Annotated in this window: 107 protein-coding genes (1 of these 107 only partly in view); 76 read left to right on the top strand and 31 right to left on the bottom strand. The window is 59.1% G+C overall.

The features are described from left to right. Both MHY08_RS00535 and ffh read left to right on the top strand, forming a co-directional pair. Positions 1–1,922, top strand: the 3' portion of a protein-coding gene (locus MHY08_RS00535; RefSeq protein ID WP_239234704.1) for a [protein-PII] uridylyltransferase. It extends 202 nt beyond the left edge of the window; the window shows 1,922 of its 2,124 coding nt (coding positions 203–2,124); its start codon lies beyond the left edge, outside the window; its stop codon occupies positions 1,920–1,922. A 51-nt stretch (positions 1,923–1,973) separates the two neighbouring features. Then, positions 1,974–3,626, top strand: coding sequence for a signal recognition particle protein (gene ffh / locus MHY08_RS00530; protein ID WP_198491641.1), 1,653 nt, complete (start codon positions 1,974–1,976; stop codon positions 3,624–3,626). 150 nt (positions 3,627–3,776) lie between these two features. On the opposite strand, the gene MHY08_RS00525 is transcribed toward ffh, so the two are convergent. Next, on the bottom strand, positions 3,777–6,044 hold the full coding sequence (locus MHY08_RS00525; RefSeq protein WP_239234702.1) for an acyltransferase family protein: 2,268 nt from the start codon (positions 6,042–6,044) through the stop codon (positions 3,777–3,779). Between the two features lie 353 nt (positions 6,045–6,397). On the opposite strand from MHY08_RS00525, the gene rpsP reads away from it, so the two are divergent. Then, positions 6,398–6,913, top strand: coding sequence for a 30S ribosomal protein S16 (rpsP, locus tag MHY08_RS00520; RefSeq protein WP_005325261.1), 516 nt, complete (start codon positions 6,398–6,400; stop codon positions 6,911–6,913). 217 nt (positions 6,914–7,130) lie between these two features. On the opposite strand, the gene MHY08_RS00515 is transcribed toward rpsP, so the two are convergent. Then, positions 7,131–7,817: a TetR/AcrR family transcriptional regulator gene (locus MHY08_RS00515; RefSeq protein ID WP_239193114.1), complete on the bottom strand. Its 687-nt coding sequence runs from the start codon at positions 7,815–7,817 to the stop codon at positions 7,131–7,133. A gap of 38 nt (positions 7,818–7,855) precedes the next feature. Then, positions 7,856–8,260, bottom strand: coding sequence for a cupin domain-containing protein (locus tag MHY08_RS00510; RefSeq protein WP_239193113.1), 405 nt, complete (start codon positions 8,258–8,260; stop codon positions 7,856–7,858). Between the two features lie 106 nt (positions 8,261–8,366). Between MHY08_RS00510 and rimM the strand changes: the two genes are divergently transcribed. The 15 genes from rimM to MHY08_RS00435 all read left to right on the top strand — a co-directional run bounded on the left by rimM (position 8,367) and on the right by MHY08_RS00435 (position 23,097). Next, positions 8,367–8,864 (top strand): ribosome maturation factor RimM, encoded by a 498-nt coding sequence (gene rimM / locus MHY08_RS00505; protein WP_239228116.1) that lies wholly within the window; start codon positions 8,367–8,369, stop codon positions 8,862–8,864. Further along, positions 8,861–9,733 (top strand): tRNA (guanosine(37)-N1)-methyltransferase TrmD, encoded by an 873-nt coding sequence (gene trmD, locus MHY08_RS00500; RefSeq protein WP_239193111.1) that lies wholly within the window; start codon positions 8,861–8,863, stop codon positions 9,731–9,733. The genes rimM and trmD overlap by 4 nt, the downstream gene beginning before the upstream one ends. Continuing rightward, the gene (locus MHY08_RS00495; RefSeq protein WP_239193110.1) at positions 9,733–10,107 is read left to right on the top strand and encodes a hypothetical protein; all 375 of its coding nucleotides are present in this window, start codon (positions 9,733–9,735) and stop codon (positions 10,105–10,107) included. Before trmD ends, MHY08_RS00495 begins: the two co-directional genes overlap by 1 nt. 121 nt (positions 10,108–10,228) lie before the next feature. Next, entirely contained in the window at positions 10,229–10,861 is a 633-nt protein-coding gene (locus MHY08_RS00490; RefSeq protein WP_239234700.1) for a hypothetical protein, read from the top strand. A 146-nt stretch (positions 10,862–11,007) separates the two neighbouring features. After that, positions 11,008–13,344: a Tex family protein gene (locus MHY08_RS00485; RefSeq protein WP_239234698.1), complete on the top strand. Its 2,337-nt coding sequence runs from the start codon at positions 11,008–11,010 to the stop codon at positions 13,342–13,344. 193 nt (positions 13,345–13,537) lie between these two features. Beyond that, a complete protein-coding gene (locus MHY08_RS00480) occupies positions 13,538–15,652 on the top strand; it encodes a YhgE/Pip domain-containing protein (protein WP_204608516.1) in 2,115 nt (704 codons plus the stop codon). Between the two features lie 151 nt (positions 15,653–15,803). Next, positions 15,804–16,148, top strand: a complete 345-nt coding sequence (gene rplS / locus MHY08_RS00475) for a 50S ribosomal protein L19 (protein ID WP_005325245.1) — start codon at positions 15,804–15,806, stop codon at positions 16,146–16,148. A gap of 185 nt (positions 16,149–16,333) precedes the next feature. Then, positions 16,334–17,137, top strand: a complete 804-nt coding sequence (lepB, locus tag MHY08_RS00470; protein ID WP_239193104.1) for a signal peptidase I — start codon at positions 16,334–16,336, stop codon at positions 17,135–17,137. Beyond that, positions 17,115–17,852 carry a signal peptidase I gene (lepB, locus tag MHY08_RS00465; RefSeq protein ID WP_239234696.1) on the top strand — a complete coding sequence of 246 codons (738 nt, stop codon included), beginning with the start codon at positions 17,115–17,117 and terminating at the stop codon, positions 17,850–17,852. The genes lepB (MHY08_RS00470) and lepB (MHY08_RS00465) overlap by 23 nt, the downstream gene beginning before the upstream one ends. After that, entirely contained in the window at positions 17,839–18,480 is a 642-nt protein-coding gene (locus MHY08_RS00460; protein ID WP_239234694.1) for a ribonuclease HII, read from the top strand. The genes lepB (MHY08_RS00465) and MHY08_RS00460 overlap by 14 nt, the downstream gene beginning before the upstream one ends. A gap of 62 nt (positions 18,481–18,542) precedes the next feature. Continuing rightward, on the top strand, positions 18,543–18,848 hold the full coding sequence (locus MHY08_RS00455) for a DUF2469 domain-containing protein (protein ID WP_005325239.1): 306 nt from the start codon (positions 18,543–18,545) through the stop codon (positions 18,846–18,848). A 170-nt stretch (positions 18,849–19,018) separates the two neighbouring features. Continuing rightward, positions 19,019–19,417, top strand: coding sequence for a YraN family protein (locus MHY08_RS00450; protein WP_239234692.1), 399 nt, complete (start codon positions 19,019–19,021; stop codon positions 19,415–19,417). Then, entirely contained in the window at positions 19,404–20,966 is a 1,563-nt protein-coding gene (locus MHY08_RS00445; protein ID WP_239193098.1) for a YifB family Mg chelatase-like AAA ATPase, read from the top strand. The genes MHY08_RS00450 and MHY08_RS00445 overlap by 14 nt, the downstream gene beginning before the upstream one ends. After that, positions 20,963–22,144 carry a DNA-processing protein DprA gene (dprA, locus tag MHY08_RS00440; RefSeq protein WP_239234690.1) on the top strand — a complete coding sequence of 394 codons (1,182 nt, stop codon included), beginning with the start codon at positions 20,963–20,965 and terminating at the stop codon, positions 22,142–22,144. The genes MHY08_RS00445 and dprA overlap by 4 nt, the downstream gene beginning before the upstream one ends. 35 nt (positions 22,145–22,179) lie before the next feature. Then, on the top strand, positions 22,180–23,097 hold the full coding sequence (locus MHY08_RS00435; protein ID WP_239234688.1) for a tyrosine recombinase XerC: 918 nt from the start codon (positions 22,180–22,182) through the stop codon (positions 23,095–23,097). On the opposite strand, the gene MHY08_RS00430 is transcribed toward MHY08_RS00435, so the two are convergent. Further along, entirely contained in the window at positions 23,094–23,612 is a 519-nt protein-coding gene (locus MHY08_RS00430; RefSeq protein WP_239234686.1) for a M23 family metallopeptidase, read from the bottom strand. The genes MHY08_RS00435 and MHY08_RS00430 overlap by 4 nt on opposite strands. Positions 23,613–23,991: 379 nt before the next feature. Here MHY08_RS00430 and rpsB point away from each other — a divergent pair, with 379 nt between their 5' ends. The 5 genes from rpsB (at position 23,992) to MHY08_RS00405 (ending at position 28,546) form a co-directional block, all read left to right on the top strand. Beyond that, a complete protein-coding gene (gene rpsB / locus MHY08_RS00425) occupies positions 23,992–24,825 on the top strand; it encodes a 30S ribosomal protein S2 (RefSeq protein ID WP_005325233.1) in 834 nt (277 codons plus the stop codon). Positions 24,826–25,124: 299 nt separating this feature from the next. Further along, complete coding sequence (gene tsf, locus MHY08_RS00420) at positions 25,125–25,937, top strand: translation elongation factor Ts (RefSeq protein WP_005325225.1); 813 nt, start codon at positions 25,125–25,127, stop codon at positions 25,935–25,937. 265 nt (positions 25,938–26,202) lie between these two features. Next, positions 26,203–26,889, top strand: a complete 687-nt coding sequence (gene pyrH / locus MHY08_RS00415; RefSeq protein ID WP_023027755.1) for a UMP kinase — start codon at positions 26,203–26,205, stop codon at positions 26,887–26,889. 71 nt (positions 26,890–26,960) lie between these two features. Next, positions 26,961–27,518, top strand: a complete 558-nt coding sequence (gene frr / locus MHY08_RS00410; protein ID WP_005325221.1) for a ribosome recycling factor — start codon at positions 26,961–26,963, stop codon at positions 27,516–27,518. A gap of 149 nt (positions 27,519–27,667) precedes the next feature. After that, the gene (locus MHY08_RS00405; protein WP_239234684.1) at positions 27,668–28,546 is read left to right on the top strand and encodes a phosphatidate cytidylyltransferase; all 879 of its coding nucleotides are present in this window, start codon (positions 27,668–27,670) and stop codon (positions 28,544–28,546) included. Positions 28,547–28,629: 83 nt separating this feature from the next. On the opposite strand, the gene MHY08_RS00400 is transcribed toward MHY08_RS00405, so the two are convergent. After that, complete coding sequence (locus tag MHY08_RS00400) at positions 28,630–29,037, bottom strand: lipopolysaccharide assembly LapA domain-containing protein (protein ID WP_239234682.1); 408 nt, start codon at positions 29,035–29,037, stop codon at positions 28,630–28,632. Between the two features lie 82 nt (positions 29,038–29,119). Between MHY08_RS00400 and rlmN the strand changes: the two genes are divergently transcribed. From rlmN to MHY08_RS00385, 3 genes are read left to right on the top strand one after another with little or no spacing between them, the layout of a single operon-like run. After that, positions 29,120–30,244, top strand: a complete 1,125-nt coding sequence (rlmN, locus tag MHY08_RS00395; RefSeq protein ID WP_239234680.1) for a 23S rRNA (adenine(2503)-C(2))-methyltransferase RlmN — start codon at positions 29,120–29,122, stop codon at positions 30,242–30,244. Positions 30,245–30,262: 18 nt separating this feature from the next. Next, entirely contained in the window at positions 30,263–31,093 is an 831-nt protein-coding gene (locus tag MHY08_RS00390; protein WP_005325217.1) for an ABC transporter ATP-binding protein, read from the top strand. A gap of 5 nt (positions 31,094–31,098) precedes the next feature. Further along, positions 31,099–32,691: a hypothetical protein gene (locus MHY08_RS00385; RefSeq protein ID WP_239234678.1), complete on the top strand. Its 1,593-nt coding sequence runs from the start codon at positions 31,099–31,101 to the stop codon at positions 32,689–32,691. A gap of 186 nt (positions 32,692–32,877) precedes the next feature. Here the strand turns inward: MHY08_RS00385 and MHY08_RS00380 are convergent, their stop codons facing one another. After that, positions 32,878–33,384: a DUF2631 domain-containing protein gene (locus MHY08_RS00380; protein ID WP_239194850.1), complete on the bottom strand. Its 507-nt coding sequence runs from the start codon at positions 33,382–33,384 to the stop codon at positions 32,878–32,880. Between the two features lie 132 nt (positions 33,385–33,516). Between MHY08_RS00380 and dxr the strand changes: the two genes are divergently transcribed. The 5 genes from dxr to map all read left to right on the top strand — a co-directional run bounded on the left by dxr (position 33,517) and on the right by map (position 40,043). Continuing rightward, the gene (dxr, locus tag MHY08_RS00375) at positions 33,517–34,677 is read left to right on the top strand and encodes a 1-deoxy-D-xylulose-5-phosphate reductoisomerase (RefSeq protein WP_239194853.1); all 1,161 of its coding nucleotides are present in this window, start codon (positions 33,517–33,519) and stop codon (positions 34,675–34,677) included. A gap of 14 nt (positions 34,678–34,691) precedes the next feature. After that, on the top strand, positions 34,692–35,900 hold the full coding sequence (locus tag MHY08_RS00370; protein WP_239234675.1) for an RIP metalloprotease: 1,209 nt from the start codon (positions 34,692–34,694) through the stop codon (positions 35,898–35,900). A gap of 108 nt (positions 35,901–36,008) precedes the next feature. Beyond that, entirely contained in the window at positions 36,009–37,172 is a 1,164-nt protein-coding gene (ispG, locus tag MHY08_RS00365; protein WP_179386645.1) for a flavodoxin-dependent (E)-4-hydroxy-3-methylbut-2-enyl-diphosphate synthase, read from the top strand. A gap of 81 nt (positions 37,173–37,253) precedes the next feature. Continuing rightward, complete coding sequence (locus MHY08_RS00360; RefSeq protein ID WP_239234672.1) at positions 37,254–39,107, top strand: penicillin-binding transpeptidase domain-containing protein; 1,854 nt, start codon at positions 37,254–37,256, stop codon at positions 39,105–39,107. A 66-nt stretch (positions 39,108–39,173) separates the two neighbouring features. Continuing rightward, positions 39,174–40,043, top strand: coding sequence for a type I methionyl aminopeptidase (gene map, locus MHY08_RS00355; RefSeq protein ID WP_005325202.1), 870 nt, complete (start codon positions 39,174–39,176; stop codon positions 40,041–40,043). A gap of 194 nt (positions 40,044–40,237) precedes the next feature. Here map and MHY08_RS00350 read toward each other — a convergent pair whose 3' ends face one another. The 4 genes from MHY08_RS00350 to MHY08_RS00335 all read right to left on the bottom strand — a co-directional run bounded on the left by MHY08_RS00350 (position 40,238) and on the right by MHY08_RS00335 (position 43,847). Beyond that, positions 40,238–40,636 carry a hypothetical protein gene (locus MHY08_RS00350; RefSeq protein ID WP_239228366.1) on the bottom strand — a complete coding sequence of 133 codons (399 nt, stop codon included), beginning with the start codon at positions 40,634–40,636 and terminating at the stop codon, positions 40,238–40,240. A gap of 48 nt (positions 40,637–40,684) precedes the next feature. After that, entirely contained in the window at positions 40,685–41,071 is a 387-nt protein-coding gene (locus MHY08_RS00345; protein ID WP_204608559.1) for a hypothetical protein, read from the bottom strand. Between the two features lie 322 nt (positions 41,072–41,393). Beyond that, positions 41,394–42,791, bottom strand: coding sequence for a mycothione reductase (gene mtr, locus MHY08_RS00340; protein WP_239228365.1), 1,398 nt, complete (start codon positions 42,789–42,791; stop codon positions 41,394–41,396). Positions 42,792–42,818: 27 nt separating this feature from the next. Beyond that, positions 42,819–43,847 (bottom strand): alpha/beta hydrolase, encoded by a 1,029-nt coding sequence (locus tag MHY08_RS00335; protein ID WP_239228364.1) that lies wholly within the window; start codon positions 43,845–43,847, stop codon positions 42,819–42,821. A 264-nt stretch (positions 43,848–44,111) separates the two neighbouring features. Between MHY08_RS00335 and mqo the strand changes: the two genes are divergently transcribed. Further along, positions 44,112–45,608: a malate dehydrogenase (quinone) gene (gene mqo, locus MHY08_RS00330; protein WP_005325195.1), complete on the top strand. Its 1,497-nt coding sequence runs from the start codon at positions 44,112–44,114 to the stop codon at positions 45,606–45,608. 85 nt (positions 45,609–45,693) lie between these two features. Here the strand turns inward: mqo and MHY08_RS00325 are convergent, their stop codons facing one another. Further along, positions 45,694–47,049, bottom strand: a complete 1,356-nt coding sequence (locus tag MHY08_RS00325) for a YdiU family protein (protein ID WP_239234670.1) — start codon at positions 47,047–47,049, stop codon at positions 45,694–45,696. Beyond that, the gene (locus MHY08_RS00320; RefSeq protein ID WP_239234668.1) at positions 47,050–47,871 is read right to left on the bottom strand and encodes a PhzF family phenazine biosynthesis protein; all 822 of its coding nucleotides are present in this window, start codon (positions 47,869–47,871) and stop codon (positions 47,050–47,052) included. Between the two features lie 397 nt (positions 47,872–48,268). Here MHY08_RS00320 and MHY08_RS00315 point away from each other — a divergent pair, with 397 nt between their 5' ends. From MHY08_RS00315 to MHY08_RS00295, 5 genes are all read left to right on the top strand, one after another. Continuing rightward, complete coding sequence (locus tag MHY08_RS00315) at positions 48,269–49,123, top strand: sensor histidine kinase (protein ID WP_239234666.1); 855 nt, start codon at positions 48,269–48,271, stop codon at positions 49,121–49,123. Further along, positions 49,116–49,859, top strand: a complete 744-nt coding sequence (locus tag MHY08_RS00310) for a response regulator transcription factor (RefSeq protein WP_239234665.1) — start codon at positions 49,116–49,118, stop codon at positions 49,857–49,859. Before MHY08_RS00315 ends, MHY08_RS00310 begins: the two co-directional genes overlap by 8 nt. A 66-nt stretch (positions 49,860–49,925) precedes the next feature. Next, positions 49,926–50,825: an ATP-binding cassette domain-containing protein gene (locus MHY08_RS00305; protein WP_239234661.1), complete on the top strand. Its 900-nt coding sequence runs from the start codon at positions 49,926–49,928 to the stop codon at positions 50,823–50,825. Positions 50,826–50,857: 32 nt separating this feature from the next. After that, positions 50,858–51,610: an ABC transporter permease gene (locus MHY08_RS00300; protein WP_239228360.1), complete on the top strand. Its 753-nt coding sequence runs from the start codon at positions 50,858–50,860 to the stop codon at positions 51,608–51,610. Between the two features lie 27 nt (positions 51,611–51,637). Further along, positions 51,638–52,951 carry a DUF4921 family protein gene (locus tag MHY08_RS00295; RefSeq protein WP_239234658.1) on the top strand — a complete coding sequence of 438 codons (1,314 nt, stop codon included), beginning with the start codon at positions 51,638–51,640 and terminating at the stop codon, positions 52,949–52,951. 30 nt (positions 52,952–52,981) lie between these two features. On the opposite strand, the gene yaaA is transcribed toward MHY08_RS00295, so the two are convergent. Next, a complete protein-coding gene (gene yaaA / locus MHY08_RS00290; RefSeq protein ID WP_239234654.1) occupies positions 52,982–53,704 on the bottom strand; it encodes a peroxide stress protein YaaA in 723 nt (240 codons plus the stop codon). Positions 53,705–53,735: 31 nt separating this feature from the next. Between yaaA and MHY08_RS00285 the strand changes: the two genes are divergently transcribed. Both MHY08_RS00285 and MHY08_RS00280 read left to right on the top strand, forming a co-directional pair. Continuing rightward, on the top strand, positions 53,736–55,505 hold the full coding sequence (locus MHY08_RS00285; protein ID WP_239234651.1) for a proline--tRNA ligase: 1,770 nt from the start codon (positions 53,736–53,738) through the stop codon (positions 55,503–55,505). A gap of 39 nt (positions 55,506–55,544) precedes the next feature. Continuing rightward, a complete protein-coding gene (locus MHY08_RS00280) occupies positions 55,545–55,907 on the top strand; it encodes a hypothetical protein (protein ID WP_239234649.1) in 363 nt (120 codons plus the stop codon). 121 nt (positions 55,908–56,028) lie between these two features. On the opposite strand, the gene MHY08_RS00275 is transcribed toward MHY08_RS00280, so the two are convergent. Both MHY08_RS00275 and MHY08_RS00270 read right to left on the bottom strand, forming a co-directional pair. Further along, positions 56,029–56,358, bottom strand: a complete 330-nt coding sequence (locus MHY08_RS00275) for a transglycosylase family protein (RefSeq protein ID WP_049377454.1) — start codon at positions 56,356–56,358, stop codon at positions 56,029–56,031. 182 nt (positions 56,359–56,540) lie between these two features. Next, complete coding sequence (locus MHY08_RS00270; RefSeq protein WP_239234647.1) at positions 56,541–57,392, bottom strand: DUF4439 domain-containing protein; 852 nt, start codon at positions 57,390–57,392, stop codon at positions 56,541–56,543. A gap of 38 nt (positions 57,393–57,430) precedes the next feature. Here MHY08_RS00270 and rimP point away from each other — a divergent pair, with 38 nt between their 5' ends. From rimP to infB, 4 genes are all read left to right on the top strand, one after another. Then, positions 57,431–57,970: a ribosome maturation factor RimP gene (gene rimP / locus MHY08_RS00265; RefSeq protein ID WP_005325182.1), complete on the top strand. Its 540-nt coding sequence runs from the start codon at positions 57,431–57,433 to the stop codon at positions 57,968–57,970. 23 nt (positions 57,971–57,993) lie between these two features. After that, positions 57,994–59,010, top strand: a complete 1,017-nt coding sequence (gene nusA / locus MHY08_RS00260; RefSeq protein ID WP_239234645.1) for a transcription termination factor NusA — start codon at positions 57,994–57,996, stop codon at positions 59,008–59,010. Positions 59,011–59,094: 84 nt separating this feature from the next. Next, positions 59,095–59,442 carry a YlxR family protein gene (locus tag MHY08_RS00255; RefSeq protein ID WP_239228354.1) on the top strand — a complete coding sequence of 116 codons (348 nt, stop codon included), beginning with the start codon at positions 59,095–59,097 and terminating at the stop codon, positions 59,440–59,442. A 106-nt stretch (positions 59,443–59,548) separates the two neighbouring features. Next, on the top strand, positions 59,549–62,362 hold the full coding sequence (gene infB / locus MHY08_RS00250) for a translation initiation factor IF-2 (RefSeq protein WP_239234643.1): 2,814 nt from the start codon (positions 59,549–59,551) through the stop codon (positions 62,360–62,362). Positions 62,363–62,491: 129 nt separating this feature from the next. On the opposite strand, the gene MHY08_RS00245 is transcribed toward infB, so the two are convergent. Further along, positions 62,492–62,932 (bottom strand): hypothetical protein, encoded by a 441-nt coding sequence (locus MHY08_RS00245; protein WP_005325175.1) that lies wholly within the window; start codon positions 62,930–62,932, stop codon positions 62,492–62,494. Between the two features lie 881 nt (positions 62,933–63,813). Here MHY08_RS00245 and rbfA point away from each other — a divergent pair. The 5 genes from rbfA to MHY08_RS00220 all read left to right on the top strand — a co-directional run bounded on the left by rbfA (position 63,814) and on the right by MHY08_RS00220 (position 68,127). Further along, positions 63,814–64,257: a 30S ribosome-binding factor RbfA gene (gene rbfA, locus MHY08_RS00240; RefSeq protein WP_150851478.1), complete on the top strand. Its 444-nt coding sequence runs from the start codon at positions 63,814–63,816 to the stop codon at positions 64,255–64,257. Continuing rightward, entirely contained in the window at positions 64,258–65,220 is a 963-nt protein-coding gene (locus tag MHY08_RS00235) for a bifunctional oligoribonuclease/PAP phosphatase NrnA (RefSeq protein ID WP_239228352.1), read from the top strand. It abuts the gene before it with no gap. 20 nt (positions 65,221–65,240) lie between these two features. Further along, on the top strand, positions 65,241–66,557 hold the full coding sequence (locus tag MHY08_RS00230; RefSeq protein ID WP_239234641.1) for an MATE family efflux transporter: 1,317 nt from the start codon (positions 65,241–65,243) through the stop codon (positions 66,555–66,557). Positions 66,558–66,643: 86 nt separating this feature from the next. Further along, positions 66,644–67,456 (top strand): metallophosphoesterase, encoded by an 813-nt coding sequence (locus MHY08_RS00225; RefSeq protein WP_239234638.1) that lies wholly within the window; start codon positions 66,644–66,646, stop codon positions 67,454–67,456. Then, positions 67,453–68,127, top strand: coding sequence for a 4'-phosphopantetheinyl transferase (locus tag MHY08_RS00220; protein WP_239234635.1), 675 nt, complete (start codon positions 67,453–67,455; stop codon positions 68,125–68,127). The genes MHY08_RS00225 and MHY08_RS00220 overlap by 4 nt, the downstream gene beginning before the upstream one ends. Here the strand turns inward: MHY08_RS00220 and truB are convergent. Continuing rightward, the gene (gene truB / locus MHY08_RS00215) at positions 68,124–69,017 is read right to left on the bottom strand and encodes a tRNA pseudouridine(55) synthase TruB (RefSeq protein WP_239234632.1); all 894 of its coding nucleotides are present in this window, start codon (positions 69,015–69,017) and stop codon (positions 68,124–68,126) included. The genes MHY08_RS00220 and truB overlap by 4 nt on opposite strands. Positions 69,018–69,040: 23 nt before the next feature. On the opposite strand from truB, the gene MHY08_RS00210 reads away from it, so the two are divergent. The 4 genes from MHY08_RS00210 to MHY08_RS00195 all read left to right on the top strand — a co-directional run bounded on the left by MHY08_RS00210 (position 69,041) and on the right by MHY08_RS00195 (position 73,825). After that, on the top strand, positions 69,041–70,063 hold the full coding sequence (locus tag MHY08_RS00210) for a bifunctional riboflavin kinase/FAD synthetase (RefSeq protein WP_239234629.1): 1,023 nt from the start codon (positions 69,041–69,043) through the stop codon (positions 70,061–70,063). Then, on the top strand, positions 70,064–70,996 hold the full coding sequence (locus tag MHY08_RS00205; protein ID WP_239234627.1) for a nucleoside hydrolase: 933 nt from the start codon (positions 70,064–70,066) through the stop codon (positions 70,994–70,996). It abuts the gene before it with no gap. A 169-nt stretch (positions 70,997–71,165) separates the two neighbouring features. Beyond that, a complete protein-coding gene (rpsO, locus tag MHY08_RS00200) occupies positions 71,166–71,435 on the top strand; it encodes a 30S ribosomal protein S15 (protein WP_005278802.1) in 270 nt (89 codons plus the stop codon). 143 nt (positions 71,436–71,578) lie between these two features. Next, positions 71,579–73,825: a polyribonucleotide nucleotidyltransferase gene (locus tag MHY08_RS00195; protein WP_239234625.1), complete on the top strand. Its 2,247-nt coding sequence runs from the start codon at positions 71,579–71,581 to the stop codon at positions 73,823–73,825. Positions 73,826–73,924: 99 nt separating this feature from the next. On the opposite strand, the gene MHY08_RS00190 is transcribed toward MHY08_RS00195, so the two are convergent. Both MHY08_RS00190 and MHY08_RS00185 read right to left on the bottom strand, forming a co-directional pair. After that, on the bottom strand, positions 73,925–74,623 hold the full coding sequence (locus MHY08_RS00190) for an AMIN domain-containing protein (protein ID WP_239234622.1): 699 nt from the start codon (positions 74,621–74,623) through the stop codon (positions 73,925–73,927). Positions 74,624–74,736: 113 nt separating this feature from the next. Further along, positions 74,737–75,126, bottom strand: coding sequence for a VOC family protein (locus MHY08_RS00185; protein WP_239234620.1), 390 nt, complete (start codon positions 75,124–75,126; stop codon positions 74,737–74,739). Between the two features lie 140 nt (positions 75,127–75,266). Between MHY08_RS00185 and dapB the strand changes: the two genes are divergently transcribed. The 7 genes from dapB (at position 75,267) to MHY08_RS00150 (ending at position 85,410) form a co-directional block, all read left to right on the top strand. Further along, a complete protein-coding gene (gene dapB / locus MHY08_RS00180) occupies positions 75,267–76,013 on the top strand; it encodes a 4-hydroxy-tetrahydrodipicolinate reductase (RefSeq protein ID WP_200435522.1) in 747 nt (248 codons plus the stop codon). A 3-nt stretch (positions 76,014–76,016) separates the two neighbouring features. Next, the gene (gene thyX, locus MHY08_RS00175; RefSeq protein WP_150851383.1) at positions 76,017–76,763 is read left to right on the top strand and encodes an FAD-dependent thymidylate synthase; all 747 of its coding nucleotides are present in this window, start codon (positions 76,017–76,019) and stop codon (positions 76,761–76,763) included. 56 nt (positions 76,764–76,819) lie between these two features. Beyond that, positions 76,820–77,728, top strand: a complete 909-nt coding sequence (gene dapA, locus MHY08_RS00170) for a 4-hydroxy-tetrahydrodipicolinate synthase (protein WP_239234618.1) — start codon at positions 76,820–76,822, stop codon at positions 77,726–77,728. Between the two features lie 2 nt (positions 77,729–77,730). Beyond that, positions 77,731–79,881, top strand: coding sequence for a ribonuclease J (locus MHY08_RS00165; RefSeq protein WP_239234616.1), 2,151 nt, complete (start codon positions 77,731–77,733; stop codon positions 79,879–79,881). 58 nt (positions 79,882–79,939) lie between these two features. After that, positions 79,940–80,575, top strand: coding sequence for a TIGR03085 family metal-binding protein (locus MHY08_RS00160; protein ID WP_239234614.1), 636 nt, complete (start codon positions 79,940–79,942; stop codon positions 80,573–80,575). 217 nt (positions 80,576–80,792) lie between these two features. Further along, positions 80,793–84,119 carry a DNA translocase FtsK 4TM domain-containing protein gene (locus MHY08_RS00155; protein ID WP_370658776.1) on the top strand — a complete coding sequence of 1,109 codons (3,327 nt, stop codon included), beginning with the start codon at positions 80,793–80,795 and terminating at the stop codon, positions 84,117–84,119. A 169-nt stretch (positions 84,120–84,288) separates the two neighbouring features. Beyond that, entirely contained in the window at positions 84,289–85,410 is a 1,122-nt protein-coding gene (locus MHY08_RS00150; RefSeq protein WP_204608649.1) for a TerC family protein, read from the top strand. Here MHY08_RS00150 and MHY08_RS00145 read toward each other — a convergent pair. Then, positions 85,407–85,694 carry a YciI family protein gene (locus MHY08_RS00145; protein WP_204608652.1) on the bottom strand — a complete coding sequence of 96 codons (288 nt, stop codon included), beginning with the start codon at positions 85,692–85,694 and terminating at the stop codon, positions 85,407–85,409. The genes MHY08_RS00150 and MHY08_RS00145 overlap by 4 nt on opposite strands. A gap of 59 nt (positions 85,695–85,753) precedes the next feature. Here MHY08_RS00145 and pgsA point away from each other — a divergent pair, with 59 nt between their 5' ends. The 4 genes from pgsA to MHY08_RS00125 all read left to right on the top strand — a co-directional run bounded on the left by pgsA (position 85,754) and on the right by MHY08_RS00125 (position 88,277). Continuing rightward, a complete protein-coding gene (pgsA, locus tag MHY08_RS00140) occupies positions 85,754–86,338 on the top strand; it encodes a CDP-diacylglycerol--glycerol-3-phosphate 3-phosphatidyltransferase (RefSeq protein WP_204608654.1) in 585 nt (194 codons plus the stop codon). Positions 86,339–86,345: 7 nt separating this feature from the next. Beyond that, positions 86,346–86,843 carry a CinA family protein gene (locus MHY08_RS00135; protein WP_239228337.1) on the top strand — a complete coding sequence of 166 codons (498 nt, stop codon included), beginning with the start codon at positions 86,346–86,348 and terminating at the stop codon, positions 86,841–86,843. Between the two features lie 26 nt (positions 86,844–86,869). Next, positions 86,870–87,232, top strand: a complete 363-nt coding sequence (locus MHY08_RS00130) for a helix-turn-helix domain-containing protein (protein WP_204611423.1) — start codon at positions 86,870–86,872, stop codon at positions 87,230–87,232. 184 nt (positions 87,233–87,416) lie between these two features. Then, positions 87,417–88,277, top strand: a complete 861-nt coding sequence (locus tag MHY08_RS00125; protein ID WP_005325125.1) for a PspA/IM30 family protein — start codon at positions 87,417–87,419, stop codon at positions 88,275–88,277. Between the two features lie 78 nt (positions 88,278–88,355). Here the strand turns inward: MHY08_RS00125 and MHY08_RS00120 are convergent, their stop codons facing one another. Genes MHY08_RS00120 through MHY08_RS00110 form a run of 3 tightly spaced genes read right to left on the bottom strand, consistent with a single transcriptional unit; the run spans position 88,356 to position 90,243 of the window. Further along, positions 88,356–88,976 carry an energy-coupling factor transporter transmembrane protein EcfT gene (locus MHY08_RS00120; protein WP_239234610.1) on the bottom strand — a complete coding sequence of 207 codons (621 nt, stop codon included), beginning with the start codon at positions 88,974–88,976 and terminating at the stop codon, positions 88,356–88,358. Between the two features lie 11 nt (positions 88,977–88,987). Further along, positions 88,988–89,680, bottom strand: a complete 693-nt coding sequence (locus MHY08_RS00115; protein WP_239228335.1) for an energy-coupling factor ABC transporter ATP-binding protein — start codon at positions 89,678–89,680, stop codon at positions 88,988–88,990. Beyond that, a complete protein-coding gene (locus MHY08_RS00110) occupies positions 89,680–90,243 on the bottom strand; it encodes a biotin transporter BioY (protein WP_204608668.1) in 564 nt (187 codons plus the stop codon). Before MHY08_RS00110 ends, MHY08_RS00115 begins: the two co-directional genes overlap by 1 nt. Before the next feature lie 163 nt (positions 90,244–90,406). On the opposite strand from MHY08_RS00110, the gene MHY08_RS00105 reads away from it, so the two are divergent. The 5 genes from MHY08_RS00105 to MHY08_RS00085 all read left to right on the top strand — a co-directional run bounded on the left by MHY08_RS00105 (position 90,407) and on the right by MHY08_RS00085 (position 94,854). After that, positions 90,407–90,622 (top strand): DUF3046 domain-containing protein, encoded by a 216-nt coding sequence (locus tag MHY08_RS00105; protein ID WP_239234608.1) that lies wholly within the window; start codon positions 90,407–90,409, stop codon positions 90,620–90,622. A gap of 182 nt (positions 90,623–90,804) precedes the next feature. Beyond that, positions 90,805–91,941: a recombinase RecA gene (recA, locus tag MHY08_RS00100; RefSeq protein ID WP_005328639.1), complete on the top strand. Its 1,137-nt coding sequence runs from the start codon at positions 90,805–90,807 to the stop codon at positions 91,939–91,941. A gap of 50 nt (positions 91,942–91,991) precedes the next feature. Next, entirely contained in the window at positions 91,992–92,594 is a 603-nt protein-coding gene (gene recX, locus MHY08_RS00095; RefSeq protein ID WP_239234606.1) for a recombination regulator RecX, read from the top strand. Between the two features lie 45 nt (positions 92,595–92,639). Continuing rightward, positions 92,640–94,202: a tRNA (N6-isopentenyl adenosine(37)-C2)-methylthiotransferase MiaB gene (gene miaB, locus MHY08_RS00090; RefSeq protein WP_255710197.1), complete on the top strand. Its 1,563-nt coding sequence runs from the start codon at positions 92,640–92,642 to the stop codon at positions 94,200–94,202. A gap of 22 nt (positions 94,203–94,224) precedes the next feature. After that, the gene (locus MHY08_RS00085; protein ID WP_239234604.1) at positions 94,225–94,854 is read left to right on the top strand and encodes a DUF898 domain-containing protein; all 630 of its coding nucleotides are present in this window, start codon (positions 94,225–94,227) and stop codon (positions 94,852–94,854) included. 11 nt (positions 94,855–94,865) lie between these two features. On the opposite strand, the gene MHY08_RS00080 is transcribed toward MHY08_RS00085, so the two are convergent. Both MHY08_RS00080 and MHY08_RS00075 read right to left on the bottom strand, forming a co-directional pair. After that, positions 94,866–95,996: a GNAT family N-acetyltransferase gene (locus tag MHY08_RS00080; RefSeq protein WP_239234602.1), complete on the bottom strand. Its 1,131-nt coding sequence runs from the start codon at positions 95,994–95,996 to the stop codon at positions 94,866–94,868. Next, positions 95,996–97,300: a DUF349 domain-containing protein gene (locus MHY08_RS00075; RefSeq protein ID WP_239234600.1), complete on the bottom strand. Its 1,305-nt coding sequence runs from the start codon at positions 97,298–97,300 to the stop codon at positions 95,996–95,998. Before MHY08_RS00075 ends, MHY08_RS00080 begins: the two co-directional genes overlap by 1 nt. A 136-nt stretch (positions 97,301–97,436) precedes the next feature. On the opposite strand from MHY08_RS00075, the gene MHY08_RS00070 reads away from it, so the two are divergent. From MHY08_RS00070 to dapF, 3 genes are read left to right on the top strand one after another with little or no spacing between them, the layout of a single operon-like run. Further along, positions 97,437–98,036 carry a hypothetical protein gene (locus tag MHY08_RS00070; RefSeq protein ID WP_239228331.1) on the top strand — a complete coding sequence of 200 codons (600 nt, stop codon included), beginning with the start codon at positions 97,437–97,439 and terminating at the stop codon, positions 98,034–98,036. Continuing rightward, positions 98,024–98,932: a tRNA (adenosine(37)-N6)-dimethylallyltransferase MiaA gene (gene miaA / locus MHY08_RS00065; protein ID WP_239234598.1), complete on the top strand. Its 909-nt coding sequence runs from the start codon at positions 98,024–98,026 to the stop codon at positions 98,930–98,932. The genes MHY08_RS00070 and miaA overlap by 13 nt, the downstream gene beginning before the upstream one ends. Before the next feature lie 5 nt (positions 98,933–98,937). Beyond that, positions 98,938–99,798 carry a diaminopimelate epimerase gene (gene dapF / locus MHY08_RS00060; protein WP_239194064.1) on the top strand — a complete coding sequence of 287 codons (861 nt, stop codon included), beginning with the start codon at positions 98,938–98,940 and terminating at the stop codon, positions 99,796–99,798. 39 nt (positions 99,799–99,837) lie between these two features. Here the strand turns inward: dapF and MHY08_RS00055 are convergent, their stop codons facing one another. Further along, the gene (locus MHY08_RS00055; RefSeq protein WP_255710195.1) at positions 99,838–100,449 is read right to left on the bottom strand and encodes a hypothetical protein; all 612 of its coding nucleotides are present in this window, start codon (positions 100,447–100,449) and stop codon (positions 99,838–99,840) included. 36 nt (positions 100,450–100,485) lie between these two features. Further along, positions 100,486–101,283, bottom strand: a complete 798-nt coding sequence (locus tag MHY08_RS00050; RefSeq protein ID WP_204608687.1) for a hypothetical protein — start codon at positions 101,281–101,283, stop codon at positions 100,486–100,488. Positions 101,284–101,358: 75 nt separating this feature from the next. On the opposite strand from MHY08_RS00050, the gene hflX reads away from it, so the two are divergent. The 3 genes from hflX (at position 101,359) to MHY08_RS00035 (ending at position 105,285) form a co-directional block, all read left to right on the top strand. Beyond that, positions 101,359–102,852: a GTPase HflX gene (gene hflX / locus MHY08_RS00045; RefSeq protein WP_239234595.1), complete on the top strand. Its 1,494-nt coding sequence runs from the start codon at positions 101,359–101,361 to the stop codon at positions 102,850–102,852. Between the two features lie 31 nt (positions 102,853–102,883). After that, a complete protein-coding gene (locus MHY08_RS00040; protein WP_040425259.1) occupies positions 102,884–104,164 on the top strand; it encodes a uracil-xanthine permease family protein in 1,281 nt (426 codons plus the stop codon). Between the two features lie 131 nt (positions 104,165–104,295). Beyond that, positions 104,296–105,285, top strand: a complete 990-nt coding sequence (locus MHY08_RS00035) for an HNH endonuclease signature motif containing protein (RefSeq protein ID WP_239234593.1) — start codon at positions 104,296–104,298, stop codon at positions 105,283–105,285. Positions 105,286–105,353: 68 nt separating this feature from the next. Here the strand turns inward: MHY08_RS00035 and MHY08_RS00030 are convergent, their stop codons facing one another. Genes MHY08_RS00030 through MHY08_RS00020 form a run of 3 tightly spaced genes read right to left on the bottom strand, consistent with a single transcriptional unit; the run spans position 105,354 to position 108,783 of the window. Next, complete coding sequence (locus MHY08_RS00030; protein WP_005325102.1) at positions 105,354–105,623, bottom strand: HPr family phosphocarrier protein; 270 nt, start codon at positions 105,621–105,623, stop codon at positions 105,354–105,356. A gap of 54 nt (positions 105,624–105,677) precedes the next feature. Next, entirely contained in the window at positions 105,678–107,804 is a 2,127-nt protein-coding gene (locus MHY08_RS00025; protein WP_239234591.1) for a fructose-specific PTS transporter subunit EIIC, read from the bottom strand. Between the two features lie 13 nt (positions 107,805–107,817). Further along, the gene (locus MHY08_RS00020) at positions 107,818–108,783 is read right to left on the bottom strand and encodes a 1-phosphofructokinase family hexose kinase (protein ID WP_239234589.1); all 966 of its coding nucleotides are present in this window, start codon (positions 108,781–108,783) and stop codon (positions 107,818–107,820) included. A 197-nt stretch (positions 108,784–108,980) separates the two neighbouring features. On the opposite strand from MHY08_RS00020, the gene ptsP reads away from it, so the two are divergent. Beyond that, on the top strand, positions 108,981–110,669 hold the full coding sequence (gene ptsP / locus MHY08_RS00015; protein WP_239194048.1) for a phosphoenolpyruvate--protein phosphotransferase: 1,689 nt from the start codon (positions 108,981–108,983) through the stop codon (positions 110,667–110,669). Between the two features lie 21 nt (positions 110,670–110,690). Here ptsP and MHY08_RS00010 read toward each other — a convergent pair whose 3' ends face one another. Further along, on the bottom strand, positions 110,691–111,473 hold the full coding sequence (locus MHY08_RS00010; protein WP_239194046.1) for a DeoR/GlpR family DNA-binding transcription regulator: 783 nt from the start codon (positions 111,471–111,473) through the stop codon (positions 110,691–110,693). 562 nt (positions 111,474–112,035) lie between these two features. Between MHY08_RS00010 and MHY08_RS00005 the strand changes: the two genes are divergently transcribed. Next, a complete protein-coding gene (locus MHY08_RS00005) occupies positions 112,036–112,539 on the top strand; it encodes a hypothetical protein (protein ID WP_239234587.1) in 504 nt (167 codons plus the stop codon). Positions 112,540–112,617: the final 78 nt, after the last annotated feature.

Here is a 112,617-nt window from a genome sequence, read left to right as displayed (position 1 = left end):
GGTATCCCGTGTGGGATGCCAAGTACCGCCTGGATTATGCCCTACGTACCCCACAAGAGTGCGGGGCGATTGCTGCCGAAGATGCCTCTGCCGGCTTTGCCCAGCTGGATTTGGCCTTTGTAGCAGGGCGCAAGGTTCTGGTGGATGAGGCGCGGGCGCAATTGCTCGCTGCGTGGCGGCGCCAGCTGCAGCGCGGCTTTGATGATTTCTTGGATACCGCGATTACTCGGTGGAAACGTTCGGGCGCGGTGGCAGCGATGACGAACCCGGACTTGAAAAATGGGCGCGGGGGACTGCGCGATATTCAGCTCTTGCGCGCGATGGCTTTGGGCAACCTGTGCGACTTTCCAGATCTGGACGGTGAACAGCGGCTGCTTCTCGACGCCCGCACGCTCCTGCACGTCACAGCCCGGCGCCACCGGGACATACTGGATCCCGAGTTTGCCGCGGACGTAGCGGCGGACCTGGGTTTTGAAAGTCGCTACGCACTGACGGCAGCTTTGGTCAGCGCTGCAGCCACGGTCAATAAGGCGGTGGAGCGCGGCCTTGCAACCGCCCGTGGGGTGCTAGGCCGTAATGCTTCAGCGACCGGCCGGGGCCGGCGCCGCCCGCTCGATGTGGACGTCGTGGCTGAGGCCGGCGGCATTTTCCTTTCGCGCAAGCCAAATGTAGAGGACCCGTGGCTGCTCACCCGCGTGGCGGCTGCCGCGGCACGCACGGGATATATCATCGCCGAGACCACGTGGCACCAGCTCCAAGACCTGCCCGAGCTGCCGCCACGCTGGCCGCGGGCAGCGGTGGATGATTTCTTCGCTATTTTGTCCTCCCCGCGATGCACGCCGCGTGTCATACAGGACTTGGACCACTATGGCCTATGGGAACGCTTAGTCCCGGAATGGGGGCATGTGCGCGGCTTATTGCCGCGCGAGCGCAGCCACGTCAATGCGGTGGACCATCATCTCATCGCTACGGTTACCCGCTGTGCGGAAATGCGTACCTCGGTGGCTCGACCGGACTTATTGCTTTTGGCGGCGCTTTACCATGACATAGGCAAGGGCTACGGGCGCCCTCATGCGCAAGTAGGTGCGGAGATGATTACCCGCCAGGCAGCCCGTATGCGGTTGAGTGTTGCCGATAGGTCGCGCGCCCAAACCCTGGTGGCAGAACATACCACCTTGGCGCGGTTAGCGGCGACGATGGATCCGGCCTCCGACGCCGCTCGCGACACCTTATTGGCTGCCGCGCATTATGATCAGCTAACTATTTCCCTGTTAGCGGTGTTGGCTGAGGCTGATGCCCAATCGACCGGGCCTGGCGTGTGGACACCGCGAGTGAAGCAAGCACAGAAGCTGATCGTCGCGCGGGCACTTGAGGCGCTCAAACCGCGTGTTCTCGACCGCCCTGCTGTGCATGTACCGCTATCTAGCGAAGGCGTTGCGCTCAAAGTGGATTGGGAAGACCAAGAAGTCAGCGTGTCGTGGTGCGGTACCTCTCAAGGGGAGCTAAAGCGCATATTTGCCCTGTTATCGGCTCTCGGATGGACCATCGTGCGGGCTAATGTCGTTCGCGAGGAGGACGGTGCCTACAAGGCGGAGTTTTTCATCCGCACGGTGCAACAGACCTTAAAAGAGGCAGCGCAGGAGATAAGGTTTATCCAGTCCTATAACTCACGAACTTATACGGAGCTGCCGGCCATTGCTGGCGAGGTGACCACTGCGGCATTCGATGTAGGCGGCATTTTGGTCATCCGGACGGTTGAGCGCATCGGTGCTTTAGGGCACTTGGTAGAGGCACTGCCGGACTTTGTGTGGCTGCGCCATGAGATTTTGGGCGCGACGATGATCGTCAATGTGTACCTCGCCGGGCAGGTTTCTCGCGCTACCGTGGTGGGGAATGTGACCAGGGCCCTGGCTAGGGACTAAGATTGAATAGTTGAACTTTAGATCGATCTAAATTAAGGGAGCGCATCCGTAGTGTTTGACTCACTATCAGACCGCCTACAGTCAGCCCTGGCGGGCCTGCGCGGTAAGGGCAAACTGACCGAGGCTGATATCAATGCCACCGCTCGCGAGATCCGCCTCGCGCTGCTGGAAGCCGACGTGTCTTTGACCGTCGTCCGTGGTTTTATCAAGCGCATCAAGGAACGTGCCCGCGGCGCGGAAGTCTCTGAGGCGCTCAACCCGGCGCAGCAGGTAGTCAAGATCGTCAATGAGGAGCTCATTGAGATCCTTGGTGGCGAAACCCGCCGCCTGAACCTGGCTAAGAACCCGCCGACGGTGATCATGCTTGCCGGTCTACAGGGTGCTGGTAAGACTACCCTGGCCGGTAAGTTGGCCAAGCACCTGGCGAAGCAGGGCCATACCCCGATGCTGGTCGCCTGTGACTTGCAGCGCCCAGGCGCAGTGCAGCAGTTGCAAATCGTCGGCGAGCGCGCTGAGGTGCCGACCTTTGCACCGGATCCGGGAACCTCCCTGGACTCCAACGAGCATGAAATGGGTACCTCGCACGGGGACCCAGTGGACGTCGCCAAGCAGGGCATTGCTGAGGCCAAGCAGAAGCAGCACGATGTGGTCATCATCGATACCGCAGGCCGCTTGGGCATCGATGAGACCCTGATGACGCAGGCACGCAATATCCGCGATGCCGTCAACCCGGACGAAGTCCTTTTTGTCATCGACTCCATGATCGGCCAAGACGCCGTGCAGACGGCCGAGGCCTTCCGCGATGGCGTGGACTTTACCGGCGTTGTTCTCACCAAGCTGGACGGTGACGCCCGTGGTGGTGCAGCCCTGTCTATTCGTGAGGTCACCGGCAAGCCCATCATGTACGCCTCTACCGGTGAGAAGCTCGATGATTTCGATGTCTTCCACCCGGAGCGCATGTCCAGCCGCATTCTGGGTATGGGTGATTTGCTCTCCCTTATCGAGCAGGCTGAAGCAACCCTGGACCACCAGAAAGCCGAAGAGGCAGCCTCTAAGCTCGGCTCTGGCGAGCTGACGCTCAATGACTTCCTTGAGCAAATGCTGATGATCCGCAAGATGGGCCCCATCGGCAACCTGCTAAAGATGATGCCCGGCGGCAAGCAGATGAATGAAATGGCCGCCATGGTGGACGAAAAGCAGCTGGACCGCATCCAAGCGATCATTCGCGGTATGACGCCGCAGGAGCGCGAGGATCCGAAGATTCTCAATGCTTCGCGCCGCAAGCGCATTGCTAATGGTTCTGGTGTCAGCGTTTCCGAGGTCAACCAGCTCATTGAGCGCTTCAACCAGGCTAAGAAGATGATGTCCAAGATGGCCGGCCAATTCGGCATGGGCGGCATGGGTGGTCGCTCCGCTACCAAGAAGAAGCCCAAGGGTCGCAAGGGCAAGAACGGCAAGCGAAAGAAGGGCAAGGGCGGCGGTGGCAACCGCGGCCCGAAGATGCCGGGCGGTATGCCGGGCATGGGCGGAATGCCAGGAATGCCCGGAGGCGGCGGCATGCCGTCCATGGAGGAGCTGCAAAAGCTCCAGCAGCAAATGGGCGGCGGCGGTGGCATGCCAGGTATGCCCGGCATGCCAAAGATGCCGAAGGGAATGGAAAATATCGATCTCGACAACCTGGACTTTGGCAAGGGTAAAAAGTAGTTTTCCCAGCCTTAAAGCATAAAGAAGGAGGCTTCCGCGTTGCTGCGGGAGCCTCCTTTTTATACGGCTTGCCGACGCCGCCCTAAGCCCCAGCGCGCCTTTGCATGAGGCGCTTTCGCCCTCGGGGCTTGTGCGTGACCGAGCTATGGCCTAGACGGCATCGTCTTGTGCGGCGTTGGGGTAGGGGACTGGGTTGGCATGTTGCTTGCCGGCGTTGGTAGGTGCTGCGGGTGCTTGCTCTACGGCTCCTGCAGCCTGCTCCTGTGGAATGTCCGGGGCTTCCTGCTGGACTTTTTCCCCGTTGAGGAAGGGCTTTAGGGCTTCGCGAATCATTGGCATTGCTGATTCCGCAAAAGCATTGGTGATGTGGTGCATGTCGCGGTAGACCATCGTATTGCCGATGATGACGGGGCAGTCACCATTGGCATCGCAGAACCACGGAGCGGTATCGATCGAGAGCATATTCTGGTACTTCGACAGCACGACTGCACCGGGATCATAAGGCTGGTAGACCTGCTCAACGCGCATGCCGCAGCCGTAGGCATCTTCGGTAGCGACGTAACACTCATCAAACTCGCGTGGACGGCCTTCCTCATCGAATCCCCACGGGTTATCGCGGAAGCCCAAGAAGGGAATATCGCGTTCGGCCAATTCATCCCAGAATGCCTGGTAGCCGGCGGGCACTGCATCGGGGCCGGTGCCATATTCATTTTGCGGGCGCGTGGTATTCGAGATAACCAAGGCTGGGTTCGCTTCTTCGATGCGTTCCATGACCAGCTTGCCCCACTCGGCGCACTCTGGGGTCACGGTGACATCGTCACCCAATTCAATCGGGCAGCCCTGGCGCAGCAGTGGAACTAGCTTAAAGCCCATTTCCTTGCCTAAGCGGTCCAGCGGGGCAGAATACTGCTCCGCGTGGGAACCGCCCACCAAATAGACTTCCTTCTCTGCGTTGAGGTCACCGAAAATGCAGGGGGTCTTTCCGTCCTTGCGGGTTTCGAAGAAGAAGTCAGCAGGCTGGCTATCTGGTACGAAGCACCAATTTGTCGCTACTGGTGGCTGGATTCCGCCGGCCAGAATCGGATCAGGCTTGACCTCCACGTTATCCGGCGGGGTGATGTCGTTGATGAACGTCGTTGCGCCGGGGTAGAGGGCAGGGTCCAAAAGCTCTGCATCAGCATCATCAAGGGTGCGCATCCACAGTGGCTGGACAGCCAAGAGGCCGACAACGGCCGCGGCGACTACAACACCACCCACACCGCGGGCGGCACCGGCGGGTTTCTGCAAGGTCGACAGGCCCTTGCGTACCGGCAGATCCTCGGCCGTGGGGCGCTTGCGATGCTGGCGCAGGGGCTTCTCCAAAAAGCGGTGCGTGAGGTCTGCCAACAACAGCGAAATGGCGATAATGATGACGCCCAACCACCACGACGGGGTTTCTTGACCCAGGTAGGACGTGGACAAAATAAGCAATGGCCAGTGCCACAGGTAGAGCGGGTAGGCTACATCGCCCAGCCAGCGCGCCTGCTTGGAAGCCATTGCCTTGGAAATCTTGCCACCGCCGCCCAAGATAATGAGCACGGCGCCGCCTAGTGGCAAAAGGGAAAGCGGGCCAGGATACGCAGTGGTATCCGCGATGATGGCACCGGTAAAGACGAGCATCAAAAGGCCCAGACCAGTAAAGAGGTCATAGAGGCGGGCCGGAATCTTCCAGGAGGAACCGTAGATAGCCAGGACCGCGCCCAAGGTTAACTCCCAAGCGCGCGACCAGGTGGAGTAGTAGTTCTCCGGAGTTCCGTAGAGGCCGTGGCGCGAAGCATAGGCAAAAGAAGCAATCGTGACCACGATGAGGATTGGGCCAGCAATCTGGTTGACCGTGGGGAAGCTGCGCTTGCCCAAGGGCTGTTGCTTCGGCCGGAACTTCATGATGGCAGCCAAGATGAGCGCAAAGGCAATGCCCATGATGTAGAACTGGCCCTGCACGGCCATGGACCACATGTGCTGCAGCGGTGAGGTATCAGCTGCGGCCGCTGTGTAGTCGGCGTTTTGTTCCGCTAGCTCCCAGTTCTGGTAATACAGCATGGTGGCTGTGATTTGTTGGGTGAGCTCGGTGCGCATGAGCTGCGGGGCGAAAATGCGCACTAGAATGTAGGTCACGCCGATGACCAAAACCAAGCTTGGTACCAGGCGCCGCAAGGTGCGCCAGATGGGCCACCATGGGTTCAGCGAGGCGTTGGGCTTGCTCGCGTAGCGCAGCTGGGAGCCCAAGAAGAAGTAGCCGGATAGCAGCAGGAATACGTCGACGCCGCCGGATACGCGTCCGACGAATACGTGGTAGATAACTACTAGGCCGATGGCAATACCGCGCAGACCATCAAGGTCATAGCGGTACCGGAAATTTCGCGGTGATTCTTTAGTCATAAACTGTCTTTTCGTGCGCCTATGCCTAGATGGTGGGGCGGAAGGCGCGCCATACATATGAAACGAAATGTCTATATTCGGCCCTTAAGGGTACTCTGCTTCACTATCGCAGGCATAACGAACCTGCGTGCGTGGCGTAGTAATTTTTGAAAATGCAGCTACTCGCGCTAAAATATCCTAGGTTATTTACTCGGATATTCTGAGCTAGATAAACTGAAGAACGTAATATTCTGCGTAGCACCGTTCCCGTCTACGGTCGGCCGGTATGTCACGCGCAGATAAAATCCAAGGGTTGAACCGGCGCACAACCTAGTGCGCGTCTGTACTGCCCAGTGACTAGTAAAGGAGCCAACATGGCTGTCAAGATCAAGCTTCAGCGCCTGGGCAAGGTCCGCGCTGCTGAGTACCGCGTTGTTATTGCTGATGCCCGCACCCGTCGTAACGGCAAGGTCATCGAGAACATCGGCATCTACCACCCGAAGGAAGAGCCTTCCCTCATCCAGATCGACTCCGAGCGTGCACAGCACTGGCTGTCCGTTGGCGCACAGCCAACCGAGCCGGTTCTCGCTCTGCTGAAGGTCACCGGTGACTGGCAGAAGCACAAGGGTCTGCCGGGTGCAGAGGGCACCCTGAAGGTTGCTGAGGAGAAGAAGTCCAAGCTGGAGATCTTCAACGAGGCACTGGCTGAGGCCAACAACGGCCCGACCATCGAGGCCATCACCGAAAAGAAGAAGAAGGCCAAGGAAGAGGCTGAGAAGAAGGCTGCTGAGGAAGCTGCTGCTGCAGAGGCTGCCGCTGCTGCCGCCGGCGAAGCTGACGCTGAGGCCGAGGAGAAGGCTGAGGAAGCTTCTGAGGAGTCCGCAGAGTAATCTGCCTCCCTTGCTAAACGCATAGTGCTTTAGCTCCGGGCCCCGCCGCTACGATCACTGGTCGTAGTAGCGGGGCCTTTATAGTTGGCGGAAGAACGCCGGAACACGATAGCGACCGCGCATGCTAGTCCTTGACGGGGCTGCGTGCGCGGTCGCTACTGGCAGTGACACGCTAGGAAACGTGCGTCATCCATGTCGGGGATTTGCAAGTTCGCCCTTAGTTCTGTGGTTTGTAGTTGGGGTAGCGGCTGTAGACGTTAGAGGGATCCTTAAAGTCCATACCGCGCAGGGCGCCTGCAACAACCGGTGTGAAAAGCTCGAGAATCTGCTCGCGTGGAAGCCGGGACAAAGGGCCGTCGATGGCAAGTACGGTAAATCCATGAATGGCCGACCAAGCCAACAGGGCATTCTGCATGAAATACGTGGCGTCAGTGGTGTTGTCCAGCGCTTCCGCGTGGCGGGACAACAGGGCGAAGAAATCGCGAATCTGCTGTAGGTGATCCATCTTCGGATCATCTTCCGTATTGGGATCTACGCCAAGCATGAAACGCAGCGCCTTCCACTCCAGCATGCAGCGGAAGAAATTGGTTTCATCTAGGGCAAACTCGAGGTAAGCGTAGCCGATTTGCATCAGGTGTTCTGGAAAATCTAGGCCCACTGCTGTCTCGGTAGTCTCGTGTAAACGCCGGACCAACTCATCGGTGGCAAGTTCAGCGACCTTATCGTGCAGTTCTTCTTGGTCCTTGAAATGGCGGTATGCAGAGGTAGGGGACACTCCTGCTTCGCGGGTTACCGCACGGACGGTGATGGCATCGGGGCCACTCCTTTTGCCCAGTTGAACCGCGATACGGAGCAGCTCATCGTGGAGGTTTCTATGATGGTAGGGCTTATTGTGCGTTTCCATAAAAGTCATTTTATCAACAAAACCTATGTACGTATAAATTATTTGGTCAGCATGGTGAGCAGCAAAATTGCGGGGGTGGAAGGGTTGCCGCTCTCGCTTGTGGCCTCGACTTTATGCACCTCATATGCAGGAAGGTGCACGATAGAGCCGGGGGTGAGCGTGATGGTTTCATTGCCATAGCTGAAGTCAAGCTCACCGCGCAGCGCCTGCACGGTGATGGGATGTGCGGCCTTGTGATCGGGCAGAGACTGTCCTGGTGCGAAGCTAAAGAGAATGAGGTTGGCACCATCAGCGCTTAAGACGCGCTGTACGCCCGGGCGCGGGCGGTGCGGATCGGTATCAGGCGCGATGTCCAGCAGGTTTAGCGCGGACATGACGGAATCCTCACTTGAGTGAGAAGCCGCGCCAAACGTGTCCGGGGAGTTGGTCGGTAGATCGCTCATGAGCCCACTTTAACGACAATAAGACTCAAATTCTGGGTTTGCTTTCCAAAGCGCCAAAATTCATGACTGACAAGGGCAAAGAGGTCTGTGTTGTAGACTTTCCGCTATGGAATTGATGATTGGTCGCGTGATTAAATCGCACGGCGTGAAAGGTGAAGTCGTAGTCGAGGCCACTACGGATGAACCGGAGGTGCGCTTTGCGGTAGGGGAAGTTCTTCAGGGGACGCAGGGTAAGAAGGAGCACACACTAACTATCAAGGCGGTCCGGAGCCATAAGGGAAGGCTGCTCGTTACCTTTGAAGAGATCAAAGACCGAACAGTGGCGGATAGCCTACGTGGTACCAAGTTCTTTGCCGCTCCGCTCGACAGTGATGATGATGGCTTTTATGACCACGAGCTGGAAGGGCTTCGCGTACTTCTGGCGGGCGAGGAGATCGGTGAGGTCACATCGGTCATCCACGGCGGAAGTCAAGATTTGTTGGAGGTAAAACTCGACAACAGCAAGGAGGCGCTCATTCCCTTCGTGCATGCCATTGTTCCTGAGGTGAACCTAGAGGCTGGAACGTGCACCATCGATCCGCCGGAAGGACTGCTTGACCTATGAGGCTTGACGTCATCACCATTTTTCCGGAGTACCTGGACCCGTTGCGGCATGCGCTTTTGGGCAAGGCCATTGAACAAGGTCGCCTTGAAGTAGGTGTGCACGATCTGCGGCAGTGGGCTACGGATGCGCATAAGTCTGTCGATGACTCGCCGTTCGGTGGTGGCCCCGGCATGGTTATGAAGCCAGACGTTTGGGGGCCGGCGCTCGATAGCGTCGCCACGCGGGAAAGTGCGCCCAATCTAGAGTCTGCGTTGCCACACCTAAACCGTCCGCGCCACGATGAATTAGAAGGGGTTGAGGCGCAAGCCTATGCGGTTGATGCCACGGCCGATGAGGATAGCGACCTCCCACTGCTTATCGTGCCGACGCCAACCGGAAAACCGTTTAGCCAAGCAGATGCGCGGGCGTGGTCCAATGAGGGGCACATTGTTTTTGCCTGCGGGCGTTATGAGGGCATCGATCAGCGCGTGGTGGATGACGCCGCTCGACGCTACCGCGTGCGCGAGGTTTCCATCGGCGATTATGTGTTGATCGGTGGGGAAGTGGCAACGTTGGTGATTGCTGAGGCAGTAGTGCGACTCATCCCCGGCGTGCTGGGAAATAAGCGCTCTCATGAGGAAGATTCTTTTTCTGATGGTCTCTTGGAAGGCCCGAGCTATACCAAGCCGCGAGAGTGGCGTGGCCTAGCCGTGCCGGAGGTGCTCACCTCGGGAAACCACGGGTTGGTAGACAAATGGCGGAGGGAACAGGCATTGCTGCGCACGTGGCAACGCCGTCCCGAACTTTTGGAGGCGGCTGAGCTCGATAAGGACGACAAGGCCTTCATCGCGCAGTTGGAACAAGAAGCCAACACCCAGGGTGAAGGCTAATGGAGGTAAGCGCTGACCTCTCGGTACTCTTAGTAACCCAGGAGTGGGCGAAAAGCCTCGAAGCATTGCCAGAGGAGCTGCGTGCACGGGGCTTTGAGCCGCTAAGTATTTTCACTCTCCAGGTAGCGGAGGAAACCTCGGAAAGCAGCCCGCTAGCGCAGGAGTATCGCTTCAAGAGCGGTCAGTGGCCACAAGGAATACCGGTGTGGCGGCTCATCGTAAACGGAGAGACCACGCAGCCCCTGGCCACTGTGGCTTCCTCGGTAGCAGACTGCTTGCCGCCGGCAGCCTCGTGGGTAGGCAGTGCGGAAATCGGTTTTACGGAGATGGGGCTTGGTGCCCCGGCGGTGTGGCGGGCGGATTCTGGGTTATAAGCGGAATCTGGACAATTATTTAGCGCTTTTTCATGCCTAAACTGCAGCGCATATGCCTTCTAAGGTTATAGTGAAGGGGACATTCCCTCTAGATTCCTATTCCCAAGGTGGTCCCTGAATTATGACGGCTCCCAATGGCAATAACTATGGTGGATATAACCAGCAGCCGCCTCAGTACAATCAGCAGTATTATTCCCAGCCGCAGCAAAGCGGTGGCGTAGGCGGCGCCACCATCGCGGCAATTATCGCAGCAATTGTGGCGGTCATCGCGGTGGCCGCCATGGTCATCATGTTCGTGACCAATAACAAGGATGATGCATCGACTAGCGCGGCCGCCGATAGTCAATTCCAGCAGGCTGATGCCAATAGCGGCTCCGGATCTAGCAAGCACTCCGGTTCCTCGTCCAAGGACGATGCTGAGGATGAGGATGAAGATTCCAGCCCGGTCACGGTGACCAAGACTAAGGATGCTCCAGCTCCAGCGCCGGCACAGGCAGCGTCTTCTGGCAGCAGCAATGGGCACTCTTGGAGTGACTTCACTAGCTACTATCCAGCTACCAGCAAAACCTCCAGCGGTTTTGCCAGCAACGTCTATACCGCGTTTATGAATAACTGGGTCGCCGGCGGCGGCACCGGCGCTACCTTGAGCGTCTACTCGCCGGCCACCGGTGGTACCTACACCATGTACTGCTCCGGTAGCTCTTCGCGCGTTTCCTGCTCCGGCGGCGATAACGCCCGCGTGGTTATCTACTAAGAGCGCGCCGCAGCAACCTCCTTTCCCTTACTGGGAAAGGAGGTTTTGTGCGTCTAGGGGGCGTCGGCAAGCGAAGGCAGTGGAGGGGCCGTGCGGTAAATTGGGTGGGTCTAATCCCAAACCTCGAGAAAGAGTGAGGAGACCACGTGAATATTGCGGCCACTATCGCCGCCGAGCTCAACGTCAAGGAATCGCAGGTTTCTACCGCGTTGCAGCTGCTTGCGGAGGGCAATACAGTGCCCTTTATTGCCCGCTATCGCAAGGAGGCCACCGGTGGGCTGGATGACTCCCAGCTGCGCACCATTGAAGAGCGCGCGAACTATCTAAAGGAACTACAGGAGCGCAAGGAGACCATCCTTGCGGCGATTGAAGAGCAGGGCAAGCTTGGCGACGCCCTCAAGGAGCAAATCCTTGCCTGCGAGACCAAAGCGCGCCTAGAAGATTTGTATCTGCCGTATAAGAAACGCCGCAAAACCAAGGCCGATATAGCCCGCGAAGCCGGCCTTGAGGAGCTGACCGATAAGCTCATTGCGGATCCCAACGCCGCTCCAGAAGAGTTGGCACAGGCCTTTACCACCGAGGGCTTTGAGGACACCAAGAAGGCCCTCGACGGCGCCCGGGCCATCTTGGTGGACCGCTTCGCGCTCGACGCGGACCTGGTGGGTGAAGTACGCGAGCGCATGTTCACTGAAGGCTCCATGGGCGCGCACGTTGTTGAGGGCAAGGAGGCCGAAGGCGCGAAGTTTAAGGATTACTTCGATTTCAACGAGCCCTTCCACAAGCTGCCTTCGCACCGCATTTTGGCGCTGCTGCGTGGCGAGAATGAGGGCGTGCTGCAGCTGCAGCTAGATGCCGGCGATGACGCCGACTACGAGGACGCAATCGCCTCCCGCTTCGAGCTGGATCGCTCCTCCAAGTGGCTTGCCGACGCCGTCCATTGGGGCTGGCGCACCAAGCTCTATATTTCCTCTAGCCTGGACGTTCGCATGCGGCTAAAAGAGATCGCGGAGGAAGGCGCGCTGAAGATCTTTGCCACCAATTTGCGCGACGTGCTGCTCGCGGCACCTGCTGGCCAGCGTGCCACCATCGGCTTGGATCCGGGTTACCGCAATGGTGTGAAGTGCGCGGTAGTGGACAAAACCGGCAAGGTGCTCGATACCGCCATTGTCTACCCGCATCAGCCGCAGAACCAGTGGAGCCAAGCAGTTCAAACGCTGTCGACCCTGTGCGCCAAGCATTCTGTAGACCTTATGGCCATCGGCAACGGCACCGCCTCCCGCGAGACCGAGAAGCTTGCCCAGGAAATTGCGGACCTTATCAAGCAAGCCGGCGGTCAACGACCCACTCCTGTGGTGGTTTCGGAGTCCGGCGCCTCGGTCTATTCCGCCTCGCCGCTTGCGGCGGAGGAATTTCCCGACATGGATGTCTCGCTGCGCGGAGCGGTTTCCATCGCTCGCCGCTTGCAGGATCCTTTGGCTGAGTTGGTCAAGATCGATCCGAAGGCCATTGGTGTGGGGCAGTACCAGCACGACGTTAACCAGACGGCGCTCGCCCGCACCCTCGATGGCGTGGTGGAAAGTGCGGTAAACGGCGTGGGCGTGGATCTCAATACCGCTTCCGTTCCGCTGCTCGAGCGCGTGGCTGGTGTCAATTCCACCATCGCCGCCAATATTGTGGCCTACCGCAATGAAAATGGGTCCTTTGCCTCCCGCAAGGAACTGAAGAAGGTACCGCGGCTTGGACCTAAGGCCTTTGAGCAGTCTGCCGGATTCCTCCGCATCAACGGCGGTACCGATCCGCTGGATTCCTCTGCCGTACACCCTGAGGCCTATCCTGTCGTCTCCCGCATCGCGGAGAAGACGGGCCTGGGGACTTCTGAACTTATTGGCAATACCCGCGTACTCAGCATGCTGGCGCCAGCAGACTTTGCAGACGAGACTTTCGGCATTCCTACGGTGACCGATATCATCGCCGAGCTGGATAAACCCGGACGCGACCCGCGCCCTGAGTTCAAGACCGCCACCTTTAAAGAAGGCGTACATAAAGTCTCCGATCTCACCCCGGGTATGATTCTCGAGGGCACGGTGACAAACGTGGCGGCATTTGGCGCCTTCGTGGATGTCGGAGTCCATCAGGATGGCCTCGTCCACGTTTCTGCCATGAGCCACAAGTTTGTCTCCGATCCGCACGAGGTCGTGCGCTCTGGCCAGGTGGTCAAGGTGAAGGTCATGGAGGTTGATGTGGAGCGCCAGCGCATCGGTCTCTCCCTCCGTTTGGATGATGACCCGGGGCAGCCGGCCCCTAAACGCCGCGGTGATTCCCCACGCGGTTCCGCCAAATCCGGAGCCAGGGGCGAAGGAAAGCGCTCTGGCCACAAATCTGGGCGCGGATCCCGGGACGGCTCGCGCGGCCGCACTGGCGGTCGAGGTGGCTCCGGTGGTGGTGGAGCCATGGCCGATGCCTTGAAGAAGGCAGGCTTCTAATCGTCGTGGACTAGCCTTTCTACCTGCTGCTTTTTGCTCCCATCGTTGCGGACGGTGGGAGCTTATACATTCCAGAGGGGAGAATTCCTCCACGACGTGGGGTCCAATGCGCGCCGAGATTGTTTCAAAATGGTAAGTTTGCCAAAACTAAATAAAAGACGCTTGGTGCCATTTTAATTACAAGGAGAGGGAAATGAGCAAAGCTGCTAAAGCCAGCCATGGCAGGGGAGTGTTGGGTTGGCACCGCGTATTGGACTGGCGTCCGCGCAGTGCATTGGCACGGTTGTTCATCGTGTTCTTCCTGGTTGCACCCATTATTATTGCCGGAACCATGATGTGGGCGATGTGGGACCCATCCAAATACATGCGCAAAATCGACCTAGCGGTGGTGAATGAAGACGCGGGCGTCAACAAGCAAGGCGTTGATACCAACTACGGCGTTCAGGTGGTAGAAGGGCTGCTGGATACCGATTACCTGAATTTCGCAGAGGTGAATAAGGATGAGGGGGATCAAGGGCTGATTAAAGGCAAATATCTCCTGGTGGTGACCATCCCTGAGGACTTTTCCAAAAAAGCGGTGTCCATCATCAGTGATAAGCCCGTCAAACCTGAAATTCACTTCGCTAGCAATGACTATTACGGAACTAACGGCTCCGTTATTTCTTCGAGCCTAATCCCGCAGGTGCAAACCAGCGTGGAAAATGCAATCTCGAAAAAATACGCTGACCAGGTAATAGAAGGGCTCAATAAGCTAAGTGATGGAATAGGCACTGCCGCCGATGGTGCTAGACGTCTTGATGAAGGTGCCGGGAAGCTACAAGAAGGTGGAGGTCGTGCGGTCGCCGGCATAGGTCAGCTGGGAGCCGGTGCAGGAAAGCTACATGATGGAACTGGTGCGCTGCTTGATGGCACAAACCGTCTCAATGAGGGAGTCGGGCGACTCGATGAAGGTGCCGCTCGCCTGGATGACGGTGCCACACAACTTGCTGAAGGTTCCGATAAGCTGCTTGCTGGCACCGGCCGTCTCGCCGACGGTGCCGGCCAGATCGATGGTGGAGTCAATCAGCTCACGGGAATGCTTATCCCAGTGCTCAAACAGGCCCAGGTCGTGGTTCCTGCCCTGTCGCAACTGGTAGAGGTGCTGCGTAACTTGGGTATGGGGCAGCAGGCTGAACAGCTCCACTCGCTCGTATCCAAACTTGATCCGGCCACGAGTGGCAACATGGTGGATAAACTAGAGCAACTTTCTAATGGTACCGGTCAGCTGTACTACAACCTTTCAGATCCTAATTCGGAGTATCTGGGCGGCATGAACAAACTCAATGGCGGAGCGCACCGTCTAGCTGATGGCACGAAGGAGCTACACAGCGGCGTTGGCGAACTTGGCACCGGCGCCGCTCAGCTGCACGATGGCGCGAGCCGCCTCCACGACGGGACTGGCACCCTGAAGACGGGAACAGACCGCTTGGCAGCCGGTGGTGCCGAGCTCAAGGGTGGTATGGATAAGCTAAAGGCCGGTTCTGGTGAGCTCTCACAGAAGCTGGCAGATGGTGCAGCCAAAGCGCCATCTATCTCCAAACCGGAAGACTCAGCTCAAAACATGGCCGTTCCCATTAACTTCACCGCGTCCAATGTGCACCCAGTCCAAACAGCAATAAGCTCCACGGACCCCACCCGCAAGGACGTCACCGGCGGTGCCTCTTTGCTCTTAGTGCTCGTCTTTGGCTTCCTCGTCATGCTGCTGGTGGCTATGGTGTTTCCCTATTACCTCGGCCGTAAAGGAACCCCAGTTGCGCATCCTGCGCGCGGAATATTGTCTGCGTTCATCACGCTGACCGTGCTCAACTTCATTGTCCTTGCCTTTATGGCGCTGATGTCAGCAACTTTGGGGTGGGCACCGGCTAGCTGGTCCATGATTCTCGGGGTAGTAGCAGCGATCGCAGCGGTGGGTGCGGCGACTTACCAGTTCTTCCACGTGACTTTTGGGCGAAAGATTGGTGGCATCTTTGCTGCGGGAATTTTCGCCCTCGGTGTGATGGTCTTTGGTGGTGTGTGGCCGGTGGCCGCGATTCCCCGCCCGTTGAGTTTGATGCATCCTTTCCACCCGATGACCTACGCCAAAGGCGCATTCACGCGTGCCACTGATGGGATTCATGATGCGACGTTCTGGACTGGAATGGCAGCGCTGCTCGGATTTACCCTGATCGCACTTTTCGCCTCATATGTGGTCTTCCGCGCGCGTCACTTGGGTACGGCGAAAATCCTGGATGAGCACCTAGTCCGCTTCCCGGCTGCTGCGGCGGCGTAGCTTGGGAGGGGGGAGAAAGTAGTGCTGGGGAGAAATTTGGTTCCTGCCGGTGGATGTGGAAAAATAGTGCACCGTTCTATGTAACGGGCACGAACCGGTTAGGCAGTACGCCGCTAGGGTCCTCTGTCCCAAACTGAAAAGGAATATTGGCATGTCCAACATTATTGACAAGGTCGATGCAGCACAGCTGCGCGACGATATCCCGTCCTTCCGCCCAGGCGATACCCTCGACGTTAACGTAAAGGTTATCGAGGGCAACAACGAGCGTGCACAGCTCTTCAAGGGCATCTGCATCCGTCGCCAGGGTTCCGGCATCCGTGAGACCTTCACTGTCCGTAAGGTCTCCTTCGGTATCGGCGTTGAGCGTACCTTCCCGGTTCACTCCCCGAACCTGGAGTCCATCAAGGTCTCCCGCCGTGGCCGCGTCCGCCGTGCGAAGCTCTACTACCTGCGCGATCTGCGCGGCAAGAAGGCTCGCATCAAGGAGCGTCGCTAGTACTAGCGCGCTGCGCGCCAGCTTCCTCCTGCACCCAACTGTGGATGCAGGAGGATTTTTCTATGCCCAATTTCGCTTAATTCACAGTTGGAAGCCCTGATCTAAACGGAAAGTTGTCTGTGAATCCTCCTGCCGCGAGGGGGATAAGGCCGGAATCCGGACATGGGGTTGCTAGGATCTAGCGCGTGAATAAAGACAGCATCTCGCAGGAACAGTCGCCAGAAGGCGAGGGGGCCCACCCAGTACAGGGCGACGCCACCCAGCAAGGCAAAGAGGCGACTAAGAAAAAAGATATGCCGTGGCTGCTGGAAACCCTTCTGGTAGTGGCGACGGTTCTCGTGATCGTCGGACTATTCCAGAACTTTATCGGCCGGCAGTATGTGATCCCGTCGGGTTCGATGGAGCCGACCCTCCACGGCTGCGAGGGCTGCACGAATGACCGTATCTTTACAGAAAAGATCTCTTACTACGGTGACGGCGAGCCAGAACCAGGCGATGTCGTCGTATTCAAGGGCACCGAGGACTGGAATTCCAGCTACGTCTCACCGCGCTCGTCCAATCCGATCATTCATGGCGTGCAGGATGCGTTGAGCTTCGTATCCTTGGCACCGCCAGACGAAAACACCCTGGTCAAGCGTGTGGTTGCTACCGGCGGACAGACGGTGTCCTGCCAGGAGGGCGATTCTGCCGTCATGGTAGATGGCAAACCCATCGAGCAAGACTATGTGCAAGACCCGCCAACGTACCCGGTAGATGAGTCGACCGGCTCGGAGGCCTGCGGTGGTCCGTACTTTGGTCCCGTCGAGGTACCGGAGGGCAATATCTGGGTGATGGGCGATAACCGTACTGCTTCGGCCGATTCTCGTTACCACATGACCGATAAGTTCCACGGCACGGTTCCAGTAGAAAACGTCCGCGGCAAGGTGAAATTCGTATTCTGGCCGTTTACCCGCATTGGTGGGGTCGATGACCCGGACATTCAGGAATAAGCCTTCCTCCCAACGCCTGCGCACCCGGGATTTTCTCATCCCCGTGGTGGCAGGCTTTGTCCTGCTAGTACTCCTGCAGGCGCTGGTGGGGCGGATGTATGTCATTCCTTCTGCTTCGATGGAACCGACCCTGCACGGGTGTCCCGGCTGCAAAAATGATCGCATTGCCGTGCAAAAGGTCAGCTACTACTTCACGGACCCCAAGCCCGGGGAGGTGGTGATTTTTGAAGGGCCCGAGTCGTGGAATAACGAGTTTGAGGTCAATCGCTCGCACAATATTTTTGTGCGCGGCGCGCAAAATGCCTTGGCGGCCGTAGGGCTGCTTCCCAATGGGGAAAATATCCTGGTAAAGCGCGTCATTGCTACCGGCGGGCAGACGGTGAGCTGTCAGGCTGGCGATCCTGCGGTCATGGTGGATGGAAAGCCTATTGACCAATCCTTCGTCCTCGATCCGCCGGAGATTCCCGTAGACCCCAGCGTGGGCTCGCAGGAGTGCGGTGGCGAGTATTTTGGCCCGGTCACCGTCCCCGAGGGAAACCTTTGGGTGATGGGTGATAATCGCACCAACTCCCTCGATTCCCGTGCACACTTGGGCGACCACCTGCAGGGCACCGTGCCGGTAGACAACGTCCGCGGGCGCGTTGAGGCCGTCATTTTGCCGCTTTCGCGTTGGGGCGGGGTGGAGCACCCGGAAATTTCGCATGCGGCGGCTTAAACAGCGACGCACCTACGAGGTCGCATTGAGCAAGGCCGGTTTAGGTCCGGTAGCCGGCGTAGATGAGGCTGGGCGCGGCGCCTGCTGTGGACCAATTACCATCGCGGCTTGTGTGATGCCTGATCGGCCAATCAAGGAGTTGGCAGAGCTTACTGACTCCAAGAAGCTCACCCCCAAACAGCGTGAGAAGCTCTTTCCACTCATTAAAGACAAGGCTGTGGACTGGTCTGTAGTGCATATTGGTGCGGGGGACATCGATAAGCGCGGCATCCAGCACGCCAATATTTCCGGCATGCGCAGGGCAGTTGCGCGCCTGGAAGCGCGTCCGGGCTATGTGCTTACCGACGCCCTCTTTATCCCCGGCCTTACCCAACCCCACCTGCCCATTATCGGCGGCGATGCGGCCGCACGGTGCATTGCCGCGGCGAGTGTATTGGCCAAAGTCAGCCGCGATCACCTGATGCACGAGCTGGATGCGCGGTACCCCGGCTACGGGTTGGCCAGCCATAAGGGGTATGGGACCAAGGCACACGAGGCCGCAATTGCGGCGCTTGGAGCGTGCCCGGAGCACCGGATCAGCTATGAGAATGTCCGCCGCGCACATGCGGAGTTTGCCGCGCGTGCCTAGCTAAAATCTAGCCTTTCTCGCGCTAAGCTAAAGCGAGCTAACCCACAACCTGGAGGTCCACCGTGAGTGCAGAGGAACTCGATAACTACGAGGCTGAGGTAGAGCTGTCCCTCTACCGCGAGTACCGGGACGTTGTCAGCCAGTTTTCCTATGTCGTTGAAACTGAGCGGCGCTTTTATCTGGCTAATGCGGTAGAGCTCATTCCGCATACCTCTGGGCCCGATGTGTACTACGAGGTGCGCATGTCTGATGCTTGGGTATGGGATATGTACCGCTCTGCGCGCTTTGTGCGCTACGTCCGCGTTATCACCTACAAGGACGTCAACATCGAGGAGCTGGATAAGCCGGAATTCATGATGCCGGAATAAGTTTGTCAAGCCGGCGCACGCGGCGCCGCGCCCTAGCTGTGGATAACAGAGGTGCAGAGCCTGGTTATCCACAGCTAGGGCCTTTTTGCTATTGCGTCCCTTGTGTAAGCCCTGCCAGCTGCGGTGTTCTGTGCTGGCCAATGAATTTCCCAACGCACAAGGAAACCACAATGCACTTTAATTCAGAACACCGCTTGGCCACGAAGAAGCCTCGCCATAAACAAGTCTTAGGCAAAAGGGGAGAGGCCTTCGCAGCGCGCTATCTGCGCGAGCGCGGGGCGGAAATCATCGCTGCCAACGTCTCTTATCGAGTGGGAGAGATCGACCTCATCGCCCGGGAACCTAACGGAACCATTGTCTTTGTTGAGGTTAAGACCCGCGCCAATTCCAACTACGGGGTAGCTGAGGCCGTAACCCCGCAGAAGCTCGCGCGCCTGCGCAAAGCCGCGGCGCAGTGGCTCGACGGAAGGCCACTGTCTGAGGTGCGATTCGATGTCATTGCCTTGGTCGCGCAGGGGAAAGGATTCGTGCTGGAACACTTCAAGGGGGTCGAAGATGGCTCTAGGTAATTGTTTGACTATGTCCCTCAACGGAGTTCTAGCCCAGTTGGTTGACGTGGAAGCGAACGTCGGTCACGGACTGCCGGGAATTCACGTTGTAGGCCAGACGGATACCGCAATCTCCGAATCCCGGGACCGAATCAAGACCGCAGCCTTTAATGCCCATCTGCCCTGGCCCAAGACCAAAGTGGTTGTTTCCATGTCCCCGGCTTCGCTTCCCAAATCCGGGTCCCACTTTGACCTACCCATAGCGCTGGCAATCCTCGCGGCACAGGCGGAGGCCGACTTTCCGTCTTATGGCAGCACTCCCTCGCCCGCCCAACGTCTCCAGCGCACCTTGGTACTGGGCGAGCTTGGTCTCGACGGCTCCGTTCGGTCTGTAGCAGGCATTATCCCCGCTCTTCTTGCCGCACGGGAACAGGGAATAACAACTCTTATTGTTCCGCCTGGCAATGCCGCCGAGGCCACATTGGTGCCGGACATGGACGTACTGGTTGCTTCGTCGTTGAAGGAGGCTTTCGGCTGGGCCTGCGGTAATCGTGGGCTGCCGCAAGCTGGAAGTTTTTCGGGTTCCCTCAACCCCACGCCAGCGGCGGCATCGCGCCTCGACTTTAGCGATATTGCTGGTCAATCCAATGCGAAATGGGCTGCCGAGGTTGCGGCCGCCGGCGGCCACCACCTGATGATGATTGGGCCGCCTGGGTCAGGAAAATCCATGATCGCCTCGCGTCTGCCCACCATTCTGCCTACCCTTACCCCGGACCAGCAGGTCGAAACCACTGCAATTCATTCGCTGACCGGGACCCCAGGTGAGGTTATCGAGCGCGCCCCGTTCATCGCCCCGCATGCCTCGGTTACTCGGGCGGCATTACTTGGTGGCGGTTCCGGACATCCGCGCCCTGGTGCGGTGAGCTTGGCTCACAATGGTGTGCTCTTTCTCGACGAGGCCAGTGAGGTAGCCGCGCCGGTACTCGATGGTTTGCGTGCCCCGCTGGAGGAAGGACACGTGCGGTTGGCGCGCTCGCGCCGCGAGGTAACTTATCCTGCTCGCTTCCAATTGGTCATGGCGGCAAACCCGTGTAGGTGTGCGGCCGAAGACCCGTCCAAGTGCAGGTGCAATCCGCACGAGCGCATGAACTATCTATCCAACCTCTCCGGTCCGCTACGAGACCGTCTGGATATGGTGGTCACGCTAACGGGTCAGGCGGCAACGATTAACGCGGAGGGAGAAGAGGAATCCGCAGTTATCGCCGAGCGCGTCGCCGCGGCCCGTGAACGCGCCGCCGCGCGCTGGTGGGCGGATGGCATCACCGCGCGAACCAATGGCGAAGTCCCTTCGTCCTATTTGCGCCGAAAGAGACCGGCCGCCGAAGCCGCGATGGTCATGCTGTCCGCTTATTTGGCAGATGGCGAAATATCCCAGCGCGGAGTGGACCGCGTATTGAAGCTCTCCTGGACCCTGGCGGATCTAGCAGGAAAGGCGCAGCCGGATCTGGACGAAGTGGGGCGCGCGCTCGATCTACGCGGCTCAATTAATGTAGGGAGGCTCGCAGCATGAGCGAACTTGACCTCTCTACTCCTTATGCCACCTGGGTATACCTCAACCGAGTGGTGGAAGGTCCTTCTGCGGCGTTGCAGGCCTTGCTTACGCAGTACCCAGCTGAGGAAATCGCCCACGGAATCTTTCACCGTGCTGACTGGATAGGCCCGCTTTTGGCGCGCACGGCCTCTCGCTATGACTGGTTGCGGCAAGCCGAAGATATGGCGGCAGCCGAAAGGGTCGGGGCTCGGCTCATTACGGCAGAAAGCCCAGAGTGGCCCACAGAGGAGTTTGACTCTGCATTCGGCTTCTATCAGCACAGCGGGGAGGCCCCAGCTACTTTTGATGACCAAGCATTGCCGCCGCATAGCCTATGGGTGCGCGGTGCGCCATTGCAGGCAGAGGTTGCTCAAGCTGTAGCTATCGTCGGTACTCGTGCCATTTCTCGCTATGGCTGGCAGGCCACCCACAACGTCGTGTCCGGATTGGTTCAGCATGAATGGACTCCAATATCCGGCGGCGCGCTGGGAGTGGATACCGTCGCGCACGAAACCGCCCTGCACAACAACGGGCGCACGGTAGCCATAGCAGCGTGTGGCATCGATAGGGACTACCCAGCCCGCAATGCCAACTTATTCGCCAAGATTGCGGACAACGGTTGCATCATCTCTGAATTCGCGCCGGAAACCGCGCCGAAGCGCCACCGGTTCCTAACGCGGAATCGCTTAGTGGCAGCGCTGAGCCACGGCACAGTAGTTATGGAGGCCGCGTTTCGATCTGGTGCATTAAACACCCTTAACTGGGCAGAGGCGCTTGGGCGCGTTGCGATGGCGGTGCCGGGACCAATAACTACTAGCGGTTCGTTGGGCTGCCACCAGCGCATTCAAGAAGGCCGAGCACAGTTGGTTACCAGTGCCGATGAAATTCGCGCTTTAGTAAGTCGCGCCGGGGAAGTGGACCTAGGCGCACAGTACGAAATCAATTTTGCGGCAACCATGACCCAACGCCTCTCCCGCAATGAGTTGCGCGTCTTTGACGCGACGCCACCGCTAGGGCAGGAGAAAGCAACGGCAGAAGACATTGCCCGCGAAGCGGGATTCCGTTTACCGCTGACAGTTCACTTACTACTGGCACTGGAAAAGATGTGCGTTGTCGTCCGGCATGGCAATACCTGGGCGCGCCGGGAAACGGAATAAATGACACCTGCGTATGGCGAGTACACTGCTGTGGCATGAGTGAAGATGGTAAGTCCGCGAAGGCTCCGAAAGTTGAGGGGCAGATGGCTGAGGCCATTGAGGACTTCGCGGATTTCCAACTACATGTCAAAGGCCGCGCAGAAGCGACGGTGCGCGGGTATCGCTCCGACTTGCGCGACCTTGCACGCAGTGTGCCTACCTTCGCGGAGTTTGACCTCAACAGCCTGCGCCAATGGTTGGCAGAAGCTGTTACGGAAGGAAAGTCGCGTTCCACCCTGGCACGGCGCACCGCGGCAGCGAAGGGTTTTTCTACTTGGGCAGTGCGCGAAGGGCACCTGAAGCGAGACGTTGCTGCCCGCCTAGTTACGCCCAAAGTGGGGCGTCACCTTCCCACGGTTCTCGCTCCTGAGCAGGCCGGCGAGCTTATGGGCAATGCGGTCTCTGCAGATGAAGTCCACTTCCTTCGCGATAGCGCCATCTTGGAGTTGCTCTATGCCTCCGGTATGCGCGTGGCGGAGTTGGTCCGGCTAGATCTAGGGGATATTGATTTTCAACGTGGTACCTTGCACGTCACCGGTAAGGGTAATAAGCAGCGTGTAGTGCCTTTCGGGCACGCAGCGGAAGACGCCTTAAAGCAGTGGATTGACAAAGGCCGTGGAGAAATCGCTGCGGCCGATAATGAAGCGGTTTTTGTTGGCAGCAGGGGAGGGCGCATCGATCAACGCCAGGTGCGCCGCATTGTAGAAAAGGCCGCCAAAGTCACTGGTACACAGGGGCTTACCCCGCACGGGGTGCGCCACTCTGCCGCAACCCACCTATTGGAAGGTGGGGCAGATTTGCGCGTAGTGCAAGAACTGCTGGGGCACTCCTCGCTCAATACCACGCAGATCTATACCCACGTGTCCGCGCAGCGCTTGCAGCGCGTATACGACCAAGCCCATCCCCGAGCCTAAAGCGGTTTGAGGCGAATTACCGGCATATCCAGCAGGGTTAAAGGATCGATGTAGGTATCTTTTGCGATGAGTGCGCCCCAGTGCAGTCCGGGATAGCCATCGACGGGATTGCCTAAACGGCCTATCACTTGGCCCTCGCGGACTTCTTGGCCCTGCTTTACGGAGCCGTGCACGGGCTGATACGTCGTTCTCACTCCATCCGCGTGGGCAATGGAGACAACTGGTTTGCCGGCCACCGTACCCACAAAGGCGACTTCGCCGTCTTCGGCGGCTACTACCGGCGAGCCTACGGATAGGGCCATGTCGACGCCGCGGTGGCCAGGACTCCACTTGTGTTCTGGGGCGTCGAATCCACGCAACACCCGCGCAGGGCTAGGTTTGCCGGAGGCAGGGTCGACATAGGCCGTGGCCGGTGGGCAACACAGAATAAGAAGCGAAAGAACGGTGAGGAAAGCGGTGGGGAGGAAGGTGGGGCGTCGGCAAGCGGGAAATGTGGAGGAAAGAAACCTATTCATGGGCACAGTGTCCGCCGGAGGTAAGCGGCTGGGAAGTTAGTTCTCCTTTAACTGTGGACAACTTGGGTTACATGGTGTGTTTGAGTCCGTTGTGACGATTGAGACAAAATGGCTGCGACGAAGTTGTGGATAAGCTGTCTTCGGTTTGGAAAAACCAGCGTAAGGGGATTATTCTTTGGGACAGCAGTGTGTCCACCTCGTGGAGGCATTGACTACGCGCGGCGAAGTTGTCGCTTCCTGCTGGAAGGAAGAGACAGCCTGACGGTTGACGTGGTCCTTGGAAACAAGGTGTCAGCGGGGCCTTCGTTGCTAGGGTGCGGAATAAAACACCGCACAATTGGAAAACCGAAAGACAAGATAAAAAGAAAGCGAGCGAATCATGGCAGTTGTAACCATGCGCGAGCTCCTCGACGCTGGTGTGCACTTTGGCCACCAGACCCGTCGCTGGAATCCGAAGATGCGTCGTTTCATCTTCACCGACCGTAACGGCATCTACATCATCGACCTGCAGCAGACGCTGACCTACATTGACGAGGCTTACGAGTTCGTCAAGGAAACCGTTGCACACGGCGGCACCATCCTGTTCGTTGGTACCAAGAAGCAGGCTCAGGAAGCAGTTGCTGAGGAAGCAACCCGCGTCGGTATGCCTTACGTCAACCACCGCTGGTTGGGCGGCATGCTCACCAACTTCCAGACCGTTTCCAAGCGTCTGAAGCGCATGAAGGAGCTTCAGGCAATGGATGAGCGTGAGGACGGCTACAAGGGCCGCACCAAGAAGGAAGTTCTCATGCTCAACCGTGAGCGCGCCAAGCTTGAGCGCGTTCTGGGTGGCATCTCCGATATGGCCAAGACCCCGTCCGCACTGTGGATTGTTGATACCAACAAGGAGCACATCGCGGTCAAGGAAGCTCACAAGCTGAACATCCCGGTTGTTGCCATCCTGGACACCAACTGCGACCCGGACGACGTTGACTTCCCGATCCCGGGCAACGACGACGCCATCCGCTCCACCAAGCTGCTCTCCGGCATCGTTGCCTCCGCTGTTGAGGAAGGCAAGAAGGCTCGTGAAGAGCGTCAGCTGGCTGCAGCTAAGGAAGCTGCCGGCGACTCCGCTGAGAAGGAAAAGCGTGACGCTGAGGCAGCTGCCGCAGCTTCCGACCCAGCTTCTGCGGAAAAGTCTGAGGAAGCATCCGCAGACAAGGCCGAGAAGTAGTCTTAACTTCTCGCTAGGAATCTTCCTTACCTGCGTTTAACTGAATACCCCACGCACTTTTGGTGTGGGGCAGCAAGGGAGTAATTCCTGCCCAAGGCTGTTTACCAACCCCCGCCACCGTGCTTTAACGGCGGCGGGGGTTGGTTTTATCTATGCTGGGGGCTGCTGAAACCAGCTCCACTTTCATGCATAGGTGGGAAAGGGGTGGTTTCTGCCACCCTAAAGCGGCGCGATTTCACCGCGTCGACTACGCTGTTTGAACGAACACTGTTTGATTTTCAAGGAGGATCGCCCCAACTATGGCGAACTACACTGCTGCAGACGTCAAGGCACTGCGCGAAGCTACCGGCTCCGGCATGCTCGATTGCAAGAAGGCTCTGGAAGAGTCCAACGGCGACTACGATAAGGCCGTTGAGTACCTGCGCATCAAGGGCGCTAAGAACGTCTCCAAGCGCGCTGACCGTGAGGCTACCGAGGGTCTCATCGCCGTTTCCGGCAACACCATGGTCGAGATCAACTGTGAGACCGACTTCGTTGCTAAGAACGAGGCTTTCAAGACCTTCGCAGCCAAGATTGCTGACGCTGCTGCTGAGGCCAAGGCAAACTCCGCTGACGAGCTCAACAACATTGAGATCGACGGCAAGAAGGTCTCCGAGGTCGTGGACGAAGAGTCCGCAAAGACCGGTGAGAAGCTGCAGGCACGCCGTGCAGTTACCGTAGAGGGCGACAACGTTGCCGTTTACCTGCACCAGCGTTCCGCTGACCTGCCGCCGGCAGTGGGCGTCCTGGTTTCCTACGAGGGCAGCGAGGAAGGCGCTCACGCCGCAGCCCTGCAGATTGCTGCAATGAACGCTGAGTACCTCACCCGCGAGGACGTTCCTGCAGAGATCGTCGAGAAGGAGCGCGAGATCGCTGAGGCCACCACTCGTGAGGAGGGCAAGCCAGAGGCAGCCCTGCCGAAGATCGTGGAAGGCCGCCTGAACGGCTTCTTCAAGTCCATCGTTCTGCTTGAGCAGGCTTCCCTTTCTGATAACAAGAAGACCGTAAAGCAGGTTGCTGAAGAAGCTGGCACCACCATCACCGGCTTCGTTCGCTACGAGGTTGGCGCTTAAGCCCACCGCGCTTTAACAACTAGCCCACGAAGGACTATCCTTCGTGGGCTTTGTTGTGCGCTCACCGTGCCGACTCGTGCGGATGGACAATCCGCAGGAAAGGGACCGGCACGTCGCAATTGCCTACTGGCCTGCACCGGCGGGCGGTGTGAGGATGCGAAAGATATATGGGTAAGATAGGGCGGAGATTGAAACTGCCCCGCGTTAAGGAGACGAAGTAGGCGTGACTGCTGCAGATATTAAGCGAACCGGATACAAGCGAGTAATGCTGAAGCTGGGCGGTGAGATGTTCGGCGGCGGCAAGGTCGGTATCGACCCAGACGTGGTTGAAAACGTAGCCCGCCAAATCGCCGAGGTCTCCCGCCAGGGAATCGAAATTGCAGTGGTTATCGGCGGCGGAAACTTCTTCCGCGGCGCGGAGCTTTCCCAGCGCGGCATGGACCGTGCTCGCTCGGACTACATGGGCATGCTGGGCACGGTAATGAATTCCCTTGCATTGCAGGACTTCCTCAAGCAGCAGGGCGTCGACTGCCGCGTGCAGACCTCCATCAACATGGCGCAGATTGCCGAGCCGTACCTGCCGCTGCGCGCTGACCGCCACCTGGAAAAGGGTCGCGTGGTTATCTTTGGCGCCGGCATGGGCATGCCGTACTTCTCCACGGATACCACTGCCGCGCAGCGAGCCCTGGAAATTGGCGCTGAGGTTCTTTTCTTGGCCAAGGCGGTCGACGGCGTCTACTCTGATGACCCGCGCACCAACCCGGATGCGGAACTGTACTCTGAAATCACTCCGCGTGAAGTTATTGAAAAGGGCCTCAAGGTTGCGGATGCCACGGCCTTTAGCCTGTGCATGGACAATGATATGCCAATTTTGGTCTTTAACCTGCTGGAGGAGGGCAATATCGCCCGCGCCGCAGGAGGCGAAGTTATCGGCACGCTGGTGCAGTCCTAATACTGTAAGGGCTGCGAACCTGCTACCTTTTTATACAGCCACCCCTATTCGTTTAAGGATGATTTAACCTCATGATCGATGAGATTCAGCTCGAAGCAGAAGAGCACATGACCGCTTCCGTCGAGCACACCCGCGAGCAGCTGGTGACCATTCGTACCGGCCGCGCGAACCCCACCATGTTCAACGGCTTGGTAGCCGAATACTACGGTGTACCTACTCCGATTACCCAGATGGCTACCATTTCCGTACCGGAGCCGCGCATGCTGCTCATCAAGCCTTATGAGCAGTCCATGATTCATGAGATTGAAAACTCCATCCGCAACTCGGATTTGGGCGTGAATCCCACCAACGATGGTCAGGTTCTGCGCGTGACCGTTCCGCAGCTCACGGAGGAGCGTCGTAAGGAAATGGTGAAGCTGGCCAAGAGCAAGGGCGAGGACGGCAAGATTGCTATCCGTAATATTCGCCGCAAGGCCATGGAGCAGTTGAAGAAGCTGCAGAAGGACGGCGACGCCGGCGAGGATGAGGTCATCGCTGCGGAAAAGGAAATGGAAAAGATTACTTCCGGCTACATCGAGCAGGTGGACAAGCTGGTAGAAAATAAGGAAAACGAGCTGATGGAGGTCTAAGACCTCCCATCATTGCCGCCGTGCCCGTCCCCGGCCGGCGGCGCTTTTTCTGTTCCGCGGCCTACAGATCCGAAGTCTGGAGTAAGGGGAGGTCGACCAGTGAAAGTTAGCGAGGGGCGCGAAAGAAGCAGCGAAAGGAGCCGGTCACGGTGAGTGACGCCATTAACCGCCGATTGCCTCAGCCGAAGAATGGTGCAGGCCGCGATTTGCCGGCCGCTATCGGCGTTGGCGTAGGCCTTGGCGCACTTGTCGTGCTCGCCGTATGGGCCGGCCCGCTCGCGTGGTACGCGGTCGTGGCCCTTGCAGTTGGCGTTGCCATGTGGGAGGTACTTAGCCGCCTGCGAGAGCATTCCTATTATATTCCGCGCACGCTGCTGATTATTTTGGGCCAAGCCATGGTGTGGGTCTCGTGGCCACTGGGCGCGCCCGGCCTTGTCGCGGTCTATGTCACCGCTGTGCTGGCGCTCATGTTTGGTCGTCTCTTCCATAATGGTCGCCATCGCCCGCCAATTAACTACCTGCGGGATATGTCCGTCGGCATTTTTGTGCTGACATGGATTCCGCTTTTTGCCACCTTCGCAGCAATGCTGTCGCTGGTATCGACCCCGTTTGCCAGTGGTGCCGCTTCCATCGTCGTCTTCATGTTGTGTGTGGTGGCTTCCGATACTGGTGGCTATATCGCTGGCGTGATGTTTGGCTCGCATCCCATGGCCCCTGCAGTAAGCCCCAAGAAATCGTGGGAGGGCTTTGCCGGGTCCATCCTCTTTGGCGTGGTCACCGGAGCGCTTAGCGTGAAGTTCCTGCTCCATCACGATGCCTGGGTGGGTGGCCTGATGGGGCTTGGCCTTGTCATTTGCGCCACCTTGGGCGACTTGGTGGAATCACAGTTCAAGCGTGAGCTCGGAATCAAGGATATGTCGGCCTTGCTGCCAGGTCATGGCGGACTGATGGACCGTCTGGATGGCATGCTGCCTTCCGCCATGGTTACCTGGGTGGCCATTAGCTTCCTGGCAACGTTTACACCATAGGAGCAGCGGGTACGCGAAAGCCGCCTCTCCCCAATAGTCCGTCCTAAGAATGCAGGACAGGGGGAGAGGCGGCTTTTTGAGACTTATACCTGCTTAGCCTGCTTGCGAAGCTGGCGGCGCAACTCAAACATGCGCCAGCCACCGACTAGCGCCATGATGAGCGCTCCGCCAATGGCGAAGATGAGGAAAGCAATTCCGGCAGGGAACTCACCGGACCAGCCTAGGAAGTTCATGGGAACCTCGTGCTGGTTTTGCATGATGAAAACAATAAGGACAATCAGCAGCAGGAAACCTACGATGAGTGCGATCCATGTGCTGGCTGCGAAAGATCCCTTTGCTTTGCCGGAAGGCTGGGTGGAGTGAGAAGTAGAGTCAGAGACCGTCGGCTCTAGGCTAGAATCGGTCTCCGGTGCAGAAGTGTTCAGCTCCGTCGAGGAGAGGTCTGCGTCGGAAGAAGAAAAGTCATCTGCGGGGTAATTCGGATTTGTCATGCATCCATTATTTCTTTAAACCTGTCGATTATGCCACTTGGCATGGCTTTCAATTGGAAAAACCCACGCAGACCGTGGAAAGATGGGCAACATTATGGCTCAACCAGTGAAACTTAACTTCTCCGCCCCGCGCCGCGGACTTCCCCCTAAGCACTTCGCGGACCTGACTGAAACCGAGCGCATTGACAAGCTCGCAGAAATTGGCCTGCCTAAATTCCGTGCAAAGCAGCTGGCTAAGCACTATTACGAGCACTATACCGACAATGTGGAGGATATGACCGATATCCCCGCCGACAAGCGCGAAGCAGTCAAGGAAGCTTTCTTCCCTGAGCTCATGCAGCCTATCCGGACTACTTCCACGGATGACGGCGAGACCACTAAGTCCCTGTGGCGTTTGCATGATGGCACGCTGCTGGAGTCGGTTCTGATGCGCTACCCAGGACGCGCCACGTTGTGTATTTCTTCCCAGGCCGGCTGCGGTATGGCCTGCCCGTTCTGTGCTACCGGCCAGGGCGGTCTGGACCGCAACTTGTCTACGGGCGAGATCGTTGAGCAGTTCCGCCATGCTGCAGCCGCGATGGCAGCAGAAGGTGGCCGCCTGTCCAACGTGGTCTTCATGGGCATGGGTGAGCCACTGGCCAACTACAAGCGCGTGGTGCAGGCCGTGCGACAGATTACCGGCCAGGATGGTGCCGGCTTTGGTCTTTCCCAGCGCAACGTGACCGTGTCTACCGTGGGCTTGGCACCGGCAATCCGTAAGCTGGCGGACGAAGATTTGGCCTGCACGCTCGCCGTTTCCTTGCACACTCCGGATGATGAGCTGCGCGATGGTCTCGTGCCAGTCAATAACCGTTGGTCCGTCGATGAGGTGCTCGATGCTGCGCGCTATTACGCGGATAAGTCTGCTCGCCGCGTGTCCATCGAGTATGCCCTGATTCGTGATAAAAATGACCAGGATTTCCGCGCGGATATGCTGGGCCGCAAGCTGCATCAGAAGCTGGGCTCCAAGGTTCACGTCAATGTCATTCCGCTGAACCCCACGCCGGGCTCGGAGTGGGATGCGGCCCCGCAGGACCGCCAGGACGAGTTCGTGCGCCGCGTACAGGCCCAAGGCGTTCCTTGCACGGTGCGCGATACCAAGGGCGATGAGATTGCGGCAGCGTGTGGTCAGCTCGCAGCGGATGAACGGGAAGATAAGTCCGCCTAACTGATAACATTGGCGGATATGATTATTCCGAATTATCCACCGCTTGCAGATGACCCCACCGCGCAGGCCTTTGCCGTGCGCGGTCTGAATAAATCTTTCGCTGGACGCCCCGCGGTGTCGAATTTGAGCCTTGACATTCCGCGGGGCTCTATTTATGGCATCGTCGGCCCTAATGGCGCTGGCAAGACCACCATGCTGACCATGGCGTGTGGTCTGATGCGCCCCGATAGCGGTGAGGCGTTCATCGCTGGGCACAATACGTGGCAGGAACCGATTGCGGCTAAGGCGGCGATGGGCCTGCTCATTGATGGTGCTCCCGTCTTTGACCGCTTGTCTGGCCCGGAGTACCTGTTTTATCTCGGCGCTTTGCGCAGCATGAACCAAGCCGAGGTGGAGCGCCGCAGCGCACAGCTGCTGGATGCCCTGCAGCTTGCCGACGCCGCCGATAAACCCATCGCGGACTATTCCGCCGGCATGACTAAGAAGATCCTTTTGGCAGGTGCGCTCCTGCATAACCCAGAGGTAGTGATCCTCGACGAGCCTTTGGAAGCGGTGGACCCAGTCTCCGGCCAGCTCATTCAGGAGCTCTTGCGCGCCTATGCCGCCCGCGGTGGCACCGTAATCCTGTCTTCACACGTTATGCAACTGGTGGAGGGCTTGTGTGATCATGTAGCCATTATCGCGGGAGGACAGGTGCTATCTGCTGGCCACGTCGAAGAGGTGCGCCAAGGCGGTAGCCTGACGGATGCCTTCATCCACTTTGCCGGTGGGAGTGATTTTGATGCGGGCTCTTTCGACTGGCTGCGTCGTGAAGGCGGCGAGCCGCAGCGCGGGGAAGGGGAGGCGTAGGCGCAATGACTTCGACGCTCCTCAAGCTGCACCGCACACTGTGGGCGCGCAATCTCAAGGCGAATGCCGCGGCGGTCATGATCCCTATCTGCCTCTTGCTCTATGGTCTCATCGGCCTTGCGTCGCTAGGAGCTCTTGCTGCGGCAGATATCTCCATCGGAACTGGAAAAATGCAAGCGCTGGCCGTGGCACCTGCTGTAGGCACGCTGGCCTTTATCGTTATTACCCTCATCATGCCCAGCGGGGAGAATCAGCTTTCTGCCCGTGAGCTTTCCGCGTTGCCGGTGCGGTTAAAAGACATCACACCGGCGCTTGCTATTGCCTCAGTGCTCAATCTGCGCGCTCCAGTATCAGTCTTGCTCTCCATCGCTTATGCGGTGGCGGGAAGTGTGATCTTGGCGGCCAATGGCAAGGCATTGTTCATCGTGCCCTTCTGCCTGGGCATGCTCTTTGCCCTAGTACTGACGCTGGTTTTAGTGGACCTCGCGGTCTATGTCGGGGTTACTGTCGCGGAGCTAAGCTCGACCACCCTCAAAGTTTTGGGTGCGCTGGCGGTGTTCTTGCTCATCTTTGGTTCGAATCGGCTTGCGTCCCTCGCGGGCTCGGACTTCCCATTGGGAACTGTGGGCGAGGGTCTGGCTTGGACGCCTGTAGGTGCACCTGTGGGCTGGGCGCTCGCGCTCGCCCAAGGCGAACCAGTAGTAGCCTTCTTGCAGTTTCTCATCGCCGCGGCGTCGCTGGGCGCAGCCATCTGGGCGTGGCACCGGTTGCTGCGCCTGCAATTCGAGCGCCGCGCACTCTTGTCTCCGAAGCACCAACGCCGCGAAAAGGCGAAAGGGATTAACCGCTTTTCCTTGGGCTCCTTTTCCTATCGCGGACCAGCTGCGATGGAATTTACGCGCTCGTTGCGCTACATCTTCCGTGACTCCCGCCTTATCGGAACCATCATCATGCAGCCGATTCTGGCAATCGTCTTTATCATTCAAGGCTTTACTACTGATTCCGTCATGCCGTCTATAGGAGTGCTATTTCTGGGACTCTTCGGCGGAATTGTAGCCACAAATGATTTTGGCTATGACGGTCCAAGCCTGTGGGTAAAGATGGCCGCACCAGTTCGTCCGCGCACGTTTCTCTACGCGCGGCACTGGGCGCACTTGGCGCCCACAGCCATAACTTTCGTCCTCTCGGCGGCGGTGCTTTTCGCGGTGAGCGCCGACAAAGCGCTCACCGGGTGCTTGATGGTGGTCGCACTGGGAATTTTCATTTCTTCTGCAGGATTGTCATTGCTGCTATCCACCTTTAATCCCTTTGCCACCGCGCGGCCCGGTGGCAGTATGTGGGCAGATAAATCCGGCTACTCGGCCAGTGCCTTCTTAAGCGCCATTTTGAATTTGTTTATTGGTTGGACGCCGATTATCCCTGGCGTCATTCCAATGGCCATCGGCTACGGCTCGAATATGGTACTGGTTGCGCTGGGTTTCATCCTCGTCATTGCGGTTCCAGTTGCGTGTTATATCGTTGCCCTCCGGGTAAGCGGCAAACGCGTGGACAACTCCCTGCCTGAGATTTACGCCAAGGTGGGGCACTGGGTGTCTTAACCCTCTGGTCCCCGCGACTGTGGCTCCATCGCGGCTCTCCGGGGGTGGGTCCGTGGGGCTGGGAGCGGGGCCTAAACGACAGAATGAGTCGGCAAGTACGGGGCGTCGTCAAGCGCCAAGCGGAGGCATAAAAGAAACCGCCGGCCTTCGCGCGGAAGGGCGGCGGTAGCTAAAGCGTACTAAAGCTTAGAGCGTGTGCTTGCCGGAGGTAACCGGGGTGGCGTTGTTGGTGCCTGGCTCAACGCGCAGGTGAGAAACGCGGGAAGGCTCAATGTTGAGCGCGCGCAGCTGGGAATCGGTCAGCTCAGCGTATGCGCCGGTGTTGGTCTTCTGGTCGTAGACCCAGTCCGGCTCCTGGTGGCCCACCGGCTGGTTGCGGGCGGTCACGGTGCGCACCTGGTGCAACTTAGGCTGGAAAGCGTGGATGAGCAGGCCAACAGCGAGCAAGATAGCCAAGGCAATGAGCCAGATGGTCTCAACGTGGCCCTTGTGGTTACCAAAGTTGTAGGCAAGCAGGAACAGGACAGAGATCCAACCGGCGATCTGTACGCCAGAGCGGCTGATGCGGGACCAACCGAATCCTGCGGATGGAACGTCCTCAGTAGATACACCGTCAAATACCTGCGGTACCGGCTTGTGGGAAGACACTTGCTCTCCTTCGCTTCTGCGTGTGTCCGTCTGTGCGATGGGCATGCGGGCACACCAATGCCATTTGTCTGCTACACATTCTAAAACATCGCACCTGAGATGGCGATTAAACACCCCCGTCGCAGTGCGGCGTACCTGCCGCGCCCGCGCAATGGTGGTGGGCGCTAGGGTGGAGGCGTGACTACTCAGCGAATACTCATTCTTGGTTCCACCGGTTCAATCGGCACGCAGGCTCTGGAAGTCATTGCGGATAATCCCGATAAATTCGACGTCGTGGGAATCGCTGCGGGTGGCTCCAACCCGCAGCTCATCATCGAACAAGCCCGTAGCCTCAACCTTTCGTTTGACCACGTTGCCGTGGCCAACGAGGAGGCCGCGGCCGAGGTGTCGGCCGCTCTAGGCGGTTCGGTTTTGAGTGGCGCCGACGCTGCAGAGCACCTAGTGCGCTCGGCCCCGGCCGATACGGTACTCAATGCCTTGGTGGGTTCTTTGGGGCTCAAGGCCACCGTGGCCACCCTGGAGATGGGCGAGTATTTAGCCTTAGCCAATAAGGAATCCCTCGTCGCGGGCGGCACGCTGGTTACGCAAAAGGCGCGCCCTGGCCAGATTATCCCTGTGGACTCGGAACATTCCGCCATGGCGCAGTGCCTGCGTGCCGGCGAGGAAGGGGAGCTGGATAAGCTCGTCCTTACCGCCTCAGGCGGCCCCTTCCGCGGTTGGTCGCGCGAAGAAATGTGGGACGTGACCCCTGAGCAGGCAGCGCAGCACCCTACGTGGTCGATGGGGCAGATGAATACCCTCAACTCCGCCACCCTCATTAACAAGGGCCTAGAGCTGATTGAAGCCACCCTGCTCTTTGACATCGCACCTGAGCGCATCGACGTCACCGTGCACCCGCAGTCCATCATTCACTCCATGGCCACCTTCAAGGATGGCTGCACCATCGCCCAGGTCTCACCGCCATCAATGAAGCTGCCTATTTCGTTGGCGTTGAATTGGCCGCACCGCGTCCCAGGAGCCCAGCCGTCCTTGGATTTTGCGCAGGCACACGATTGGCGTTTTGAGCCGCTTGACGATGCCGCCTTTCCCGCCGTCAACCTCGCCCGCCGGGCCGCGGCCGAGGGAACAGGGGTCATCTACAACGCCGCCAATGAGGAAGCAGCGGCCGCGTTCTTGTCCGGGCGCATCCATTTCCCGGAGATCGTGGACGTCGTGGGCACGATCCTTGATTCCGCATCCGAGTTTACTGGTGTAGTCTCTAGCCTCGATGAAATCCTCGCGGTAGAAGGCGAGGCGCGCAGGCGCGCGAATGCGCTGATTGATTCGCTGGCTGACTAGAAAGCTTTCACACCATGGCAAACTTGCTGGGCATTGTGTTTTTCGCCCTTGGCATCGGGCTCACCGTAGCGTTGCACGAAGCAGGCCATATGCTCACCGCGCGTGCCTTTGGCATGCGCGTGCGCCGTTATTTTATTGGCTTTGGGCCGCGCTTATTTTCCTTCCGGAAGGGCCACACGGAATATGGGCTTGCGGCCTTCCCGGTAGGCGGGTTTTGCGATATCGCTGGCATGACGGCCCAGGACGAATTCCTCACCGAGGAAGAAGAGCCCCATGCGATGTATAAAAAGCCGTGGTGGCAGCGCATAATCGTGATGGCCGGCGGCATCGGTGTCAACCTGATTTTGGGCTTTGTCATCCTTTACTTTGTGGCGATGACGGCCGGTCTACCCAACCCGGATGCTGACGTGCGCCCGCGCGTGGGGGAGGTGACCTGCTCGGCCAACCAGAAGCCGAACCAAGAATTGGAAAAGTGTACGGGTGAAGGCCCCGCTGGAAAGGCCGGCGTGCAGGAGGGCGATATCGTCGTGGCCCTCGATGGCCAGAAGCTGGATTCTTTTACCCAGCTGCGCGATGAGGTAATGCAGCGCCCCGGTGAGACCATTACGCTGACGGTGGAGCGCGGTGGGGAAGAAAAGGACTTCCCGGTTCACCTCGATACGGTCAAGCGGTTGAACCAAGACGGCGAGCTAGTGGATGCTGGCTCGATCGGGCTGAGCAATCAGCTAATTGATGTCGTCGAAAAGCACGGCGCCGTCGACGCCCTGCCGGCAACCTGGCGCTTTAGCACCTACTCGCTGAGCGCAACGATCGACGGGCTGAAGCAATTCCCGGGCAAAATTCCGGGTGTGGTGGCCTCCATCTTCGGCCACGAACGCGAGGCCGATGGCCCGATGTCCGTCGTCGGCGCTTCCCGCGTGGGCGGCGAATTGGCGGAGCGCTCCCTGTGGTCGATGTTCTTTATGATGCTGGCCACGCTGAACTTCTTCCTCGCGCTCTTTAACCTGATTCCGTTGCCACCTTTTGACGGCGGACATATCGCCGTCATCATCTATGAAATGCTGCGCGATGGCATCCGCAAAATGGCGGGCAAGCCAGCTCTGGGCCCGGCCGATTACACCAAGTTGATGCCGGTGACCTATGTGATGGCCGTGCTGCTAATGGGCGTTGGGGCTATCGTTATTGTCGCCGATGTGGTTAACCCCATTCGGCTATTTGGCTAGCCGCCGCAGCCCCCGCTGCGTGCACTTCAGGCATAAAGCAAGCAGTGCTAGAGTGGGGGCGTTAATCACCCACCGTATGTATTTACTGTGCTTCAGCAAGGAGAATTCATGTCGACCCCCATCGGTCTAGGAATCCCAGACGGCCCACCACCAGTCCTGCACCCGCGCCGCAAGACTCGTCAGCTGCAGGTGGGCCCGGTCGGCGTCGGCTCTGACTCGCCCATCTCGGTGCAGTCAATGACCAATACCAAGACGCACGACATTAACGGCACACTGCAGCAGATCGCGCAGCTGACCGCTTCCGGCTGCGATATCGTGCGCGTGGCTTGCCCTAAGCCCATCGACGCGGAGGCACTTCCGGCCATTGCCAAGAAGTCTCCGATCCCGGTGATTGCGGATATCCACTTCCAGCCTAAGTACATCTTCCAGGCCATCGACGCTGGTTGCGCCGCCATCCGCGTGAACCCAGGCAATATCCGCGAGTTTGACGGCCGCGTGAAGGAAGTTGCTAAGGCAGCAGGCGATGCCGGCATTCCCATCCGCATCGGCGTGAATGGTGGCTCCTTGGATAAGCGCCTGCTGGAAAAGTACGGCAAGGCCACCCCGGAGGCACTCGTCGAGTCCGCTATTTGGGAGGCTGGCCTCTTTGAGGAGCACGGTTATGGCGATATCGCTATTTCCGTTAAGCACTCCGATCCGGTTTTGATGGTGGAGGCATACCGCCAGCTGGCGGAAAAGACTGATTACCCGCTGCACCTTGGCGTGACCGAGGCTGGTCCGAAGTTCATGGGCACCATCAAGTCTTCGGTTGCCTTCGGCGCACTGCTGGCAGAGGGCATTGGCGATACCATTCGCGTGTCCCTGTCCGCTCCGCCGGTAGAGGAAATCAAGGTGGGCGACCAGATTCTGCAGTCGCTCAACCTGCGCCCGCGCAAGCTGGAGATCGTCTCCTGCCCGTCCTGCGGCCGCGCCCAGGTGGACGTCTACAAGCTGGCGGAGGAAGTTACCGCCGGCTTGGACGGCATGGAGTTCCCGCTGCGCGTTGCCGTGATGGGTTGTGTTGTCAACGGCCCAGGCGAGGCCCGCGATGCTGATCTCGGCGTTGCTTCCGGCAATGGCAAGGGGCAGATCTTTGTTAAGGGCGAGGTCGTTCGCACCGTGCCGGAAGACAAGATCGTGGAAACCCTCATTGAAGAGGCCATGCGCATTGCCGATGAGCAGGGTATGGAAGCCGTGGAAGGCGCCAAGGCTGAGGTTCGCGTAACCCAGTAATTTACCCACTTTGAGCAGACTGCCCCGCACTTCGGTGTGGGGCAGTCTTTTTTGGCGCTTGCGCTGCTAGAGTGCCAAGACATGAAGAAGTTGGTCGCGCTGGTTGCAACTATCACGCTCGCCTCCACCAGCGTGGTTTCCTGTACTCCGAAGCCGGTTTCAGCCGAGCCGGTCGCGGAAGAATTCCTCCAGGGGATGGAGTCCCGGAATAATGACGGTTTAGCCGCGCTTACCGACGCCCCCTCGGACGCCACCTCCGCTCTCGATGCCACCTACTCCGGCCTGCAGGCCGAGGGGCTCGACATGGAGCTTGAAGGCGTGGACCAGGATGAGAACCTCGCCACGGCGAACTACAAGGTCACCTGGGATCTGCCCAAGGATCGTACCTTGAGCTATGACACGCAGATGACGTTGACCAAGACTGAGGATGAGTGGACGGTGCGGTGGAAGCCGAGCCTTATCCACCCCGACCTGGGAGCAAATCAGCACCTGGAATTGCGCGCGCTGGAGGCAGAGCGCGCCAGCGTGGTTTCTTCCAACGGGGTGGAATTGATGAGCCCGGGGCTGAATTACCGGCTGGTGGTAGATACCAGCTCGCTGGATGATGTGCGGCCCACCGCTTCCAAGATCAGCGGCGCACTGGCTGCCGCCCATAGCCAGGATGACTCCATTGCGGAGATGGATGCCAAGGACCTGGCCAAAAAATTGGAGGATGCAGACGGCTCCTTTTCCGTCACCATGTTTACGGAGGACCAAGCCAAGGCCGTGCGCCCCAAGGTCGAAGGCATAGACGGCGTGCGACTCAATGAAGAACCGGCTCTGGTCACCCGCGACCGTGGCCTGGCACCCGATCTGATGTCGCGCGTGCGTTCCGCGGTCCAAGATGAAGTCGATGGCCAAACCGGCTGGTCCATTTCCGTGGTCAATGAAAATGGTGCGGCGCTCTCTGATGTGGAAAAGCACGACCCTGATGCGGCGCCATCGATCAAGGTAGGCCTAGACTACGACGTGCAGCGGGCCGCGCAGGAGGCGGTCAATGAGCGTGCCGATTCCCAGGCCATGCTCGTAGCCATCCGGCCCTCCAATGGCGATATCCTAGCCGTCGCCCAAACCGAGAAGGCCGATGAAGACGGCGACGTAGCCCTCCAAGGTCAGTACCCTCCGGGCTCGGTGTTCAAGATTCTCACCGCCGCGGCCGGCGTAGAAAAGCAGGGGCTTAATACCGATACCATCGTTCCGTGCCCTGGCACCATGGATATCTTTGGCCGCGTGGTGACCAACTACAATGCCTTCGCCCTAGGTAGCGTTCCGCTCAGCCAAGCCTTCGCACAATCGTGCAACACTACCTTCGCGGATATTTCCACCAAGCTCAAGCCTGGTGAGTTGAAAGACATGGGAAAGAAGTTTGGCTTCGGCGTGGAATACGATATCCCAGGTCTTACTACCATTACCGGTTCCATTCCGGAGGGCAAAGAACCACTCGAGCGCACTGAAGCTGGCTATGGACAGGGTTACGACTTGGCTAGCCCTTTCGGCATGGCTCTTGTCTCCGCAACGGTTGCTAATGGCAAGACGCCTACGCCCACGCTTATCGAAGGCCACGAAACCAAAGCCTCCGATAAGCCGCAGCAGATTTCGAAGCCTGTGCTAGATAACGTCCGCGGCATGATGCGCCAAGTAGTCACCAACGGTACTGCCCGCAGCATGGCAGCGGGTGGCACGATTTACGGCAAGACCGGTGAGGCCGAGATTAATGAAGGTTCGCACGCCTGGTTTACCGGCTACCGCGAAGAAGACGATATTGCCTTTGCCACCCTCGTGGTCTTGGGCGGCGGCTCCGATGTCTCGGTCAATATCACTAGCAATTTCTTGCAGAAGGTCGATGACTACCGGTCCGGACCGCACGAGGGTGCGGCTCCGCCGGCCGAAGGGTAGAAACCCCGCCTGCCCTCGTGACCCCGGCTGCTGCATTATGGGCGTGGAGGACTACCATGGAAAACCATGAGTAATCGAGGAAAGCTAAAGCCAGGCAAGCCCACTCCGATCCTCACCGTCCCGGAGAGCATTGAGCGCCCGGAGTACGTATGGAAGGACGAAGTACAGGAGGCCGTAGGCGAGCCCTATGTGCAGTCCCCAGAGGTCATCGAGAAGATGCGTGAGGCCTGCAAGATTGCAGCCAACGCCCTCAAGGAGGCCGGCAAGGCCGTGCAGCCGGGCGTAACCACTGATTATGTGGACCGGGTGGCGCACGAGTACATGTGCGACCACGGCGCTTACCCGTCCACGCTGGGCTACCGCGGCTTCCCTAAGTCCAGCTGTGTTTCCCTTAACGAGATTGTCTGCCACGGCATCCCGGATACCACCGTGATTGAGGATGGCGACATCGTCAATATCGATATCACCGCTTATAAGAACGGCGTCCACGGTGACAATAACGCCACCTTCCTTGCCGGTAATGTCTCCGAGGAACACCGCCTGCTGGTAGAGCGCACCAAGGAAGCCACTATGCGGGGCATCAAGGCTGCAAAGCCTGGCCGTGAGATTAACGTCATTGGCCGCGTTATTGAGTCTTATGCCAAGCGCTTCGGCTACAACGTCGTGCGCGATTTCACCGGCCACGGCGTCGGCCCAACTTTCCACAACGGTCTTGTGGTCCTACACCATGACTCGACCGTGTACCGCGACATCCTTGAGCCTGGCATGACCCTGACTGTTGAGCCGATGATTAACCTCGGCTCTTTGGACTATGAAATCTGGGATGATGACTGGACCGTCCAAAACACCGACGGCAAGTTCACCGCTCAGTTTGAGCACACCCTCGTCATTACCGAAGACGGCAATGAAATTCTTACCATTCCAGATGAGGACTAGTACTTAGTCTCAGAACAATCTGAATGCCGCCTCCATTTCCAGAGAAGGGGAGTGGAGGCGGCTTTTGCATACTTGCCTATGTCTCGCGGAGCAGTCGGCCGTATCGGAGCGACTATATATAGCAAAAAGGGCCTCGTTACAAGAACGAGGCCCGTGCAAGCCCTAGCTATCTAGAGCCAATCTGCTGCTGTTAATTAGCGGCGGAAGATTGGGTCCAGGATGTGCTGCGGGATGATGCCGTTGTGAACAGCGTAGTTGTAAGCGCCGATGATTGCGCCGATAACGGAGGTGATGCCCAGTGCGGTAGCACCCTTCTTCCAATCGGAAGCCCACTCCGGGATGTTTTCGGAGATTTCGGTGCCCCACATGTCCTCGCCGGTAACCTGGTTTTCAGGCTTAACGACAGGCTTGCCGTCCTCACCTTCGGACCATGCACCCTTCTTCTTGCCCAGCTGGGTGAAGGAGCTGGAGGAAGAGGAGGAGGTGGTGTTCTCGTTGGTGGAAGAGGACTCTGCAGAAGCAACGGCGGTGCCGCCGAAGGCTACGGTGACAGCGGTAGCAGCAGCAACGGCTGCGGTGCGGAAGTTACGCATTGTGAAAATTACCTTTCGGAAGTTTTGATTGAGCCGTGTGGCTGTTGCTTAGAAGGACGGGCCGTGAACGAAGAAGTTGTATACAGGGCCGATGATGCCGCCGAGCAGGGCGCCGATGCCTGCTACAACGGTTGCACCGTAGAAGACCTTTGCCCATGCCGGCTGGTCGGAGAAGTCCTTGGAAGAACCGAAGATGCCAACGCCGTTAGCTGCCTGGTCGCCCTCGAGCTTGTGGCCAAGCTCGGAGGACAGAGAGCCGCCGGACTTGCCGTTGTCATCGTCGCCGCCCTTTGCGGTGTTGGACGGGTTCTGCGGCTGTACCTCGATCTCGGTGCCGTTCTGGTTGACGGTCTCGTCAGCGGAAGCAACGGTGGTGCCGCCGAAGGCAACGGCGAGAGCGGTTGCGCCAGCGATAGCTGCATTGCGGATACGCATATCAAAATTCCTTAAAAGTCGTACTTGCAAGGCTTCCACATTGGGAAACCAAAGTGTTATTGAATGTACAGGGAACATCCAGAAACACGCGGTAGCCGTGTTCGTATCGGCTCTAGCCGGTGTCTCAACACAATTTAGTAAAACTGTTGTCCTTTTGCACGTCATGGGCCGAAATTCCGGCCATTAAATTTATTTGGGCCCCTTAAAGGAGTTGAATTCCCTGAAAATGCAAAGTAGGAATCCTTAGTCTGAAGTGGGAAGATATCTTATAGGCTGGGAAGATACTGGGCATGTGTGAGAAATATCACGTAACAATTTACTTTTACCACTCCAGTCCCAAAAGGGCATTTTCCACTACTTCTGGCAGCGCAGGGTGGATCCAATATTGGTTGCGAGTGAACTCCCGCATGTCCAATTTGTAGGCCATCGCGGTAATCAATTGCTGGATGAGGGTGGAGGCCTGCGGGCCCATGAGGTGCGAGCCGAGAAGCTGCCCTGTCGCGCGATCGGCAACTAGCTTGCAGATACCGGTGCTATCTTCCATAGCCCAGCCGTAGGCAACGTCGCCAAAGTTCTGGACCTTGACGGTGACGTCGAAGCCCTTCTGTCGTGCTTGCTTCTCAGTTAGGCCCACTGTGGCGATTTGTGGGTGGGTAAAGATGGCGGCGGGGACATTGTCGTGGGGCAGTGGGCGGAGATCTTCTGGGTGGAGCAGGTTGTGCTGCACGGCACGGGTCTCCGCATTGGCTACGTGCTTGAGCATATATGGAGAAGAGACATCGCCAAGCGCCCAAACGCCCTCGGCGGTGGTTCGGCCGAACTCGTCGGTGCTCACGCGGGCGTCGGCAAGCAGCTTAATGCCTGCCTTGTCCAGATCCATCTGATCGCCGTTTGGGGTGCGCCCGGTAGCAACGAGAATCGCTTCTGCTTCCACGGACTCACCATTGTCGAGCTCCAACCGCACTCCATTGTCGGTCTTTTCGAGCTTGGTGCCATTGGCTATGCGCACGTCGAAGCGATCACGGGCAATCTGGTTGAAGCGCCTGGAAATGTCATCATCGAGGTGGCGCAGCAAGGTCTCGGACCGGTTGACCACGGTCACCTTGGTGCCGAGGCCGTCGAAGACGTGGGCAAACTCCATCGCGATATAGCCGCCGCCCACCACGATTAAGCTCTCCGGCTGGTGGTCCATGCGCATAATGTCTTCATTGGTGTAGTACTTGATGCCGGAATCTGCATAGACCTCCGGAATGACCGGCCGGGAACCGGCGGCAATGACGATCTGATCGCCACTGATGACATGGTTGCCAGTTTGTATGGTCTTGGGGCCAACAAAGCGAGCGTGTTCGTCGTAGACGGTGATATTAGGGGTTTCCTCACCGCGGCGGTACTGCTCGCCGCCTTGGGCAATCTGGTCGATGCGGTTGTTAAAGACGCGGTCCACAATGGAGTTCCAGTCCACGCTGTTGACCTGAGCATCTAGGCCTAGCCGGCCGGCTTCGCGTGCAGCCAAGGCGATGTCGGCGGCATAGACATACATCTTGGTGGGAATGCAGCCTACGTTGAGGCAGGTGCCGCCGAAGGTGCCCTTTTCAATGATGGCGATTTTCTGGTCATCAAAATCCGGGCTAGGGATGGAGTTTCCGGAGCCGGTGCCGATGATGATGAGGTCGAAATGTTCCTCGGCAGCGGGCGTGTGGGACTGGTGTGAAGTAGTCACGTTTATTCCTTATATATAGGGACTAAATTACTGAGTGGATTGTGGAGTATCGAGGACGGTGGGCAGCCACTTGTCACAGGCGTCAAAAGCTTCTTGGAGCGGGTCCGGAAGCGATAGGAACACATCGTGCCTAGCGCCCTTGATGGGATGCAAGGTGTAGTGGGCACTAAGTTCCTTTGCCCAGCGCCGCGTTTGCGCAACGTCGATGATGACATCTGCGTGGTTCACGCTGTCGGAGTAGGGCTGGCCCAAGTGAGTGCGAGTGGACTGCAAGGTCAAGATCGGCACGCCGGCATCAACGCGGCCGCTGTGAATAGCATCAAAGCCGTGGAATACCGCGGCTATCCAACCGACATATTTCTTATGGCCGGCCAGCGGCTTAAAGCGAAGGTCAAAATCCCAGTCGCCGTAGAAATCCTTGTGCACGGACTCGCCGTAAGCAGTGAGATTACCGCCGGGTAGCGGAGTCATTGGGGCTATACGGCCCAATGTGTAGAGCAGCGGCTTGAGTGGTGTGAGGACCTGGCCGGGCACGCCCATCATGTCGAGCCACGGACTGTTCAGGATGAGGCCCGCCAGGCGCTGGTGGCGCTCTCGGTCGGTTCGACGTAGATGATCCATCCACAGCGGGGCGATCAGGCCACCGGTGGAGTGGGCGATGAAGATGACTTCATCATTGGGGATCGCATCAAGTGCGGCGGTGAGGTCTGTAAAATACAGCGCCAGGTCCGAAGCATAGTGCCACGATTGGCCCGAGCGGCGCGAGCGGCCGCACTTGCGCAGATCGATGGCATAAAAGTCATAACCCTCGGCGGCAAAGTGCTCGGCTACGTGGGTGTGGAAGAAATAATCGGTCATGCCGTGTAGCCACACCAGCGCTGGGCGTGACGGGGCCGCTGACTCACGTGCAGTACCACCCGCGTGCTCCGGCGCGTAGTGCACCAGCGTGGTGACCACGTCGCCTTCGCCATCGGGGTCTGTACCCAAGTCAATGGTGGCAGCTTCATAGTCGGGGCCAAGTTTGTCTGGGCCCCATACCGGGGAGTGTGTAACCATGCCTCGATTCTAGGTGCAACGAAGAATTTATGGTGCTGCTACTGGGGTGTAAATGGTGGGGGCAGAAATTCCCACATTTTTGCCACTGGTCTGGGGGAGAAATCCCAAATTGAATGAGAAAAGCGTAGAGTAAGGCCTTAATGCGTGACGCACTGCCAGGTTGTCATAGTGCAGCGATGGTGGCGCGGGGCGCTAAGCGCTAAAAATCAAGGCGTAGACCGCGCCGATGGATATCTATTTTCAATTCGAAGAGGTAATAACACAGTGTCCTCCGCTAAGAAGACAGCACAGGTTGTAGACGAGGTCGATGTAGCACTTATCGGTGCTGGCATCATGAGCGCCACCCTGGGTGCTATGCTCCGCGAGTTGGAGCCCAGCTGGACCCAAATGGTCTTTGAGCGCCTTGATGGCCCCGCATTGGAGTCCTCCTCCCCGTGGAATAACGCCGGTACCGGCCACTCCGCACTGTGCGAGCTGAACTACACCCCGGAGAAGAACGGCCGCATTGATATCTCCAAGGCTCTGGGCATCAACGAGAAGTTCCAAAAGTCTCGCCAGTTCTGGTCCCACCAGCTCAACAACGGTATTCTCACCGACCCGAGCGAATTCATTAATCCGGTTCCGCACGTGTCCTTCGCACAGGGCGAAATCCAGGTGGATTACCTCAAGCGCCGCTATGATGTGCTGAGCGAGAAGCACATGTTCCCGGGCATGCAGTTCTCCGCAGACGATTCCGACTTTGCTGAGAAGCTGCCGCTGATGGCGAAGGGCCGTGACTTCTCCAATAAGGTGGCCATTTCTTGGACCGACGCTGGTACCGACGTCAACTTTGGCGCGCTGACCAAGCAGTTCCTGACCGCAGCCAAGGCCTCCGGCACCGAGATCCGCTATGGCCATGAGGTCATCGATATCAAGCGTGATGGCTCCGCGTGGAAGGTGTACTCCAAGAACAAGCACACCGGCGACATCACCGTAGTTAAGGCCAAGTTCGTCTTCGTAGGTGCCGGCGGTTACGCCCTGGACCTGCTGCGTAAGGCAAAGGTGAAGGAAGTTGCCGGTTACGCAGGCTTCCCGGTATCTGGTCTGTGGCTGCGCTCCAAGAACCCGGAGCTTATCGAGCAGCACCAGGCAAAGGTCTACGGCAAGGCTGCCGTGGGCGCCCCACCAATGTCGGTGCCGCACCTGGATACCCGCGTGATCGACGGCGAGAAGGGTCTGCTCTTCGGTCCTTACGGTGGTTGGAGCCCGAAGTTCCTGAAGAAGGGCACCTACCTGGACCTGTTCAAGTCCATCCGCCCAGACAACATCACCTCTTACCTCGGCGTTGCCGTGCAGGAGTTCGGCCTGACCAAATACCTGGTGGATGAGGTGCGCAAGAGCTTCTCGGACCGCGTGGAAGCCCTGCGCGAGTACGTACCGGAAGCAAAGGAAAGCGACTGGGAAACCGTTATCGCTGGCCAGCGCGTCCAGGTGATTAAGCCTGCTGGTGCCCCGCAGTTCGGTTCCCTCGAGTTCGGCACCACCTTGGTGAATAACCAGGAGGGCAATATCGCCGGCCTGCTCGGCGCTTCCCCGGGTGCATCCATTGCCCCGGCCGTCATGCTGGAGCTGCTGGAGCGTTGCTTCGGCGAGCACATGATTGATTGGGCAGACAAGATTCGCGAGATGGTTCCGTCTTATGGCATCAAGCTGCGCAACGATGAGAAGCTGTACGACGAGATGTGGGAGTACACCCAGAAGACCCTGAAGCTGGACCGCTAAGAGCTAGCTTTCGGCCTCGTTAGCCCCTGCACCGCCGCTGTTGTGGTGCAGGGGCTTCGTGCGCTTTGAGCAAGGCGGGGAGGGATTAAGTACCGCAGTAGGTGAGGTAGCCCTCGAGGCCGTTAGGATCCGGCGATTCGAACGCTGGGTTGGGCTCCCACGGGTGGGTGACCGCGTGGAGAAGCTCCTGATACGGGCCCAACTCCCCGCGTTCGGCAGCGCTCAATGCCGATTCTACGGCGAGGTTGCGCGGGATAACCCGCGGCATGGCGCTATCAACGCGGGAAGGATCGGGCGAGGACGCAAGGTAGTCATCTAAGAAGTCTCCCTCGGCAAAGAGCTCGCGAGCGTGGGTGGGGTGGCCCGCGGCGGCGTCGGCAAGAGCGCGGTGAGCCAGCGTGATATCTGGGCCGTTGAGCTGCATGGCAGCAGCATAGGAAGAAGCGACTTCTAGAGAGGTATCCAAAGCCTGTGCTAAATCTGCCCTGCGCTGGTCCTCAAAGCGGTCGGTAAAGCCGTTGATGGATTCTTGGGCAAAGCTCGTGGCCTTATTCATGTCCAAATCAAAAAGCGGCAGGAGGGATTCTGCCAAGCGGGCCAGGTTCCATCCCAGAATGGAGGGCTGATTGCCAAAGGCATAACGGCCCTGCCTATCGATGCTGGAAAAGACCGTGGCGGGCGAATAGGCCTCCATAAAGGCGCAGGGGCCATAGTCAATGGTCTCGCCAGAGATGGTGGTGTTATCCGTATTCATCACGCCATGAATAAAGCCCAAGCGCATCCAGTGGGACACGGTGCGGATCTGCGCATCCATCACCTGAGTGAAAAATTCCTGGTAGTCCGCGCCAGGGTAGTGGCGCGCAATGGCATAGTCGGCCAACTGTCGGGCGTAATCCGTCTGCGCAGCTAGGTGAAAGGTGCCGACGCGGATATGGCTGGCTGCCACGCGTACCACAATGCCGGCCGGTTGCACGTGCCCGCGCTGAATGGGCCGTCCGGTGGAAATAACCGCCAGCGCCCGGGTGGTGGGAACGCCCAAGGCATGCATAGCCTCAGAGATTAGGTACTCGCGCAGCATGGAAGACAGCGTTCCGCGGCCATCGGACCCGAGGCGGGAATAAGGAGTAAGCCCAGTTCCCTTGGCATGCAAGTCCCAGAGCCGCCCGTCCTTTTCCACCTCGCCCAAGAGCATTGCCCGGCCGTCTCCCATCTGCGGGTTAAACGCACCGAATTGGAAGCCGGAATAGGCCATGGCGTGGCCGCCCGCGCGGCCGGTAAGGAAATCTATGCCCTCGGAGGAGCGCAGCCAGTCCGGGTCAAAGCCCAACGCTGTGGCGAGCTCCTCGTTGAGGATGATCATCTGTGGGTTCGGCTGCTCCTCACCCTCGGTGGGGCGAACCAAGTGGGGAAGCTTCTGGGCAAAATCGTGGTGTAGCTGCATCTAAACCTCCAGTGTTCCGCGCACGCGAATCTGGGCGCGGCCGCCCACCCAAATATCCGTGCCGTCATCGTTGATAAATACTTCGCCCGCCCGGCCAATCTGGCTGCCTTGTGCTGCGGTATAGCGCGCCGGCACCACGTTGCGCGAGCGCATAAACTGCGCGGCGCCGCCGTTGAAAGAACCGGTGACTGGGTCTTCGAATTGGGTGGTAAAGGCCCGCACCTCATAGGCCGGCTCGCCCACTGGGGCGTTGGGATTAAGGCCCACTACGCCGACCTTGGGCCGCTCGGCCCGGGGCTCAACCGCGCGCACCGCTGCGGCATCGCGCAATTGAAGCAGGCGCCAGCCCGGGCCATTGTCCACCCAGCCATGGTCCACAATATCTGAGCTTTCTAGCCCCAGCCCAGCGCAGGCCTCCTTCAGCTCCGCCGGGCTCAGCGGTTCTTCGCGGCGCAGCGGCGGGGTAGCAAAGGAAAAGACTTCTCCCTCTTGGCGGACGGTTACCAAGCCCACGCCGCATTCTTGGACGATAGTTCCCTCTGACTGCGGGCTATTGCCCAGCGCCCGCCACGCGGCAGCGCTACCCAGCGTGGGGTGGCCGGCAAAATCAAACTCCTCGTACGGGGTGAAAATGCGCACGCGGTAGTCCGCGCGGGCGTCGTGAGGCTCGAGCAAGAAGGTGGTCTCAGAAAAGTTGGTCCAGTTCGCGATTGCCTGCATCTGCTCGGTACTTAGGCCATCGGCGCCCGCAATCACCGCCAAGGCATTGCCGTTAAAGGCACCCGTGGCAAAAACATCAACCTCAAAGAACTCGTGCTGCATGCCCGCCAGTCTAGTCAGCCCCAGGGATGAGGACTATGGCCTAGGGCCTGCGCTAGCCTAGAAAGCCATGAAGAAGCTATGGCCCGATGCACTTCGCGCGTGGGTGGGCCCACCGTGGAGAATTATCATCCCCCTGATTCTCTGGGGTTCTTCCGCTTCTTATGCTGCTGATGTATTGGACGGGGATTCCCTCTTTCACAAGGCCGTCTTAGTACTTTATTGCGTGGTTCTCCCATTAGCGTTGTGGCTGCACCCTAAGCTGAAGGAAAAAGCGATAGGCGCAATCGCTATTGTTTTTACCCTGTGTCTTTTTACCCCTTTGGCCGCGTTGAGTAACGTCCATGCTTTTCCCTTGGCGTATTGCGTTTTTCTTATTGGGGCGCATTCCCCAAAGCGCATGCGCCGTGTGTGGATTGTCTGGATAGGCGTAGGCACCCTTTTCTCTGTGTGGGCACAGCACTTTGGCAACCTTATCTTTAGTGATATTGATTTTGGGCTCGAGGGGGCACAGATTGATCCCCTAGTGTCCTTAGCCTCCGTTGTTATCATCGCGTGGCCGGTCATGGGCTTTTTCTTCTTGCTGGGCACCAATGACCGCAAAAAGCGCGAGGACCAGCAGCTTCTGATTGAACGTGCGGAGATGGCCGGCGCGGTAGAGCGCAACCGCATTGCCCGCGAGATGCATGACATCGTGGCGCATAACTTAGCGGGCGTTATTGCTCTTGCCGACGGCGCCCGGTTCGCCGCCGCCAAAAACCCCGCCGCGGCCACAGAAGCATTGGAGACCATCGCCTCTACCTCCCGCGATTCCCTCAAGCAGATGCGCGGATTGCTCTCCGTGCTGCGAGATGGCGATTCCCGCGCCGATACCAAGGCGCCCGGCGCGAGCGATATTGCCGGCCTTATCTCGGAAGCCCGCCGCAGCGGCTTCGATATCACCGTGCACGGGCTGGAGGACCTGCCGACCGAAAGCGACGAGCTCTACCAATTCACCGTCTACCGCGTGGTGCAAGAAATTTTGACCAATATGCTCAAGCATTCCCGCGATAAAAGGGGAGTGCTGCGCTTTCGCTCTACTGGAAGCGGCCTAGTATTGAGCGCCGATAACCCGGCCGCACGCACGCCGGACAATCACGAGCCCGGTTACGGGCTCATCGGGATGAGCGAGCGCGTTAGGGCCTATGGCGGCAGCGTTGCTACCCGCACAGAGGACGGACACTTCTTTATCACCGTGGAGGTACCCAATGACTAACTCTGAGCAGCCAGCAAGATCGCATGCCGCTCCCATCCGCATTGGCCTAGTAGATGACCAGCCCCTCGTGCGCGCCGGGTTCGCCATGCTCCTTGGCTCCCAAGAGGATTTGGACGTTGCCTGGCAGGCATCCGATGGCGATGAAGTCCTCGACCTCGCCCGCGCGCAGCCTGCCGATATCGTGCTCATGGATGTCCAGATGGCCCGCGTCAATGGCATCGCCGCCACCGAAAGGCTGCTGCCGGAATTCCCGGACACCCAGGTCATCATGCTTACCACCTTCGATGACCAGAACTTTGTCCATGGCGCCATTTCCGCCGGGGCTTCCGGATTCCTGCTCAAAGACGTCGAACCGGAAGAACTCCTCGCCGCTATTCGTACCGTACATTCCGGCGAGGCCGTCCTTTCCCCGCGCATTACCGCCCAGGTGCTGCAGCAATTGCGCAGCGAGCAGTCCGCGTCACAGCCTGATTCACATGCCGCCCCCGTTGCGGCAGCGGCTACCGCCCCTCCGGCTGAAGATCTCACCCCGCGCGAGCTGGACGTCCTCAAGCTAATGGCACTGGGGTATTCGAATACCGAAATCTCCGAGTGCGAGTTCGTCTCCATGGCCACGGTCAAGACCCACGTACGCCATATCTTGACGAAAACCGGCTCGCGCGACCGCGTGCATGCCGTGCTCTACGCCCTTACTCATGGCGTGGTTTCGGTGGAGGAACTGCTCTCTCATCCCTAGGTATGACCTGCTAAATCACTCCCAAGGATGGTTACTTTGTGCCGGTCAGGCGGCACGATGGGAACCATGCTCAAAGTTTCACACCTTTCCAAGAATTTCCGTTCCTTTAAAGCAGTAGATGACCTCTCCTTCGAGGTTCCAGACGGCCAAGTCACCGGCTTCCTCGGCCCAAATGGTTCTGGCAAGTCCACCACGATGCGCATGTGCGTGGGCCTAGAGAATCCGACTTCCGGCACCGCGACTTTTGATGGCACGCCCTTCCGTGAACTGTCCAATCCCGCTACCACGGTGGGCACCTTGCTGGATGCCAATTGGTTCCACTCCGGCCGCAGCGCCCGTGCCCACCTGGGCTACATGGCCGCGTTGCAGGGCGTGTCCATGAACCACGTGGATGACACCCTGGACCGCGTCGGCCTTACCCAGGTCGCCACCAAGCGCGTGGGCGGCTATTCGCTGGGTATGAAGCAGCGCCTCGGCCTTGCTTGTGCGCTCATCGGCGAGCCGAAACATTTGCTTCTCGACGAACCCGTCAACGGTCTCGACCCCGAAGGTGTGCACTGGATGCGTGCCCGGATCCGCGAATTCGCCGAGGCCGGCTGCTCCGTGCTGGTTTCCTCCCACCTGCTGTCGGAAATGCAGCTCACCGCAGACCGCCTCGTGGTCATCGGCAAGGGCAAGTTGCTGGGCGAGGGCACCGTGGAGGAGTTCGTCAACGGCACGGGAGGCGCAAGCCTCGAGGTGATTGTGGACCAGCCCGATGAACTCCTGCGGCTGTTGCACGGCACCGATGCGGAGACCTCCTTTGACGGTGAGGTCCTACGCGTGCGCGGTCTCGAAGGCTCCGACATCGGCCGCATCTGTCTAGATAACCGCATTCTCATCTCCAGCTTGGAACGCAAGCAGCCCTCCCTCGAAGAGGCCTACCTCGGCGCGACCGCCGACCACGTGGCCTACCGCTCCGCCTAAACGCACAACCCAACCTTTAAGGACAGATTTCTATGAATACTGTGGTTTCAGAATCCCGCAAACTCTTTTCCCTGCGCTCTACCTGGGTCTACCTCGCCATCGTGGCACTCGGCATGGCCGCCGGCGGCGTGCTCATGGCCTGGGGCTATGACTTTAACGGCAGCGTGGATGGCAAATTCCAATCTAGCGATATAGCTATTGCTAGTGAACTCGCTGTTGTAGTCATGATTTTCGCATCCGCGATGATGGTCGGCGGTGACTTAGGAAAAGGAACCGTTGCATGGTCTTATCTTTCATCCAACCGCCGCGTTGGTATAGTGCTCAACCAATTTGCAGTCATCCTGGTAGCACTCTTGCTCGCAGCAACATTTGGCATGGCCGTGGGTGCCCTGCTGATTGCGGCATTCGGCGGCGATATTAACTTTGCTAGCTTCACCCAATGGCCGGATTGCAACCAGATTGTGCTGGCTTATGTGGAATGGACCGGTTTCACCTCACTTGCTATGGGGCTGGCATATTTGCTGCGCAGTGGCACCTTCGCTGCGATGATCTTAGTAGTGGAATTTTTCGTGGTAGAAACGGCACTTATAGCCTTCAATACCTCGTGGGCCCAATCCATCTTGAATGTCATGCCATTTGCCAATATGCAAACCTTGGTCCTTGGCAGCGAGTTAGGCGGCTTGGACCATTCCCGCGGTGTGTGTGCATTGATTCTCGGCGTGATGCTCGCGATCTGCGTCGGGGGTGCATGCGTGGTATCCCGCCGCCGTTCTGTCGCCAAATAGTGCCCAGAAATAACTACGCTGGTGGGCATGAGTGATGCACTTTTTGCCCGCATAGAACCCATCCAGACCATGCGGGATGGCACGGGCAAGCAGGTCAACCCGTTCTCCGGGACCGAGGTGTGGACCGTGCCGGGTCGGGGCAACCGCCCCTTGTCCACACCGGTGGCTAACCCGCAGCCCTTGCACGAAGAAGACTTCACCCACCGCTGCGCCTTTTGCTCAGGTCGCATGACTGATACTCCGCCGGAAAAGGCCCGCATCCTGCCTTCCGGCGGGATTGTGCGTGGATTGCCCTTGACTGAATACGGCCACACCGTCCCGGCCTTTCGCCGCATTCCAAATCTTTTTGAAATCGTCTCCTATGACTACTGGCGCGCTAACTACGGCTTCGATATGGACGCCGAGACCCGCCAACGTATGCACAACTACCTTGCCGATCCTGCCGGCCGGGAACATGTGCTCAAGATCGTGCGCACGAAGCGAAAGGCAGCGCACCTGCCCGAGGCAAGCGAAGAGGAACTTATAGAACAGGCGGCGGGCTTTTTCGCAGGAGGCCACGACGTCATTGTGGCTGGGCGCCATTTTGAGCGCGGTGCACAAGATGTTTCACAGCTAGTGTCCTCTGGCACCCTCAGCGCCGAAGAGCACCTGCTCTTTATGCAGCTGACTATCGATGCCATGCGGGACCTCTACGAGCGCAACCGCTACGCACCCTATGTGGTGGCCTTCCAAAATTGGCTGCAGCCAGCCGGCGCCTCCTTTGAGCACCTGCACAAGCAACTCGTTGCCATCGATGACCGCGGCATGGCCTCCCACCGGGAGGTACAGATGCTGCGCAGCAATATGAACATGTACAACGAGTGGGCGGTGGACTATGCCGCTAGCCGGAACCTCATCATTGCGGAAAACGACCATGCCGTCCTCTTCGCCGGCTTTGGGCATCGCTATCCCACCTTGGAGGTCTATTCCAAGTCCGCGACCTGTGAGCCCTGGCGGCAGTCGGAAGAAGAAATCCGCGCCATGAGCGACCTCGTCCACGCCGCCCACGCCGCAGTGGGCCGCGAGGTGCCCTGCAATGAGGAATGGCACCACAAGCCAGCCGATGTCGACGTCGCTCAGCCATGGCGCATTCTCATCAAGCTGCGCATTTCTACCCTTGCCGGATTCGAAGGCGGCACCAAAATTTACCTCAACACGATCTCGCCTTGGGATCTGCGCGATAGGGTAGTAGGCAAGCTTTATCCCCTGCGCGAGTCCGGGCATGTTGCCCGCTCGGTCCGCGTGGCTACCGAATGTTTGGTACAGCGCAATAGCCTGCTGTATAACCCGCAGCTGCGCTAGGCAAGCTGTGCTGAGTAGTTCAAGGTGGGCTTAGCGCTTCACGACGAGCGTGAGCTCACTCGACCCAGGCCCCGGCTCCTCAACGGTCATACCCGCGGCGCGCGCGATGGCGGCAACGTCAGCGGCGCTATAGGCGTCAGCAGGCGAGAGCGCTAACTCGCGGGCTAACAGGCCCTTGTAGTGCTTATTGAAGTGGCTGACCACCTTGCGCGATCCATCGTCCTGCACGCTTTCCACCCGTACCGTTACCGCATCCTTTACCCGGCCCAATTGCTGGTACGTACCCGAGCGCAGATCCACAATTAGCTCGTCTACCCCCTCGAGCGCCTGCGTAATCTGCTTGCCCCAGCGCGACTTCATGGTGCGGCCGCCAAGCTTCGAGCCACCCGAAAGCCGGTAATGCGGAATCGGGTCGCTGGCGCGGAGGACGCCAAAGAGGGCGTCGCCAATAGCAAGGCGATCCCATGTGGGTAGGGAAGAGGCATCCAAGGCATCAAAAAGCACGCCGGTATAACGCAACACGGCCGGCATGGTGGGGGTGGTAAAAAGCCCCTGGTTGGATTCTGCCTCACCACGCAGCTTTTCCGAAAGCTTGAGTACCTCCATGGCCTCGTCTACCGGAAGAGACTGCAGCTCAGCGGCAATTTCTTGCCGGGTGGCATGCAATTGCGGAAAGGACAGCTGGCTGAAGTCAAGGGGCTGTCCCGTACCGCCATGGGCCTTAGTTTCTGAAGGAGGGAGGATAATGAGCATATATACAGGGTAGCGGGGTATATTTTTGTGCATGATTACCCGCCTTTCTGAACTATTTCTCCGAACCCTTCGTGAGGACCCCGCCGATGCCGAGGTCCCTAGCCATAAGCTGCTCGTACGCGCCGGTTATGTACGCCGCGTCGCGCCGGGCGTATATACCTGGCTGCCGTTGGGTCTGCGCACCCTGCGCAAGATTGAAGATGTAGTCCGTCAGGAAATGGACGCCATCGGCGGCCAGGAGATGCTCTTTCCTGCCCTGCTGCCGCGCGAGCCTTATGAAAAGACCAACCGCTGGGTGGAATACGGCGATAACCTCTTCCGCCTCAAGGACCGCAAGAACGCAGATATGCTGCTTGGCCCTACCCACGAGGAAATGTTTGCCAGCGCGGTGAAGGATATGTACTCCTCCTATAAGGATTTCCCGGTCACGCTCTATCAGATTCAGACCAAGTACCGCGATGAGGAGCGCCCCCGCGCTGGTGTGCTTCGCGGCCGCGAATTCACGATGAAGGATTCTTACTCCTTCGACATGACCGATGAGGGCTTGGATGAGTCCTACGGCCGCCACCGCAAGGCGTATCAGAATATCTTCAACCGCCTGGAGATCGATTACGCCATCTGTAAGGCCACCTCTGGTGCCATGGGCGGCTCCGCGTCCGAGGAATTCCTCGCCGTCTCTGAGGTGGGCGAGGATACCTTTGTGCGCTCCACCGAGGGCGACTACGCAGCCAACGTCGAGGCCGTGGTGACCCCAGCACCGGCGGAAAAGGATATCGAGGGCCAGCCAGAGGCACAGGAGCATGACACCCCGGGAGCAGAGACCATTGAGAAGCTGGTCGAATGGGCCCAGGGCGCAGGCATTACTGTCGACGGCCGCGAGGCCACCGCTGCAGACACCCTCAAGTGCATGATGGTCAAGCTCTACCACCCGGCCGTGGAGAGCGAAGAGCGCGAGTCCGAGTTGGCTGCCGTTCTCATCCCTGGCGATCGCGAGTTGGATGAAAAGCGTCTCGAGGCCGCACTCGAGCCGGTGGAGTTTGAGTTGGCAGGGGATAAGGACTTTGCTGACAATGACTTCTTGGTCAAGGGCTATGTTGGCCCGCGCGCTTTGAACGCCAATGGCATCAAGATCCTGGCCGATCCGCGTGTGGTCAAGGGCACGGCGTGGATTACCGGCGCCGATGCGAGCGAGCGCCACGTGGTGGGCTGCGTGGCCGGCCGCGATTTCACCGTGGATGAGTTCATTGAGGCCGCAGAGGTTAAAGAAGGCGACCTGGCTCCTGATAACCAGGGCACCTTGACCCTGGAGCGCGGCATTGAGCTCGGCCATATCTTCCAGCTGGGCCGCAAATACACCGAGGCCTTTGACGTGCAAATCTTGGATGAAAACGGCAAGCGTGCGGTTCCTACCATGGGTTCTTATGGCATTGGTATTACCCGCATGCTGGCCGTCTTGGCCGAGCAGCGCCATGACGACAAAGGCCTCAACTGGCCGGTTGCCGTCGCTCCTTACCAGGTACACGTAGCCGTGGCCAATAAGGACGCCGCCGCCATGGAGGCCGGCGACAAGCTGGTAGAGGAGCTATCTGCCAAGGGGCTCGAGGTGCTCTTCGATGACCGCCCAAAGGTCTCCCCGGGCGTGAAGTTCAAGGATGCGGAGCTCCTTGGCATGCCATTCGTGGCCATCTTGGGCCGTGCCTTCAAGGAAGGGAAAATTGAGCTGCGCATCCGCGGGGGAGAGACCCTCGAGGTTCCGGCCGAGGACATCGTGGACAAGATCCTCGAGCTCGTGCATGGCTAGAAAAGACCCAACTCTGCGCGGCGGGGTACCGTGGAAGGTATGAACTTTCAAAAGAATGGGCTTTCCACGGTGCTTTCAGCAATGGGCGTATTGCACTTTGTGAAGCCGAAGACTTTCGAATCCATTGTTCCGCCGCAGCTGCTAGGCCCTGCGCGCTTTTATAACTTTGCTTCGGGCCTGTGGGAGATTGCCACCGGTGCTTTGCTTCGCCGCCGCGCCACCCGCGGCTTCGGCGGTGCTTCCGCACTCGCGCTCTTTGCTGCGGTGTGGCCGGCCAATATGTACCACGCCTGGATTGAGCGCAAGGCAGGGTGGGCAAAGAAGCTCTACCACATCATCCGCCAGCCGCTGCAGGTGTTGTTGATGATGTATGCCTGGAATATCGCCAAGCATGAGGCATAAAGCCGCCTTGGCTGCATGCTAGCCAGTTAGGTCAAGCACAAAACCGGCCTCCTCCCTTACTCCGCGGGGTTTCGCGGGATGGGGAGGAGGCCGGTTTCGTGTTAAATGCCGAGGCTATAAACTAGCCGGCGACGGGGCCGCCGCAGTTAGGCCAAGCGCCAGCACCCTGGGTGGCTAGGACGCTTTCGGCCACGGCAATTTGCTGCTCGCGGGTTGCCTGGTCAGCGGTCGGGGCGTACTGAGTGCCGCCATTGGCAGCCCAGGTCTGCGGGTTGAACTGCAGGCCGCCCTGGTAACCGTTTCCGGTATTGATGTGCCAGTCACCGCCGGACTCGCAAGCAGCTACCTGATCCCAGGCGCTAGCCGGTGCGGCGGTAGCAGCAGGCGCGGCCAAGCCAGCAAGGCCAAGTGCTGCGGCGGATACGGTCAACATGGTCTTCTTAGAACGCATTGAGAGGAAACTCCTTCTCTTTGTGTCTGTTTAGCTTGCGGAATCTCCTGCAAGCTCATGGTGAACCAACCTACGCACGCTAGAGGAGCCGAAGCAATGCATAGGGCCGTAGAGGTTGCTGCCATTTCGTTGGCCCGTTGTCAGGGGATGGACAGGTGGGGGCTGGCCGGGGTGGTAGTGGTCTAGCGCATGCCGTGGGACTCTGCCGCGATGCCAATGAGCCACGTAACCCATTCCTGATCCGGGGATTCTTCCTGCGCTGCACCCGTTGCGGCAGCGGACCACTTGCGGCCGTCGTGTTCGGCAAGGCCATCGATAAAGGCCAGGGCGGAAGCAGAATCGTGGGGCAGTTCTTGCTCTCCGGAGGTATAGGCCGACTCCGGCTGCGGAATGTTGCCGTAACGGGCAAGTGCGTCCTGGAGGGCGTCGATGCGGCGATGATGAACAGCGAGGCGATGATCCACCTTATCCTCGTGCTCGGGGCCAACGTAGGCGCGGGCGAAATCTAGACCGTATACCTGCTCATACTCCCAGCTCAGAAGATCGGCAGCGCTTTTTTGCTCCGGTTGGGAAAGCTCGGGAATATCGGGGGCATCGCCGGGCAGCCAGGCATTGAGCGCGATGGCCTGCTCGGTAACTAGGGTGCGCGATTCAACGGTGACCTCATCGGCGGCCTCGGTGGTAGCGGAGGCGGCATTTTCCATAATTTCACCAGAGTCTGCGGCGTGATTGGCCTCGGTAGGGCGCTCTACCTCGCAGGAGCGTGGGGGATTGCCGGCATCATCCGTGCCGCATAGCCGCGTAATTTCGGCATAAAGGGCATCCGCCTGGGAGCTGCGCAGCCCCGCGGCATGGTCATCGACGCCGCTGAGGGACAAGGCGTCGGTGGCGGCGGCGTCGGCAAGCGCCAGCAGCCTGCTCTCTGGCCGCGGGCCAAAATAGTCGACGACGGAATCAACCGCTTGGCACCCAGCCAAGGCGGGCAGGGTGGCGGTTGTGGCTACGAGGGTCAAAGCTATACGTCGGCGGTTCACGCAAAAGACTGTACCCCGTAGCACGTAGGCTAGTGGGCATGGCTTTCCCAGATGCACAACAATTGACCGATCTCCTGCAACCCAAACTAGCTGAGCGGGGATTGGACGTAGAAGACATTAAAACCACCAAAGCGGGAAAGAAATCCCAAGTCATTATCCGTATTGATGGTGATAAACGCCCTAGCTCCGATGTGCTGGAGGAAGTATCCAACGAGATTTCTGCCTTCTTTGATGACAAGGAAGCGCAAGGAGAGCTGAACTTCGGCGCCGGCTATACCTTGGAGGTCTCCACCCCCGGCGTGGACTTGCCGCTCACCGCCCCGCGCCACTGGCGCCGCAATCGGGGGCGCAAGGTCTCCTTTGACCTTGGCGATGGCAAGACTCAATCGGCGCGCATTGGCGCGCTTAACGACGCCGCCGATGCCGTAATCCTCATCACGGCAAGCAAAAAGGACGTGCAGGCGCGCGCCGAACGATTGGAAAACATTGCCCGGGCAGTGGTAGAAATTGAGTTTGCACAGCCGTCCGAACAGGAACTTGAGGCAGTGCGAAAGACGTTTGAAGAAGCCGAGAACTAACCGGCAACCGAGAGGAATGACAAGTGAATATTGATCTACAGGCACTTCGTACCATCGAGTCCGAGCGCAACGTCCCCGTAAAGGACTTGCTGGAAGCGATTGCGGGTGCCTTGTTGTATTCCTACCTGGATTACCGCGAGTCTAATGCTGGCGGCAAGGTAGAAGGCGCCAAGTCCCGCGTCGATATCGACGCCATCACCGGTGCGGTCAGCGTCATTGTCTCGGAGTGCGACCCAGAAACTGGGGAAGTAACCACCGAATACGATGACACCCCGGAAAACTTTGGACGCGTGGGCGCACAGGCCGTGCGCGAGGCCATCCTGCGCAAGTTGCGCGAGGCCGAGGCAGAGCGCACCTATGATTCCTACTCGGAGCTTACCGGCCGCGTTGTCAGCGGCATCGTCCAGCGCGATGCGCGCGCTAATGCCCGCGGCATCGTCGTGGTCCAGCTGGGCTCTGAGCTGGAGTCCCAGGATGGCATCTTGCTGCCGGCTGAGCAGATTCCGGGTGAAAAGCTCGAGCATGGTGACCGCATTAAGGCCTATGTCGTAGGCGTTAACCGCAATGGCGCCCAGGTACAGATCAATCTCTCCCGCACCCACCCGGAGCTGGTGCGTGGCCTTTTCGAGCTCGAAGTTCCCGAAGTTGCTGATGGCACCGTAGAAATGATTGCCATCGCCCGCGAGGCAGGACACCGTTCCAAGGTGGCTGTTGTGGGCCATGCCAAGGGCCTGAACGCTAAGGGTGCCTGCATTGGCCCGCGCGGTCAGCGCGTCAATAACATCATGCGCCAGCTTGGCGGTGAAAAGATTGACATTATCGACTTCAGCGAGGATCCAACGGTCTACGTAGGCAACGCATTGGCTCCCTCGAAGGTGGTCAAGGTCACCGTTGTAGACAACGAGGCGCAAATCGCGCGCGTGGTGGTGCCGGATTACCAGCTGTCTCTGGCTATTGGTAAAGAGGGGCAGAATGCCCGTCTTGCTGCCCGTTTGACCGGTTGGAAGATCGATATTCACTCGGACGCTGACGCTAATTAAGGATCTGCGCTTTTGTAGCGTAGGCTAGTAAACGGCCCAGTTGCAGATTGGGGCATATTGGCGACGCGAAAAGTAAGGAGTTGAATGTCTGAGAGAGTAAGACTCCGGACTTGTATCGCCACTCGCCGCCGCCTGCCAGATACGGACTTGCTACGGGTGGTCATTGACCACGATGATCCGCACGGCCGCCGTCTGGTAGCAGATCCACACCGCCGGCTTCCCGGCCGTGGGGCGTGGATTAGCCCCACACTATCTGCACTCGAGCTGGCGGAGCGCAAACGCGCCTTCAAGCGCGCGCTTCGAACGTCCGCACCCGTGGACACAGGTCAGGTACGGCAGTACTTGGAAGCGCAAAGCGGACAAGTACCTAGCGCGGAAGATGCCGCGTTAGATTCGTACGAACCAGAGTTACAAAGGAAGACCGAACACTGATGAGCGCACAACGATGAAGCATCAGCGATGAAAGTCCTACACACCTAACTAGGGGTCAGGCCAGTTTCCGCGGCCTTGGCTCCTAGTCGATACCAAGAGGAGACAAGTGCCCGGAAAGCTACGTGTTCACGAGCTCGCAAAGCAGCTCGGAGTAACCAGCAAGGAACTGCTCGCCACCCTGAAAGAACAGGGTGAGTTTGTAAAGACTGCTTCTTCCACCATCGAACCGCCGGTGATTAAGAAGATGCGAGCTCATTATGAAGCACAGTCGGGCGGCGATGACGCCGCCGAGAAGAAGCAAGACAATAAGCCTGCCAAGGGTGCCGCTAAGAGCACTACAAAGGAGGGCGCTCCTAAGCCAGGTGCGAAGGCCGCTGCACCCAAGCCGGGCGCAGAGGCGCCAAAGCCAGGCGCGAAGGCCGCTGGACCGAAGCCTGGCCAGGGCGCACCGAAGCCGGGACAGGGTGCTGCTGCTAAGCCGGGCGCAAAGCCAGCTGCCCCGAAGCCTGGTGCTAAGCCTGCTGCACCGAAGCCTGGCCAGGGCGCACCGAAGCCAGGACAGGCTGGCGGCAAGAAGTCGGGCGAGCGCCCGACCCCAGGCAATTCCATGCCTCGTCCAATGCCGAAGCCAGGCGGTTCCCGTCGCGTAGCCAATAACCCGTTCTCCACGGGTGGCGGCGACAACCGTCCGGGCCCCCGCCCAGGCGGCTCCAAGGGGCAGCGTGGCGGCAATAAGCCAGGCGATAACCGCGGTAAGCGCGGTGGCCAGAACGAGGGCGGAAATAACCGCCAGGGTGGCAATAACCAGGGTGGCGGCGGTCGTCGTCCATCCCCGGCCATGATGCCGTCCCACCCGAACCCTGCGTCGATGCCGTCTAAGGCACCGAGCGGCGGTGGACGTGGTGGTCGCGGTCGAGGCGGTCGCGGCGGTCCGAGTCACGGTGGCCCAGGTGGTGGCCGTCCAGGCGGTTTCCGCGGAGGCGGACGCGGCGGACGTCGCGGCGGCACCGCGGGTGCATTCGGCCGCCCAGGTGGTGCTCCACGTAAGGGCAAGAAGTCCAAGCGTCAGAAGCGCCATGAGTACGAGGAGCAGCAAAAGCATGTCGTAGGCGGCGTGCGCTTGCCAGACGGCAAGGGCCAGACCGTCCGCCTGCGTCGTGGCGCATCCCTGTCTGACTTCGCCGAGAAGATCGGCGCGGATCCAGCAGCACTGGTGCAGGCACTGTTCAACCTCGGTGAAATGGTGACGGCAACCGCTTCCGTATCGGAAGATACGCTGCAGCTGCTTGGCTCCGAGATCAACTACAACGTCGAGGTCGTCTCCCCTGAGGACGAGGACCGCGAGCTGCTCGAGTCCTTCGACCTGAAGTTCGGCGAGGACGAAGGCGACGAGGAAGCACTGGAGAATCGTCCTCCAGTCGTCTCCGTTATGGGTCACGTTGACCACGGTAAGACCCGCCTGTTGGACGCCATCCGTAAGACCAACGAGGGCGCCCGCGAGGAAGGCGGCATCACCCAGGGCATTGGTGCCTACCAAACCACGGTGGACGTGGACGGCGAGCGCACCATCACCTTCTTGGATACCCCGGGCCACGAGGCCTTTACCGCCATGCGTGCCCGTGGTGCTAAGTCCACCGACTTGGCCATCCTCGTGGTTGCCGCCGATGACGGCGTCATGCCACAGACCGTGGAGGCCATCAACCACGCCAAGGCTGCCGATATTCCGGTCGTCGTGGCTGTGAACAAGGTGGATAAGCCGGAAGCTCAGCCGGATAAGATCCGTGGCCAGCTCACCGAGTACGGCCTGGTTCCGGAAGAGTACGGCGGTGACACCATGTTCGTGGATATCTCCGCGAAGCAGGGCAAGAACATTGACCAGTTGCTTGAGTCGGTCATCTTGACCGCGGATGCCGCCTTGGAGCTGACCGCTAACCCGGACATGGACGCACAGGGCGTGGCCATTGAGTCGCACCTGGATCGCGGCCGTGGTCCGGTGGCAACGGTCATCATTCAGCGCGGTACCTTGCACGTGGGTGACTCAATCGTCGTCGGTGATGCGCACGGTCGTGTCCGCCGCATGCTCGATGAGTTCGGCGAAGACGTCAAAGAGGCTGGCCCATCCCGTCCGGTGCAGGTCCAGGGCCTGTCCGGCGTGCCGGGTGCAGGCGATAACCTGCTCGTGGTGGAAGACGACCGCGTTGCCCGCCAGATTGCTAACCAGCGTGATGCGCGCAAGCGCTCTGCCCTGCAGGCCAAGCAGCGAAAGCGCGTCTCCCTGGAGGATCTGGACAAGGTATTGCAGGAGACTTCGACCCTCAACCTCATCCTCAAGGGCGACAACGCCGGTTCCGTCGAGGCACTGGAAGATGCCCTGCTGGATATCAAGACCGAGGACGAAGTCGAGCTCAACATCATCGACCGTGGTGTCGGTGCTGTGACCGAGACCAACGTATCTCTTGCAGCGGCTTCCGACGCCGTCATTATTGCCTTCAACACCCGTGCGGAGGGCAAGGCGACGGAGATGGCCACCCAAGAGGGCGTGGATATTCGCTACTACACGATTATCTACAAGGCCATCGAAGAGGTCGAGGCTGCGCTCAAGGGCATGCTCAAGCCGATTTACGAGGAACGCGACACCGGTGCGGCCGAAATCCGCGCCCTGTTCAAGTCCTCCGCGGTGGGTACCATCGCCGGCTGCATGGTTACCGAGGGCAAGGTTGTCCGCAACGGCAAGGTTCGCCTGCTGCGCGATAACAACGTCATCACTGCCGACGCCAAGATTGAATCCTTGCGCCATGAAAAAGATGACGCAACCGAAATCAAGGCCGGCTACGAGTGCGGTATGGTGCTCTCTTACCCGGATATTCAGGTAGGCGACATCATCCAGGCCTACGAAGAGGTCGAGGTTCCGCGTACCTAGTCCGCAAGCGGCGTAAATAAAATCGCCAGGTGTTTCCCCGATTGGGGAAGCCCTGGCGATTTTATTTGCAGCTTCTGCTGAACTTTAGTATTTAAACTATCTAGACAGGTTTACGACAAGTTGGGTTTGCTAATGCGTGCCTTGTTTAGCAGAGAAGTTGAGGAATGCAAGAAATTTTTCGGCCTTGATTTGGGGCTCACCAAGCAGGTCGAATACCCAGTCCTCAAGTGGGAGCATTTCCTTGTTGCCATCGTTGAACCGAAGGCCGATACTATTTTCCGTAGCCTCGCCGTGGGCCAAGTCCGACCACGTTCCAGTGCGTTTCGAAAGTAGCCATTGGCCCAAAACGTAGGTGATTCCTATTCTTCCTTCTTCGGCTTTTGTGCTGGAAGTGAGCAACCTGTGCAGTACCACTTCACTAATCTGTTCTTGATCGTTTAGCCACTCTTGCGTGAGTTTAGCCCTTTCGAGGCAGCTTGCTGCTTTGTTCGGAGCATCGGCGTGAAACTCATTTAAAGGCTGGGGCGTGACGCTCGCTGTTTCTGGCTTAGATTGGTTTTGGTCTTGCAAATCCTAGGTCCTTAGATGCCATACTCCGTTTCCCCAGTTGCTTTCGTAATTGCAACTTGCTCTTCTCGCCCAATTAGCTGTCGCTGGGTCTTTACGTAACTCCTTCAGCGATCTTTCACACTGATCTTTTGTGTCATAAAGGAAGTTTCCGATGTCGGCGGTGGCAATATTTGAGGAAAGAAGGAGGGAAAATGCTGATACAATCGCGATGATTAGGGTCCTCATTCTGCTGCGTGTATCTAGCATTCTTGAATACCGTCCATTCGCTTTGTCGGAGACCATTCAAAGTTCCTCCGCGAATGTGCTTTTACCAACAGGCATTGTGTGTCGAAATCAAATGCAACGATTACTTTGACGTTCATATCAAAATCGCAATCGTTATAGACTTGAATTGCGCCCTTTTCCTTCTCAGAATGAATGCAAGCAGGAACAGGATCTCCCGGGCTTCTTTCCCCTGTGGAATATGGTTGCAGGCTTGGGGCGCCGTCAGAATCTACATTGAGAATGACGAATTGAGGGGATCGTTAAGCGTTTCATTTGTGGCAGAGGCTGGAGGGACTGCAAAGCCGCCGAGGATACAAGCGGCGGTAGTGATCGATGCGGCTATTTTATAAGGTTTCACGTTTCTCCATTCAGGCTCGTGGTGGGGTGAAACACTTTTGACCATAGTTTCGGAAACGTTTTAATTCAAGGGGTCCATAAGATATATATATGGTTTTATTGCATGTTCGAGATCCTCAGAATTGCCTTCATGTGCAGTTAATTTTCTGCCACAGGACATGCATGCGGAGTAATGTAAGATGGACACAATTTTATAGATCTTGGTAGAGATTTATAGATCTTGGTAGAGATCGATAGTTCGACGGAGAGGGAGTTGCACCATGGTTGACCACGCGCGTGCTGCACGAATGGCCAAGCGTATTAAGGAAATCGTGGCGAGTGCCATAGAACGCGAGATCAAGGATCGCCGCCTCGAGTTGGTGACCATCACAGATACTCGAGTGACGGGCGACCTGCACGATGCCACCGTTTTTTATACCGTGCGCGGAAAAGACATTGACTCCGAGCCAGACTTCGCACAAGCAGAAGAAGCCCTCAAGCGCGCTAAAGGTCAGCTGCGCAAGATTGTGGGCGATCAACTCTCGGTGCGGTTTACCCCGACGCTAACCTTCGAGGTCGATACCGTTCCGGAGGCCTCTGCTCATATGGAAGAACTTCTGGCCCGTGCTCGCGCCCGCGATGAAGAACTGGCAAAGCTGAAGGAAAACGCCCAGCCGGCAGGGGATGCGAACCCGTATAAGACCTCCGATGAAGACGAGGCTTAAGTGACCAAGAAGCAATATGAGCCGGCAGTTGCCGCTTTGCACGATGCTCACAGCATCTGCATTGTGACGCACCTGCGGCCGGATGCCGATGCCATCGGCTCTGCTGCGGCGTTGCTGCTCGCGCTGCGCCAACGGGGCAAAGACGTGTGTGCCGTTGTGGGCCAGGAGCGGGAAATTTCCCGTAACCTTTACACCATTCCTGCCGCCGACGACGTCACCACTAGCCTTAAGCTGCCGGAAAGCTATGACCTCTACGTCACCGTTGATTGTGGTTCTTTGGACCGAACGGGGTTCTTTGCGGATCGGATTGATCAGCTAGCCAAGCAGGGCCGGGTTCTGTGCATTGACCATCATTCTTCTAACCCAGGGTTTGGTGCCATCAATGTGGTGGACACTGAATGTGAATCCACCACCGTGGTGTTGCTGAGAATCCTGGATTCACTGGAGATTCAGATTGACCGGCATATTGCGCACTGCTTATATGCCGGCTTGATGACCGATACTGGCAGTTTCCGCTGGGGTAGGCCGGCTATGCACGATATTGCCACCCGCCTCATGCACTACGATCTCGATACCAAGCAGATCGCAGCTGACCTTTTAGATTCCACCACTCCGGACGATCTTCAGATGATCGGTAGGGTATTGGCCGGTTTGCGCCTCGAAGAAGCAGGGGAGCACACCCTAGGCATTCTCGTCGCGCGGCTGGAAGATATCCAGGGACACTCCGATTCGGCTGTCGAATCACTAGTGGAGTTCGTTCGCGCGCTTGAAGGAACCACCGTCGGCGTAGTGTTTAAGGAACAAGCTCCGGAGGTTTGGGCGGTTTCTTTGCGTTCTTCTCGCATTGATTGTTCTTCGGTGGCGCTAACCTTCGGCGGCGGCGGGCATGTACCGGCCGCGGGCTATACCGCCCACGGGGCTCCGGAAGAGATTATTAAGGAATTGGTGGCCGCTATCCAATGAGAAATAGGCAGACGGATGGAATGAACGCTCAGGATCGCTCCACCGCCGGCACGGTAACCGCACGCGAGGTCTTTGGCCTCGCGTTTCCCGCGCTTGGCGTACTTGCGGCCATGCCGCTCTACCTTTTGCTAGATACCGCGGTTGTCGGTCGTCTTGGTGCCCAAGAGCTCGCCTCGCTTGCTGCAGCCACCACAATTCACTCCGTGGTGACGACGCAGTTGACTTTCTTGTCCTACGGCACGACCGCTCGCTCTGCTCGGCTCTTTGGCTCCGGCAAGCGCGAAGCTGCGGTTGCTGAAGGCGTGCAAGCCACCTATGTGGCTCTAGGAGTAGGCGGGCTGCTCGCGGTAATCATGTGGATTTTCGGCGGAGTATTTGCCCGTGCTCTCACTGGTGATCCCACTACAGCCGCCGGGACGGCCTTGTGGCTGCGTATCGCAGCTCTGGCTATTCCCATTACTCTGGTGGAGATGGCCGGAAACGGCTGGATGCGTGGTGTCCAAGATACGAAGAAGCCACTGTACTTTACTTTGTCGGGCATGATTCCCGGCGCTATTGCGGTGCCCATCTTCGTCCATTTCTGGGGGCTGGCAGGCTCGGCCATTGCCACGGTATTAGGCATGAGCATTATTGCTGCGTTATTCGTCCGCGAATTGCACAAGGAACATACCGGCTCCTGGCAATTTCAGTGGCATGTGGTACGCGAACAGCTCATCTTAGGCCGCGATCTTATTTTGCGTTCGGCTAGCTTCCAGGTGGCGTTTCTTACCGCCACGGCTGTGGTTTCCCGCGTTGGTACCGCTTCTTTGGCCGGTCACCAGATCATGATGCAGCTGTGGAACTTCATGTCCCTCATCTTGGATTCGTTGGCCATTGCCGCGCAATCATTGACTGGTGCTGCACTAGGTGCTGGCTCTGCGCGGCACGCACGAAGTGTGGGCAGCAAGGTGGCGTTGTACTCTACGATTTTCTCTGGTCTCTTGGCTGTCGTATTTGCTGCTGGTGCAGGGATTATTCCGCGCATCTTCACCTCCGCTCCGGAAGTGCTCGATGCCATCTCCCAGCCGTGGTGGATCCTGGTAGCCATGGTTATCGGCGGTGGCGTGGTCTTCGCCTTCGATGGTGTCTTGCTGGGCGCGGGCGATGCTGCGTTCCTGCGCACGCTGACCATTTCTTCGGTCCTGGTGGGATTTTTGCCGGGCGTTATCTTGGCGCACTTCATGGGTACAGGCTTAACCGGCGTGTGGTGTGGCCTCGCCGCTTTCATTGCTTTCCGCATGGTGGGCGTGGTCTACCGGTTCCGTTCGATGAAATGGGCCGTAGTACAGAAGCGCTAGCTGCGCTAAAGTGGGCGTGTTCATACTCTCGCGCGGTGCTCGGCTCCGTGCAGCGCGCAGATTCTAGAAAGGCAGGTGAGAAACCTATGCCAACAGTGTGGGCGGTTTCTGACCTGCATGGAGCGGTCAGCGCTAATAGCGAGCGCATTGATCGGCTTACTCCGCCCGATCCCGCGGATTGGCTCATTGTGGCCGGGGACGTTGCAGAACGCACCGATCTCATCGTTCGCATTTTGCGCCAGCTCAATGATCGCTATGCCAGGGTCATCTGGGTGCCGGGCAACCATGAGTTATTCTCTCGCTCCCAGGATCGGTATCAAGGTCGAGATAAGTATGCGCACTTGGTGAAAAGATGCAGGGAAATTGGAGTTATTACTCCCGAAGACCCGTATCCGGTATTCCACGGGACCACCATCGTTCCGCTATTTACTTTGTATGATTACAGTTTCCGTCCGCATGGCCTTAGCGTGGACGAAGCTATTGACGCGGCGCGCGCAAAACAACTGATGATGACCGATGAGTTCGCCATCGCCCCCTTCGCAGACGTGCGGGCGTGGTGTTGGGACAGGTTGGCCTATTCCATCAAGCGCCTTTCCCGAGTACATGGTCCTACCGTGTTGGTTAACCATTGGCCGTTGGTCCAAGAGCCGACAATGTTATTGCGCTTTCCTGAAATTGCCTTGTGGTGCGGATCCAGGCATACGCGGTCGTGGCCGGGGCGCTATAACGCGCAGTCCGTAATCTATGGGCACCTGCATATGCCGTCTCGCATGAATGTGGACGGCGTTGACCACATCGAAACGTCGTTGGGGTATCCGCGTGAATGGCAGGGGCGCGACAGCGCCCAGGCGTGGCCGTATCCGGTACTGCGTTCTTTTGAAGGGGAGGAGGCACGATGATGTATCCAGAGCTATTTCCTGAAAGTGCGCGCTATTGCTATGTACGCACGGATTCGGGTTACGCGGATTTGGCTAATTTTGAAGGCCTCGCGGCCGAAGAAAAGTCTTTGGTTTCCCAGGCCGTTGATGTACGCAAGGCCGAGTTCGGTGATGCTCGGTGGTGTGCGCACCGAGCCTTGCAGGAATTGGGGGCCAGCCCGGCGACGCCGATTTTGCGCGGTGAGCGCGGCATGCCGCTGTGGCCAGAAGGTTTTGTAGGCTCGATGACGCATACCGAGGGGATGCGGGCTGCGGTGGTTGCCCCTACCTCATCCTTAAAATCCGTAGGCCTGGATGCAGAACCCGCCGAACCGCTGCCGGATCATGTGCTCACCATGATCGCCCGGGCGGGGGAGATGCCGCAGCTTTTGCGGCTGCGTGAGGCGGGGATTACCTGCCCGGATCGTTTGCTCTTCTGCGCCAAAGAGGCCACGTATAAGTCGTGGTTTCCCATGACCTTTCGCTGGCTGGACTTTGACCAAGCAGAAATCGACCTGCGCGAGGATGGCACGTTAATTTCCTATGTTTTGGCTAGGCCCACACCGGTGCCTTTTATCACCGGGCGCTGGGTAATCAGAGATGGCTACGTTATCGTCTCCACCTCGGTTCCGGCCTTAGACTTTAGCCACTAAAGGGTAGAGGGCCGTGCCACAAATACGGTGGCGAGGCGCTTGCCTTTTTCTTTAATGAGCGCCACGGCTTGGCCATTAGGGGCTACAGCAGCGTGGACGCCCTTGAGTCCGCGGGGCTCAAGCCACTTGCCCATAGCGAGGGCGGCTGCCTCCTCCTCCGAAACGGAAAGGACGGGGAAGCAGCGAGCCAAGGCCTCATCCAAGCTGAGGGAAAGGCGCGGGGAATCGGCAAGGGCGTCGAGCGAGTGGGCGTCGGCAAGCGCAAAAGGGCCCACCTCAGTGCGGCGCAAGGCGGTCAGGTGCCCGCCCACCTGCAGCGCTTCGCCCAGATCGCGGGCCAGGGAGCGAATATAGGTACCGGAAGAACAATCCACCGTGACGTCTAGATCGATGTAGTCGCCCTCGCTGCGCTCTGCCAGAACGTCAAACCTATCTACCGTTACTGGGCGGGCGGGAATGTCTACCTCCTGGCCCTCGCGTACTAGCTCATGGGCGCGGCGGCCGTTAATTTTAATAGCGGATACGGCCGCGGGCTTTTGCATAATATCGCCCGTGAGCTTGGCAATCTCTGCCTCGATTGCGGCGCGGTCAATGGCTGCAGCGCTAGCGCCCCAAGAGTATTCCCCCTCGGCGTCATCGGTTGTGGTGGCGGCGCCGAGGCGAATGGTGGCGTCATAGGACTTAGTGGAGGCAACCATGTGGGCCAAGAACTTGGTACCACGCTCCACGCCAAGGACAAGCACGCCGGTGGCCATGGGGTCGAGTGTGCCGGCGTGGCCTACCTTCTTGGTGTGAAAGTACCTGCGTAGGCGGCCTACAACATCGTGGGAGGTCATGCCGGCGGGTTTGTCTACGATGACGAGTCCGGAGTTTGCGAGCGCATCAGTCATAGCCTCTAAGTCTATGCTCTACGATGGTCTGCGTGGATATTTGGTACGGAATCGATGACATCCCCGCGGAAGTGGGCCCAACGTCAATAACCATCGGCGTCTTTGACGGCCTGCACCGCGGCCATCAGCAGCTCATCTCCGCCTGCGTAGAGCACGCACGCGCTCATGGTGAGCGCCCTGTCATGGTGACCTTTGACCCGCACCCGGTGTCGGTATTCCTCCCAGAGCGTGCGCCCCTGGCGGTGCTGAGCTTTGAACGCCGACTGGAATTGGCCGAAGAGATGGGCATTGCAGCCGTGCTTGTTATTGACTTCACCCGCGACCTTGCTGGGGTGGAGCCACGTCCCTACGTAGAGGATTTATTGGTAGGAAAGCTCGCAGCACAGCACATCGTGGTAGGCGAGAACTTCACCTTTGGCGCCGGCGCGACCGGAACCGCCCAGGCTATGCAGGACTTTGGTGCCGAGTTTGGCTTTAGTGTGGACATCGTTCCGCTGCTGGATGATGAGGGCGTGCGCATTTGCTCCACCCACATCCGTGAGTGCCTTGCGCAGGGGGACATCGAGTCCGCAAACTGGGCTCTCGGCCGCCATTTCACTGTGACCGGGCCCGTAGTGCGCGGCGCAGGACGTGGTGGCAAGGAGCTCGGATTCCCCACGGCCAATCAGTATTTCCCGGATACGGTGGCCATCCCGGCCGATGGCGTTTACGCGGGCTGGTTCATCGTCCACTCTGACTCCGATATCGAGGGGGATATGCGGCCTGGCGTGGCCTATGCGGCCGCGATTTCCGTAGGTACCAACCCCACCTTTGGCGATGAGGAGCGCTCTATCGAGTCCTTCGTGCTCGACCGCGACGCTGACCTGTACGGCTACGAGGCTACGGTGCACTTTGTGGGCCACCTCCGCGATATGGTGAAGTTCAATTCAGTAAACGAGCTGCTAGAAGCGATGGCCAATGATGTAGCCAAGGCCCGCCAGGTGCTCGCTGCCGACGCGAAGGCGCAGGGCTGGACCGCGAAAGACTACTTCCTGCGGGAGAAATAAATGAAGGCGATTCTCGATCTTGATACCGGCATTGATGATGCCCTAGCGCTGGCGTATGCCATCGCCCATCCGGACCTGGACTTAATCGGCGTGACCTGTACGTACGGCAACGTGACCGTGCCCTTGGCCGTGCGCAACACACTGGCCCTTCTAGAGCTGCTGGGCCACGACGATATTCCAGTCTTTGCCGGGCCTAGCCCGGATGGGTTTCGGCCAAGCGAGATTTCTTCCTTTATCCACGGCCACAACGGCGTGGGGGAGGTCCTTCTTCCGCCGGCAACCCCCCAGGCGCAGTCCCAACCAGCGGCCGAGTTTCTCATCGAAGCTGTGCACGAGCACGGCGATGATCTAGTAATCATTCCGACCGGCCCGTCCACCACGATTGCTGCGGCCATGCAGCAGGCCCCTTCCTTTGCCGCGGCCGCGCACCTGGTGATGATGGGTGGTGCTCTTACCGTACCTGGAAACGTCACGCCGTGGTCCGAGGCCAATATCTCCCAGGACCCGGAAGCTACCGATTACCTCTTCCGCCACACGAGCGATACCACCATGGTGGGCTTGGATGTTACCTTGCGCACCCTTTTGACCACGGCGGAGTCCGCTCGTTGGCGCGCTACCGGCACCCACGCCGGCCGCATCTTTGCGGATATGGTGGACTATTATATCCGCGCTTACGCCACCACATCGCCGCACTTGGGCGGGTGCGGTTTGCACGATCCATTAGCCGTTGCGGTGGCGGCAGATGCCTCGCTTGTCGACGTCCTATCTATAAACCTCAAGACGGACACCACCGGCCCTACCCGTGGACGGACAATCGCGGATGAAACGCGATTGGATGCGCCGCCTACCGCCCGGGTGGCTGTGGGTGTGGACAGTGAGCGCTTTGTGCGGGAGTTTGTCGGACGCCTTGAGGCGCTCTTCAGCGAGCTCTAAAAGCACAGCCTAGAAGCCATATGGTTTTGATTTTGTCTGCCTAGGCGCTGTAAGGTGTTTGTTTGGCTTAGCGACTGCGGTTCACAGCAGTTGCGGCACGCATAAGTACTGCGCCCAGCGCAGGCTTAAGCGTCACGATAATGTGGACTGAAATAAAGGAGAAATACTCATGGCATTGACCACTGAGAAGAAGGCCGAAATCCTCAAGGAGTACGGCCTGCACGAAACCGATACCGGTTCCCCTGAGGCACAGGTTGCCCTGCTGACCTCCCGCATCAATACTTTGACCGAGCACCTGAAGTTCCACAAGCACGATCACCACTCCCGTCGTGGTCTGCTGCTGATGGTTGGTCGCCGTCGTGGCCTGCTGAAGTACTTGGCTGAGAACAACGTCGATCGCTACCGTGATCTGATCTCTCGCTTGGGTCTGCGCCGTTAATTTCGGCCCAGCTTCGGCCACCTCGCCCCGCCCTTTGGCGGGGCTTTTGTGGTTTTTCTGTTAGAATTTGACACCGTTGTCATAGACAAAATCGACCAGGCGGCATCGACGATCGCCTAAACCACTCAAGGAGACATTTTTTAATGAGCGTTCAGAACTCCGTCGAGTTCAATATTGACGAGGACTTTGGCATTACCGAGGCCATTGCCACGCTAGACAATGGTGACTTTGGCACCCGCACCCTGCGCTTTGAAACCGGCCAGCTGGCCCGGCAGGCAGACGGCTCCGTGACCACCTACTTGGACGATGACACCATGTTGCTGGCCACGACCACCGCGTCCAACCAGCCGCGTGAGGGATTCGACTTCTTCCCGCTGACTGTGGACGTAGAAGAGCGTATGTATGCGGCCGGTAAGATTCCGGGCTCCTTCTTCCGCCGTGAGGGCCGTCCTTCTTCTGAGGCCATCCTGGCATGCCGCCTCATCGACCGCCCGCTGCGCCCAACCTTTGTCAAGGGCCTGCGCAACGAGGTCCAGGTCGTTGTCACCGTGATGTCCCAGGATCCGGAAGAGTACTACGACGTCGTTGCTATCAACGGCGCTTCCGCCGCCACCCAGCTGTCCGGCCTGCCCGTCTCCGGTGCAGTCGGTGGTGTCCGCATGGCACTTATTGCTGACGATAAGCACCCAGAAGGCCAGTGGGTAGCGTTCCCGAACCACGAGCAGCACGAGCGCGCACTCTTTGAGATGGTCGTTGCCGGCCGCATTGTCAAAAAGGGCCGCAAGAACGACGTAGCCATCATGATGGTTGAGGCCGGTGCTGGCACCAACGTTGCTGAGCGCATTGCCGACGGCGCTCCTGCACCGCAGGAAGCAGCCGTCGCTGAAGGCTTGGAGGCAGCAAAGCCTTTCATTAAGACCCTGTGTGAGGCCCAGAACGGTCTGGCGGAGCGTGCTGCCAAGGAAACCCAGGAGTTCCCGCTCTTCCCGGCATACGGCGATGATGTCTTCGCGGCAGTTGAAAAGGCCGCTGCAAAGAAGCTAGAGAAGCTGCTGACCATCCCGGGCAAGCAGGAGCGCGACGATGCCACCAATGAATACATGGAGCAGGTCGAAGAAAAGCTCTTGGACCAGTTCGAGGACTTGGAAGAGGCCGACGCGTCTAAGCAGATCCGCGGCGCTTATAACGCTTTGATGAAGCAGATCGTGCGCCAGAAGATCCTCTCCGAGGGCTTCCGTATCGATGGCCGCGGCGTTACCGATATCCGTGACCTCTCCGTTGAGGTGGACTTGGTTCCGCGTGCTCACGGTTCCTCCCTGTTCGAGCGCGGTGAGACCCAGATTCTGGGTGTTACCACTCTGGACATGCTCAAGATGGAGCAGCAGATTGATTCCCTGACCCCGGTGGAATCCAAGCGCTACATGCACCACTACAACTTCCCGCCATTCTCCACTGGCGAGACCGGCCGCGTGGGCTCTCCGAAGCGCCGCGAGATCGGCCACGGTGCTTTGGCCGAGCGCGCTCTGCTTCCGGTCATCCCATCCCGTGAGGACTTCCCATACGCCATCCGCCAGGTCTCCGAAGCCTTGGGCTCCAATGGCTCTACCTCCATGGGCTCTGTATGTGCCTCCACCTTGTCCCTCTACAATGCCGGTGTTCCGCTGAAGGCTCCGGTAGCTGGCATCGCTATGGGCCTGGTTTCTGGCGAGGTAAATGGCAAGGAGAAGTTTGTCGCCCTGACCGATATTCTCGGCGCCGAGGATGCCTTTGGCGATATGGACTTCAAGGTCGCCGGTACCTCTGAGTACATCACCGCCCTGCAGCTGGACACCAAGTTGGATGGCATCCCGTCCAAGGTCCTGGCCCAGGCACTGGAGCAGGCTCGCGATGCCCGCTCTACCATCCTGGAGACCATGGCTGAGGTCATCGATACCCCGGACGAGATGTCTGGCCTTGCACCGAAGATCACCTCCGTGAAGATCCCGGTTAATAAGATCGGCGAGCTCATCGGACCAAAGGGCAAGACCATCAACCAGATCACCGAGGAAACTGGCGCCGATGTCTCCATCGAGGATGACGGAACCGTCTACGTTTCCGCTGCAACCGGTGAGGCTGCGGATGCTGCCATCGATAAGGTTAATTCCATTGCTAACCCGCAGCTGCCGAAGGTAGGAGAGCGCTTCCTAGGCACCGTGGTAAAGACCGTGCCGTTCGGCGCATTCGTTTCCTTGACCCCGGGTCGCGATGGCTTGATCCACATTTCCAACCTGGGTGGCGACGAGCGCATCGAGAAGGTAGAAGACGTCATCAACGTTGGCGATAAGGTTCAGGTAGAAATCGCGGATATCGATAACCGCGGCAAGATTTCCCTGGTTCCGGTTGAGGACTAATCCCTAAACCCAAAAGAAGGGCTCTGCCTTCCAGCTTACTCGCTGGAAGGCAGAGCCTTTCTTCGTAGGTGTGCACCATCCAGGGGCGTCGGCACAACCTTAGTTCTGGAAGTCGATGACCACGCGCGATGGGTCATTCAGATACGTCACGGAGTAGGCAGTCTTCTTCTCTAGACCGATAATGAGCTGGGTTTGCGCCTCAAAGGTGGTGGTGTAGTTGACTGCGCTAACCACCCCGGCACCAGGGGTAGTGCCTGGCTGCATGTACTTTTCTTTTAACTCTGGGGTAGAAGGCCACGGCGTTCCCTCAATGCCGAGGTTGAGGAAAGTATTTCCTTTGACCTCGACTGGTTTTCCGGATGCCTGTTGGGCAGGGCTATCGGTATAGGAAGTAAACCACCCCGGTTCACCTTCGCCCTCCAGGTCGATGACGACGCGGGTGAAGCCATCGTGTGCTCCCACTCGCACGCCCGTGGGAATGAGGTTTCCGAGCCCCTCCGGCATGTGCTGTTGGTCCTCGAGAGAGGCCGTGCCCATACCGGCGAATGCCAGTGGGGCTGAGTCCTGGGGGAGCTTCTGCTTTTCTGCATCCGCTGCAGAGGTACTGCGCGGGGCAGAAGTAGCGGCGGGGGTAGCGGAGGAGGTCTGAACTTCAGCGGTGTCGGTAGCTGACTGAACCTCACTGAAAGCCGGTGCGCCTGCCTTCGTAGTGTCTTTATCGGAACAAGCGGCAAGTGCTAACGCGCATCCTGTGCTGATTGCCACGGCGATAGTGCGAGAGAAAATTGAGGGAGACATATTCATCACTTCCTTGGTGCTTACCGTGTTATTACGCCCATTCTACTGGGGCAGATGGGACAAGCATTAGGAAGTGATGCAATTGTTAACCCATGTGAGAGGGGAGGGTGCGGCTACTTCTTTAGTTCCACCAGCTGAATAAGGTTGCCTACAGTGTCATCGAAAACAGCGATGATAGACGGTCCAACATCGGTCGGCTCCATGGTGAACTTCACGCCCTTGTCACTGAGCTCCTTATATTCGTTCTCCACATCGGCGGACAGGAACTGCGTGACCGGAATACCGTCAGCTTTGAGTGCTGCGGCGTAGTTTTTGGCGGCGGGGTGGCCCTTCGGTTCCAGAAGCAGCTCGGTATTTCCCTCATCTTCAGCATTGGTGACGGTGAGCCACCGAAAATCGCCGTGAGTTACATCATCCTTAACTCGGAAGCCAAGGGTATTGACGTAAAAATCGTGAGCGCGGGCAACGTCGTCTACAGGAACGGAAGCGATATATATCTGCATGCCCGCCATCCTAGTGAGAATGAGGGCTTCGTCGAAGAGCGTAAGTCCATTCCAAGGAAGGTGAGGAATTGTGCAACCCCCATGCGCGTTAGGATGGGGAGAAAAGTACTACCGATGTGGCTGAAGAAGGAGAACACACCATGGCTATCAAGGTTGGCGTACTAGGCGCTCACGGACGCGTAGGCCAGGCAATCGTTGAAGGCGTCAACGCGGAAGATGACCTAGAGCTGGTGGCAGAAATTGGCCGCGATGATGATTTGCAGCAGCTTATCGACGCCCACGCAGAGGTCATCGTGGACTTTACCCAGCCAGATTCCGTAATGGGAAACCTGGAATTCTGCATCGCCCACGGAATCCACTGCGTGGTGGGAACCACCGGCTTTGATAAGGAGCGCTTGGCTCAAGTAGAGGAGTGGACCAAGCAGGACGGTGCCGGCAATGTCCTCATTGCGCCGAACTTTGCCATTTCTGCGGTGCTCACGATGGTGCTAGCTAAGCAGGCTGCGAAGTTCTTCGAAACGGCAGAGGTTATTGAGTTCCACCACCCAACCAAGTTGGATGCACCGTCCGGTACTGCGATCCATACCGCTGAGGGAATTGCCGCCGCCCGCAAGGAGGCTGGTCTGGGAGACATGCCGGATGCTACGGAAAAGCAACTCGATGGTGCTCGCGGCGCCACTGTCGATGGCATTCCGGTACACGCGGTTCGCACCCGTGGCATGGTGGCACACGAGGAGGTCATCTTTGGTGCGCAAGGTCAGTCGTTGACCATCCGCCAGGATTCTTATGACCGCGCGTCCTTTACTCCGGGCGTGCTGGTGGGCGTGCGCCAGATTGCAGATCACCCGGGCCTAGTCGTGGGCCTCGACAAGTACCTGGGGCTTTAAGCCATGGCTAAAGCAAGTGAGCTAGATATTCAGCTCATTGCCGCAACACAGTTCCACGCCCCGCAGGGCGTGGAGTGGCACGCGGATGACTCGGCCTCTGATGGGGAAGCACTCGTTGAGTTCGCTGGACGGGCGTGCTACGAGTCTTTTGATAAGCCAAACCCCCGAACGGCAACCAATGAAGCCTACCTGCACCACATCATGGAGGTAGGCCATACTGCGTTGCTTGAGCATGCCACGGCCACCATGTACATCACGGGGCTATCGCGGTCGGCGAGCCATGAGCTCGTGCGGCACCGGCACTTTTCTTTCTCGCAGCTCTCCCAGCGCTTCGTTCACCCGGAGGAGACCGAGGTGGTTCTACCAAAACTGGTAGCCGAAGACGAGCAACTAAGTCGATTGGTCATGCAGGCGGTTGATGAAACCCGCTTTGTCTACGATGAACTGCTTAGCGCACTGGAAGAGAAGCTGGATGAGCCCAACGCTCTCCTGCGCAAGAAGCAGGCCCGTCAGGCGGCGCGTGCCGTGCTACCAAACGCCACAGAAACTCGCATTGTAGTCACTGGCAACTATCGCGCTTGGCGGCACTTTATTGGTGCACGGGCCGCCGAGCAGGCCGATGAGGAGCTCCGCCATGTTGCGGTGGAGTGCCTGAAACTGCTGCAAAGCAAGGCGCCAGTGCTCTTTGATGATTTCAATATCACCACTCTGGCTGATGGAACCCAGATGGCGGCAAGCCCCTACGCCTAACACGCGCGTGACCCCGATGCGGCTAATTGCAAGCCAAAAGGGTAATCTTGACGGCTATGAGCACAGGTATGACAGCAAAGACTGGCGTCGACACCTTTGGACGCATCGGCGTCGCCATGGTCACCCCGTTTGACCGTGACGGTGCGCTGGACGTTGCAGCAGGTCGTCGCCTAGCAGCTCATCTCGTTGACAATGGCGTTGATTCGCTCATCCTAGGTGGAACCACCGGCGAATCACCGACCACTTCAGTTGAAGAGAAGCTGGAGCTGCTCAAAGCCGTAAAGGAAGAAGTAGGAGACCGCGCAAAGCTTTGTGCCGGTGCCGGAACGAATGACACCGCAACCTCCATTAAGTTGGCTCAGGCCACCGCTGACGCGGGGGCAGACAGCCTGCTGGTGGTAACTCCGTACTACTCCAAGCCTTCTCAAAAGGGCGTTTACGAGCACTTTGCCGCAGTCGCGCAAGCCACGGATCTACCGATCTGTGTCTATGACATCCCTGGCCGCTCGGGCATCCCAGTGGCGCCGGATACCCTCCGCCGCCTTGCGGATTTGCCGACCATCCAAGCCGTAAAGGACGCCAAGGGCGACCTTCCTGCGGCCGCAGAACTCATCCAAGAAACCGGTTTGGCTTGGTATTCCGGTGATGATCCGATCAACCTGCCGTGGCTTTCCCTCGGCGCATCTGGTTTCATCTCCGTTATCGGCCATGTTGCACCGCGTGCCTTGGTAGAACTTTATGAAGCTTTCGACGCGGGCGATATGGCCTGCGCCCGAGAAATCAATGTCACTACGCTCCTTCCGCTAACCCATGCACAAGCTCGGTTGGGTGGAGCGACGTTTGCAAAGGAAGCCCTGCGCCTGCAGGGCATCGAAGTTGGCGATACCCGTCTTCCTATCACCGCTGCGAGCGGGGAGGAACGCGAGGAACTTCGCCGTGATCTGGAACAATCTGGAGTCCTCTAAGAATGAATGAACCCCGTAACCGTTCCCGCAAGGTGACCCGCAAGGCGGGCCCACCGGCGGAAAACGAAACCGCCTCCAACGAGGCGGCTTCGCCAGTTTTCCAAGCCCCAGCAACTGACGCGGGCAATTCCGCGCAGGATAATTCCGCTCAGGGCGACAAGGATAATTCTGGCAAGAAGAATTCTTCCGACAACAACAACGAAGGTGGCGGCAACAACCGTCGCTCCCGTTCCCGTGGCAGCCGCGGCCGTGGCCGTGGTGGCAACGGCAATGGCAATGGCAATAACCACGGTGGAAACAATAACCACGGCGGCAAGAACGGCAATGGAAACGGAAAGAACGGCAACGGTAAGGGCCGCGGCCGCAACAACCGTGGCCGCCGCAACGTGCCCAAGTCTATGCAGGGCGCGGATCTGACCAAGCGCCTGCCGGAGCCACCGAAGCAGCCAAAGGATGCCCTGCGTATTTACGCTCTGGGCGGTATCTCGGAGATCGGCCGCAATATGACCGTCTTCGAGTACGGCGATGACCTCATCATCATTGACTGTGGTGTGCTCTTCCCATCCTCTGGTGAGCCAGGCGTGGACCTCATCCTGCCTGACTTCGGCCCCATTGAGAAGAAGATCCACAAGGTCAAGGCCCTCGTCGTTACCCACGCGCACGAGGATCACATTGGTGCAATACCGTGGCTGCTCAAGCTGCGTCCGGATATCCCCATCGTTGCTTCCCGCTTCACCATCGCGCTCATTGCTGCAAAGTGTAAGGAGCACCGCCAGAAGCCGAAGTTCGTCGAGGTTAATGAAAAGTCTGACGTAACCTACGGTCCGTTCCGCGTGCGCTTCTGGGCAGTCAACCACTCCGTGCCGGATGCTTTGGGCATCATGCTGGGAACCCCAGCCGGCAACATCATCCACACCGGTGACATCAAGCTGGACCAGACCCCGCTGGATAATCGTCCAACGGATCTCCCCGCTCTGTCCCGCTATGGTGATGAGGGCGTTGACCTCATGCTGTGCGATTCCACCAACGCTACGGTCCCTGGTGTATCGGCATCTGAAGGCGATATTCCTGCCAACTTCAAGCGGCTCGTCGCCGGCGCTAAGCAGCGCGTAATCTTGGCGTCCTTCGCCTCCAACGTTTACCGTGTCCAGGCAGCTATCGACGCCGCTGTGGCAAACGGCCGCAAGGTGGCCTTCAATGGCCGTTCGATGATGCGCAACATGGAAATCGCAGAGAAGATGGGCTTCTTGAAGGTTCCACGCGGCACCATCATCCCCATCGATGAGGCTGCCAAGATGGCTCCGCATAAGACCATGCTGATTACCACCGGTACGCAGGGTGAGCCAATGGCAGCTCTGTCGCGTATGGCCCGCCGCGAGCACCGCCAGATTACCGTCCGCGATGGCGATACCATCATCTTCTCTTCCTCGCTCATTCCGGGCAACGAAGAGGCCGTCTACGGCGTCATCAACATGCTGTCCCAGATCGGTGCCAACGTTATTACCAACCAGGATGTAAAGGTGCACGCCTCCGGTCACGGTTACGCTGGCGAACTGCTCTTCCTGTACAACGCAGCGCGCCCGCGCAACGCTATGCCGGTACACGGCGAGTGGCGCCACCTGCGCGCCAATAAGGAACTGGCTATCTCCACCGGTGTGGATCGCGACCGTACGGTGCTGGCACAAAACGGCGTCGTCGTGGACCTGCGCAAGGGTCGCGCCGAGGTCGTAGGCCAGATGCAGGTGGGCAACCTGTACGTCGACGGCGTGTCTATGGGTGACGTGGACGCTGACACCTTGGCTGATCGCACCAACCTGGGTACCGGCGGCGTGGTTTCTATCACCTGTGTGATTGATAACCGCACCTCGCGCCTGCTGGAGCACCCAACGGTATCTACCACAGGCTTCTCCGATGATGACCGCGGCATCGTGCCGGAGGTTGCGGAGATGGTGGAAAACACCATGAACGATCTCGCCGCTGAAGGCGAGAATGATACTTACCGCATGGTGCAGAAGCTGCGCCGTAAGGTATCCAAGCTCATGGATTCCAAGTACAAGCGCGAGCCGGTCATTCTGCCGACCATCGTGCCGACGAATTCCGGTCCTTTGGTTACCGATGAAGAAGACGTTGACGCTTCTCGCGAGTCCCTGTAAATAGCACGGGTACCTCGCGCTAAGCGAAAGCAAGCCCCAGCATGCCAGCTAGCTCGGTATGCTGGGGCTTATGTCGTTTTCTTCTGCTGAGCGCGCCAAACTGGTAGCGCTATTTCATAAGCTTGGTCCCGATGCCCCTACCTTGTGCGAGGGCTGGACAACCCGGGACTTGGCCGTACATTTGTGGGTGCGGGAAAACCGCCCCGATGCCGCCGCCGGCATCTTCGTCAACGCGCTGTCCGGCCGGCTGGAAAAGGAATCACGTAAGGTGGCCGACCGCGACTTTGATGAGTTGGTTGATGACTGGGGGAGGGGACCAGCTGCCTATAACCCCGTCCGGTTCGTGGATGCACAGCAAAACTTTGTGGAGCACTTTGTTCACCACGAGGATATTCGCCGGGCTAATGGCATGGGCCCGCGCGACTTTTCGGCTCGCATCAAGCAGCAGATGCATAGCTATCTAAAGCTCTTGGCTAAGGTGGCCCTGCGCAAATCTGAACGTCCGGTGATTCTGCAGCCGGAAGGATTGCCGCGAATCGTTGCCGCAGATACCCATGGCGTGGCGGATAAGGGCGATGCCGTGGTCCGCGTTTCGGGCGAGGTAGGCGAGCTCATCCTCTGGTCCTTCGGGCGTGATGCTGCTGAAGTCAAGGTTGAAGGTGATGCCGGCGCCATCGTAAAGTCAATTCTCTAATCTTGTTTTAGTTGCAGTTTCTTAGCTTTTGGGTGCGTGGGAAGCGTTCTCCGTGAGATTGTGGGGCCAGACGTTAGGGAAACGCGTGTGGTTAATGTGATTTATGGGGTGGCGCGGTTAAGGTAGAGGCATGTCTGTCAAAAATGCCTCTTCGCGCGGAACGCGCCGAAAGTCGAATCGTTCACGGCCGTCGGGCCGCAGCCGGTCCGGTGCTGGCATGCCGGAAAGCCTGGCTATGACGTCTTCGCATCGGCGCGCGGCGGCGACCTCGCAGGAACGTACGGGCAGTGCGTTTCGGGCCGTCGGCAAGGGCTTGGGCGTTGCCTTTGGTGCCACGGCCCGCGGCATGGGAAATATGGCGCGGGGCGTAAGCCATGGCGTGGCCGGGCTCAAGCCCAGCGAAGACTTATATGACACCGAGGAGTACGAGACGACGAGGGAGCCGGAAGAAATTTCTGCACGCGGGGAGAAAAAGAAGAAGAGCAAGGTTACTCGGGCGCGCGATGTAGCCGCAGAAGAAGAGCTTTCTGCCATGGAAGTAAGCGAGGAAGAATCGCGCGGTATTCAGGTGAAAAATCCTGATGCGGTGGCGCTCGTTTTGATCGGCATTGCCATCGTGCTTGCGGCTACCGTCTGGTTTGGCGTTGCCGGCCAAGTAGGCGCCTGGGTGGGCAATATCGTCCGCTATGTCATTGGTGCAGGCGCCTGGGTGCTGCCGGTTGCGCTAGTGGCCTTGGCCATTGCCTTGATGATGGACATCTCTGGTCCAGCGGGGCACTTTAAGCCGCGCATTGTGGGCGGTATTAGCATTATCGTCCTTGCCATGCTCAGTTTGATCCACATCTTTGCTGGTACCCCTGAGCTCGGCTTTACCCCGGACAGCGCCGGTGGTGCCGGCGGTGTAATCGGCTACGCCATTGGCGGCCTTCTGGAGACGGCCTTCACCTCTTTCGTCGCTGTGCCGTTGCTTTTCCTCGTCATTATCTACGGCGCCCTATTGGTCACCGGCATTACTATCCGCGAGGCCTATGAGTTGGTGGCTGATGCCATTTCTGCGGCCTTTTCCCGCTTTGGCGGCGCGGACGAGGACTATTACGACGAAGAGGGCGATGACCTCTACGGCCACGTCACCGGCGATATTGATGACATCGCAGAAGGCCGTGAGCGCAGCGAGCGCCCAGCACGACCTGCAGCCAAGCGCCGTTCCTCTGAGCGTGGTGGAAGCCTGCGCGCTTTCCGACGCCCCACTGAAGACCCCGCCCCGCGTGGTTCTTCTTATCCGGTGGATTCTCCTGCTGCAGCAGAGGAGGAACATGCCACCCGCGCCTTTAGCGCACCAACGCGAGGCGGGTTCCAGTCCGTGTCTAACGCGGCTGAGAAGCCGGTCTCTCGTGACATCGGGGATACCGATGAGATCCCGGTGGTAGACGACGCCGCTGCGTCGTCGCCGGAACAACCGGCTTCCGGGGATCCGGAACCGACCCGAGTGCTGGGCACTACTCGTCAACGCCCCACTTCCCCTTCTACCCGCTCGGCTACGGCAGCAGGTGCTGATGCTGGCACTGCCGCCGGTAACGCAATTGGCTCGGCCGCTGGTGCGGCTGCGGGCGCTGCCGGTGCTGCGGGAGCAGCAAGTGGCGCAGCAAAGACTGCTGCTGCGGGTGCTGCCGGTGCCGCTGGCGCTGCGGCAGCCGGTGCAGCTGCAGGCGCTGCTGGATCCGCGGTGGAAGGAAGCGCTGATGCAGTATCGTCCGCGCACGAGAAGGCCCGCCAACTCTTCCGCGAGCGCTCCGGACGCGACGCTACGACCGGCGCACAGGTGGACTCCACCGAGCCTGCGGCCGAGGCCGCAGGGGACCCGGGTACTTCTGCTGTTCCTGCGCCGGCCGCACAGTTTGGCAACGAGAATTACGCGGTTCCCACCACGGACCTGCTGACCCCGGGCACTCCGGCCAAGGAGCGCACGGAGATTAATGACCGCATCATTGAGGCCATCACCGATGTCTTCGAAGAGTTCAAGGTCGATGCCCAGGTAACCGGCTTTAGCCGTGGCCCAACAGTGACCCGTTATGAAATCGAGCTGGGACCAGGCGTCAAGGTATCGAAGATTACGAACCTGCAGTCCAATCTGGCCTACGCCGTGGCCACGGATAATCTACGTTTGCTCACGCCCATCCCCGGCAAGTCGGCCGTTGGCATTGAGGTTCCGAACCCAGATCGTGAAATGGTGCACCTGCGCGAGGTGCTTGATGCGCCCAGCATGATCAGCTCGCCGGATCCCATGCTCATCGGTTTGGGTAAGGACATCGAAGGCGAATACACCTCGTTCTCGGTACAAAAGATGCCGCACTTGCTAGTCGCCGGTGCTACCGGTTCCGGTAAGTCGGCTTTCGTCAACTCCATGTTGGTCTCGCTGCTAACCCGAGCCACCCCTGAGCAGGTTCGCCTCATCCTGGTAGACCCGAAGATGGTGGAACTTACCCCGTACGAGGGCATTCCGCACTTGATCACGCCCATCATTACCCAGCCGAAGAAGGCCGCAGCAGCCCTGCAGTGGCTGGTGGAGGAGATGGAGCAGCGCTACATGGATATGAAGGCTGCTCGCGTACGCAAGATCGAGGACTATAACCGCAAGGTTGTCTCCGGCGAATACCAGGCGCCGGCAGGCTCCGAGCGCGAGGTACGCCCGTACCCGTACATCGTCTGTGTCGTCGACGAGCTGGCGGACCTGATGATGACCGCGCCAAAGGAGATTGAGGACTCCATCGTCCGCATCACCCAGAAGGCGCGTGCCGCCGGTATTCACCTCGTCCTTGCAACCCAGCGCCCGTCCGTTGACGTGGTGACCGGTCTGATTAAGACCAACGTGCCTTCACGCTTGGCCTTTGCGACGTCCTCACTGACGGACTCTCGCGTTATCTTGGACCAGGGCGGCGCGGAAAAGCTCATTGGTATGGGCGATGGCCTCTTCATTCCGCAGGGCAAGCGTCCCGTGCGTATGCAGGGCGCATTCGTCTCGGATGATGAAGTCATGGCGGTTGTCGATGCCGCCAAGTCGCAGGCCGCGCCGAACTACACCGAGGGCGTGACTGAAGAGAAGCAATCCGAGGCCAAGCAGGAAATCGATGAGGAAATTGGCAAGGACATGGACGACCTCCTCGAGGCCGTCGAGCTGGTGGTCACCGCCCAGTTGGGCTCGACTTCTATGTTGCAGCGCAAGCTGCGCATCGGGTTTGCCAAGGCCGGCCGCCTCATGGACCTGATGGAATCTCGTGGCGTGGTCGGACCGTCCGAAGGCTCCAAGGCCCGCGAGGTTCTGGTGAAACCGGAAGAGCTCGATACCATCATCTGGATGATCAAGGGCGCCGACCCTGCCGAAGCCCCGAAGGAGATTCAGGATGAGATGCAGCAGCAAGAGCAGGAGGAAGCTGCCGCTACTTCCGACGCCGATTCTTCCGCAGGCGCCGATTCCTCCCCGCAGGGCGATGCCGGCGACACCCGTACCGTCCAGACAACGTATAACCCTTCGGCAGGCGCCTTCTAAGATCGTGTAAAGTTGAACGAGTCTTGGAGGGGAGTACCCCATCTTTCGGCATCGATCGTCAGCACGGTAGCGTTACGCTCCCGGTCGTGCCGGCCCGGCGGAAATTGGTTCGCCGGGCGGGGGAGACCTCCGGTCATTTTGTTGTATCTTCGACCGGAGGGATGTACCAATGCATGTGCCATTGTGGATCTGGGCGATTTCCATCATCGTCATTCTTGGATTCTTTGTTTTTGATTTCTACTCCCACGTGCGCACCCCGCACGAGCCGACGCTGAAGGAATCCGGGTTCTGGACCCTGTTCTATGTCGGTATCGCTTTACTTTTTGGTGCCGGCGTGTGGGCCATATGGGATCACGAGCACGGCATCCAATACCTCACGGGTTACGTGACAGAGAAGGCGCTATCCGTAGATAACCTCTTTGTTTTTGCGCTTATCATGGGCGCCTTCAAGATCCCGCGGAAGTACCAGCAAAAGGTATTGCTCATCGGTATCGTCATCGCCTTGGCATGCCGCTTGGTATTTATCCTTTTGGGTGCTGCGGTCATCGCGGCATGGTCCGATATCTTCTACCTGTTCGCGATATTCCTCCTCTACACAGCGATCAAGCTCATCGTCGATGAGATTCGGGACGCCCCCGAAACCGATCCCAATGACATGGGCATCATCAAGCTGATCCGCAAGGTAGTCCATGTGACCCCGCGCTACCACGGCGATAAGCTCACGCACCGCGTGGAAGATTCTTCGGGCAAGCGTAAATTCGCGTTCACCCCGCTATTTATCGCGTTGGTGTCCATTGGTCTTATCGACGTGATGTTTGCCTTTGACTCCATCCCAGCCATCTACGGCATTACCTCAGAAGCGTTCTTGGTCTTTACCACCAATGCCTTCTCCCTCATGGGCTTGCGCCAGATGTACTTCCTGCTGGATGGCCTGTTGGATCGCTTGGTGTACCTGCCCTATGGTTTGGGCATCATCTTGGGCTTCATCGGTGTGAAGCTCATGTTCCATGCGCTGCATGAGAATAACTTGCCGTTTGTAAACGGCGGCGAGAACGTGGAGTCCATCCCAGAATTTTCCACCATTACCTCACTTATCGTGATCGTGGGCGTCCTGGTTATTACGGTTATCGCCTCGATTATTAAAAACAAGCGCGATGAGAACCAAGGCGGAGTACCGGTATCGCACAATCACTTCGACTGGGACGAGGAAGGCAATAAGATCGTCCGCAACAAGAAGGGTGAATTCTTGGGCAAGGCCGAAGACCTGCCCAAGGAAGAGCTACCGCACTAGAAGCGGGCGTTGACGGGATTCCATTCGCGGAAGCTGCGGCCGGTAATGCAGCCTGCCTGGTAGAAGGGGTCTTTGTCCATGAGGGCGATGGCGTCGGCGACCACTGCGTCGTCGGCAAGCCCCACGATGATGAGCGCGCCGCCCTTGGAATCCGTCAACGGGCCGGTGGCAATGATGGTGCCCTCCTCAAAAAGCTGCGCGGTAAACTCGCGGTGCGCGGGGCGGGCCTTAGCAATCTCAGGATTATTGGGGTTGTAGTCGTAGCTAACAGCAAAATACTTCATGCTTCGCATTTTAAAATGCAGGGGCATCCAAGCGCAGGTGCTTGGTGCTAACAGGTAGTATGTATAACGTGAATCAACCCGGAACACAGTCAGCGCAATCCTCGGATGTGAATCCACAGGTATCCAATTGGAACCTGCCAAATATTCTCACCAGCCTGCGCATTCTTTTCATTCCGGTTTTCGCATGGCTAGTTATTGCCGGCCATGAATGGTGGGCTTTTGGCCTATTTGCGGCCCTAATGCTCACAGATAAGCTCGACGGGGACATCGCACGTGCCCGTGGCCTTATCACCAATTTTGGCAAGATTGCTGATCCCATCGCGGATAAAGCGCTTATGACTACCGCACTGGTATGCCTCAACATCATTGGGGTACTGCCAGTGTGGATTACCGTGGTCATTCTCATTCGAGAGTTTGGAATCACCATCTGGCGTATGGTTTTGTTGCGCCGCGGCAAGGTCGTTCCTGCTTCGAAGGGCGGCAAGCTGAAGACTGTATTGCAATCCCTAGCAGTGGGGCTGTACCTGTGGCCCTTGCCGGAGTGGATGGACGTACCTACCTTCCTAGTGATGCTTTTGGCCGCAGTGGTGACCGTGGTTACCGGCGTTCAGTACCTCATCGACGGCAAGAAGCAGAATAGCTAGGTAGTTCATGAGCTCCATGGCGGCCCGCCTCGTATCTGAACTCACCGAGCGCGGCGAAACTTTGTCCTTTTGTGAGTCACTTACTGCTGGGTTGGCCAGTGCCACGGTGGCTTCTGTCCCTGGAGCTTCGGCTGTGTTGCGCGGAGGGCTTGTAACATATGCCACCGAGGTGAAGTCCCACTTTTTGCACCAGCCGGTAGCCGATATCGAAGCGGTCGGTGTGGTTTCTGGGCAGACCGCCCTTGCAATGGCCCGCGCGGCGGTGGCAGAAACCGGTGCGGACTGGGGGATAGGCCTTACCGGAGTGGCAGGACCAGACCTACAAGAAGGCAAGGCGGCCGGCACGGTCTATATCGGAATTTATTCTCCTAGCGGAGTCATTTTTTCGCAGCAGCTTTCCGGGTTGGGGAAAGAGCGAAACGAAGTCAGAGAGGCCACGGTCGAAGCCGCCTTGCGTCTACTGCGCGCAACTTTGGAAGAAAATCCGGCACTGCGGGAACAATAACGAGACAAGGAGCGTTGACTATAGTGATGAACACTTCTACTGCAGTCCTCGAACACCCGGTAAACGGCGCTGTTGCACCAGCGGCGCCCGCCACTGCTCGTACCCCTGAGCCGCTATTGCGTGAGGCTCTTGGGTTGACGCTGCGCGCCTTCCGCGCGGACAAGGGAGTGACCCTGCGCGAATTGGCCGGGGTGGCCCGCGTGTCGCCGGGTTACCTTTCGGAGCTTGAACGCGGCCGCAAGGAGGTCTCCTCTGAGCTTCTTGCGTCGGTGTGCCACGCGTTGGATTGCTCGGTCTCTGATGTACTGATTGAAGCCGCCGGTTACATGACTCTGCCCTCCATGGATGAGGAGCTTGCTCATACGGCACCTGCCGCATCAGAGCTTTAGCCCACAGCGGTCTATGTCAACAGCCGGCCTACTCTCTTGCGAGGAAGGTCGGCTGTGGTGGTTAAGGGGGACGTCGGCAAGCGCCCGCGACCGCGGGGAGTACAAGCGGCGGAAACAGCGCTTCGCTAGTATAAACAGCAGAACATTACGCACATTTTTTAACCTAGAAAGGTTGAAGCACACCATGGCGAACCCATTTGTTAAGGGCTGGAAGTACCTGATGGCACTCTTCGATAATAAGATCGAGGAAAACGCCGATCCGAAGGTGCAGATCGAGCAGGCTATTGAAGATGCTCAGCGCCAGCACCAGGAGCTGTCTCAGCAGGCGGCCGCCGTGATTGGTAACCAGCGTCAGCTGGAAATGCAGCTTAACCGCCGTTTGGCAGAGGTAGAAAAGCTGCAGGGCAATGCTCGCCAGGCTCTGGAATTGGCTGATCAGGCCCGTGCTAAGGGCGATGAAAATAAGGCCGTGGAGTACGAGAACGCGGCTGAGGCCTTCGCCGCCCAGCTGGTTACGGCTGAGGAGTCCGTGGAGGATACCAAGAAGCTGCACGACCAGGCACTGCAGCAGGCAGAAAAGGCCAAGAATGCGGTTCAGCGTAATAACGCCGCGCTGCGCGAAAAGGTCAATGAGCGCTCCAAGCTGCTTTCCCAGCTGGAGCAGGCAAAGATGCAGGAAAAGGTCTCTGAGTCTTTGAACTCCATGAACGAGCTGACCGCCAATGGCAATACGCCGTCTCTGGATGCTGTGCGCGATAAGATTGAGCGCCGTTACTCCAAGGCACTCGGCCAGGCTGAGCTTGCTGAGAACTCCGTGGAAAACCGCATGGCCGAGGTACAACAAGCTGGTATTCAGATGGCCGGTCATTCCCGCTTGGAGCAGATTCGCAGCGAAATGAACTCTTCTAAGTCCGTGGAAGGCAATAAGGCTCAGGCTATTGAGGGCAATAAAGCGTCTGGCTCTGCTGCCGACAACGCTGCTCAGCCAGGCAGTGCCAATAACGATGCTGTGCAGGCCCGGCTGCGTGAGCTGCGCGGGGAGTAAACCCCGACTGTCTTTTAAATAGCTATCGCCTCCCTCGGCCATCATGTGGTGGTGCAAGGGAGGCGATAACTTTTGCTGCTAGTCGCCGACGCCGCGGGCCTGCAACGCTTCACCCATCGCGCGCGCTCGCCGGATGGAGCGAATAATAACGGGGGTTCCAAATGCGAGCGGGGACATCCCGGCACCGCGCGCTTTGCGGGCATCTAGGACTTCATAGACGGTTTCAAACATCAACGGGATGAGCCGAATAGTCAGTGACATAGCCAAGCTGATGTTTTCTACCGGTATTCCCAGTCGCTTTAGGGGCTGCAGCGATTCTTCCAGCGATTCCATGATTTCATCTACCGTGGAGGTCAGCGTGAGCAAGAAGGCAGCCATCATAGCGGCGAAGACATTGAGGAACATCACCGCCGCATAGTCGAAGTCCTTTGCCCACCATTGAAAGCCTGCCAAGGGGACTAAGAAAAAGAGAGGCGGCCAGATCTGACTCCACGCAATGCGCAGTGGAATCCGGGCGCAAGCATAGAGAAAGACGACAAAAATGACGCCGCCTGCTGCCCACGGAATAGACTTGAAAAAGATGCTGGTGACCAGGATAAAGACTAAGAGGAATGCGATCTTCCAACTAGGCTTGATGCGGTGAACAAAGCTGGTGCCATCAACATAGACGGAAAGTGGGAGATTCGTGCGTCGTTGCATGAGAATTCTCCCTACAGCGGCCGCTGGGCCATGAGGTCTTGGTAAAAATCTATGACCTCCGCAGGCCGGCCATCCGCGGCGATGTGGTGGTCATCGATGCAAATGACCCGATCAAAATCGCTTAGAAAGTCTAGATCGTGCGTCACCACAATTAGTTGCTGTTCCAATCGCGCGAATTCTCTTTTGATTCGATCGCGGTTGCGCAGATCCAGCAGGGTAGTGGGCTCATCAGCGATGATGAGAATCGGGTCGATGACCATGACCGCTGCTAGCGCGAGTAGTTGCTTTTGTCCGCCAGACAGCGTGTGCGGTGAGCGCTCAGCAAATTCGGCGAGTCCGAAGCGCTCGAGGGCAGCATCCACGCGGGCGAGGCGCTCGTGTTTGGGCAGCTTGAAGCGGCGGAGCGAAAAGGCGACGTCATCGCGCACATTGGGCATGACAATCTGGTTTTCGGCATCCGAAAAGACAAACCCCACCTTTTCGCGCACCTTTTTGCCCTGCTTGGCGACGTCCATCTGGTCCACCGTCACCGTACCTTCACTAGGCTCGCCCAACCCATTAATGAGCCGGGTCAAGGTGGATTTCCCGCCACCATTCTGGCCGATGATGCCAATGCGTTGTTCGGTGAGGGTGAGGTTGATGTCCTCGAGCACCACGGTGTCATCAAAGGCCACCGTGACCGAGGAAAAGTCGATCGTGGGCACTAGGCAGCCTTTCGTCCCATCAGATCAGGGAAGGCCGCGTGAACGCCGAGAGCGATGATGACGGCAACTACAAGCTTTCCGGCATCGACAGGGATGAAGGGCAATTGGGCGGCGAAGGCTGGACCAATGTCCAAGCCGGAGCGGATCATGAGACCAAAGGCCCCGCAGATGTATTGGACGGCAAGGCCGACAATTGCGGCAACGGCAAGTACGACGGCCATGCCGCCCTTGTTCTTAGGGGAGCGGTAGGCAATTGCACCTGCCACTGCTGGCGAGAGAACATAGCCGATGATGTAGCCCGCGGTTGGGCCTGCCAGTGCGCGGAGCGTGGTACCGCCACCTGCCAGAACTGGGAGGGCGAGGCCCAGGAACAAGAAGAGAAGTCCCACGTATCCGCCGCGCTTGCTGCCCAAAATTAGGCCGGCGAGGATGAGCGCTGCGTTTTGCAGCACGATGGGCACGCCGGCCGAACCGATGGGGATGGACACGAAGGCAAGGACGATGACGAGAGCGGTAAACACGGCAACATAGGCAATGGTGGTTGCCAGAGAGTTCTTTTTCATGTTCAAGAGGTTAGCACTGCATGAAAACTGCAGACAATTGAGGGTTTTGAACGGTGTTCATCCGCGGCTGATGATAGTGAGGCGGGGCCATTGCGGCGGGCTCCCAATCGACGCTTTCTGGACCGCTGGCGCCCGTGCTTAAGTGCTGAGTAGGATAGCGCGCATGCGATTGACCGAGTATCACCAGCTCATTGTGGACGAATTTGGCGAGTCTAAGGGAAAGTGGATTAGCCACTCCCATGTCTTGCCTGACCTCGGGGCAACGCCCGATGAGCTTATCGAACACGGCGTCGATCCGCGTCGCGTCTGGCTGAGCCTGTGCGATGACTTTGATGTACCGAAGGAGCGCAGGTTGGGAGTCGATTACCCAACTTTATAGCGCGGTCGAATTCGGCGGACTGGCGTGTTCACTTTCAAAATTCGAACAGATGTATGTAAGATGGCGGAAGTGTCGATGCAGTCGTCTACAGTGGGATGGCGTTGACGGAGGGAACCGTTTGAGTTCCACGGCAGTCTAATAATGCGTGAGTACATCGTCGTTAAAGATAAGGATGAAAGTTAATGGCAACCAAAAAGAAGTCTTCTTCTGCCGCCTCTAAGGGAGATGACCGCCAAAAGGCCCTCGATGCCGCAATGGCCATGATTGAGAAGGATTACGGCAAAGGCGCTGTGATGCGCCTGGGCGATGACAACCGCCCACCGATTAAGGCCATTTCTTCCGGTAATACCGCAATCGATGTCGCTCTGGGTATTGGCGGTTTCCCGCGCGGGCGCATCGTAGAGATTTATGGCCCGGAGTCTTCTGGTAAGACCACTGTTGCGCTGCACGCTATTGCATCCGCGCAAAAGGATGGCGGCATTGCCGCGTTTATTGACGCCGAGCACGCGCTCGACCCGCAGTATGCTCGCCTGCTTGGCGTGGATACCGATAACCTCTTGGTTTCCCAGCCAGATACCGGCGAACAGGCCTTGGAGATTGCCGATATGCTGGTACGCTCCGGTGCTATTGACATCATTGTCGTTGACTCCGTGGCTGCTCTTACCCCGAAGGCGGAAATTGAAGGTGAGATGGGCGATAGCCACGTCGGCCTCCAGGCCCGCCTGATGTCCCAGGCGCTGCGCAAGATGACCGGTGCCCTGTACAACTCCGGTACCACCGCTATCTTCATTAACCAGCTGCGCGAAAAGATTGGCGTGATGTTCGGCTCGCCAGAGACCACCACCGGTGGTAAGGCGCTCAAGTTCTACTCTTCCGTGCGCTGCGATATCCGCCGCATTCAGACCTTGAAAGACGGCCAAGATGCCATCGGTAACCGCACCAAGCTCAAGGTAGTAAAGAACAAGGTCTCGCCACCATTTAAGATTGCCGAGTTCGACATCATGTATGGCGAAGGCATCTCTCGCGAGTCCTCCATCATTGACCTTGGCGTCGAAAACGGCTTCATCCGCAAGTCCGGCTCCTGGTTTACCTACGAAGGCGACCAGTTGGGCCAGGGTAAGGAGAAGGCGCGTAATTTCCTGAAGGATAACCCGGATCTGGCCAATGAAATCGAGCAGAAGATTTTCCAGAAGCTCGGTATCGGCGAGGCCGCGGCCGAAGGCGAGGAGGGTGCCGCGATGGACGTTCCTGGTGCCGATGACCCATTGACCGATGAGTCCGTTGATCTCGTTCCAAACGTCGATTTTGATGACGACTAAAATCGTCTAGCCCGTCCCCACACAATCCGCGTACCATTTGAATCTGCATCATGAATCAGCCCGCCCCCGAAAAACTCGCCCAACTTCGTCAGGCCCTTGAGGCCTATGAGAATGGAGCAGCTGGGGGCGGGCTTTTTGATCGAGAGGCAGAAGAAGCCAAGGCCAAGGTTCGCTCTCGGGCGCTGGGTCTTTTGGATCAGCGTTCTAGGTCCCGGAAAGAGCTCTATGATCGTCTAGTCAAAGCCGAGTTTGAGCCAGATGTCGTGGAGGACGTGCTAGATGATTTAGCCCACGCGGGGCTGGTGAATGACGCCGCTTTTGCACACGAGTGGGTGCGCCAACGACATAAGCGGCGCGGCAAGTCCAGCTCGGTTCTCAACAGGGAATTGCGGGAAAAGGGCGTGAGCGAGGCCGATCGTGCTGAGGCCCTCGAGCAAATTGACCCTGCCGATGAACAAGCCATGGCACAGGCCCTTGCGGAAAAGAAGGCTCGCTCCATTAAATCCGTACCGGAGGATCGCAAGGAGCGCGACAAGGCCCTACGCCGCATCGTGGGGGTGCTGGCACGCCGCGGCTTCAATGAAGGAATGTCGCTACAGATCGCAATCGCAGCGCTTGACGCGCGGTGCGCGGAACTGCGCGCAGACGACTGATTCGGCGGGCCACGGGTGCGCCGAAATGACAAAGACGCGGCAGTTATGAGATGCCTAGCTTCATGGCTAAACTATGCCGACGTGGAGCAGACAATCGCAGATAACCGTACCTATGAAGTCCGAACTTTCGGCTGCCAGATGAATGTGCACGATTCCGAGCGCATCTCTGGCCTTTTGGAGGAGGCCGGCTACGCGGCCGCCGGCGAAGGCGTGGAGCCAGATCTCATCGTCTTCAATACCTGCGCCGTGCGCGAAAATGCCGATAAGCGGCTCTACGGCACCTTGGGTGCCTTGAAGAAGACAAAGGAAAACCACCCCGGCATGCAAATTGCCGTGGGCGGTTGCCTGGCGCAGAAAGACAAGGACACCGTCCTCGATAATGCCCCGTGGGTTGATGCTGTCTTTGGCACTCACAATATGGCGGCCCTGCCGACGCTGCTGGAGCGCGCCCGACACAATGATGAAGCCCAGGTGGAAATCGTTGATTCCCTCGAGGCTTTTCCGTCGGTCTTGCCAGCCAAGCGTGAGTCTGCCTATGCCGGCTGGGTTTCTGTTTCCGTAGGCTGCAATAACACCTGTACCTTCTGCATTGTTCCTTCCTTGCGCGGCAAGGAAGAGGATCGCCGGCCCGGCGATATCCTGGCCGAGGTTAAAGCCTTGGTGGACCAGGGCGTATCCGAGGTCACTCTGCTGGGGCAAAACGTCAATGCTTATGGCGTCAATTTCGCCGATCCCGATATGCCTCGCGACCGTTTCGCCTTTTCTAAGCTGCTGCGCGAGGTGGGAAAGATCGAAGGCCTTGAGCGCCTGCGCTTTACCTCCCCGCACCCGGCGGAGTTTACTTCCGACGTCATCGACGCCATGGCCGAAACCCCGGCCGTGTGCCCGCAGTTGCATATGCCGCTGCAGTCTGGCTCCGACAAGGTCCTTAAGGACATGCGCCGTTCCTACCGCACTAAGAAGTTCCTGCGGATTTTGGACGAGGTACGGGACAAGATTCCGCACGCCGCAATCACGACCGATATCATCGTGGGCTTCCCAGGCGAGACCGAGGAAGACTTCCAAGACACCATGGAGCTTGTGCGCCGCGCTCGCTTTGCCTCGGCCTTTACCTTCCAGTACTCGCCGCGTCCGGGAACCCCGGCTGCGGAAATGGAGGACCAGATTCCCAAGGAAGTCGTTCAGGATCGTTTCGAGCGTCTCGTTGCCCTGCAAGATAGCATTCAGGCAGAGGAAAACAAGAAGCTCATCGGCACGGATGTGGAGCTTTTGGTGCAGGCCGAAGGTGGCCGAAAAAACGATGAAACCCACCGCATGACAGGCCGTGCGCGCGATGGCCGTCTGGTGCATTTCGCCCCGGTTGATTCGGATGGCACGGATATTTCGGCGGAGATTCGCCCTGGCGATGTGGTGCATACCCAGGTCACCGGTGCGGGCTCCTTCTTCTTGCTCGCCGACGCCGCCGTTACCTCCCACACCCGTACCAAGGCCGGGGACATGTCTGCTGCCGGCGAAACGCCTACCACCGCACCCATCGGCGTCGGTCTGGGATTGCCGTCGATTGGCAAGCCCGCGGCGGCCGAATCCGGCGATTCCTGCGGTTGCTAGCAGGGGAGTAGGCTAGGGAGCCATGACTGAGGAACATTCGACCACCGCAGCCCGCAATGCAGCTAACGCTGAGCGTAGAGCAGCACAAACAATGGACCTCGGTGGCCACAAGGTGACGCTGTGTATTGCAGTGGTGGCCTATATCCTCTACCTGATTTTGCCCTACGCCGGTCCAGCCCACGGTTGGGAGGCATTGACGTTCGGCACCACATCTAGTGGCGTCAGGATTTCCATCATGGAAACCGTCTCTGCGTGGCTCGCGCTCATTGGGCTGGGCATTCTTACTCCGGTGACGCTGTTTACCCGACGCGCCACGCCTGGGCTGGTTGCATGGATGCTGGTGACGGTGTCCTTCTTTGCCAACCTATGGGGTTTCTGGTTCCGTGGCTCTACCGCCGACGGGGCGTCGCTGGGAATGTGGGTAGGAATGCTGGCTACCTTCCTAGCATTTCTGGCCTATAGCATGGTGGCGCTGCGCCGCAGCCCAGAGCAGAAGGCCGCCGAAGCCCGCGTGCGCGCCACCGCCGGACAGCTTGATGAGGTGGGCGAATTCCAATCCAGGATTGACGCGGCACCGCAGCAGGAGCCACTGGAGGACAATCGCCGCAAGCAAGCCGCCGAACGCCACCGTGCCCAGCGCGGAGAGCAGTAGGCCTACCGCCACTAGTCCCGCAGCCGCAATTCCCACGCAGAAGAGCGGGAAAGTTCCCGGGCGCCCAGGCTGCGGTAAATGGCATTCATGGCCGCGTCCTTGGCGGCAACGGAACAATAGCAGCGCCGTACCCGCGGCCAATATCCTGCCACTTCATGCAGCGCTGTGAGCTTGGCTAGCTGCGCAAGTCCGCGGTGGCGGTGCGGGCGATCGGTCACTGTCAGAGTCCACTCGCATACTTCAGGATTCGCGTCCTCGTGCCGAGCCATTTCTGTCAGTGCGAGTATGCTTCCGTCCTCGGCGGTGAGTGCGATAAGAAGCGTGTGCCCGCGGCGAGAGCGCAGGCGGCTGTGCGCTTCGCGCAATCGAGCACGCGTCCACACGATGGGCTCCACCGTCAGATCACCGGTTTCCGCGTCTGTGGACGCTAGGCTAAGCAGCCGCATGACCTCGTCGAGGTAGTCCTCAGGGATGTCGTAATCCGGCCAGATTCGGGCGGTTATCCCCGCCGGGAGCAGTGCTGCGACAGGGCTTTCGGGGATGTCCATCACCAGCTGGTGTTCCGCATGCCGTTGCGTAAAACCAAGCTCGCGGTAGATGCTGCCCATAGCGTCGTAGTCTGGGTCCGCGCCCGGCGGGTGCAATAGCCCCACGTGCGCTACGGTGCGGCCGAGTTTACGGGCCAGCTCCAGCGCCTTCGCACCCATCCACTCGGCTACTTGGCGCCCCTCCTCATCGAGCTGTTCGCCAGGGAGGGGCAAATCGCACAGCACGCACTCAATTTCTGCTGCCTCGCGCTCTTCTAAAAGCGGCAGGCTAATGTGGATGAACCCGAGGTAATCCAGCTCCGGGCTGGGTTCTATTGCAGGAATCTGCGGCAGTCCCAGCTCGGAAACCTCACCAAGGGTAGAGTCGCCGTCCACTACGGCAAAGAGATGGGTCTGCGATTCGCTAGAACCCTGCAGACGCTGGACCACGCGGCCCGGCGACGTCGATGCCGCGGCATCGCCGCTTGCTTCTTGGGCCGCCAAGTTGGCCCAAAAGACGAAGCTGCGAATGCAATCCGCAGGTTCGCTGGGCCGGGCGTCAGTGCTAGGCGAGTGCGGCGGCCGCGCTGGCCGCGCAATCTGGACGAGGTGCACTACTTATCGTTGACGGCGTTAGCGGCGGCGTCGGCAAAAGCCTGCCACTGCTCAGCCTGCGCGCGCAGATCAGCGGCCTTCTTCGCATTGCCCTTGGCCTCAGCTGCCTCGGCCTGGGAGTTAAACACATCGACCTTAGCCTGGAACTGCGCCACGCGTGCTTGCGCCTCTGGGTCGGTGCGGCGCCACTCGGACTTTTCTGCGTCAGCGACGCGCTGCTCCAGTGCCTCAATCTTGGACTCGTACTCGCGCACCTGCTTGCGGGGAACGAAGCCAATCTCTTCCCACTTTTCCTGCAGCTCGCGCAGCTTAGCCTTCGCACCCTCGATTCCCTTGGACGGGTCGATCTGGCCGTCGTATTCCGCAATCAAGGCGTCCTTGGCCTTGGCATTTTCCGCAAACTCACGGTCGCGCTCGTCATTGACGGCATTGCGGGCATTAAAGAACTTGTCTTGGGCGGCGCGAAAGCGGGCCCAGAGCTTATCGTCTACGTCGCGCGGGGCGCGGCCGGCGGCCTTCCACTCGGTCATCAAATCGCGGTAGGCGCGGGCGGTGGGTCCCCACTCGGTGGAATCCTGGATGGCCTCGGCACGCTCGACGAGTTCTTCCTTCTTCTTGCGGGCAACCGCACGGGCGCGGTCCAGCTCGGCAAAATGGGAGCCGCGACGGCGGTTGAAGGAATCGCGGGCGCGGGAGTAGCGCTTCCATAGGGCATCGTCGGTCTTGCGATCAATGCCCTTAATTTGCTTCCACTCTTCTAGGATGGCGCGGATGCGGTCGCCGGCGGCCTTCCATTCGGTGGAGTTTTCGGCAATTTCTTCTGCCTCAGCTGCCAGCTTTTCCTTGGCAGCAATAGCTTCCTCGCGGCGGCGCTCCTTATCAGCCTGCGCCTGCTCGCCGGCTTCTACCGAGTGCTCAATGACGGCAACAAGGCGGCGGTCAAGGGCCGCGATATCACCGATCACCGCAGCGGTAGGCAGGGTGTCGCGCAGTTGCGCTGCGGTCTTCTTGATGCCAGCGGCCTCGCTGGGGTTGGCGCGCAGGCGCGCCTCGAGCAGTTCAATTTCGGTGGAGAGATCGTCGTAGCGCGCGCCGTAGTGCTGTAGGCCCTCCTCGGGGGTGCCGGCCTGCCATTCGCCAATCTTGCGTTCGCCCTCCGGAGCGGAAACGAAGACGGAACCATCCGCGTCGACCCGGCCCCACTTGGCCGGGTCATTCTTGCTGGGTGCCTGGACGGGAACAGGCTTTGCGGTGGGACGAGGGCCCTTCTTGGGCATGGAACCTGGGGTAGGGATGGGAGACATGACAAGCCCTCCTATGCATAGATCGCCGCGCGTCACGGCTGCCGAATAAAATCACTGGATACATTACCGCGAATATTCCGCGCGTGCCCAGATTCTATTTAATTACCTCCACTTGGGTAGATAGTATGGAGGAATAATGTTCAATCTCATGGTAATGCCAGCCTCACCCGCGCTGGCCGTGGAGCTTTCCTCCAATGACGCCGCCTCCCGCGCACTGCTTGCCGCTGCCCGCACCCTTGCGGTGGAAGCTGCGGCCGCCGGCATAACGCAGGTAGATATCGTCGGCAGCCAGGACAAGCGCTGGTACACCGCCCACACCGGCAGCTTAAAGGCGTGGGGTGCAGCCACGAACCTAGGCGGCGGCAATTATCTACCCGAGATTATGGCCCGGTACGTGCTGCACAGTGTGCCGCAGCTTAACGCCCGCGCTAGCCGGGAGCACATCGGCCAGCCGGATCCGGCGGCGCTGACCATCGTCGTGGCAGATGGCAGCGCGGGCTTGACCGAGCGCGCCCCCTTGGCGCTCGTTCCCGGTGCCCAGGAAGCGCACGAGTGGTGCGAGGAGGTGCTCATGGGGGCGTCGGCAAGCAAGGCAGGCGAGTGGCTTTCCCAGCGCGGTGTGGTTGAGCCCGCACTGTGGGAGGAGTTAGCAGGACTACAGCCAAAGAAGGCGCAATTGCTGGCCACCGACGCCACCTTGGGCGTCGGCCGCTACGTTGCAGGATGGGAGGTCTAATGCGCCCCATTGCAGTGTTTGGACCCACCGCCTCCGGCAAATCTGCGCTGGGGTTGGCGCTGGCGCAGGAGCTAGACGGCGAGGTGGTCAACGTCGATTCCATGCAGCTCTACCGCGGCATGGACATTGGCACCGCCAAGCTCACCCCTGCCGAGCGCGAAGGAATCCCGCACCACCAGCTCGATGTGTGGGACGTGGCCGAAACCGCCTCTGTGGCGCGCTACCAGCGCGATGCCATCGCGGACGTGGAAGGCATCATGGCCCGCGGCAAGACGCCAATCTTGGTCGGCGGCTCCATGCTTTATGCCCAAGCGCTTGTCGACGACTGGCAGTTCCCACCCACCGACCCCGCCGTCCGCGCCAAGTATGAGGCCCGGCGCGTAGAAATCGGTACCGATGCCCTGCACGAGGAGCTGGCGCAGGTGGATCCGGCCGCGGCCGCCATCATTGAAGATAAGGACCCACGGCGCACCGTGCGCGCCTTGGAAGTCATCGAATTGACCGGCAAACCCTATAAGGCTAGTCAACCACCGAAGGACGCACCGCCGCGGTGGGGCACCCGTTTGCTCGGCCTGCGCACCACCGCAGACTGGCTTAATCCGCGCATCGAGCTGCGCACCCGCCAGATGTTTGAGCGCGGGCTCATCGAGGAAGTCGAGCGCCTCCAAGCCAAGGGCTTGGTGGCCGATTCCACTGCCGGGCGCGCCATTGGCTATGCGCAGGTATTCCAAGCCCAGCGCGGCGAACTTACGTGGGATGAGGCCGTTGAGCGCACGATTACCGGGACACGGCGCTACGTGCGCCGCCAACGCTCGTGGTTCAATCGCGACAAGCGCATCACGTGGTTGGATGCCGCGGGCGATACGACCGCCCAGGCGCTGCGCGCGCTAGGGTAGGGAGCATGAAATTTGCCAAGGGTCATGGAACTGAGAACGACTTTGTCATCGTCGAAGACCACGCGGCCGCCACGCCGCTTGCCCCCGAGCGCGTAGCGGCGCTGTGCGATCGCCGCGCCGGTATCGGCGGCGACGGATTGCTGCGTGTCGTGCGCGCCGAGGCCTTGCTCGCGGCCGGGGAAATCGAGTCGCTGCCCGAGGGCATCGCGCCCCATGACTGGTTCATGGATTATCGCAACGCCGACGGTTCCGTGGCCGAAATGTGCGGCAACGGCACCCGCGTTTTCGCCCACTGGCTGCGCTCGCGCGGCCTCGTGGAAGAAGACGAGTTCACCATCGGCACCCGCGCCGGAGCCAAGCGCGTGACGGTGCACTCGTGTGATGAGCACGCGGCCGAGGTCACCGTGGAGATGGGACCGGCCGAAGTAACGGGTGTATCCACCGCGTCTATGGCTGGGGAGAGCTACGCCGGTTTGGGCGTTGACATGGGCAACCCCCACCTCGCGGCCGTGGTGCCGGGGCTGGACGCCGAGGGACTTGCGGCCAAGACTTTCAAGCAGCCCGTCGTTGATGAGTCCTTCTTCCCGGCCGGCGTGAATGTTGAGCTGGTAACCCCGCTGCGCGATGGCCACGTGCACATGCGCGTCTTTGAGCGCGGGGTAGGAGAGACCCGCTCCTGCGGCACCGGCACCGTGGCGGCCGCGACCGCCGCGCTTGCCGACGCCGCCGTTGACCACACCACCACCCCTCACGGCACCGTGCACGTACACGTCCCCGGCGGGGAGGTGACGGTGGACATCTACGAGGGTGGCTCGCGCCTGACCGGCCCGTCCGCGATCGTCGCCACCGGCGAGACCTCGCTTTAGGCCGCGCAGCGCGCGGCGCACGCAGTGAGCGGTGAGTGCTTAGGCGCTGCGCCCTTCGCCTTCCTCTTCCTCGAACGCTTGCTCTTCGAGGGCTTGGCGGCGCAGGGCGCGATTTTTTACTTCGTTCTTTTCATACTTCGGCCCGAGCGCAAAAGCGGCGCGGCGGGCCGATAGCCAGGTTTCCTTGAGCTCGCGGGCTCGTTCATCGGTCACCTTGAGCAAGGATTCCAGCTCGTTGGTGCTGACCTCTTCCGCATTCACGCGCAGGTTCAACCGGCGCAGGAACCGTCGCGCGCCCGAAATCTCATAGTGGAAGGCCTCGATGGTGGGGTCGGAGCAATCCAGATCTAAAAGCGCCGGCCGGTAGAGCGTGCGGTCCGCGATCTTCTCGGCCGTCTCGGAGGACTGGAAGTCTTCGTATTCCGCCAAGACGTCCTCGATATCTTCGGCCGAGAGCCGAATGGAGCTGCGCAGCGCCGCCTGCTCCGAGGCATCCGGCCGAGTGTGGAGCATGAGTAAAGCTGCCGCGATAAGTAGTGCCGCGATGAAAACCCCGGGAAGTTTTAGGGTTGCCACAACCGCCACTGATCCCACCAGGATCAGCGCGAGAACCAGCACCCGCCGGTTCCTCGCATTTTCAGGGAAGGGCATCCACACAGCTATTCCACCAGACCTTTGCGTCAGTTCTTAGTGGCCGCCGCAGCCGCAGCCACCAGAGCCGCAACCGCAGCCAGCGCCGTCGCCGCAGCCACCGCTGGGCATTTCAATAGAAGCCGTCAGCAGGGCGGTGCCGGCCACGATAGAGTCCTTAGCAGGCAGCTCGTCGCTACCCGCAGGCAGGCAGAGATCGAAGGGGAAGAGGCCATCCATGACGAGGTGGGCGAATTTCTCGCCGGTTAGCTCATTGGTACGCCACTCGGATTCCATGACGCGGGCCGCAAAAGTCGCGGCCGGGGTAGGAACCTCCGCGCCAGAGCCGGAGGAGATAACCTTCGCCCCCGCGGACTCAAAGAGCGCCGGGAACTCGCCCTCGGCCGCCTCATAGGCATCGGCAGACTCGTAGGTGCGGACATCGAGGCCCATGGCGGTGAGGGAGATTTGCTGCCATTGCTGCAAGGGTTCGTCGGCAAGCAAAGGCCCCTGCGCCAGGTTCGCGGTGGCCTGGGCGATGGTGGTGCCGAAAGGATCGATAATTTCCAGCAGGGCAAGAACATCGTTGACCATCTCTACGTGGGCGAACCCCTGTGTCACGGCATCGAAGCCAATGTAGGTAGCAAAAGGCTCCACCGCGAGAATATTGAGTTGCGCGCCCGATGGATCGGTGAACTGGATCAGCTGGCCACCGCGTACCTCACCGGTAACGGCCAAGCGATCGCTAGCGATGGCGGCCTCGACGGCATCCTGCCAGCGCTCGAAATTGAGGCCGATGGCCTGCATCTCGGTATTCTGCTTCACCCCAGTGTCCTTATCGTTCATGCCCGCCATTGTATCGCCTTGTGCAGCCAGCTAAGAATCCGCAATTCCCGCTTTCGGCCGCAACATGCCAAAATGAAAGGTAGTATGACCGAATTTTCCCAGCACAATAACGACGATCTCCTCGCCCGCGCGTTCCGCGATAACGACGCCCCGGCCGTGCCAGACGCAACACCCACCACAGGTGACCTTGACCTGGCAGAGCGTAACGCCTTCCGTCGCGTTACCCGTGAGACCACCATCCGCGCCGAAGACACCACCGATGGCTACGAGGTGGAGTACCGTAAGCTGCGCCTCGAGCGCGTCATTCTGGTTGGCGTGTGGACCGAAGGCACCGTGGCCGAAGTCGAAGCCACCATGGATGAGCTCGCGGCGCTGACCGAGACCGCCGGCGCCGAAGTCGTGGAGATGATCTATCAAAAGCGCGATAAGCCAGACTCCGGCACCTTCATCGGCTCCGGCAAGGTCAAGGAATTGCGCGACATCGTCGAGGCCACCGGTGCGGATACCGTGGTGTGCGATGGCGAGCTCAACCCCGGCCAGCTCACCGCTCTCGAGCGCGCGCTTAACACCAAGGTCATTGACCGCACGATGCTCATCCTTGACATCTTTGCCCAGCACGCCAAGTCCAAAGAGGGCAAGGCGCAGGTCTCCTTGGCGCAGCTGGAATACCTCTACACCCATACCCGTGGTTGGGGCGGCAACCTTTCGCGACAGGCGGGCGGCCGCGCCGGCTCCAACGGCGGCGTCGGCCTGCGTGGTCCCGGTGAGACCAAGATTGAGACGGACCGCCGCCGCATCCGCACGGAGATGGCCCGCCTGCGCAGGGAGCTGCGCGCTATGAAGACCGCCCGTGAGGTCAAGCGTTCCAAGCGCCAGCGCTCAACCATCGCGCAGATAGCCATTGCCGGCTACACCAATGCCGGAAAGTCCTCGCTCATTAACGCCATGACCGGCGCCGGCGTGCTGGTGGAGGACGCACTCTTTGCCACGTTGGACCCCACGACTCGCCGTGCCACGCTTGCCGACGGCCGCCAGGTCGTCTTCACCGATACCGTCGGCTTTGTCCGCCACTTGCCCACGCAGCTAGTCGAGGCCTTCAAATCCACCCTGGAAGAGGTGCTGGCCGCCGATATTATGTTGCACGTGGTCGATGGTTCTGACCCCTTCCCGCTCAAGCAGATTGAGGCCGTCAACCAGGTCATCTATGACATTGTCGCGGAAACCGGGGAACAGGCACCGCCCGAGATTATTGTGATTAATAAGATCGACCAGGCCGACCCGCTAGTGCTCGCCGAGCTGCGCCACGTACTCGACCATGAGGATGTTGTCTACGTATCCGCGCGCACGGGCGAGGGAATCGACGAGCTGACCGCGCGCGTGGAGCTTTTCCTCAACTCCCGCGATAGCCACGTCAAGCTGCAGGTTCCCTTCACCCGCGGCGATGTGGTCGCCCGCGTTCACGCCGAGGGCACGGTGCGCCACGAGGAGTACACGGCCGAAGGCACGCTTGTCGACGTCCGCCTTCCCGCACCCACCGCCCGCGAACTCGCCGAATTCATCGTGGAGGAAGTTTCCTAAAACCACCCCGGGTGATCCATAATTAAGGCTCGTGAGCTTAAAAGGTTGGACCGTCCACGGAGACGGTAAAAGGATTGCACCGGGCGCGGTCGTGGCGCCGGAAGAACGACTCAGCTGGGGCCGAACCATCGGCATCGGAATGCAGCACGTGGTGGCCATGTTCGGCGCCACGCTTTTGGTTCCCACCCTGACCGGATTCCCCGTCAATACGACGCTGCTCTTTTCCGGTCTCGGAACCATTTTGTTCCTGCTTATCACGCGCAACCGGCTGCCGTCTTACCTCGGTTCCTCGTTCGCGTTCATTGCGCCACTTTCGGCGTCGCAGCAGTACGGCATCGCCGCGCAGGCCGGCTCCATTTTGGTCACCGGCCTCGTCTTGGCCGCGGTGGGTGTGGCAGTCAAGATCGCCGGCCGCCGCGTCCTAGACGCCGTCATGCCGCCGGCCGTCACCGGTGCCATCGTGGCACTTATCGGCCTGAACCTAGCACCCAATGCGGCCGAGAACTTCGCCTCCCAGCCGCTCGTGGCCGCCGTGACACTGCTCGTTATCTTGCTGGCCACCGTCGCCGGCCGCGGTATGGTCTCGCGTCTGTCCATCCTGCTCGGCGTGGTCGTCGGCTGGGTTTTCGCTGCGCTGACCGGCAACCTTGGCGATGACGCCGTCGCGGCCATCGATGCCGCCCCGTGGGTGGGCCTGCCGGAATTCCACGCGCCTTCTTTCAACGTCTCCGCCATTGCCGTGGCGCTTCCCGTACTGGTAGTTCTCATCGCGGAAAACGTCGGCCACGTCAAGGCCGTCTCCGAGATGACAAAGCGCGATCTCGATGACCTAGCCGGTGACGCCCTCATTGCCGATGGCCTCGCGTCCACCCTTGCCGGCGGCTTCGGTGGCTCCGGTACCACGACCTACGCCGAAAATATCGGCGTGATGGCCGCAACCCGTGTATATTCCACCGCCGCCTATTGGGTAGCAGCCTTTACCGCGATCCTTTTGGCCTTCGTGCCGAAGTTTGGTGCGCTGATTTTCACCATCCCGACCGGCGTTCTGGGCGGCGCCTGCATCGTACTGTATGGACTCATCGGCATGCTAGGTGTGCGCATCTGGATGGATAATAAGGTTAATTTCAATAACCCGGTCAACCTGACCGCGGCCGCGGTGGCGCTTATCGCAGGCATCGGCAACCTGACCCTCACCGTGGGTGGGGTCTCCCTCGAGGGCATCGCGTGGGGCTCGGTAGGCATCATTGTGGCCTATCCGATAATGAAGAAGCTCTACGATTCCGTCGGCGAGGGGCACGGCGCCAAGTATTAATTTTCCACCTGTGGATAACTGCCCGTCGCGCGACCGCGGCGGGCAGTGTTGTTGACGGGCCAACGCGGGTTATCCACAGCGAGCCGATATGCGGCTCGCGAAGGCGTGCGGGGGCTATTTTACTTAGCGGCATGACCGCATTGGACGCATACTTAAACGCAGTGAACGCCGGCATGGACATTGTCGCCGCCGTTCAAGGGCTTAGCGATCGCGAGCTCATCGCGCGGGGCGCCTCCGACATCGCCGCGCGCGACCTGTTGCGTCTATGCGATACCTATTTCGGCCGGTGCGGCTTTGCTGCCAAACAGCGAGCGGCGCGGCAGACTAGGCATTCCCTCGACGTGCTACTGCTGATTGAAAAATACGCCTTGCGCTTGTCGACGCAGCGCGATGCCTGGACCCTACGCACCGAACTGTGTGCCTTTCGCGGCAGCGCCACCGCCTTGGAAAAGCGTGCCCGCGCTTTGGTACGCGAGCTGCGACCGCGCCGCGCGCCCGAAAAGGGAGTGCGCATCACCCGCCGCTCCGGCGGCCCATGGTCACTGACCATTACCGGGGATTCGGCCGATGTGGCGGATATGCACGCTGCATTGGATGCCAATAAGCCCCTGGAATCTGCCAAAGACCTCTTCTTTGGCAAGGCGGATGCGACGCGGGCGACGGTGACGACGAAGGTGGTTCTCACACTCGACGAGCTCGACCGCGTAGTAGACGGAGACGGCGAGGAAATCACCCTCCAACTCACCAATGGCGCTCGAATCACCGGAGCGGAGCTTGTCGCGCGGACACTGAGCGACCACGGCTATGTTACGCTCGTCCATCCCCACGAGGGGCCGGTCAACCTCTACCGCACCTCGCGCGTAGCCAACGACAAGCAGCGGCTCATGGCGGCTGCGGTCAACCCGGTATGCCCGTGGGAGAGCTGTAACTACCCCGCCGACAAGTGCCAGATTCACCACCTCAAAGCGTGGAAGCATGGCGGCGAGACCAACGCTGCGAACCTTGCGACCTGCTGTTCCTATCACAATGGCGTCAATGACGATGACCCCAACGCCCCGCCGCGCCGTGGCCGGCTAGCCCGCGTGCGCGGGCAGGTGACGTGGGTGCCACCGTGGGGATAGGTGGCGTCGGCAAGCGAAAAGCTCCCCACCGCAAGGGCGGGGAGCCTAAAGTGGAACCGTTTTAGGACTTAGGAAGCGTCCAGGTCCTTCTCGATGAGAGCAGCAATCTTTTCCACTGCTTCTTCGTTTTCGGAGGTGACGGTAACCTCATCGCCCTGTTCTGCGCCAAGAGCCATGATCATCAGGGAAGAGGCCGCATCGGTCTCATCCTCATCATCATCGCCGACCAGGTTGAGGAAGATATCCTCATCGAACTCGCCGGCAGCGTCCGCGATAATAGATGCAGGACGTGCGTGCAGGCCTACAGAGGAGCCAACCTTTACAGTCTTGGAAGCCATCGAAAATATCCTTTCTTACGGGGATTTTTAGAATCCAGTGTACGAGTGTTTGGTTTATGCTGCCACGTTCTGGGTGGCTTCTTCGGCGGCCCTGTTAGGCCAGAACTGCTTCATCGCCAGCACCGCCGCAGTGGAGACAACCACGCCGGCCGCGATGGCCACGAGGTAGCCCCAGAACGGGTCGATGGCGAAGAAGACGAAGACGCCGCCGTGCGGGGCACGGGAACCGACCGACAAGGCCATCGAAATCGCGCCCGTCACCGCGCCGCCGGCCATCATCGAAGGGATGACGCGGAACGGGTCGGCCGCCGCAAACGGGATGGCGCCCTCCGAGACGAAGGACAGACCCAGCAGCCAGGCAGACTTGCCGTTCTCCTGCTCGGCCGGGGTAAACAGCGACTTGCGGATAAACGTAGCCAGCGACAGCGCAATTGGTGCGACCATGCCGGACGCCATGACGGCGGCCATGATCTGCATGGAGGATTCGTCACCGGTAGACAGCCCGGCCGTCGCGAAGAGGTAGGCCGCCTTATTGACTGGGCCGCCCAAGTCGAAGCACATCATCAGGCCGAGAATGATACCCAGCAATACAGCCGAAGAGCCGGACATGGACGATAGCCAATTTTGCAGGCCCTCCATGATGGCTGCCAACGGTGCACCCAGCAGCAGGTACATTGCGAGGCCGACGATTAGAGAGGTCAGCAGCGGGATAATAACAACCGGCATGAGGGAGCCTAGCCAGCGCGGTACCTTCCAGTTGCCAATCCACATCGCGATGAAGCCTGCCAGCAGACCGGTAACCAGACCACCGATGAAGCCAGCGCCCAAGGTGACCGCGATCGCGCCGCCCGCGAAGCCTGGGGCGATGCCCGGACGGCCGGCGAGCGCGTAGGCGATGTAGCCCGACAGCGCGGCGACGATAAAGCCCATTGCTGCTTGGCCTATAGCGAAGAGAACTGCGCCAAGGTAGAGCAGCAGGCCGGAGCGCTCGAAGTGCATGAGTTCGCCGTCAATGGTCACGTCGTGGCCGGGGAGGTTGCCGAGCGAAAAGTCCGTCGATAGTGCCTGCCAGCCGTTGGCCATATCGGCACCGCCGAAAAGGAAGCCGAGGGCAAGCAGCAGGCCGCCGGCCGCGACGAACGGGACCATATAGGACACGCCGGTCATAATTGCCTGTTGGATGCGCTTGCCCCAACCGAGCGACTGACCTTCTTCTTCCGCATCGGCGCGGGTAGCAGTGCCAGAGACCTTGTGGGCGTGCGGGTTGTGAGCGGCAGCGACGGCCTTGTCGAGCATGGTGCCGGGCTCATTGATGGCGCGTTTGACGCCGGATTCGATTACCGGCTTGCCGGCGAAGCGTTCGCGGTCGCGCACGCCGACGTCCGTGGCGAAGATGACCGCATCGGCCGCGTCGATCGTGGATTGGGAGACAGACTCATTATTAGACGAGCCCTGCGTCTCAACGGTCAGAGATACGTCATCGCGCTCGGCCGCGGTTTGGGTGAGGGCGTCGGCCGCCATGTAGGTGTGGGCGATGCCGGTGGGGCAGGCGGTGATGGCCACGATGCGGGTGACATCGGCCGAAGGTTCTGCGTTGGTAGGGGTTGCGGCCGAGGACGCGGTGGCGGAGGAGCCGGCGGTGCCGGCGGCAGCGGCACCGGTTGCGGCAGTGCTGGCAGCAGCGCCCTGGGCGGCCGATTCCTCGGCTGGCTTCTTCTTCGGCTTTTCGGCGTTGACTACGTCCAGCACAAGCCGGACGATTTCTTCCTTGGTGGGGGCGTTGCGCAGGGACTCGAGGAAGTCCTTGCGTACTAGAGCGCGGGCCAACTTGGACAAAATCTTCAAGTGGGCTTTGCCACCGCCGGCCGGAGCAGCGATGAGGAAGACTAGCTGGGCGTCGCCGTCGGGGCCGGAGAAATCCACGCCGCGGCTCAGGCGGGCGAATGCGAGGGTGGGTTCGGTCACTGCCTCGGAGCGGCAGTGCGGGATGGCGACTCCGCCAGGGACGCCGGTACCGGCCTTGGCCTCGCGGTCGATGGCGGGCTGTGCCAAGCCGGCGATGTCGGTGGCTCGGCCGGTGTCATGGACCAGCGTGGCCAGGTTGGTAATTACGGAGTCAACGCTGTCGCCGAAGTCGGCGTCGAGCGCGACTAGGTCGGTAGTGATGAGGTCGGAAGCCATGATTAGGCACTCCTTAGGCTAGCGAGTTTAGGGTGGTATGGGCGATATCGAGTTCTTCTGGGCGAGGGAATTGGGTGCCTTGTTTGGATGCAGCCGCAGTTCCGTAGGCCACCGACTGCGCCAGGCTATCGGCCGGCGACTTACCGGCGGTACGGCCGAGGAGATATCCAGCGAGCGCGGCGTCACCGGCGCCTACAGTGGATTTCACCGTTGCTGGCGGGGGAGTTGCAGCCCAAGCGCCGTCCGCGGTAACCAGCACCGCGCCGGCACCGCCAAGGGTGACGAGTACTTCTGCGATGCCCTGCTTGACGACGTCCCGGGCCGCCCGCACAACCCCCGCGTACTCGCCGCGTGCGGCCTGGTCTTCCAATTCACGGCCGTCGGTTCCGGTGAGCTGGCCGAGCTCTAGTCCGTTCGGCTTAATGAGATCCGGCGCAGCAGAATTGAGGTTTTCGCCAATGGCCTGCATTGGGGCATCGGACGTATCGACGGCAATGCGAGCCTGTGGTGCGGCCGCGCGGACTGCGGAGATGAGGTCGCAATACCAATCGGTGTTGACGCCACGCGGCAGGGAGCCGGCTAGAACCACCCAGTCGGAGGCAAGGGCGCGGGCGGTGAGTTCGGAGGTAATGGCGCGGGAGTCGGCGTCGGAAAGCGCAGGGCCTGGACCGTTGACCTTGGTGGTGGTGCCATCAGGCTCTGTGATGGTGGCATTGACGCGAACTGCGCCGTCCATGGGGATTGCAGAGGAAGGCAGCCCGGCCGAGTGGATGAGATTTAGGAAAGAATCGGAGTCGTGGGCCGGGAAAAGAGCCAAGGAGTGCTCGCCAGCCAAGTGCACGGCATGGGTGACGTTTACACCCTTGCCGCCAGCAACCTGTGTGACCTCGCTGGCACGGTGGACATCACCGGAGGTCAATGGCTCGCTGAGCACAAGGGTGGCGTCGATACTGGGATTAGGGGTCAGCGTGAGAATCAAGTTGTCCCTTTCGCAGGTTGTATATTGGGGCCGAACGCCGTTGGAGAGAACCTCGCGGGCATGGCCCGCCCTCAATGTTGATTCTTGTCCGATTGTGTCCGAAAGTCAACAGAATTTCTGTGGTATACATTGCTTTTCTATCCGATTTGTGGTGTTCTGGAAGTTAATAAACCGCTATCTTCGAAGGAAGTACGCTCATGGAAAACGCGTCTGAGTCCACAATCAAAGGAACCGGTGTCGTTGCCGGAGTCGCCTACGCCGAAGCCGTGTGGGTCCGCCCTCGCCCGGCCTTGCCTACCGAGGGAAGCATTGATCCAGAGCAAGCGAGCGATTCTGAGTACGACCGCTTCCTTGCGGCCGTAGATACTGTCGCTGGCCGCTTGGAGCAGCGGGCTGCTGCCGCGGAGGGCCAGGCTGCGGAAGTTCTGACCGCAACGGCCGGCATGGTCAAGGACCGTGGTTGGCATAAGGCGGTGCGCAAGAATATCCGCACCGGCCGGGATGCGGAATTCGCTACTGTCGGTGCCACCGATAAGTTTGTCACCATGTTTGAGGCTGCCGGCGGCATGATGGCAGAGCGCACCACTGACTTGAAGGACGTGCGCGACCGCGTAATCGCAGAGCTGCGCGGCGAGGAAGAGCCGGGCCTGCCGCTCGTAGACGGCGAGGCCGTGCTGTTCGCGGACGATTTGGCCCCGGCCGATACCGCGACGCTGGATACCAAGCACATCAAGGCCCTTGTTACCGAACTTGGTGGACCTACCAGCCATACGGCCATCATCGCCCGTCAGTTGGATATTCCATGCATCGTTGCTGTGGGCGCCGCGCTGAGCGATATTGAAAGCGGCACGTTGGTATTCGTCGATGGTGCAGTGGGCGCCGTCACCCTTGGGGCCGACGAAAAGACTTCCACAAAGGCAGTGGCTGAGTATCGCGAGCGTGCGGCACGCGTTGCCCAGTGGCGCGGCCCGGCTGAGACCAAGGACGGCCACCGTGTGCAGCTGCTTGCCAACGTCGCTGATGGCAACGCCGCCCGCATTGCTTCGGATTCGCAAGCAGAGGGTATCGGCCTGTACCGCACGGAACTATCGTTCCTCTCGGCCAGTGAAGAGCCCAGCGTTGACGAGCAGGCAAAGATTTACGGCAAGGTTTTTAATGCCTTTCCTGAATCAAAGGTTGTCGTGCGTACGCTGGATGCCGGATCCGATAAACCTATCTCTTATGCCACGCTAAGCTCCGAGGAAAACCCAGCATTGGGTGTTCGTGGGCTGCGTATTGCACGCGATAATGAGGCTCTGCTGACCCGCCAGCTGGATGCGATTGCGCAGGCGGCTGCGGCTCGCGATGACAAAGCATCTACCTGGGTGATGGCTCCTATGGTTGCCACCTCTACCGAGGCCCAGTGGTTTGCTAGCCTGTGCCGCGAGCGCGGCCTGACTGCCGGCGCCATGATTGAGGTTCCGGCCGCAGCGCTTATGGCCGATAAAATCATGCCGCACCTTGATTTCGTGTCTATCGGCACTAATGACCTGACTCAGTACACTATGGCTGCGGACCGCCTGTCGCCACAGCTGGCCTACCTGACCGACCCGTGGCAGCCGGCTGTGCTGCGGCTCATTCAGCACACCTGCATCGTGGGCCAAGCCAATAACGTTGCGGTAGGCGTGTGCGGTGAGGCGGCGGCCGACCCAATGTTGGCCTGCGTGCTTACCGGCTTGGGCGTAAATTCGCTATCCGCAGCGTCGACCGCAGTTGCGGGCGTCGGCGCGCAGCTGGCGGAGGTTACCTTAGAACAGTGCCAGCAGTTGGCAGAGGTAGCACTGGATGCGGAGAGCCCTGACGCTGCCCGTACCGCAGTGGTCGAGCGCATGGAGTCCTTCGCCTAAAGTAGGCGAAGGATCGGGGGACTATTCGCTGGCGAGCACGACCTCAATCTCGCGCTCGCGCAGCGCCTCCACGAAGGAATCGGGGGCAGCGGCGTCCGTAATGACGACGTCGATATCGGCGGCAGAGGCGAAACTTACCAAATAGTCATTGCCCAGCTTGCTGGAGTCACACATGACCACAACCTTGTGGGCATTGGTGACAAAGGCGGATTTGATGGCTGCCTCTTGGGAATCGGCCGTCGACAAGCCATGGTCCAGGGTTAGGGCATTGGTGCCGATAAAGGCGACGTCGGCACGCATCAAAGCCAGGGTGCGCAGTGCGGTATCGCCAACGACGGCTTGGGTAATCGCGCGGACCGTACCGCCAAGTAGCTGGACGTCAGGCACGCCATTGCCCGCTAGCGACAGGGCAATAGGCAGGCTATTGGAGACAATATTAAACTGCGCCTGCGGGTACTGCTGTCCAATGAGCTCCGCGAACGCGTTAATGGTGGTGCCTGCGTCCAAGAAAATGCTGCCGCCGCCCTGGGGAAGAAAATCTAGGGCCGCGCGGGCGATAGCCGCTTTTGCGCCAGAGGCGGACCGCTGGCGGGTATCTAGGGTAAGCTCCGCGGTCTGGAAGGATTGGGAGGCTACTGCGCCGCCGTGCACGCGATGGACGACGCCCTCACGGTCAAGTACCGCAAGGTCGCGGCGAATGGTCTCGGCCGTAACTTCGAAGCGTTCTGAGAGCTCAGTGACGTTGACGCGGCCTTCAACGGCGGTGAGGGAAGCAATTTGGCGACGCCGCTCTTCTGCGTACATGATTCCTCCTTGAATCTAGAGACATCGCATCATGGGGTGGGGGTAAACATTGCCACGTTCTGCGGAAGTAAAAATCCGGCGATGTTGTTTTGCTTAGTCCATTGTCTCAAAAATCGGGAATAAACGGACTGAAGCAAAAATTTGCACAGCTGCGTCCGATATCTAGCACCCTGAAATACCTGGTTATCGGCCAAAGTGGGAAAGTGGGATTTTCGTCTCTATAGGTGTCCGGGTCCGAAATAGAGCGAAAATGGGGGTGGCTGGGACGCAGGCCGCGTCAAAGAGGCCTAAACGACAGGATGTGTTGGTGAGTTTGTATGGTTAGTCGGTTTGACGTGTTGATATTAGGAGTATTTCACTTATTCGGAGGGATATTCCAGCTTCGATAATGAAATACCGTCAAAGGCATGCCGGTGTGCTAGGCGCCTAGGGTCACGATGAGGGGATGAGTAAAAATCATCCTCGATGCCCCGTCTGCAGCGGGGCATGTACGAAACACGGAACAACGAGTGCTGGGCGCCAACGATGGCGATGCCGCACCTGCAAGGCCACCTTCACCCGCGTGAATAACGATGCCGTGCAAGCCAAATGGTTCCGCCTTTTCATTTCCTGGCTTACCTCCAGCAACAGCCTGGAAGAAACAGCTAAAACCTGCGGTGTTTCAACGCGAACTTTGCAACGACGCTTCACACCGTTCTGGCTTATCCAACCACCCCGAAGTGTTGATGAGCAGCGAATCTACGACCAAATCTTCATCGACGGCACCTACTTCAACACCAAATGCCTTGTTGTGGCTGACGACTCCAGCCATGTCATCAATTGGTTCTGGTGCACGAAAGAATCCTCCTGGTCGTATATGCGCCTGCTGGACGAGCTAGCCCCACCACAATTGGTTACCTGCGATGGGGATTCCGGAGGGCTTAAAGCACTACGCAGCCTGTGGCCTCATACCCCGGTTCAACGCTGCATTGTCCACGTCAAACGCACTATCCAACGCGCCACCGGCCTTTATCCCACCTCGCCTGGGGTTGCCCGCAAATCGTGGACACGTAGTGGAGCTACCTAGTGGTTAGGCAGCTATTTCTTTTCTGCTGGTGGTTAGACCAATGTGGTTCTCGAAGTCGACGGGGCTTACCATACCGAG

The organism is Corynebacterium sp. ACRPJ (genome assembly GCF_022347345.1).
In the GTDB taxonomy this organism is placed as follows: Bacteria; Actinomycetota; Actinomycetes; order Mycobacteriales; family Mycobacteriaceae; genus Corynebacterium; species Corynebacterium tuberculostearicum_D.
This window is presented reverse-complemented; position numbering and strand designations above follow the sequence as displayed.

What these genes read in the sequence shown, in the direction of transcription:
- MHY08_RS00320 (WP_239234668.1), bottom strand. Translation starts at nt 47,871, where the DNA reads ATGCAGCACGAGTTCTTTGAGGTTGATGTTTTTGCCACGGGTGCCTTT.
- MHY08_RS00165 (WP_239234616.1), top strand. Translation starts at nt 77,731, where the DNA reads ATGAATGAACCCCGTAACCGTTCCCGCAAGGTGACCCGCAAGGCGGGC.
- MHY08_RS00445 (WP_239193098.1), top strand. Translation starts at nt 19,404, where the DNA reads ATGGCTCTAGGTAATTGTTTGACTATGTCCCTCAACGGAGTTCTAGCC.
- rlmN (WP_239234680.1), top strand. Translation starts at nt 29,120, where the DNA reads ATGGGCAACATTATGGCTCAACCAGTGAAACTTAACTTCTCCGCCCCG.
- miaB (WP_255710197.1), top strand. Translation starts at nt 92,640, where the DNA reads ATGAGATGCCTAGCTTCATGGCTAAACTATGCCGACGTGGAGCAGACA.
- yaaA (WP_239234654.1), bottom strand. Translation starts at nt 53,704, where the DNA reads ATGCTCATTATCCTCCCTCCTTCAGAAACTAAGGCCCATGGCGGTACG.
- MHY08_RS00130 (WP_204611423.1), top strand. Translation starts at nt 86,870, where the DNA reads ATGAACACTTCTACTGCAGTCCTCGAACACCCGGTAAACGGCGCTGTT.
- MHY08_RS00030 (WP_005325102.1), bottom strand. Translation starts at nt 105,623, where the DNA reads ATGGCTTCCAAGACTGTAAAGGTTGGCTCCTCTGTAGGCCTGCACGCA.
- MHY08_RS00380 (WP_239194850.1), bottom strand. Translation starts at nt 33,384, where the DNA reads ATGCCCATCGCACAGACGGACACACGCAGAAGCGAAGGAGAGCAAGTG.
- MHY08_RS00190 (WP_239234622.1), bottom strand. Translation starts at nt 74,623, where the DNA reads ATGTCTCCCTCAATTTTCTCTCGCACTATCGCCGTGGCAATCAGCACA.
- MHY08_RS00310 (WP_239234665.1), top strand. Translation starts at nt 49,116, where the DNA reads ATGACTAACTCTGAGCAGCCAGCAAGATCGCATGCCGCTCCCATCCGC.
- thyX (WP_150851383.1), top strand. Translation starts at nt 76,017, where the DNA reads ATGGCTAAAGCAAGTGAGCTAGATATTCAGCTCATTGCCGCAACACAG.
- MHY08_RS00150 (WP_204608649.1), top strand. Translation starts at nt 84,289, where the DNA reads ATGCATGTGCCATTGTGGATCTGGGCGATTTCCATCATCGTCATTCTT.
- MHY08_RS00305 (WP_239234661.1), top strand. Translation starts at nt 49,926, where the DNA reads ATGCTCAAAGTTTCACACCTTTCCAAGAATTTCCGTTCCTTTAAAGCA.
- MHY08_RS00195 (WP_239234625.1), top strand. Translation starts at nt 71,579, where the DNA reads ATGAGCGTTCAGAACTCCGTCGAGTTCAATATTGACGAGGACTTTGGC.
- MHY08_RS00480 (WP_204608516.1), top strand. Translation starts at nt 13,538, where the DNA reads ATGAGCAAAGCTGCTAAAGCCAGCCATGGCAGGGGAGTGTTGGGTTGG.
- hflX (WP_239234595.1), top strand. Translation starts at nt 101,359, where the DNA reads ATGACCGAATTTTCCCAGCACAATAACGACGATCTCCTCGCCCGCGCG.
- MHY08_RS00435 (WP_239234688.1), top strand. Translation starts at nt 22,180, where the DNA reads ATGAGTGAAGATGGTAAGTCCGCGAAGGCTCCGAAAGTTGAGGGGCAG.
- MHY08_RS00075 (WP_239234600.1), bottom strand. Translation starts at nt 97,300, where the DNA reads ATGTCTCCCATCCCTACCCCAGGTTCCATGCCCAAGAAGGGCCCTCGT.
- MHY08_RS00285 (WP_239234651.1), top strand. Translation starts at nt 53,736, where the DNA reads ATGATTACCCGCCTTTCTGAACTATTTCTCCGAACCCTTCGTGAGGAC.
- MHY08_RS00510 (WP_239193113.1), bottom strand. Translation starts at nt 8,260, where the DNA reads ATGAGCGATCTACCGACCAACTCCCCGGACACGTTTGGCGCGGCTTCT.
- MHY08_RS00460 (WP_239234694.1), top strand. Translation starts at nt 17,839, where the DNA reads ATGCGGCGGCTTAAACAGCGACGCACCTACGAGGTCGCATTGAGCAAG.
- MHY08_RS00315 (WP_239234666.1), top strand. Translation starts at nt 48,269, where the DNA reads ATGCGCCGTGTGTGGATTGTCTGGATAGGCGTAGGCACCCTTTTCTCT.
- truB (WP_239234632.1), bottom strand. Translation starts at nt 69,017, where the DNA reads ATGACTGATGCGCTCGCAAACTCCGGACTCGTCATCGTAGACAAACCC.
- pgsA (WP_204608654.1), top strand. Translation starts at nt 85,754, where the DNA reads ATGTATAACGTGAATCAACCCGGAACACAGTCAGCGCAATCCTCGGAT.
- MHY08_RS00055 (WP_255710195.1), bottom strand. Translation starts at nt 100,449, where the DNA reads ATGCCCTTCCCTGAAAATGCGAGGAACCGGCGGGTGCTGGTTCTCGCG.
- MHY08_RS00220 (WP_239234635.1), top strand. Translation starts at nt 67,453, where the DNA reads ATGATGTATCCAGAGCTATTTCCTGAAAGTGCGCGCTATTGCTATGTA.
- MHY08_RS00515 (WP_239193114.1), bottom strand. Translation starts at nt 7,817, where the DNA reads ATGGAAACGCACAATAAGCCCTACCATCATAGAAACCTCCACGATGAG.
- MHY08_RS00370 (WP_239234675.1), top strand. Translation starts at nt 34,692, where the DNA reads ATGGCAAACTTGCTGGGCATTGTGTTTTTCGCCCTTGGCATCGGGCTC.
- MHY08_RS00490 (WP_239234700.1), top strand. Translation starts at nt 10,229, where the DNA reads ATGACGGCTCCCAATGGCAATAACTATGGTGGATATAACCAGCAGCCG.
- lepB (WP_239234696.1), top strand. Translation starts at nt 17,115, where the DNA reads ATGACCCGGACATTCAGGAATAAGCCTTCCTCCCAACGCCTGCGCACC.
- rpsO (WP_005278802.1), top strand. Translation starts at nt 71,166, where the DNA reads ATGGCATTGACCACTGAGAAGAAGGCCGAAATCCTCAAGGAGTACGGC.
- MHY08_RS00300 (WP_239228360.1), top strand. Translation starts at nt 50,858, where the DNA reads ATGAATACTGTGGTTTCAGAATCCCGCAAACTCTTTTCCCTGCGCTCT.
- dprA (WP_239234690.1), top strand. Translation starts at nt 20,963, where the DNA reads ATGAGCGAACTTGACCTCTCTACTCCTTATGCCACCTGGGTATACCTC.
- MHY08_RS00325 (WP_239234670.1), bottom strand. Translation starts at nt 47,049, where the DNA reads ATGCAGCTACACCACGATTTTGCCCAGAAGCTTCCCCACTTGGTTCGC.
- rpsB (WP_005325233.1), top strand. Translation starts at nt 23,992, where the DNA reads ATGGCAGTTGTAACCATGCGCGAGCTCCTCGACGCTGGTGTGCACTTT.
- MHY08_RS00450 (WP_239234692.1), top strand. Translation starts at nt 19,019, where the DNA reads ATGCACTTTAATTCAGAACACCGCTTGGCCACGAAGAAGCCTCGCCAT.
- MHY08_RS00295 (WP_239234658.1), top strand. Translation starts at nt 51,638, where the DNA reads ATGAGTGATGCACTTTTTGCCCGCATAGAACCCATCCAGACCATGCGG.
- MHY08_RS00010 (WP_239194046.1), bottom strand. Translation starts at nt 111,473, where the DNA reads ATGTACGCAGAAGAGCGGCGTCGCCAAATTGCTTCCCTCACCGCCGTT.
- MHY08_RS00155 (WP_370658776.1), top strand. Translation starts at nt 80,793, where the DNA reads ATGCCGGAAAGCCTGGCTATGACGTCTTCGCATCGGCGCGCGGCGGCG.
- trmD (WP_239193111.1), top strand. Translation starts at nt 8,861, where the DNA reads ATGAGGCTTGACGTCATCACCATTTTTCCGGAGTACCTGGACCCGTTG.
- rimM (WP_239228116.1), top strand. Translation starts at nt 8,367, where the DNA reads ATGGAATTGATGATTGGTCGCGTGATTAAATCGCACGGCGTGAAAGGT.
- rplS (WP_005325245.1), top strand. Translation starts at nt 15,804, where the DNA reads ATGTCCAACATTATTGACAAGGTCGATGCAGCACAGCTGCGCGACGAT.
- recA (WP_005328639.1), top strand. Translation starts at nt 90,805, where the DNA reads ATGGCAACCAAAAAGAAGTCTTCTTCTGCCGCCTCTAAGGGAGATGAC.
- MHY08_RS00400 (WP_239234682.1), bottom strand. Translation starts at nt 29,037, where the DNA reads ATGACAAATCCGAATTACCCCGCAGATGACTTTTCTTCTTCCGACGCA.
- MHY08_RS00145 (WP_204608652.1), bottom strand. Translation starts at nt 85,694, where the DNA reads ATGAAGTATTTTGCTGTTAGCTACGACTACAACCCCAATAATCCTGAG.
- ptsP (WP_239194048.1), top strand. Translation starts at nt 108,981, where the DNA reads ATGGAAAACGCGTCTGAGTCCACAATCAAAGGAACCGGTGTCGTTGCC.
- dapA (WP_239234618.1), top strand. Translation starts at nt 76,820, where the DNA reads ATGAGCACAGGTATGACAGCAAAGACTGGCGTCGACACCTTTGGACGC.
- rbfA (WP_150851478.1), top strand. Translation starts at nt 63,814, where the DNA reads ATGGTTGACCACGCGCGTGCTGCACGAATGGCCAAGCGTATTAAGGAA.
- MHY08_RS00280 (WP_239234649.1), top strand. Translation starts at nt 55,545, where the DNA reads ATGAACTTTCAAAAGAATGGGCTTTCCACGGTGCTTTCAGCAATGGGC.
- map (WP_005325202.1), top strand. Translation starts at nt 39,174, where the DNA reads ATGAGTAATCGAGGAAAGCTAAAGCCAGGCAAGCCCACTCCGATCCTC.
- MHY08_RS00120 (WP_239234610.1), bottom strand. Translation starts at nt 88,976, where the DNA reads ATGCAACGACGCACGAATCTCCCACTTTCCGTCTATGTTGATGGCACC.
- MHY08_RS00085 (WP_239234604.1), top strand. Translation starts at nt 94,225, where the DNA reads ATGACTGAGGAACATTCGACCACCGCAGCCCGCAATGCAGCTAACGCT.
- MHY08_RS00035 (WP_239234593.1), top strand. Translation starts at nt 104,296, where the DNA reads ATGACCGCATTGGACGCATACTTAAACGCAGTGAACGCCGGCATGGAC.
- MHY08_RS00105 (WP_239234608.1), top strand. Translation starts at nt 90,407, where the DNA reads ATGCGATTGACCGAGTATCACCAGCTCATTGTGGACGAATTTGGCGAG.
- MHY08_RS00135 (WP_239228337.1), top strand. Translation starts at nt 86,346, where the DNA reads ATGAGCTCCATGGCGGCCCGCCTCGTATCTGAACTCACCGAGCGCGGC.
- tsf (WP_005325225.1), top strand. Translation starts at nt 25,125, where the DNA reads ATGGCGAACTACACTGCTGCAGACGTCAAGGCACTGCGCGAAGCTACC.
- frr (WP_005325221.1), top strand. Translation starts at nt 26,961, where the DNA reads ATGATCGATGAGATTCAGCTCGAAGCAGAAGAGCACATGACCGCTTCC.
- MHY08_RS00350 (WP_239228366.1), bottom strand. Translation starts at nt 40,636, where the DNA reads ATGCGTAACTTCCGCACCGCAGCCGTTGCTGCTGCTACCGCTGTCACC.
- MHY08_RS00160 (WP_239234614.1), top strand. Translation starts at nt 79,940, where the DNA reads ATGCTGGGGCTTATGTCGTTTTCTTCTGCTGAGCGCGCCAAACTGGTA.
- MHY08_RS00070 (WP_239228331.1), top strand. Translation starts at nt 97,437, where the DNA reads ATGTTCAATCTCATGGTAATGCCAGCCTCACCCGCGCTGGCCGTGGAG.
- rpsP (WP_005325261.1), top strand. Translation starts at nt 6,398, where the DNA reads ATGGCTGTCAAGATCAAGCTTCAGCGCCTGGGCAAGGTCCGCGCTGCT.
- MHY08_RS00225 (WP_239234638.1), top strand. Translation starts at nt 66,644, where the DNA reads ATGCCAACAGTGTGGGCGGTTTCTGACCTGCATGGAGCGGTCAGCGCT.
- MHY08_RS00050 (WP_204608687.1), bottom strand. Translation starts at nt 101,283, where the DNA reads ATGGCGGGCATGAACGATAAGGACACTGGGGTGAAGCAGAATACCGAG.
- dapF (WP_239194064.1), top strand. Translation starts at nt 98,938, where the DNA reads ATGAAATTTGCCAAGGGTCATGGAACTGAGAACGACTTTGTCATCGTC.
- MHY08_RS00430 (WP_239234686.1), bottom strand. Translation starts at nt 23,612, where the DNA reads ATGAATAGGTTTCTTTCCTCCACATTTCCCGCTTGCCGACGCCCCACC.
- MHY08_RS00525 (WP_239234702.1), bottom strand. Translation starts at nt 6,044, where the DNA reads ATGACTAAAGAATCACCGCGAAATTTCCGGTACCGCTATGACCTTGAT.
- MHY08_RS00255 (WP_239228354.1), top strand. Translation starts at nt 59,095, where the DNA reads ATGTCTGAGAGAGTAAGACTCCGGACTTGTATCGCCACTCGCCGCCGC.
- MHY08_RS00335 (WP_239228364.1), bottom strand. Translation starts at nt 43,847, where the DNA reads ATGGTTACACACTCCCCGGTATGGGGCCCAGACAAACTTGGCCCCGAC.
- dapB (WP_200435522.1), top strand. Translation starts at nt 75,267, where the DNA reads ATGGCTATCAAGGTTGGCGTACTAGGCGCTCACGGACGCGTAGGCCAG.
- MHY08_RS00495 (WP_239193110.1), top strand. Translation starts at nt 9,733, where the DNA reads ATGGAGGTAAGCGCTGACCTCTCGGTACTCTTAGTAACCCAGGAGTGG.
- MHY08_RS00025 (WP_239234591.1), bottom strand. Translation starts at nt 107,804, where the DNA reads ATGGCTTCCGACCTCATCACTACCGACCTAGTCGCGCTCGACGCCGAC.
- MHY08_RS00275 (WP_049377454.1), bottom strand. Translation starts at nt 56,358, where the DNA reads ATGCGTTCTAAGAAGACCATGTTGACCGTATCCGCCGCAGCACTTGGC.
- MHY08_RS00205 (WP_239234627.1), top strand. Translation starts at nt 70,064, where the DNA reads ATGAAGGCGATTCTCGATCTTGATACCGGCATTGATGATGCCCTAGCG.
- MHY08_RS00185 (WP_239234620.1), bottom strand. Translation starts at nt 75,126, where the DNA reads ATGCAGATATATATCGCTTCCGTTCCTGTAGACGACGTTGCCCGCGCT.
- MHY08_RS00210 (WP_239234629.1), top strand. Translation starts at nt 69,041, where the DNA reads ATGGTCTGCGTGGATATTTGGTACGGAATCGATGACATCCCCGCGGAA.
- MHY08_RS00230 (WP_239234641.1), top strand. Translation starts at nt 65,241, where the DNA reads ATGAACGCTCAGGATCGCTCCACCGCCGGCACGGTAACCGCACGCGAG.
- MHY08_RS00345 (WP_204608559.1), bottom strand. Translation starts at nt 41,071, where the DNA reads ATGCGTATCCGCAATGCAGCTATCGCTGGCGCAACCGCTCTCGCCGTT.
- MHY08_RS00125 (WP_005325125.1), top strand. Translation starts at nt 87,417, where the DNA reads ATGGCGAACCCATTTGTTAAGGGCTGGAAGTACCTGATGGCACTCTTC.
- pyrH (WP_023027755.1), top strand. Translation starts at nt 26,203, where the DNA reads ATGCTGAAGCTGGGCGGTGAGATGTTCGGCGGCGGCAAGGTCGGTATC.
- ispG (WP_179386645.1), top strand. Translation starts at nt 36,009, where the DNA reads ATGTCGACCCCCATCGGTCTAGGAATCCCAGACGGCCCACCACCAGTC.
- MHY08_RS00390 (WP_005325217.1), top strand. Translation starts at nt 30,263, where the DNA reads ATGATTATTCCGAATTATCCACCGCTTGCAGATGACCCCACCGCGCAG.
- rimP (WP_005325182.1), top strand. Translation starts at nt 57,431, where the DNA reads ATGGCTTTCCCAGATGCACAACAATTGACCGATCTCCTGCAACCCAAA.
- MHY08_RS00360 (WP_239234672.1), top strand. Translation starts at nt 37,254, where the DNA reads ATGAAGAAGTTGGTCGCGCTGGTTGCAACTATCACGCTCGCCTCCACC.
- MHY08_RS00110 (WP_204608668.1), bottom strand. Translation starts at nt 90,243, where the DNA reads ATGAAAAAGAACTCTCTGGCAACCACCATTGCCTATGTTGCCGTGTTT.
- miaA (WP_239234598.1), top strand. Translation starts at nt 98,024, where the DNA reads ATGGGAGGTCTAATGCGCCCCATTGCAGTGTTTGGACCCACCGCCTCC.
- MHY08_RS00385 (WP_239234678.1), top strand. Translation starts at nt 31,099, where the DNA reads ATGACTTCGACGCTCCTCAAGCTGCACCGCACACTGTGGGCGCGCAAT.
- recX (WP_239234606.1), top strand. Translation starts at nt 91,992, where the DNA reads ATGAATCAGCCCGCCCCCGAAAAACTCGCCCAACTTCGTCAGGCCCTT.